Source organism: Methylomonas montana (genome assembly GCF_030490285.1).
Lineage (GTDB): Bacteria > Pseudomonadota > Gammaproteobacteria > Methylococcales > Methylomonadaceae > Methylomonas > Methylomonas montana.
Genome location: NZ_CP129884.1, coordinates 3,045,698 through 3,159,286, shown reverse-complemented (window position 1 = coordinate 3,159,286; position 113,589 = coordinate 3,045,698). Strand labels below are relative to the sequence as shown.

Annotated in this window: 112 protein-coding genes (2 of these 112 only partly in view); 59 read left to right on the top strand and 53 right to left on the bottom strand. The window is 53.2% G+C overall.

Annotated elements, in window-relative coordinates; genetic code table 11:
* Nucleotides 1-1,100 carry the 5' portion of a hypothetical protein gene (locus tag QZJ86_RS14540; RefSeq protein ID WP_301671144.1) on the bottom strand. Its footprint begins 100 nt before the window's first position, so only the first 1,100 of its 1,200 coding nucleotides appear in the window; it begins with the start codon at nt 1,098-1,100; the stop codon falls past the left edge of the window.
* Between the two features lie 548 nt (nt 1,101-1,648).
* On the opposite strand from QZJ86_RS14540, the gene QZJ86_RS14535 reads away from it, so the two are divergent.
* The 3 genes from QZJ86_RS14535 to QZJ86_RS14525 all read left to right on the top strand — a co-directional run bounded on the left by QZJ86_RS14535 (nt 1,649) and on the right by QZJ86_RS14525 (nt 4,729).
* On the top strand, nt 1,649-2,461 hold the full coding sequence (locus QZJ86_RS14535; protein WP_301671143.1) for a formate/nitrite transporter family protein: 813 nt from the start codon (nt 1,649-1,651) through the stop codon (nt 2,459-2,461).
* An 81-nt stretch (nt 2,462-2,542) separates the two neighbouring features.
* Nucleotides 2,543-2,986: a cyanase gene (gene cynS, locus QZJ86_RS14530; RefSeq protein ID WP_301671142.1), complete on the top strand. Its 444-nt coding sequence runs from the start codon at nt 2,543-2,545 to the stop codon at nt 2,984-2,986.
* A gap of 18 nt (nt 2,987-3,004) precedes the next feature.
* Complete coding sequence (locus QZJ86_RS14525) at nt 3,005-4,729, top strand: bifunctional protein-serine/threonine kinase/phosphatase (RefSeq protein WP_301671141.1); 1,725 nt, start codon at nt 3,005-3,007, stop codon at nt 4,727-4,729.
* Between the two features lie 122 nt (nt 4,730-4,851).
* On the opposite strand, the gene QZJ86_RS14520 is transcribed toward QZJ86_RS14525, so the two are convergent.
* A complete protein-coding gene (locus QZJ86_RS14520) occupies nt 4,852-5,799 on the bottom strand; it encodes an IS1595 family transposase (RefSeq protein WP_301670534.1) in 948 nt (315 codons plus the stop codon).
* Between the two features lie 170 nt (nt 5,800-5,969).
* Complete coding sequence (locus QZJ86_RS14515; RefSeq protein WP_301671140.1) at nt 5,970-8,906, bottom strand: beta-propeller fold lactonase family protein; 2,937 nt, start codon at nt 8,904-8,906, stop codon at nt 5,970-5,972.
* 722 nt (nt 8,907-9,628) lie between these two features.
* Between QZJ86_RS14515 and QZJ86_RS14510 the strand changes: the two genes are divergently transcribed.
* Complete coding sequence (locus tag QZJ86_RS14510) at nt 9,629-10,672, top strand: hypothetical protein (RefSeq protein ID WP_301671139.1); 1,044 nt, start codon at nt 9,629-9,631, stop codon at nt 10,670-10,672.
* Nucleotides 10,673-10,756: 84 nt separating this feature from the next.
* Here the strand turns inward: QZJ86_RS14510 and QZJ86_RS14505 are convergent, their stop codons facing one another.
* Nucleotides 10,757-12,007 carry a hypothetical protein gene (locus tag QZJ86_RS14505; RefSeq protein WP_301671138.1) on the bottom strand — a complete coding sequence of 417 codons (1,251 nt, stop codon included), beginning with the start codon at nt 12,005-12,007 and terminating at the stop codon, nt 10,757-10,759.
* Between the two features lie 80 nt (nt 12,008-12,087).
* Complete coding sequence (locus QZJ86_RS14500) at nt 12,088-12,372, bottom strand: type II toxin-antitoxin system HicA family toxin (RefSeq protein WP_301671137.1); 285 nt, start codon at nt 12,370-12,372, stop codon at nt 12,088-12,090.
* A gap of 230 nt (nt 12,373-12,602) precedes the next feature.
* On the opposite strand from QZJ86_RS14500, the gene QZJ86_RS14495 reads away from it, so the two are divergent.
* Nucleotides 12,603-12,764 carry a hypothetical protein gene (locus QZJ86_RS14495; RefSeq protein ID WP_301671136.1) on the top strand — a complete coding sequence of 54 codons (162 nt, stop codon included), beginning with the start codon at nt 12,603-12,605 and terminating at the stop codon, nt 12,762-12,764.
* A 115-nt stretch (nt 12,765-12,879) separates the two neighbouring features.
* Here the strand turns inward: QZJ86_RS14495 and QZJ86_RS14490 are convergent, their stop codons facing one another.
* Nucleotides 12,880-13,209: a hypothetical protein gene (locus QZJ86_RS14490; RefSeq protein ID WP_301671135.1), complete on the bottom strand. Its 330-nt coding sequence runs from the start codon at nt 13,207-13,209 to the stop codon at nt 12,880-12,882.
* 24 nt (nt 13,210-13,233) lie between these two features.
* The gene (locus tag QZJ86_RS14485; RefSeq protein ID WP_301671134.1) at nt 13,234-13,914 is read right to left on the bottom strand and encodes a glutathione S-transferase; all 681 of its coding nucleotides are present in this window, start codon (nt 13,912-13,914) and stop codon (nt 13,234-13,236) included.
* Nucleotides 13,915-14,152: 238 nt separating this feature from the next.
* On the opposite strand from QZJ86_RS14485, the gene QZJ86_RS14480 reads away from it, so the two are divergent.
* The 6 genes from QZJ86_RS14480 to QZJ86_RS14455 all read left to right on the top strand — a co-directional run bounded on the left by QZJ86_RS14480 (nt 14,153) and on the right by QZJ86_RS14455 (nt 22,841).
* On the top strand, nt 14,153-15,745 hold the full coding sequence (locus tag QZJ86_RS14480) for an ABC-F family ATPase (RefSeq protein WP_301671133.1): 1,593 nt from the start codon (nt 14,153-14,155) through the stop codon (nt 15,743-15,745).
* Nucleotides 15,746-16,090: 345 nt separating this feature from the next.
* Nucleotides 16,091-16,492 carry a hypothetical protein gene (locus QZJ86_RS14475; RefSeq protein ID WP_301671132.1) on the top strand — a complete coding sequence of 134 codons (402 nt, stop codon included), beginning with the start codon at nt 16,091-16,093 and terminating at the stop codon, nt 16,490-16,492.
* Between the two features lie 520 nt (nt 16,493-17,012).
* Nucleotides 17,013-20,297 (top strand): bifunctional diguanylate cyclase/phosphodiesterase, encoded by a 3,285-nt coding sequence (locus tag QZJ86_RS14470; protein ID WP_301671131.1) that lies wholly within the window; start codon nt 17,013-17,015, stop codon nt 20,295-20,297.
* Nucleotides 20,298-20,435: 138 nt separating this feature from the next.
* Nucleotides 20,436-21,413, top strand: a complete 978-nt coding sequence (hflK, locus tag QZJ86_RS14465) for an FtsH protease activity modulator HflK (RefSeq protein ID WP_301671130.1) — start codon at nt 20,436-20,438, stop codon at nt 21,411-21,413.
* Nucleotides 21,410-22,375: a protease modulator HflC gene (gene hflC / locus QZJ86_RS14460; protein WP_301671129.1), complete on the top strand. Its 966-nt coding sequence runs from the start codon at nt 21,410-21,412 to the stop codon at nt 22,373-22,375. Before hflK ends, hflC begins: the two co-directional genes overlap by 4 nt.
* A gap of 103 nt (nt 22,376-22,478) precedes the next feature.
* Nucleotides 22,479-22,841: a hypothetical protein gene (locus QZJ86_RS14455; protein WP_301671128.1), complete on the top strand. Its 363-nt coding sequence runs from the start codon at nt 22,479-22,481 to the stop codon at nt 22,839-22,841.
* Between the two features lie 20 nt (nt 22,842-22,861).
* Here QZJ86_RS14455 and QZJ86_RS14450 read toward each other — a convergent pair whose 3' ends face one another.
* From QZJ86_RS14450 to QZJ86_RS14440, 3 genes are read right to left on the bottom strand one after another with little or no spacing between them, the layout of a single operon-like run.
* Nucleotides 22,862-23,035 (bottom strand): rubredoxin, encoded by a 174-nt coding sequence (locus QZJ86_RS14450; RefSeq protein WP_301671127.1) that lies wholly within the window; start codon nt 23,033-23,035, stop codon nt 22,862-22,864.
* 17 nt (nt 23,036-23,052) lie between these two features.
* Complete coding sequence (locus QZJ86_RS14445; protein WP_301671126.1) at nt 23,053-23,556, bottom strand: YqiA/YcfP family alpha/beta fold hydrolase; 504 nt, start codon at nt 23,554-23,556, stop codon at nt 23,053-23,055.
* A 23-nt stretch (nt 23,557-23,579) separates the two neighbouring features.
* Nucleotides 23,580-23,795 carry a DUF2905 domain-containing protein gene (locus QZJ86_RS14440; protein ID WP_301671125.1) on the bottom strand — a complete coding sequence of 72 codons (216 nt, stop codon included), beginning with the start codon at nt 23,793-23,795 and terminating at the stop codon, nt 23,580-23,582.
* A gap of 107 nt (nt 23,796-23,902) precedes the next feature.
* Here QZJ86_RS14440 and QZJ86_RS14435 point away from each other — a divergent pair, with 107 nt between their 5' ends.
* Nucleotides 23,903-24,415, top strand: coding sequence for an O-acetyl-ADP-ribose deacetylase (locus tag QZJ86_RS14435; protein ID WP_301671124.1), 513 nt, complete (start codon nt 23,903-23,905; stop codon nt 24,413-24,415).
* Nucleotides 24,416-24,423: 8 nt separating this feature from the next.
* Here the strand turns inward: QZJ86_RS14435 and QZJ86_RS14430 are convergent, their stop codons facing one another.
* Nucleotides 24,424-25,686 carry a hypothetical protein gene (locus QZJ86_RS14430; RefSeq protein WP_301671123.1) on the bottom strand — a complete coding sequence of 421 codons (1,263 nt, stop codon included), beginning with the start codon at nt 25,684-25,686 and terminating at the stop codon, nt 24,424-24,426.
* Nucleotides 25,687-26,005: 319 nt separating this feature from the next.
* Between QZJ86_RS14430 and QZJ86_RS14425 the strand changes: the two genes are divergently transcribed.
* Entirely contained in the window at nt 26,006-27,751 is a 1,746-nt protein-coding gene (locus tag QZJ86_RS14425; RefSeq protein ID WP_301671122.1) for a L,D-transpeptidase family protein, read from the top strand.
* Between the two features lie 12 nt (nt 27,752-27,763).
* On the opposite strand, the gene QZJ86_RS14420 is transcribed toward QZJ86_RS14425, so the two are convergent.
* On the bottom strand, nt 27,764-28,354 hold the full coding sequence (locus tag QZJ86_RS14420) for a YcbK family protein (protein ID WP_301671121.1): 591 nt from the start codon (nt 28,352-28,354) through the stop codon (nt 27,764-27,766).
* 372 nt (nt 28,355-28,726) lie between these two features.
* On the opposite strand from QZJ86_RS14420, the gene QZJ86_RS14415 reads away from it, so the two are divergent.
* From QZJ86_RS14415 to QZJ86_RS14380, 8 genes are all read left to right on the top strand, one after another.
* The gene (locus QZJ86_RS14415) at nt 28,727-29,098 is read left to right on the top strand and encodes a hypothetical protein (protein WP_301671120.1); all 372 of its coding nucleotides are present in this window, start codon (nt 28,727-28,729) and stop codon (nt 29,096-29,098) included.
* A gap of 269 nt (nt 29,099-29,367) precedes the next feature.
* On the top strand, nt 29,368-29,901 hold the full coding sequence (locus tag QZJ86_RS14410; RefSeq protein ID WP_301671119.1) for a hypothetical protein: 534 nt from the start codon (nt 29,368-29,370) through the stop codon (nt 29,899-29,901).
* A 319-nt stretch (nt 29,902-30,220) separates the two neighbouring features.
* Nucleotides 30,221-33,856 (top strand): pyruvate:ferredoxin (flavodoxin) oxidoreductase, encoded by a 3,636-nt coding sequence (gene nifJ, locus QZJ86_RS14405; RefSeq protein ID WP_301671118.1) that lies wholly within the window; start codon nt 30,221-30,223, stop codon nt 33,854-33,856.
* Nucleotides 33,849-34,862 (top strand): dihydroorotate dehydrogenase-like protein, encoded by a 1,014-nt coding sequence (locus QZJ86_RS14400; protein WP_301671117.1) that lies wholly within the window; start codon nt 33,849-33,851, stop codon nt 34,860-34,862. Before nifJ ends, QZJ86_RS14400 begins: the two co-directional genes overlap by 8 nt.
* A gap of 10 nt (nt 34,863-34,872) precedes the next feature.
* Nucleotides 34,873-35,163, top strand: a complete 291-nt coding sequence (locus QZJ86_RS14395; protein WP_301671116.1) for a DUF4186 family protein — start codon at nt 34,873-34,875, stop codon at nt 35,161-35,163.
* Nucleotides 35,103-35,234 carry a DUF4186 family protein gene (locus QZJ86_RS21630; protein WP_407081619.1) on the top strand — a complete coding sequence of 44 codons (132 nt, stop codon included), beginning with the start codon at nt 35,103-35,105 and terminating at the stop codon, nt 35,232-35,234. The genes QZJ86_RS14395 and QZJ86_RS21630 overlap by 61 nt, the downstream gene beginning before the upstream one ends.
* A 239-nt stretch (nt 35,235-35,473) precedes the next feature.
* Nucleotides 35,474-37,558, top strand: a complete 2,085-nt coding sequence (locus QZJ86_RS14385; protein ID WP_301671115.1) for an acyltransferase family protein — start codon at nt 35,474-35,476, stop codon at nt 37,556-37,558.
* A 91-nt stretch (nt 37,559-37,649) separates the two neighbouring features.
* The gene (locus tag QZJ86_RS14380; RefSeq protein WP_301671114.1) at nt 37,650-39,080 is read left to right on the top strand and encodes a glutamate-cysteine ligase family protein; all 1,431 of its coding nucleotides are present in this window, start codon (nt 37,650-37,652) and stop codon (nt 39,078-39,080) included.
* Nucleotides 39,081-39,264: 184 nt separating this feature from the next.
* Here QZJ86_RS14380 and QZJ86_RS14375 read toward each other — a convergent pair whose 3' ends face one another.
* The 3 genes from QZJ86_RS14375 to QZJ86_RS14365 form a co-directional block, all read right to left on the bottom strand.
* On the bottom strand, nt 39,265-39,621 hold the full coding sequence (locus QZJ86_RS14375) for an Imm51 family immunity protein (RefSeq protein ID WP_301671113.1): 357 nt from the start codon (nt 39,619-39,621) through the stop codon (nt 39,265-39,267).
* Nucleotides 39,622-39,858: 237 nt separating this feature from the next.
* Nucleotides 39,859-40,311 (bottom strand): hypothetical protein, encoded by a 453-nt coding sequence (locus QZJ86_RS14370; protein WP_301671112.1) that lies wholly within the window; start codon nt 40,309-40,311, stop codon nt 39,859-39,861.
* Nucleotides 40,308-40,739, bottom strand: coding sequence for a type VI secretion system amidase effector protein Tae4 (locus tag QZJ86_RS14365; RefSeq protein WP_301671111.1), 432 nt, complete (start codon nt 40,737-40,739; stop codon nt 40,308-40,310). The genes QZJ86_RS14370 and QZJ86_RS14365 overlap by 4 nt, the downstream gene beginning before the upstream one ends.
* A gap of 165 nt (nt 40,740-40,904) precedes the next feature.
* Between QZJ86_RS14365 and QZJ86_RS14360 the strand changes: the two genes are divergently transcribed.
* Nucleotides 40,905-41,945: a M14 family metallopeptidase gene (locus QZJ86_RS14360; RefSeq protein ID WP_301671110.1), complete on the top strand. Its 1,041-nt coding sequence runs from the start codon at nt 40,905-40,907 to the stop codon at nt 41,943-41,945.
* 103 nt (nt 41,946-42,048) lie between these two features.
* The gene (locus tag QZJ86_RS14355; protein ID WP_301671109.1) at nt 42,049-43,362 is read left to right on the top strand and encodes a hypothetical protein; all 1,314 of its coding nucleotides are present in this window, start codon (nt 42,049-42,051) and stop codon (nt 43,360-43,362) included.
* A 164-nt stretch (nt 43,363-43,526) separates the two neighbouring features.
* On the opposite strand, the gene ureG is transcribed toward QZJ86_RS14355, so the two are convergent.
* From ureG to ureA, 8 genes are all read right to left on the bottom strand, one after another.
* Nucleotides 43,527-44,150 carry an urease accessory protein UreG gene (gene ureG / locus QZJ86_RS14350; RefSeq protein ID WP_301671108.1) on the bottom strand — a complete coding sequence of 208 codons (624 nt, stop codon included), beginning with the start codon at nt 44,148-44,150 and terminating at the stop codon, nt 43,527-43,529.
* Between the two features lie 184 nt (nt 44,151-44,334).
* The gene (locus QZJ86_RS14345; protein WP_301671107.1) at nt 44,335-45,009 is read right to left on the bottom strand and encodes an urease accessory protein UreF; all 675 of its coding nucleotides are present in this window, start codon (nt 45,007-45,009) and stop codon (nt 44,335-44,337) included.
* Nucleotides 44,999-45,430: an urease accessory protein UreE gene (ureE, locus tag QZJ86_RS14340; protein WP_301671106.1), complete on the bottom strand. Its 432-nt coding sequence runs from the start codon at nt 45,428-45,430 to the stop codon at nt 44,999-45,001. The genes QZJ86_RS14345 and ureE overlap by 11 nt, the downstream gene beginning before the upstream one ends.
* A 524-nt stretch (nt 45,431-45,954) precedes the next feature.
* Nucleotides 45,955-47,544 (bottom strand): SIR2 family protein, encoded by a 1,590-nt coding sequence (locus QZJ86_RS14335; protein ID WP_301671105.1) that lies wholly within the window; start codon nt 47,542-47,544, stop codon nt 45,955-45,957.
* Between the two features lie 150 nt (nt 47,545-47,694).
* Nucleotides 47,695-49,398 (bottom strand): urease subunit alpha, encoded by a 1,704-nt coding sequence (ureC, locus tag QZJ86_RS14330; RefSeq protein WP_301671104.1) that lies wholly within the window; start codon nt 49,396-49,398, stop codon nt 47,695-47,697.
* A complete protein-coding gene (locus QZJ86_RS14325; RefSeq protein ID WP_301671103.1) occupies nt 49,395-49,712 on the bottom strand; it encodes an urease subunit beta in 318 nt (105 codons plus the stop codon). Before QZJ86_RS14325 ends, ureC begins: the two co-directional genes overlap by 4 nt.
* Nucleotides 49,713-49,772: 60 nt before the next feature.
* On the bottom strand, nt 49,773-50,096 hold the full coding sequence (locus tag QZJ86_RS14320; RefSeq protein WP_301671102.1) for a hypothetical protein: 324 nt from the start codon (nt 50,094-50,096) through the stop codon (nt 49,773-49,775).
* Entirely contained in the window at nt 50,096-50,398 is a 303-nt protein-coding gene (gene ureA, locus QZJ86_RS14315) for an urease subunit gamma (RefSeq protein ID WP_301671101.1), read from the bottom strand. Before ureA ends, QZJ86_RS14320 begins: the two co-directional genes overlap by 1 nt.
* Nucleotides 50,399-50,530: 132 nt before the next feature.
* Here ureA and QZJ86_RS14310 point away from each other — a divergent pair, with 132 nt between their 5' ends.
* Both QZJ86_RS14310 and QZJ86_RS14305 read left to right on the top strand, forming a co-directional pair.
* On the top strand, nt 50,531-50,782 hold the full coding sequence (locus tag QZJ86_RS14310) for a type II toxin-antitoxin system Phd/YefM family antitoxin (RefSeq protein ID WP_301671100.1): 252 nt from the start codon (nt 50,531-50,533) through the stop codon (nt 50,780-50,782).
* Complete coding sequence (locus QZJ86_RS14305; protein ID WP_301671099.1) at nt 50,779-51,039, top strand: Txe/YoeB family addiction module toxin; 261 nt, start codon at nt 50,779-50,781, stop codon at nt 51,037-51,039. Before QZJ86_RS14310 ends, QZJ86_RS14305 begins: the two co-directional genes overlap by 4 nt.
* 160 nt (nt 51,040-51,199) lie before the next feature.
* On the opposite strand, the gene QZJ86_RS14300 is transcribed toward QZJ86_RS14305, so the two are convergent.
* The 10 genes from QZJ86_RS14300 to QZJ86_RS14255 all read right to left on the bottom strand — a co-directional run bounded on the left by QZJ86_RS14300 (nt 51,200) and on the right by QZJ86_RS14255 (nt 61,540).
* Nucleotides 51,200-51,466 carry a type II toxin-antitoxin system RelE family toxin gene (locus tag QZJ86_RS14300; RefSeq protein ID WP_301671098.1) on the bottom strand — a complete coding sequence of 89 codons (267 nt, stop codon included), beginning with the start codon at nt 51,464-51,466 and terminating at the stop codon, nt 51,200-51,202.
* Nucleotides 51,466-51,660, bottom strand: a complete 195-nt coding sequence (locus QZJ86_RS14295; RefSeq protein WP_301671097.1) for a hypothetical protein — start codon at nt 51,658-51,660, stop codon at nt 51,466-51,468. Before QZJ86_RS14295 ends, QZJ86_RS14300 begins: the two co-directional genes overlap by 1 nt.
* Before the next feature lie 63 nt (nt 51,661-51,723).
* Nucleotides 51,724-52,575, bottom strand: a complete 852-nt coding sequence (locus QZJ86_RS14290) for an urease accessory protein UreD (RefSeq protein WP_301671096.1) — start codon at nt 52,573-52,575, stop codon at nt 51,724-51,726.
* 133 nt (nt 52,576-52,708) lie between these two features.
* The gene (locus QZJ86_RS14285) at nt 52,709-52,996 is read right to left on the bottom strand and encodes a hypothetical protein (protein ID WP_301671095.1); all 288 of its coding nucleotides are present in this window, start codon (nt 52,994-52,996) and stop codon (nt 52,709-52,711) included.
* Between the two features lie 116 nt (nt 52,997-53,112).
* Nucleotides 53,113-53,886 (bottom strand): ABC transporter ATP-binding protein, encoded by a 774-nt coding sequence (locus QZJ86_RS14280; protein WP_301938989.1) that lies wholly within the window; start codon nt 53,884-53,886, stop codon nt 53,113-53,115.
* Nucleotides 53,886-54,692: an urea ABC transporter ATP-binding protein UrtD gene (urtD, locus tag QZJ86_RS14275; protein WP_301671094.1), complete on the bottom strand. Its 807-nt coding sequence runs from the start codon at nt 54,690-54,692 to the stop codon at nt 53,886-53,888. Before urtD ends, QZJ86_RS14280 begins: the two co-directional genes overlap by 1 nt.
* Nucleotides 54,689-55,807, bottom strand: a complete 1,119-nt coding sequence (gene urtC / locus QZJ86_RS14270) for an urea ABC transporter permease subunit UrtC (RefSeq protein ID WP_301671093.1) — start codon at nt 55,805-55,807, stop codon at nt 54,689-54,691. The genes urtD and urtC overlap by 4 nt, the downstream gene beginning before the upstream one ends.
* 1,222 nt (nt 55,808-57,029) lie before the next feature.
* Complete coding sequence (gene urtB / locus QZJ86_RS14265) at nt 57,030-58,790, bottom strand: urea ABC transporter permease subunit UrtB (RefSeq protein WP_301671092.1); 1,761 nt, start codon at nt 58,788-58,790, stop codon at nt 57,030-57,032.
* Between the two features lie 68 nt (nt 58,791-58,858).
* Nucleotides 58,859-60,160, bottom strand: a complete 1,302-nt coding sequence (urtA, locus tag QZJ86_RS14260) for an urea ABC transporter substrate-binding protein (RefSeq protein ID WP_301671091.1) — start codon at nt 60,158-60,160, stop codon at nt 58,859-58,861.
* A 141-nt stretch (nt 60,161-60,301) separates the two neighbouring features.
* Entirely contained in the window at nt 60,302-61,540 is a 1,239-nt protein-coding gene (locus tag QZJ86_RS14255; RefSeq protein ID WP_407081618.1) for a hypothetical protein, read from the bottom strand.
* A gap of 177 nt (nt 61,541-61,717) precedes the next feature.
* Between QZJ86_RS14255 and QZJ86_RS14250 the strand changes: the two genes are divergently transcribed.
* The 5 genes from QZJ86_RS14250 (at nt 61,718) to QZJ86_RS14230 (ending at nt 68,273) form a co-directional block, all read left to right on the top strand.
* Nucleotides 61,718-62,461, top strand: a complete 744-nt coding sequence (locus QZJ86_RS14250) for a hypothetical protein (RefSeq protein WP_301671089.1) — start codon at nt 61,718-61,720, stop codon at nt 62,459-62,461.
* 183 nt (nt 62,462-62,644) lie between these two features.
* Nucleotides 62,645-62,956, top strand: a complete 312-nt coding sequence (locus QZJ86_RS14245) for a hypothetical protein (RefSeq protein WP_301671088.1) — start codon at nt 62,645-62,647, stop codon at nt 62,954-62,956.
* Nucleotides 62,957-63,292: 336 nt separating this feature from the next.
* On the top strand, nt 63,293-63,823 hold the full coding sequence (locus tag QZJ86_RS14240) for an REP-associated tyrosine transposase (RefSeq protein WP_301671087.1): 531 nt from the start codon (nt 63,293-63,295) through the stop codon (nt 63,821-63,823).
* 149 nt (nt 63,824-63,972) lie between these two features.
* Complete coding sequence (locus QZJ86_RS14235) at nt 63,973-67,344, top strand: hybrid sensor histidine kinase/response regulator (protein WP_301671086.1); 3,372 nt, start codon at nt 63,973-63,975, stop codon at nt 67,342-67,344.
* Nucleotides 67,344-68,273, top strand: a complete 930-nt coding sequence (locus QZJ86_RS14230; RefSeq protein ID WP_301938987.1) for a response regulator transcription factor — start codon at nt 67,344-67,346, stop codon at nt 68,271-68,273. The genes QZJ86_RS14235 and QZJ86_RS14230 overlap by 1 nt, the downstream gene beginning before the upstream one ends.
* Before the next feature lie 71 nt (nt 68,274-68,344).
* Here QZJ86_RS14230 and fabG read toward each other — a convergent pair whose 3' ends face one another.
* The 6 genes from fabG to QZJ86_RS14200 form a co-directional block, all read right to left on the bottom strand.
* The gene (fabG, locus tag QZJ86_RS14225; RefSeq protein ID WP_301671085.1) at nt 68,345-69,073 is read right to left on the bottom strand and encodes a 3-oxoacyl-ACP reductase FabG; all 729 of its coding nucleotides are present in this window, start codon (nt 69,071-69,073) and stop codon (nt 68,345-68,347) included.
* Complete coding sequence (fabD, locus tag QZJ86_RS14220) at nt 69,066-70,022, bottom strand: ACP S-malonyltransferase (RefSeq protein ID WP_301671084.1); 957 nt, start codon at nt 70,020-70,022, stop codon at nt 69,066-69,068. The genes fabG and fabD overlap by 8 nt, the downstream gene beginning before the upstream one ends.
* 2 nt (nt 70,023-70,024) lie before the next feature.
* Entirely contained in the window at nt 70,025-70,993 is a 969-nt protein-coding gene (locus tag QZJ86_RS14215) for a beta-ketoacyl-ACP synthase III (RefSeq protein ID WP_301671083.1), read from the bottom strand.
* Nucleotides 70,990-72,018, bottom strand: a complete 1,029-nt coding sequence (gene plsX / locus QZJ86_RS14210) for a phosphate acyltransferase PlsX (protein WP_301671082.1) — start codon at nt 72,016-72,018, stop codon at nt 70,990-70,992. The genes QZJ86_RS14215 and plsX overlap by 4 nt, the downstream gene beginning before the upstream one ends.
* Nucleotides 72,019-72,228: 210 nt before the next feature.
* Nucleotides 72,229-72,411, bottom strand: a complete 183-nt coding sequence (gene rpmF / locus QZJ86_RS14205) for a 50S ribosomal protein L32 (protein WP_301671081.1) — start codon at nt 72,409-72,411, stop codon at nt 72,229-72,231.
* Nucleotide 72,412: 1 nt separating this feature from the next.
* Entirely contained in the window at nt 72,413-72,985 is a 573-nt protein-coding gene (locus QZJ86_RS14200) for a YceD family protein (RefSeq protein WP_301671080.1), read from the bottom strand.
* 15 nt (nt 72,986-73,000) lie between these two features.
* Here QZJ86_RS14200 and QZJ86_RS14195 point away from each other — a divergent pair, with 15 nt between their 5' ends.
* Nucleotides 73,001-73,579, top strand: a complete 579-nt coding sequence (locus QZJ86_RS14195; RefSeq protein WP_301671079.1) for a Maf family protein — start codon at nt 73,001-73,003, stop codon at nt 73,577-73,579.
* A 57-nt stretch (nt 73,580-73,636) separates the two neighbouring features.
* On the opposite strand, the gene QZJ86_RS14190 is transcribed toward QZJ86_RS14195, so the two are convergent.
* From QZJ86_RS14190 to dusA, 7 genes are read right to left on the bottom strand one after another with little or no spacing between them, the layout of a single operon-like run.
* Nucleotides 73,637-74,500 (bottom strand): HDOD domain-containing protein, encoded by an 864-nt coding sequence (locus QZJ86_RS14190; protein WP_301671078.1) that lies wholly within the window; start codon nt 74,498-74,500, stop codon nt 73,637-73,639.
* Complete coding sequence (locus QZJ86_RS14185) at nt 74,501-75,076, bottom strand: lytic transglycosylase domain-containing protein (RefSeq protein ID WP_301671077.1); 576 nt, start codon at nt 75,074-75,076, stop codon at nt 74,501-74,503. It lies immediately after the preceding gene.
* Nucleotides 75,077-75,101: 25 nt separating this feature from the next.
* A complete protein-coding gene (gene purT / locus QZJ86_RS14180) occupies nt 75,102-76,298 on the bottom strand; it encodes a formate-dependent phosphoribosylglycinamide formyltransferase (protein WP_301671076.1) in 1,197 nt (398 codons plus the stop codon).
* Entirely contained in the window at nt 76,295-77,887 is a 1,593-nt protein-coding gene (locus tag QZJ86_RS14175; RefSeq protein ID WP_301671075.1) for a MutS-related protein, read from the bottom strand. Before QZJ86_RS14175 ends, purT begins: the two co-directional genes overlap by 4 nt.
* A gap of 32 nt (nt 77,888-77,919) precedes the next feature.
* Nucleotides 77,920-78,897, bottom strand: coding sequence for a ferrochelatase (gene hemH / locus QZJ86_RS14170; RefSeq protein ID WP_301671074.1), 978 nt, complete (start codon nt 78,895-78,897; stop codon nt 77,920-77,922).
* A 2-nt stretch (nt 78,898-78,899) separates the two neighbouring features.
* The gene (folE, locus tag QZJ86_RS14165; RefSeq protein WP_301671073.1) at nt 78,900-79,445 is read right to left on the bottom strand and encodes a GTP cyclohydrolase I FolE; all 546 of its coding nucleotides are present in this window, start codon (nt 79,443-79,445) and stop codon (nt 78,900-78,902) included.
* Nucleotides 79,446-79,484: 39 nt separating this feature from the next.
* Nucleotides 79,485-80,474 (bottom strand): tRNA dihydrouridine(20/20a) synthase DusA, encoded by a 990-nt coding sequence (gene dusA, locus QZJ86_RS14160; protein ID WP_301671072.1) that lies wholly within the window; start codon nt 80,472-80,474, stop codon nt 79,485-79,487.
* Nucleotides 80,475-80,739: 265 nt separating this feature from the next.
* Between dusA and argH the strand changes: the two genes are divergently transcribed.
* The 11 genes from argH to QZJ86_RS14105 are packed head-to-tail and all read left to right on the top strand — an operon-like array spanning nt 80,740 to nt 91,602.
* Nucleotides 80,740-82,131: an argininosuccinate lyase gene (gene argH, locus QZJ86_RS14155; RefSeq protein ID WP_301671071.1), complete on the top strand. Its 1,392-nt coding sequence runs from the start codon at nt 80,740-80,742 to the stop codon at nt 82,129-82,131.
* A gap of 60 nt (nt 82,132-82,191) precedes the next feature.
* Nucleotides 82,192-82,896, top strand: a complete 705-nt coding sequence (locus QZJ86_RS14150) for a type IV pilus assembly protein FimV (RefSeq protein ID WP_301671070.1) — start codon at nt 82,192-82,194, stop codon at nt 82,894-82,896.
* Nucleotides 82,893-84,125 (top strand): hypothetical protein, encoded by a 1,233-nt coding sequence (locus QZJ86_RS14145; RefSeq protein ID WP_301671069.1) that lies wholly within the window; start codon nt 82,893-82,895, stop codon nt 84,123-84,125. Before QZJ86_RS14150 ends, QZJ86_RS14145 begins: the two co-directional genes overlap by 4 nt.
* Before the next feature lie 19 nt (nt 84,126-84,144).
* Nucleotides 84,145-84,681: a GTP-binding protein gene (locus tag QZJ86_RS14140; RefSeq protein ID WP_301671068.1), complete on the top strand. Its 537-nt coding sequence runs from the start codon at nt 84,145-84,147 to the stop codon at nt 84,679-84,681.
* A 5-nt stretch (nt 84,682-84,686) separates the two neighbouring features.
* The gene (locus QZJ86_RS14135) at nt 84,687-85,331 is read left to right on the top strand and encodes a hypothetical protein (protein WP_301671067.1); all 645 of its coding nucleotides are present in this window, start codon (nt 84,687-84,689) and stop codon (nt 85,329-85,331) included.
* Between the two features lie 51 nt (nt 85,332-85,382).
* Complete coding sequence (locus QZJ86_RS14130) at nt 85,383-85,745, top strand: roadblock/LC7 domain-containing protein (protein ID WP_301671066.1); 363 nt, start codon at nt 85,383-85,385, stop codon at nt 85,743-85,745.
* A 27-nt stretch (nt 85,746-85,772) separates the two neighbouring features.
* The gene (locus QZJ86_RS14125; protein ID WP_301671065.1) at nt 85,773-86,249 is read left to right on the top strand and encodes a PAS domain-containing protein; all 477 of its coding nucleotides are present in this window, start codon (nt 85,773-85,775) and stop codon (nt 86,247-86,249) included.
* A gap of 14 nt (nt 86,250-86,263) precedes the next feature.
* Complete coding sequence (locus QZJ86_RS14120; RefSeq protein WP_301671064.1) at nt 86,264-87,010, top strand: phosphate/phosphite/phosphonate ABC transporter substrate-binding protein; 747 nt, start codon at nt 86,264-86,266, stop codon at nt 87,008-87,010.
* A 28-nt stretch (nt 87,011-87,038) separates the two neighbouring features.
* Nucleotides 87,039-87,638 (top strand): histidine phosphatase family protein, encoded by a 600-nt coding sequence (locus QZJ86_RS14115; RefSeq protein ID WP_301671063.1) that lies wholly within the window; start codon nt 87,039-87,041, stop codon nt 87,636-87,638.
* A 44-nt stretch (nt 87,639-87,682) separates the two neighbouring features.
* A complete protein-coding gene (locus QZJ86_RS14110; protein ID WP_301671062.1) occupies nt 87,683-90,481 on the top strand; it encodes a class I adenylate cyclase in 2,799 nt (932 codons plus the stop codon).
* A 56-nt stretch (nt 90,482-90,537) separates the two neighbouring features.
* Complete coding sequence (locus QZJ86_RS14105; RefSeq protein WP_301671061.1) at nt 90,538-91,602, top strand: hypothetical protein; 1,065 nt, start codon at nt 90,538-90,540, stop codon at nt 91,600-91,602.
* An 89-nt stretch (nt 91,603-91,691) separates the two neighbouring features.
* Here QZJ86_RS14105 and QZJ86_RS14100 read toward each other — a convergent pair whose 3' ends face one another.
* Both QZJ86_RS14100 and QZJ86_RS14095 read right to left on the bottom strand, forming a co-directional pair.
* A complete protein-coding gene (locus tag QZJ86_RS14100; RefSeq protein WP_301671060.1) occupies nt 91,692-92,471 on the bottom strand; it encodes an MlaA family lipoprotein in 780 nt (259 codons plus the stop codon).
* A gap of 98 nt (nt 92,472-92,569) precedes the next feature.
* Nucleotides 92,570-93,883: a PepSY-associated TM helix domain-containing protein gene (locus QZJ86_RS14095; protein ID WP_301671059.1), complete on the bottom strand. Its 1,314-nt coding sequence runs from the start codon at nt 93,881-93,883 to the stop codon at nt 92,570-92,572.
* A gap of 250 nt (nt 93,884-94,133) precedes the next feature.
* Between QZJ86_RS14095 and QZJ86_RS14090 the strand changes: the two genes are divergently transcribed.
* The 3 genes from QZJ86_RS14090 (at nt 94,134) to QZJ86_RS14080 (ending at nt 97,054) form a co-directional block, all read left to right on the top strand.
* A complete protein-coding gene (locus QZJ86_RS14090) occupies nt 94,134-96,413 on the top strand; it encodes a DNA internalization-related competence protein ComEC/Rec2 (protein WP_301671058.1) in 2,280 nt (759 codons plus the stop codon).
* 76 nt (nt 96,414-96,489) lie between these two features.
* Nucleotides 96,490-96,855, top strand: coding sequence for a PilZ domain-containing protein (locus tag QZJ86_RS14085; RefSeq protein ID WP_301671057.1), 366 nt, complete (start codon nt 96,490-96,492; stop codon nt 96,853-96,855).
* A 7-nt stretch (nt 96,856-96,862) separates the two neighbouring features.
* Nucleotides 96,863-97,054, top strand: a complete 192-nt coding sequence (locus QZJ86_RS14080; RefSeq protein ID WP_301671056.1) for a YbdD/YjiX family protein — start codon at nt 96,863-96,865, stop codon at nt 97,052-97,054.
* A gap of 73 nt (nt 97,055-97,127) precedes the next feature.
* Here QZJ86_RS14080 and QZJ86_RS14075 read toward each other — a convergent pair whose 3' ends face one another.
* The 3 genes from QZJ86_RS14075 to QZJ86_RS14065 all read right to left on the bottom strand — a co-directional run bounded on the left by QZJ86_RS14075 (nt 97,128) and on the right by QZJ86_RS14065 (nt 99,905).
* The gene (locus QZJ86_RS14075) at nt 97,128-98,375 is read right to left on the bottom strand and encodes a hypothetical protein (protein ID WP_301671055.1); all 1,248 of its coding nucleotides are present in this window, start codon (nt 98,373-98,375) and stop codon (nt 97,128-97,130) included.
* Between the two features lie 178 nt (nt 98,376-98,553).
* Nucleotides 98,554-98,901, bottom strand: coding sequence for a hypothetical protein (locus QZJ86_RS14070; protein ID WP_301671054.1), 348 nt, complete (start codon nt 98,899-98,901; stop codon nt 98,554-98,556).
* A gap of 125 nt (nt 98,902-99,026) precedes the next feature.
* Nucleotides 99,027-99,905 (bottom strand): HDOD domain-containing protein, encoded by an 879-nt coding sequence (locus QZJ86_RS14065; protein WP_301671053.1) that lies wholly within the window; start codon nt 99,903-99,905, stop codon nt 99,027-99,029.
* An 87-nt stretch (nt 99,906-99,992) separates the two neighbouring features.
* Between QZJ86_RS14065 and prmB the strand changes: the two genes are divergently transcribed.
* The 14 genes from prmB (at nt 99,993) to QZJ86_RS13995 (ending at nt 112,455) form a co-directional block, all read left to right on the top strand.
* On the top strand, nt 99,993-100,922 hold the full coding sequence (prmB, locus tag QZJ86_RS14060) for a 50S ribosomal protein L3 N(5)-glutamine methyltransferase (RefSeq protein WP_301671052.1): 930 nt from the start codon (nt 99,993-99,995) through the stop codon (nt 100,920-100,922).
* 3 nt (nt 100,923-100,925) lie between these two features.
* Entirely contained in the window at nt 100,926-102,014 is a 1,089-nt protein-coding gene (aroC, locus tag QZJ86_RS14055; RefSeq protein WP_301671051.1) for a chorismate synthase, read from the top strand.
* Nucleotides 102,015-103,169, top strand: coding sequence for an MFS transporter (locus QZJ86_RS14050; RefSeq protein WP_301671050.1), 1,155 nt, complete (start codon nt 102,015-102,017; stop codon nt 103,167-103,169).
* Nucleotides 103,170-103,203: 34 nt separating this feature from the next.
* Nucleotides 103,204-103,818: a MotA/TolQ/ExbB proton channel family protein gene (locus QZJ86_RS14045; RefSeq protein ID WP_301671049.1), complete on the top strand. Its 615-nt coding sequence runs from the start codon at nt 103,204-103,206 to the stop codon at nt 103,816-103,818.
* A complete protein-coding gene (locus tag QZJ86_RS14040; protein WP_301671048.1) occupies nt 103,818-104,252 on the top strand; it encodes an ExbD/TolR family protein in 435 nt (144 codons plus the stop codon). The genes QZJ86_RS14045 and QZJ86_RS14040 overlap by 1 nt, the downstream gene beginning before the upstream one ends.
* A complete protein-coding gene (gene lpxK / locus QZJ86_RS14035; protein ID WP_301671047.1) occupies nt 104,249-105,250 on the top strand; it encodes a tetraacyldisaccharide 4'-kinase in 1,002 nt (333 codons plus the stop codon). The genes QZJ86_RS14040 and lpxK overlap by 4 nt, the downstream gene beginning before the upstream one ends.
* A complete protein-coding gene (locus QZJ86_RS14030) occupies nt 105,243-105,434 on the top strand; it encodes a Trm112 family protein (RefSeq protein WP_301671046.1) in 192 nt (63 codons plus the stop codon). The genes lpxK and QZJ86_RS14030 overlap by 8 nt, the downstream gene beginning before the upstream one ends.
* A complete protein-coding gene (gene kdsB, locus QZJ86_RS14025; RefSeq protein ID WP_301671045.1) occupies nt 105,431-106,204 on the top strand; it encodes a 3-deoxy-manno-octulosonate cytidylyltransferase in 774 nt (257 codons plus the stop codon). The genes QZJ86_RS14030 and kdsB overlap by 4 nt, the downstream gene beginning before the upstream one ends.
* Nucleotides 106,205-106,285: 81 nt before the next feature.
* The gene (locus QZJ86_RS14020) at nt 106,286-106,996 is read left to right on the top strand and encodes a hypothetical protein (protein ID WP_301671044.1); all 711 of its coding nucleotides are present in this window, start codon (nt 106,286-106,288) and stop codon (nt 106,994-106,996) included.
* 176 nt (nt 106,997-107,172) lie between these two features.
* On the top strand, nt 107,173-107,637 hold the full coding sequence (locus QZJ86_RS14015) for a GNAT family N-acetyltransferase (protein ID WP_301671043.1): 465 nt from the start codon (nt 107,173-107,175) through the stop codon (nt 107,635-107,637).
* A gap of 98 nt (nt 107,638-107,735) precedes the next feature.
* Nucleotides 107,736-108,209: a carbohydrate-binding protein gene (locus QZJ86_RS14010; protein ID WP_301671042.1), complete on the top strand. Its 474-nt coding sequence runs from the start codon at nt 107,736-107,738 to the stop codon at nt 108,207-108,209.
* A 208-nt stretch (nt 108,210-108,417) separates the two neighbouring features.
* On the top strand, nt 108,418-110,352 hold the full coding sequence (locus QZJ86_RS14005) for a hypothetical protein (RefSeq protein ID WP_301671041.1): 1,935 nt from the start codon (nt 108,418-108,420) through the stop codon (nt 110,350-110,352).
* A gap of 445 nt (nt 110,353-110,797) precedes the next feature.
* Nucleotides 110,798-111,610, top strand: coding sequence for an amino acid kinase family protein (locus QZJ86_RS14000; RefSeq protein WP_301671040.1), 813 nt, complete (start codon nt 110,798-110,800; stop codon nt 111,608-111,610).
* An 11-nt stretch (nt 111,611-111,621) separates the two neighbouring features.
* Complete coding sequence (locus QZJ86_RS13995; RefSeq protein WP_301671039.1) at nt 111,622-112,455, top strand: amino acid kinase family protein; 834 nt, start codon at nt 111,622-111,624, stop codon at nt 112,453-112,455.
* A 210-nt stretch (nt 112,456-112,665) separates the two neighbouring features.
* Here QZJ86_RS13995 and QZJ86_RS13990 read toward each other — a convergent pair whose 3' ends face one another.
* A complete protein-coding gene (locus tag QZJ86_RS13990; RefSeq protein WP_301671038.1) occupies nt 112,666-113,247 on the bottom strand; it encodes an ANTAR domain-containing response regulator in 582 nt (193 codons plus the stop codon).
* A 2-nt stretch (nt 113,248-113,249) separates the two neighbouring features.
* Nucleotides 113,250-113,589: the 3' end of an MFS transporter gene (locus QZJ86_RS13985; protein WP_301671037.1), read on the bottom strand. Its footprint extends 1,139 nt past the window's final position; only the last 340 of its 1,479 coding nucleotides appear in the window; the start codon falls outside the window, past its right edge; its stop codon occupies nt 113,250-113,252.

The following is a 113,589-nucleotide window of genomic DNA, read 5'->3' as shown; positions in this document are numbered from 1 at the left end:
CCGGAACCGCCGTGGCCGCCGCTATTATGCTGGCAGGCGGTGGGGTTGCCGTTTTCATCCCGGCAATCCTGTTGTTGGATACGAAAGTCTGTCGGGTTGCCGGCGTAACTGGCCAGCGATAGACCGCCCAGCAAGGCCAGTGAAACCTGCAAGGAGCGGCGCGGTATCGATGCCGAGACTGACTGGGGAGCGGGAACGCCGGTTTGTAGTAGCCGCTCCCGGTCCGATAGGCGGGGGTAAAAATCGTAGTGAAAGCCGGCACCGATCAACAGCAGCAAATAAAAATCCAGTTTATTACCGAATAACAAAAACAGCGGCAAACCCAGCCAAGCCACGCTATTGGCCAGCAGCGCGGCGCGAAATGCCCGCTGTTGGGCGCGTTGCACCTTGACAGTGTATGAGCTGTGGTCGGCGGGTAATGGCGCGGTCAATTGCCGTAATATCCCGTAACCGCCCAGCGCGATGCCGACAAACAGCAACCTGATCGGCACCTCCGGCAATTGGGGGGCATAACCGTTGAAGACCGGATAGTGCCAGGACAGGTAAGTCGCATAAAGCACATAGGCCAACAGATAAACGGCGCTCACAACCGCCATGAACCGAAAAGACGATACCGCTCGCTCGAACTCGACATTGGCCGCGCTGTTGGGACTAAGCGCTTGGCGCGAGTAGTTGCCGACGCGATAGACATTGCGCAGGTACGATTCCAGCCATAATTGATGCTCCGGCGACAGGAACCAACCGGCGATTTTGATCGACTCGCGGAGATTCTTGTCCGAGCCGTGGAAAAAATGGGTGGATTGTTGCCGGTGGTCTGTATCTGTGACCAAGGCATGGGTCGGAATCGTGGTTTGACTGAAAAAACCGGTTTTGACGATTTTATCGGGATGCAGCGTGATCGACTGGGTAGCGAAAATGTCGAGCATCTGCCTGGCCAGGCAGGCCGCCAGCAACACCAAAGCCGCTTCCAGGATGAAAAATTGGCTGCGCAATCCCAGCCATGCCAGGCCAACCATCAAACCCAAGCCCAGCAGGGCCAGTTGTTTTTTCCAGGGATTGTAAATAAGCCTTAGTGTCTGCGGGAGCGGGGAGGACGGCATGTTGTCGACGATGTTCGGCGGTGAGATTCGGTTGGTGGATGTCTCGGCGAAGCATAGCCGCTACTGGGCATGTTTGCAGAAAATATGGGAAGTCTTCTTGAGGACGGTTATTTGTCACAACGCATTTTATTTTGCTGAAAATTAATTCAGCGGACATAGTTAGGAAAGCGAAGGCTTCTCCCTTTTTTGGTGCGGATATTGGCTATTTCGGTGCAAATGCTGGTTGGCGGCATCGACAAACCTGAGGATGTTGCGCTAGAACACTGCATCAAGCCGCTTGGCATAATCTGTGCTGTTAGACGGATGGTGCAACGGCGCACCATCTCATCCCTTCGACAACGGCGTTGGAAAGTCGCTTATTTTAAATAGGCGGTTACATACTTACTCGTCTGTTGTGCCTGCCTGATTCTTAGCGAGTCATCTACAAACAACGAGTAAAAAATACTCGTTTCCAGGGGAATCCAGCTTGTATGCCCAAGCTTAATCAAACGAATGAACGCGTTCCGAACCCTTCATTCATTGCGATCCTAACTATATAAAGGTGAGTTATGTCCTATCTGATTCCTTCAGAATTTGTCACAAAGATGGTCGATGCGGGTGAATCCAAAATCTTCATGTCAACCCGCGACACGTTAATCCGCGCGTATATGGCCGGCGCCATTCTGGCGTTGGCGGCGGTATTTGCGGTCGCGATTACCGTGCAGACCAACTCGCCAATCTTTGGTGCCATTTTATTCCCCGTTGGTTTTTGTATGCTGTATTTACTGGGTTTCGATCTGCTCACCGGGGTTTTTGTGTTAACGCCGCTGGCCTGGATCGATAAACGCGCGGGCGTGACGCTGAGTGGCGTGTTAAGAAACTGGGGATTGGTGTTTATCGGCAATTTTCTGGGCGCCTTGACCGTGGCGGTGATGATGTCGATTGTTTTTACTTACGGCTTCTCCGTCGAACCCGATGCCGTCGGTAAAAAGCTGGCGGGCATAGGCGAAGCGCGCACGCTGGGCTATGCCAAATACGGTATCGCCGGTTGGTTTACGATTTTTATTCGCGGCATGTTGTGTAACTGGATGGTGTCCACCGGCGTGGTGGGGGCGATGATTTCGACCTCCGTCAGCGGTAAGGTGATCGCGATGTGGATGCCGATCATGCTGTTTTTCGGCATGACCTTCGAGCATTCGGTGGTTAACATGTTTTTGTTTCCCTCCGGATTGATCATGGGCGGCAATTTCTCGATTGCGGATTATTTTATCTGGAACGAGATTCCCACTGTGTTGGGCAATCTAATCGGCGGCTTGGCATTTACCGGCTTGACGCTTTATTCCACTCACATCAGGACGGCACCCAAACGTTCCTTTAATTAACCACTATTCATGTGAAGCCTCGGCACTGTGTAGACTGAGGCTTCACTATCATTATCGTTATCCTTGATAAGGGAGTGAGCCATGACCCGCAACGAAGTCACCGAATTGATTGTCACGCAAAAACTGCGCAAGCAACTGAGCTGGCCGCAACTGGCCGAGGCTATCGGTCAAAGTAAGGAGTGGACCACGGCCGCTTTGCTGGGGCAGATGACCCTGAACGCCGAGCAGGCCGCCAAAGTTGGGGCATTGCTGGAATTGCCCGCCGAGGCCGTCGAACAACTGCAAGTGGTGCCGTATAAAGGATCTCTGCCCAATGCGGTGCCGACCGATCCGTTGATTTACCGTTTCTACGAACTGGTCAATGTCTATGGCACCACGTTTAAAGCGCTAATTCACGAAGAGTTCGGCGACGGCATTATGAGCGCTATCGATTTTAGTATGGATTTGCAGCGAGAAGCCGATCCGAAAGGCGACCGCGTCAAGATCGTGATGAGCGGGAAGTTTCTGCCCTATAAGAGTTACTAAGGCGGATTTTGCCGAACAATGTCTCGTCAATTAAAAATCGCCGTCGGCCAATATTCCGATAAAGGCCGTAAGGACATCAATCAGGATTTTCACGGCGTTTATATTCCGAAAGAACCGCAGTTGAGTTCAAAAGGCATTGCGCTGGCCGTGGCCGACGGTATCAGCAGCAGCGATGTCAGTCACATCGCCAGCCAAGCCGCCGTGGCCGGTTTTTTGGAGGATTATTTTTGTACCTCGGAAGCCTGGTCGGTCAAGAAATCGGTGCAACGGGTGTTGGCGGCCAGTAATTCCTGGTTGCACGCGCAAACCCGGCAAAGCCGTTATTGTTACGACATGGATCGCGGCTATGTCTGTACCTTGAGCGCGATGGTGATCAAATCCGCGACCGCGCATATTTTTCACGTCGGCGACACCCGTATTTACCGAGTGCACGGCGACGATCTGGAACAGCTTACCCAAGATCATCGTCTGTGGGTTTCGCAGGATAAAAGCTATCTGAGCCGCGCCTTGGGGATGGACTCCCATCTGGAAATCGATTATCAGGCATTGACCGTCAGCAAAGGCGATATTTTCGTGTTGGCCACCGATGGTGTGTATGAATATGCCGGCTCGTGTTTCATCGCCCAGGCCATTCACCAGGCAGGCGACGATCTGGATGGTGCGGCAAAAGCGATCGTCAACCAGGCTTACCAGCAGGGCAGCAAGGATAATCTGACGATTCAGATCGTCAGAATCGAAAACTTGCCGACAGCCAATGCCAATGAGCATTATCAGTCTTTAACCGAACTGCCGTTCCCGCCGGTTTTGGAGGCCAGGATGGCGTTCGACGGTTACACCATCGTCAGGGAATTGCACGCCAGCAGCCGTAGCCATATTTATTTGGCGGTAGACAACGAGACCCAGGCGCAGGTGGTGATCAAAACCCCGTCGATTGACTTGCGCGGCGACCCGGCTTATCTGGAGCGCTTCCTGATGGAAGACTGGATTGCCCGGCGCATCAATAACGCCCATGTACTTAAACCATGTGCGCAGACCCGCAAACGCACCTTTCTCTACGTCGCCACGGAATTCATCGAGGGCCGGACCTTGAAGCAGTGGATGATAGACCATCCGCAACCGGATCTGGAAAGCGTGCGCGGCATCGTCGAACAAATCGCCAAGGGGCTGCGGGCGTTTCACCGCCTGGAAATGCTGCATCAGGATTTGCGGCCCGACAACATCATGATCGATAGTACCGGCACGGTGAAGATCATCGATTTTGGCTCGACCAGAGTGGCCGGCATCATGGAAATCGGCTCGCCCATCAAGCACGAGAATCTGCTCGGCACCGCTCAATATACCGCCCCGGAATACTTTCTGGGAGAACCTGGCACGGTGCGTTCCGAATTATTTTCGCTGGCGGTGATTAGCTACCAGATGTTGACCGGCAAACTGCCTTATGGCGCCGAAGTGGCCAAATGCAAATCCCGGGCAGAGTTAAGCAAATTAAAATTCGACGCCACGCTTTATCGCAATCGCCAGATTCCTGGCTGGGTGGACGACACCATCAGAAAGGCGGCTGACCCGAATCCCGACAAGCGCTATGAAGATCTGTCAGAGTTTATCTTCGACTTGCGCCATCCCAATCCCGCTTTCTTGCACAAAACCGGTCAAGCCTTGTTGGAGCGAAATCCAGTGGCGTTCTGGAAAGGTGTTTCCCTTATCCTGGCGATGATCGTCGTGGCTTTGTTGATCAATCGATAGCGGTGCGTTGAGCTGCAAAACCCATTGAAGCTCATTGCCTAACCAGTCAGTCAGCGGGATTATTCAAAAAAAATGGCGGCAGTGATTGCCGCCATATTCATCATGGACAAAATTTTACCTGATTACCCATAAGCCTCAGCTAATTTGAGCAAACGGCCCGGCATGGGTGGAGAATTAGCCGCAGCGATGAGAAACCGCGGCATTATGGTTTGCAGATCGAATCTGCGATTAAAACGATAACAAAACTCGGCCAGATAGCGGGGTAAATGTTTGGACTGAATGGCATGGTAAGTGCCATTGATGGCGCGCTTCACGTTACCGATCATGGTATTGACCCAGGCGAATTCTTCTTTCGTCACGCTGTCAGGACCACCGCCGGTGACAATGGAGTAATGGTGACAACCGTGATCGAGCACGGCGGAAAAGCAAGCTAAGCCGTCCGAGTACACCAGACTACCCGGCTGAAGATGATGGCCGGCCCAGCGCTTGATTTCGCTGTTGCGGAAGCCTTTGACGACATTCAAGTTCATCGCGATAGGATGGTGTTCCTTGTTCAGCGCCACCGCCGCGACAAAAGGCGTCTTGTTTTCCGAACCTCGCCCGCGTTTGCCACCCCGATGCTCGCCGCCCCAGTAAACGTCATCGAGTTGAATAATGCCGGTCAGCGGTTTGCGATCATCGCGCTCTTTCATTGCCTGCATGATCTTGTGCTTGAGGCTCCAGGCGGTGTTGTAGGAAACGCCGATTTGCCGCTTCAAGGCTAAAGCCGACAAACTGGTTTTGGCTTGAGTCAGCAGATGAATCGCCAGAAACCACACGGTGAGCGGCAACTTGGTTTGTTCGAACAGCGTACCGCTGATCAACGAGGTTTGGTGATGGCACGTCGTGCACTGATACAAATTGCGAGTCTTGATCACGCTATAGCGGCGGCGACCGCAGCCTGGGCATTGAAACCCGGATGGCCATCGCGCCTGAAATAGCCCTGCGGCACACTGGCTTTCAGTACCGTAGCGATTCATGAAATCCGTCAGGCTAAAGCCTTTTTGAAATTGGATCGGATTCTTTTTCATGCCACGATCTCCTGTCAGTTCATAGCTTTCATTGGACTAGCAGGATGCTCGTAAGTTGCTGAGGGTCGTGGGTAATCAGGAAATTTTATAACTGTTCGATAGTGCTTTTCTCGAAAATGTTAATCCATTTTTATCGCCCAGTCGTTAACTTCTCTGCGAGTACCGATCCGTTAGCCGGAACCGGGAGGCAGGCAGGTATAAGTGACTTCCCCATCACGCAGCAGGGCTGTGTGGCGGAGGATCGCATCGGTGATGAGCGGAAGGTATTTATATTGGGTATTTTTGAATTTGCCGTTTCCGCGATAGCGAAACTCGCCAAAGCGGTTTTGTGCCACCAGATCGCACTCATGCGCATCGGCTCTTTCCATCATGAGATCGATGCGCGCCCCGACTTCGTCACCGTTTAGTTTGCTGAGCGTGGTTTGCTGGCCCACGATAGGGGCAAGATTACTGTCAAAAGCCAGCAGAAAGGCCTCGAGGTCGCGACGAAGCGTTACTTGGTCTTGGCCGGGTATCAAGGGGTTAGGAAGTCCGCCCAAGTTGCCGGGATCTTTACCCGTATCCGGATCCAGCAATTCGGGCGGTGTACCCGGACCGCCAAAAAACGCATTGGGCGGGCGTTGCAAGAACACCGAACCGCTGACGAAGCGGAAAACCGTGTCTACACTGCCGTCATGCAGGAAACCAAAGCCGCGCACTTGCTGCGTTTTATCGGCGGGAAGCGGCGTATTAGCCAATGGGAAAAAGACCAGGCTGCCGGGAGGGGCAATCGCCGAAGGAAACGGTGGATTAGGAGCCATGCCGAACATGCCGACTTTCTGGTATAGGTTTCGCAGATGCGGGACTTTGAAGAACTGCGAATTGCCTTCGAAGGAAAATTGACCGTCGGAACCGAAGAAACCTGGGTGTTTGACTTCCGAGAACTCGGCATTGCCTTCCTTGTCCAGCACGTGGCAGCCGTTGCAGGCGTGAAAGGTGTCGGATTTGCCGCCGCTGGTGCACGACGTAGGGTCTGCGCCGCAGTAGAATTCCCGTCCCCGTTGTTGTTGCTCTGTCAACGAGTTGTCCAGGTTGCGAATTGGATTGGGCGGATAGGCAATTTGCAGTATGAAGTCGGTAAACTTCTGCATGTCCTCGTCGGCGAGAATCTCGTGACGTCCGTTCAAGCCGGCAAAGGCCACATTGAACTTGCGGAAGGCCAGGTCCTCGTCGAACGAACCGCCGTTTGGCTGTTGGTTTTCGCCGGAATTGATCGGTGGTTGGTTGGCATCATTGCCGCCGGTGCGGTCGCCGCGCCAGTGCATAGAGCCGTGATTATCCATGCCGCGCAGGCTTTGGGTGGTCATCGGACCTTTCATTGGGCGGAAGTGCGGGTTCTCAGCGCCGCCGCGGCCCAGGAAAAAGCCGATGCCTTCGCCGACCCGGAACGGGCCGGTGTTATCGGCTTGGTCGGTGTCGGGATCGCCCAGATCCCAGGCCAGACTGTCGAAATCACCGAAGGTATGGCAACTGGCGCAGGCCGAATCGCCGTGACTGGAACTGAAGGATGCGTCATAGAGAAAGCGTCGCCCTTCGATGATCTGCTTTGGCTCCGGGTTATGCATGCCGACATGGCCGATTTCGGTGCGGCGCTTGGTATCGATCACCGAAATGGAATTATCGAAGCGGGTCAGCACATAGAGCCGGTCCTTGTCTTCGTCGAGCACGAGACCGCTGGGGCCACCGCCTGAGACCGGAATCTGGTTGGCGGTGCTGGGGACGAAGCTATCAGTTTCCAATTGCGCCGTCTTGTAAAAGCCTATTTCGCTGGTGCCGAACATCGCCACATACAGATCGGAACCGTTGCTCGTGATGGCCATATCTTGAGGAAACGCCACACTGGTGCTGTTTTCAGGGTTGGGAATCGGCGCGCAACATTGGCTGTAATCAATGTGTTTGTTCAGGTGCCGGGGGATGACGCCACCGGTATTGTCCAGTACGGTGATGTGGCTTTCGTGCAAATGTCCGCGCACCGTATTGCCGCCGGAAAATGCGCCGGTGCCCTCGAAGCGGTTCTGGTTCTGTGCCTCGGTATTGCTCACGTAGACGCGGCCATTGCTTGGATTGACGATCATGTTGAACAGCACGGTGCCGACGCCGCTATACGTACCGCCGGGGACGGCCACCGGCGGATTGGCCATGGCGTCGATCGTAAACACATCCTGGTCTGGCAGCGTGAACGGCACCATATCGTCCCAAGTCTGGTTAAGTTCGTCGTACCAATGCGCTTGATTTGGATCGACTTGCGATCTGAGTTCGTACTTAACGATCAAACCCACGGTGGGTTGCGGAATACCGGCGTAATTGACCAGCGGTCCGCCGTCCGCTAAGCCGGACTGTGGGCCGGGATAGACGCGCGTGGCCGTGGGATTCAATGGCTTGGTTCCCTCGCGCACTTTGAATTCGTTGATCGTCGTCGTGCGGTTACCGGTTTGGAAGCCCGCCGCATACACCTTTTTGCCGTCGGGCGTGATGGCCAGAGCCCTGGGCGTATCGGCGAAGAGGGTGACAACTGTCAGTTCGTCACCTTCGAGTGAGGTGCCCAAATGATCGGCATCGAAAACCCAGACATCGGCGCGGCCTACACCGGGATCGGTGAGTTGCGGATCGCGCCCGGTATTTTGGCCGCGGTGGGCCGTCGTGATAAACGCACGTTTTCTATCCGGTCCGGCAAAAACGATGTCGCGCGGCTCGTCGCCGACCAGCAGGGTGCGCACGACGCGGGGGATATGCCCCGGACTTACATCGACGATGCTGACGCTGTCCGAGAGGTGATTGACCACCCATATTTCCGTAGCGGAGCGTGCTGCAACGGCGACCGGCTCTAGGCCCACTGGAACCGAACCGAGGTGCTTCAGGCCATCCCGGCGGATTTTGAATATTTCGAGTCTGTTGTCAGGTGTGTTGACGGCGAACAGATGCCTACCGTCTGGCGATCGGGCCAGCGGTCGAACCTGGCCGCTTTCAAATAAGGTAAACGATGATTTTGATAGTGCGGGTGAGGCAACGGTGAGGCCAGTGAGGGTCACCAAGGCTAATGCCCAGGCGCGGAATTTTGGAAGGAACATAACACTACACATAATTCTCTCCCGATCAATCGATGCTGATCGACTTAAATTAGTGGAAAAAACGCCTTTTGAGTTGTTTACTAAGCTGAAGATACTTTTGCTTTAACCGTTCCTGGCGTCCCATTCGTTAGAATGGCGTTGCCTGTAACAGTCTAGCGGTAAATGTTGAGGGGCGGGTGTTTGAAACTGGTTTTTATAGGTCAGGTACTATTGCCTTTCACCTCAACCATAAAGCCCCTGCAACGACAATATACCTGCGTTATTTATAGTCTATTTTTCAAATTGCGTCACAGTTTTTCGGTAGGGTTTGAGTCTGCAAAGTATGCGGTTGACGGCTAATCCCAGTCAATTTCGTCGTCAAGCATATTCAACGCTGCGAATCTCTGCGACGGGCGCCTGTTTCTGTGACCAGTGGCTGGTTAAGCTCGCAAAAGGTAGATCGGGCTGAATACAATGGAGCCCAACATTTTGATTTTGTTGGGTTTCGCTCTGCTCTGTCCAACCTACATTTGACTTTTAAGACAGCCTCCGGAGGGAGAGGGAATGTTTAGAAGTCCCCTATTGTTAACCCTTCTTCATAAAACTGACATCTAAGGCCTTTACCTTACAGCAAGGTCTTGGCGAGCTGTTTTGGAGTGACAAAACCGTCAATAGTCCGACCAACTCGCCGTGACGCTTGATAGAAAACGGCGACTGTTAATTACCCGTTTCCAGAGAAGGCTATGAATACCATAAAAGCATTTAGCTATTGCATATTGTTGTCCAGCGTCATGAATTGTGCGATGGCCGATTCAAAAGACCAGTTCATATCTAGAGAAAATCCTCATTCTGCCAAATTTTCAATCGCATTGATTGGCGATTTACCTTATTCCGACCAGCAAGAGCCTGAATTTGTAAATTTGATGGATGATCTCGATCAAGCCAACCTCGCTTTTATCGCGCATGACGGCGATTTCAAAGGTGGTAGCGTCCCCTGTAAGGACGAGCTTTACCAATTGCGCTTGAAACAGTTTAACGATTCGAAACATCCGTTTTTCTACGTCTTCGGCGATAACGAATGGACAGACTGCCATAGAGCGGCGGCTGGCGGCTATAACCCTTTCGAGCGCTTGAGCTATTTGCGTAGCCTGTTTTCACCGTACGATCAGGCTAACAGTATGGGAGAAAAACGCCTGCCGCTGGATCGGCAAAGCCCCGAATTTCCGGAGAATATCCGCTGGAACTACGGTGGTGTCTTGTTTGTGGGCTTGCATGTGCCGGGCAGCAACAACGGTTTAACGACTCGAGCCGATTTTAAGGAAGAGGCTAAACAGGAATATGCACAGCGCAATGCCGCCAATCTGCAATGGCTGCAAGAGTCCTTTGCATTGGCCGCAGAACAACATGCCGCGGGTGTCATGTTGGTCATCCAGGCCAACATCTGGGATTTTATTCCGGCCGCCAATCTGACCGGCTACGAAGATCTCATCGTGGCGTTGACGGCAGAAACCAAAGCTTTCGGAAAACCGGTTGTTCTGGTCAACGGCGATAGTCACTATTTCCGTATCGACAAGCCGCTGCCTTCGGCATTGCCTTCACAAGTTAAAGACACCGATTTTCCCTTCATTATGCCTTGGGATTCCAGCGATCCAAGATTGCATAACTTTACCCGTGTCGAAACCTTCGGCAATCCTAATGCACATTGGATAAAAGCCACTATCGACAGACACGATCCCAATGTGTTTTCATTCGAAGAACAGATTGTCGAGAAAAATCGCGCTCAATAATCCGCTGTCCGATTGCCGTGAATTGAGTTAGCCGCGAGCATTTCGCGGCTAACTTGTTAATACCCCAATTCTATTCCAGATCAATCAGTCTCGATAAACCGGCAATGCGGCGATGCGCCGTTCGATATCTTGCATCATTTGCCGATACGCCTCGCCTTCGATACCGCCGAAACGGCGGATAAACTCGTCTTCCGGCAGAAACTCGGGTAAATCGGCGGTGGCCGGCATCATTTGTTTTTCATCCGCCGTTGCCAGCAGGGTTTGAATAGTCTGCGCCCGCGATGCATTGGCGACGGCTTGTTCACCCAGCCGGGTACCGGCGCGGTCGGCGGCAATGTCGTTAAACGAAAAGCCGCTGCCGCCGCGCGAATCTTCGATTTCCTTGAACAAGCCCACCGCATCGGCCAACGGCGTGCCCGAGTAGGCCGCCAACATCGCCGATACCAGATAGTGTTTGGCCAGGTCATCGCGGCCGTTTAGCGTGACCGTGCGCCAAAGCGGCCGCGGCCAGAGACTGGATTGCGGCACGATTTGGGGCAGCGCGGTTTTATTGGCATAAAAGGTTAGAACCAAGATCAGCGCGCGGTTTTCCGCGATGGGATCGCCGCTGGCGCTCCTTTCCTGCGCCAATTTAAATAACGGTTTGCTGAGCGTAGTCAGGCTGGGGTTGCGGTTGTCCAGGTTTAACTCGGCCAAGCGGCGTTGATAGGCTTCGATGCGCTTTTGATCGTCGGTCGAGAGTAAAACGCCGCGCAATTTGCCAGGCAAATCGTCTCGCCAGCGATAGGTGACGATCATCCGTCGGGGTTGGAAATTGACATGTTTAACGAGGTTGGCGAATGTTTGTCTGTCCGCCTCGGGTTGTAAAGCCGTGATGCCGTAACGGATGAGCGGTTCGGCGAGCATGCCGGGAATCCATAATTTGCCCAGTTTGAGCTGGTCGATGCTCGGTAATTGGGGTGTTTGCTTGAGTCCGAGTGATAGGTTCAGAAATTGGCCAAATGGATTGGCAGGTAGCCGCAGCGTGGCTTCGATACGCGCTTTATCGCTATCGATCCGCAAGCTTGCCACGCCGCCGGCGTATTGATTGGCCAGATAGTTGATCGCCAGGTCCAGGTCTTCCTGGTTTAAAGCGACTTTAGCAATGGAACCGGATTTTAGGCGGCGCGGGTCGTTTTGTTTAAAAATCTGTTTGCCGCGGGCGATCTGCTCGGGGGCTAAGTCGGCCGTCGTCCGCAGTTTTGGCGTATCTTCCAGCGCCAGGCTCAGCGCCAGCGCAAACAGCAGCAGCGGCAATAGCAAAACCGGCAGCAGCCATTTTGCAATCGATTTCATCGGTAAATTTCCGGATCGGTTTAGATGACCGGCAATAGTAGTTCTATTTGCTTGAATGGGTGGGCGGATTTAGCGTTCGACTAGGATGGCTTGTTTCTTTGTTCTTCGTACAACGCCGGGCTGATGCCGGCCCTGGCCAGATATTCGCGCAGATGTTTGATCTCTTGCTTATTGCATATACCGCTGTGGTGGGGGTGATGCAAAAAGCCCTCGACTTGATTCAACACGACGTGAAAACGGGCGCCATGACTGGGCTGAATATCGGCGCCGAGGTGGTGCAGCAGCGATTCGATTTCACGCCAGTGAATGTTGCCGCTGACGGGATCCTGAAATATGGCGCGCAGCAAATTTGAATGGTGACTCATGGCGGCATCCTCCGTAACGATACTCCGACAGCTTACGCCCGAAAGGTCATGGCATTCAACAAGACTAAAGACGATTTATTTGGCGGGAGCGGGAGAGGGTAGTGCAAAATTATATATTTGTTTCTTAAAACGAAACAAACAATGCATTAAACGCCTTATTGTAAATAATTTGTAAAGGTTTATAGTTGAATCGTCTTCATTAATCGACTGAAAACAGTCAAGGCGGAAAAATGAATAAGTCAAACAGTCTGTATAGAGACATTGTGACCGGACTTTTCTTTGCCACCGGCATCTTTAGCTTCGTGTCAGGTCAGTTCGTTATTTCGACTATGTTGTTCGGCGCGGCTTCTTTATCGAGCAATCTCGACGTCGCAAAACAAGTCAGGATTTAAGTTTTTCGTAGTACCTCCCCTCGTTGTAAATGCTTTGCATGCTGCACAGCCCCTATTCCAGACCAGGATAGGGGCTTTTTTTGTACCGGTGCCTGGAGTGGTTTTTGGTCACGCGTCATGCTGAGTCCGAGTTTGATTTTTTTGAGGTGTCCGAGATTACCGTGTATTCGGCATCCAGGCTTTGATCGTCGACCGGTGCGTTTTTGAGTTTTCGCAGCATCCACCAGGCTTTGATGCCGACTATGGCAACTGGAATTAACAGTAAGGCAAAAAGCGCCGAAAAAGCCAGGACGCCGACCACGGCGCCGGCGATCATGGCCGGAAGCGTCAATAGATTGGTGAGTTTGCTGGGTACGGACCCACTACCGACTTGTGCCAAGGGCTCAAGGCGAGGATCTGGTCTGGACGTATCGATACGGATGACTTTTTTGTAAATTTTTAACATGTTTGGCTCCTGTCAAAATGTTGGTCAGGCAAGCACCTGGCCGCCGAATAGCAATACCGGATCGTTCGCTTGCCAAGGCTGATATTTGTGCATCACCGCGTCAAACAACGCGGAGCTTAAAAAACTGTCCAGCCATCGTCTCAAGGCAGGGTAGGGCGAGCTTTCGAACCAAGTGCTATCGACCGCGGCAAACTGGCGAACGAAAGGCAGAATGGCGGCATCGGCCAATCCGAAACGTTCGCTGCACAAAAACCGGGTTCGATGCAAACGCTTTTCCAACGCCGCTAAAAATAATTCGCCTTGCCGGCGGTACTCGGCTTGCGGGTACTCGGGATAGCGGTCCGGGTATTTGTAACGGTCCAGATGCGATTTGAATTCGCCGTCGTTCCATTCGATCAATGCCTGCGCATCCGCCAACGATAGGCCGGCAAGCCAATCTTGCGGATCGCGTTGCGCCAAGGCCCACCGCATAATATCCAGGCTTTGCTCGATCACCTGGCCATCGGGCAGCCACAGCACCGGTACAGTGCCTTTCGGCGAAATCGCTAGCATCGCCGGCGGTTTGTTGCGCAATTCGATTTCCCGGATTGCGACAGTCAGCTCGGCGACGGCGATCGCCAGTCGCGCTCGCAGTGCATAAGGACAGCGGCGGAAACTGTAAAAAATCGGGTAAAGCGGTTCAGCTACGGGAATCGATTCGATCATGCAAATTGCTGGCTAATTAGCCGATACGGTTTTGAAGGCCGCCTTTTTAACATTTAAAACCGTCGCGTTGCCAGACCGGCAGCATGACGACCTTACTCAACAGTCAGACATTACTGTAAATGATCGTTCATTAAAGTCTGATAAAATAGCTGATTTAATGTTTCCGCCTAATTTTAATTAGTCACCTGCCTAGGTGCGTGACTACGCTCTTTTTACTCTTACCTCTTCGGACACTCTCTTGATTTCTACCGCTAATATCACCATGCAATTCGGGGCCAAGCCCTTGTTTGAAAACGTTTCCGTCAAGTTCGGCAACGGCAACCGTTACGGCCTGATCGGCGCCAACGGCTGCGGCAAGTCGACCTTTATGAAAATCCTCAGCGGCGACCTGGAACCCTCCGCGGGCAACGTCAGCATCGACGCCAACGAGCGCCTGGGTATCTTGCGCCAGAATCAATTCGCTTACGAAGAGCAACGGGTGCTGGATGTGGTGATGATGGGACACGCCGAGATGTGGGCGGCCATGTCGGAACGCGACGCCATTTACGCCAATCTGGAAGCTAGCGAAGACGATTATATGCGTGCCGCCGAGTTGGAATCGGTGTTTGCGGAATATGATGGTTATACCGCCGAAGCCCGGGCCGGCGAATTATTGTTGGGTTTGGACATTCCTTTGGATCAACATAACGGTCCGATGAGCGCGGTGGCGCCGGGCTGGAAATTGCGGGTCTTGCTGGCGCAAGCCTTGTTTGCCAACCCGGACATCATGCTGCTGGACGAGCCGACCAACAACCTGGATATCAACACCATCCGCTGGCTGGAAAACGTGCTAAACGAGCGCAATTCGACGATGATCATCATCTCGCATGATCGGCATTTTCTGAATAGCGTCTGTACGCATATGGCCGATCTGGATTACGGCGAACTGCGGGTGTATCCGGGCAATTACGACGATTACATGACCGCCGTGACCCAAGTCCGCGAGCAATTAGTGGCCGGCAACGCCAAGAAAAAAGCTCAGATTGCCGAGTTACAAACCTTCGTGGCGCGTTTCTCGGCCAATGCTTCCAAGGCCAAGCAAGCCACTTCGCGGGCGAGGCAATTGGAGAAAATCAAACTCGACGAAATCAAACCGTCTAGCCGGGTCAATCCGTTCATCCGTTTCGACCAAACCAAAAAACTGTATCGCCTGGCCTTGGAAGCCAAGGATTTAGCCAAGGGTTATGGCGCGGAGCCTCTGTTCAAGAATTTGAACATGATGATCGCGGTCGGCGAGCGGGTAGCGGTGATCGGCCCCAACGGTATCGGTAAATCCACCTTATTGAAAACCTTGGTCGGCGATTTGACGCCGGACAGCGGCGAAGTGAAATGGTCGGAAAATGCCGAAGTCGGCTATTTCGCGCAGGACCATGCCGAGGATTTTGCCGAGGATATGTCGCTGATTAACTGGATGGGCCAGTGGCGCAAGGAGTCGGACGACGATCAGACCATCCGCGGCACGCTGGGGCGTTTATTATTTTCGCAGGACGAGATCAATAAATCCGTGAAAGTGATTTCCGGCGGCGAGCAAGGCCGGATGTTGTTCGGCAAATTGATTCTGCAAAAAAACAATGTGATGGTGATGGACGAACCAACCAACCATTTGGATATGGAATCGATAGAATCGCTGAATGCGGCGTTGGAAAGCTATCCCGGCACGCTGATTTTCGTCAGCCACGACCGCGAGTTCGTTTCATCGCTGGCCACCCGGATCATCGAATTAACCCCGAACGGCATCGTCGATTTCAGCGGTAATTACGAGGATTATTTGAACAGTCAGGACATTGCTTAATCGGATGTCCCTTATCCGTTTGAGCAAGATTTGGCGCTAGGCATATTAGCAGCGTCTGTCATCTAAAAACGCCCTCTCCCTCGGGGAGAGGGGGTAGGGTGTAAGTGACTGATTTAATCCCCTCATCCCAACCTTCTCCTTTATGCGCTTGTGAGTACGGAGGGAGAAAGTGATTTTTCTATTTTTTTAGAGCTCCCCTCGAGCCATTTCCAAGACGATTCGAAACGAGTCCTGAGCAAACGCCAAGCTATCGTCAATGATTGAGTTCATCCATTTACCAGCAAATCCCCGATTTGTTGGTAAGCTACCCCCATTAAATCCTAAATACCGTCCACGGAGACCGTCATGACCACGCTATTTCGAATCACCGCCGCCACAATATTGAGTTTAAGCGTCAATGCGGCACACGCTTACGGCAGCGACCAAAGCTCGCATCACTGCGAGAAACCGATGTTTTCGGAGTTTCAACCGGCGCCCAATAAATACCTGCAATCTTTTACTGAATTTTCATTGGTCGCTTCCGCCAATACTACGCCCACTTCGATTGTGATCAATGTTAGCGCCGGCGAGACCAAATATCATTTCACTTCGAAAGAGCTGCAAATTACCCCGCAAAAAAGCGGCCGACTGGAAATCAAAGGTAAGATGGATAGGCCTATCGAGCATGGTTTTATCCGATTAAGCGTGACGGCGCATAGCAAACCCACTTGCGAAAAAACCGAAGGTTATCTGATCAGAATTCAATAACATTCGGTTTGGCAGACGAATAGCCGCCGAGAGCTCGCTGCGATTGCATCATTTTTAGTCGACTCGAAATAGCGTAAATAAACCAATGACTTAACCTTGCTTGTCACGGCATGGTCACACAGTTATCCACAAAATTTGTGGATAACTTATTGCTTGTTGACGATTGAGGCATTGCATGCCAGTTTTTCGGCATTTCTGTCATTTGCTGGTTGTCCGGGGTCGGGGCGACATCGCGCTTGATTCGGCGATTATTAAGTTCGGGGCGATGATAAATGTCCAGCGTTTAGCCATTTCAGTATCGGAATATTCACGCCGTAGGCATCCGTTAGCTTACCGCCGCTCGAATATCGCGATAGCGAAGCGCAACGCAGTGTATTTAATGGAATAATCTACCCATTTAAAATTGCAGTATGCTGTTCGGTATGAAATATTACCGTGCCCCTTATCGGGTTTTTAATGGATAACACCGGCGAAAACTAAAACTATGTCAATTGCGACACTGAATAACGGAAAATGCATCATGAAGTGTCCTCATCATTTTTCCCGGATTTCTCGCAGCCTTTGGTTGACGGCGGTTACGTTTGTCGTATTCGCGATCGTGTTTATCGTTTATGTCCGTGCGGAAAAGCAGATAGATCGTGCTAACGAATTGCGGTTGCAATCGCATCTATTGATCGACGAATTACGCCAATCGTCGGAGGATCTCTCGTTGATGGTGCGCAGCTATGTTGTCACCGGCGACCCAGTCTATAAACAATACTTTCAGAACATTCTTGATATACGCGATGGCAAGAAACCGCGGCCTATCGATTACCACGACATATACTGGGATCTCGTGTTGGCGGACGGACTACCGCCGCGTCCGGATAGCGGACAGATCGTAGCGTTGCTGGAGTTGATGCGGAGATCGGAATTTACCGAGCAAGAATTCGCGAAAATGGCGGAGGCCAAGGCTAATTCCGATGCATTGACCGGCACCGAATATCAGGCGATGGCATTGGTTGAATCCGGCGCGCCTACAGAGGATGCACGCGCCAAGGCCAACATGTTGTTGCAGGACCAGAGCTACCATCGGGCTAAAGCAAAGATCATGGGGCCAATCAGCGAAGCCTATCAAATGGTGGATAGCCGCACACTGAGGGCCGTGCATGCGAAAGAAAATGTTGCTGGGTGGTTGCGGGGGCTATTCGTTGCGTTTGGCGCGATGTTGTTATTGATGCTGCGCCGAGCTTACCGGGCCCTGCACACGACCTTGGGCGCGTCAGTGGATGATCTGCATAGTCATATAGCGCGTCTTGGTAGCGGAGATTTTTCCGAGAAGATGCCGGTCGGTAAAGGATCGGAAAACAGCGTTATGGCTTGGCTGTCGGAAACACGGCTAAACCTGGCCCGACTCGATGCCGAGCATCGGGATGCGGAAGCGAAAAACCGACGACTGACTCAGCTCTATGCGGCCTTGAGCCAATGCAATCAGGCCATCGTCCGCTGTAATAACGAAGCAGAGTTGTTTCCACAAATCTGCCTCGATGCCGTGATTTTCGGCGGGATGAAAATGGCTTGGATAGGGATGTTGGACGAATCCAGCCGATCGATCAAACCAGTGGCTTTTTACGGCTATGGCACGGAATATCTGGACGGTATTCAAATATCGGTAGATGAAAATCTGCCTATTGGACGCGGGCCGACCGGCACTGCGGTACGCGAAGACAGAGCTTTCTGGTGCCAGGATTTTCAACATGACTCCAGCACCGAAGCTTGGCGTGAACGCGGCGCAAAATTCGGCTGGAAAGCGTCCGCCTCGTTGCCTTTACATCGAAACGGCGTTCCGGTGGGGTCTTTCACGCTTTACGCCTCGATAGTTGACGCGTTCGACGAAGCTGCACGAAATTTGCTGGTGGAAATGGCGATGGATATCGACCATGCCTTGAAGGGATTCGAACGAGAGCAGGAACGTCTCCAGGCGCAACAAACGGAAAGCTTTCGGATGTTTATGCTCGAGCGCATCAACGGCAGTATGCCGTTGATGAAGATTCTGGAAGAGGTGGTGGAAGAACTCGAGGTTATTCTGGTAGGCAGCCTCTGTTCCATATTGCTATTGGATGCTGCCGGCGAACATTTGCGGCTGGGTGCGGCGCCCAGTTTGCCGGATTTTTACAATCGGGCAATTGACGGCGCGCGAATTGGTGCTGGCGTGGGTTCCTGTGGCAATACCGCTTTTACCGGTAAACGAACCATCGTCGACAATATAGCGCAGCATCCTTACTGGGAATCCTATAAGTTGCTTGCCGAACAAGCTGGATTGAGTGCCTGTTGGTCGGAACCGATACGCGCGGCTGACGGGACAATACTCGGTACATTCGCCATATATCAGCGCCAACCGTCTTCGCCCGATATGTACGCCCTGCGTTTGCTGGAAATGGCGGCCCATCTAGTTGCCTTGGCAATCGAGCGCAAACAGGCCGAGGAGCATATTTATCATTTGGCTAATTACGACCCGCTGACGGGCTTGCCGAATCGCGGTCAATTGAACGACCACCTCAAATATGCGCTCAGTTTGGCGAAGCGCAGTAATGGCCACTTGACGCTGATGTTTCTGGATTTGGACCACTTCAAGGACATTAACGATACGCTGGGTCATAGCGTCGGCGATGCCTTGCTGGTGGAGTTGGCCAAGCGCTTGCGTTTAGTGTTGCGCGACGAAGACACTTTGACGCGCTTGGGTGGCGACGAATTCATTTTCTTGCTGCCCGGTACCAATGCCCAGGGCGCCGCTTATGTCGCTCAAAAATTGTTGGATACCATCGCCGAACCTTATCGGATAGAGAATTACGATTTAACCTTAACCGCCTCTATCGGCATCGCTCTCTATCCCGAGGATGGTGAAGATCTGGAAACCCTTTCCAAAAGCGCCGATACCGCGATGTATCGCGCCAAATTAGCAGGTCGGCATGGCTATCGTTTCTTTGCCCCGGAAATGCATGCCCGTTCGGCCCGTAATTTGCAGTTAGTCAATGCTCTACGTCAGGCAATAGATCGTGATCAATTATTTTTGTTTTACCAGCCCCAAATAGCGATGCAAAGTGGGCAAGTAATAGGCGCTGAGGCTTTGTTACGTTGGCGGCATCCGGAGCTTGGTCTGGTGTCGCCTGGGGAATTTATCCCGGTCGCCGAGGAAAGCGGATTAATTCTGCCGATCGGCGAATGGGTATTGAGAACCGCGGTGCGGCAAGCCAAAAACTGGATGGACCGCGGTTTCGAGCCATTGATTATGGCGGTTAATCTGTCGGCGGTACAATTCGGCCATCCCTCGCTGCCGGATTTAATTACACGTGTGCTTGATGAAGAGGGCGTACCACCCGAATATCTGGAATTGGAGTTAACCGAGGGCGTAGCAATGCAAGATCCGGAAGGTGCTATTGCCGTGATGAACAATCTGCATCAGTTGGGTATTCGGATGTCCATCGACGATTTCGGCACGGGCTATTCTTCGTTGAATTACCTGAAGAAATTTAAAGTTTATAAACTTAAAATCGATCAATCCTTTGTGCGCGACATCTGCACCGATGCGGAAGACAAGGCTATCGTGGCCGCCGTGATCGGTTTAGCCGGCAGCCTGGGTTTGCGTACCATCGCCGAAGGCGTGGAAACCGCCGAGCAACAAGATTTCTTGCGCGAACAGGGCTGTGACGAGATGCAAGGTTACCTGTTTGGCAAGCCGGTGCCGAGCGCGCAGTTTGAAATGTTCTTGACGCCGTCCAGTGCCGGTATCGAAGGATTGCCTATTCACGAGTCGCCGCTATCGTAGTGTTATGGCCGATAGCCATTGACGCGGTCGATGGCTAAGTTCATGCTGGACCTGATTGACGATGAGGTCGGCGCGTTCGTTTAGAGCGTATGCCGCGTGCGGTTTCATACTGGTCCGCCATTTAACCGGAGTTTGTCTATGAATGATCCCAGGCCCATCTTCGAGCGCTTGCCCGAATCGTTGCCGATCTCGCCGCTGGCGATAGCAGCCATCATCCTGGTATTGGTCGGGGCGACGATGTCGTTTTATACCATCCCGGCCGAGTCGGAAGGCATCGTATTGCGCTTTGGCAAATATATCGAGAAAGTCCCGTCCGGCCTGCACGCCAAGTTGCCGTTCGGCGTCGATAGCGTGATTACCGTGCCGACTCAGCGCCAGCAGAAACTGGAGTTCGGTTTTGTAACGCCCGGTTTCACCAATATCGATCAAATCGGCGACGAACCGGCCCTGGAAAAATCGATGGTGACCGGCGATCTGAATTCGGCGTTGGTGGAGTGGATCGTGCAATACCGGATCACCGACCCCGAGAAATATCTGTTTGATGTCCGCGATCCTGGTGTGACCTTGCGGGATATTTCCGAAGCGGTGATGCGGGAAGTGGTCGGCGATCGCACCGTCGATGAAATCATCACCATCGGCCGACAAGAAATCGAGGAAACGGTTTTGGCGCGCGCGCGGGTGTTGGCGGAACGCTATCAGCTCGGCGTGTCTATCAATCAGGTGCAGTTGAAAAACGTCAATCCGCCCGAGCCGGTGCAACCCTCTTTCAACGAAGTGAATCGGGCCCAGCAGGACCGCGAAAATGTAATCAATTTGGCTAACGGCGAATACAACAAAGCCGTGCCTCGGGCGCGCGGCGAAGCCGATCAGAAAATCCGCGCCGCCGAAGGTTATCGGTTCAAGCGGATTAACGAAGCGGAGGGCGATGTGACGGCCTTCAATCAGGTGTTGGAGCAATATTTGAAAGCCCCGGAGGTGACTCGCGCGCGGATTTATCTGGAAACCATGGGCGACGTATTGCCGCAAGCCCGCCAGCAGATTATCGTCGACGATAGCGTGCAGCAGATTTTGCCGATGCTGCCGTTTCCAAGCCCAGCAGCGGGGGTGGCGCCATGAGTTTATCCATAAGAGCTTGGTTGTTGGTCGTGGTCGTAGCATTTTTGCTGCTGCAATCGGTCTTTACCGTCAAGCAAACCGAACAAGTCATCATCACCCAATTCGGCAAGCCGGTCGGCGAGCCGATCACCAGCCCCGGTCTGCATTTCAAAATTCCGTTTACCCAGCAAATCAATAGCTTCGACAAACGCTATCTGGCCTGGGATGGGCCGATGGTGGAGATGTCAACCAAGGATAAAACCTATGTGCAAGTCGATACTTTTGCCCGTTGGCGAATTACCGATCCGATGCAATATTATTTGCGCTTGCGTGACGAACGTAGCGCGCAATCGCGTTTGGAAGATATTTTAGGCAGCGAAACCCGCACCGCAATCGCTCGCCACGAGCTAATCGAAGTAGTACGTTCGGATAAGGACCGAAAACCCTTGCAGGACGACAGTCTGGGGCCGTTGGCGGGAGAGGGCACGATAGGCGTATTGCGGCCAATCCGGGTCGGCCGGGCCGCGATTGAAAAAGATGTGTTCGACGCGGCCGCGCCAAAACTAGCCGAGTTTGGCGTGGAATTGCTGGATGTGCGCTTCAAACGCATCAATTACAACCATCAGGTATTGGAACGAATCCATCAGCGCATGATTAGCGAGCGTTTGCAGATTGCCCAGCGCTTCCGTTCGGAAGGCGAGGGCGAGGCGGCGCGGATCAACGGTAACAAGGAGCGCGATCTCAACGAAATCGAATCCACCGCCTACAAACGAGTCCAGGAAATTCAGGGCGAGGCGGATGCCAAGGCTACCGAAATTTACGCCAAGGCTTATGGGCAAAAACCCGAGTCTGCCGAGTTTTATAAGTTTTTGAAGAGTATGGAAACTTACCGCAAGGTGATCGACGGCGATGCCACTATCGTGCTGTCCACCAACAGCGATTTGTTCGAGCTGTTGAAGCGAGTGGAGCAGAAGAATCGTTAAGGAACTCGATCCGGAATCTGCGGTTGATATTCGTTAAGCAAAAATTAAGTTGCCTACAGCACAATTTATCCCAAGCAAATAATTTTCTAACAGGAGGTTTGCGATGTTGAAAAGATCGAAATTAATCGCTTTGGGTTTATTGTTTTCGTCGGCTGCCTTGGCGGACCATCACGACCATTGGGGTGAGCACCACGGTCATCACCATCATGGTCATCATCGGCCGATGTATCGGGAAGAGGTGATTTATTACCAACCAGCCCCGGTCGTCGAGTATGTACCGGCTCCGCGTTATTACGCACCGCCTCCGCCGCCACCGCGTTATTACGGCTACGACCAACGTTCGCCGCAAGGCATGTTGGGTGGCATGGTCGGTAGTGCGATGGGTTACCAATTCGGCGGCGGCGACCCGGTGGCGGCCGGTATCGGCGCGGCGGCCGGTGCCTGGTTGGGCAACGGCATGTACTAATGGCGTTTTTTCGGTGCCGCTCAATATTCCAGCAGCTTGAAAAAGCTTTTCGGCGCGCCGCAGATCGGACAATCCCAATCGTCCGGGATGTCTGCCCAGCGGGTGCCGGGCGCGATGCCGCTGTCCGGGTCGCCCTCGGCTTCGTCGTAAATGTGTTCGCATTCCTGGCAGTGGTATTTCTGGTAATCGCTCATCGGATTTTCTCCTAATACTAGCCGGCGCAATCGCCGAGAAATCGTTCGAAAGCCGTCACCATCTGCGGCAATATGCTCAATAAGCGGTGGTCGGCGTCGAACATATGCAGACGAGCGCGATGCTCACGGCAGAAGCGCCAGGCGTTTTCCGGCTGCACCACATCGTCTTGCCAACCATGAAACACCTCGATATTGGCGGTCGATGGGCTGAATTCGGTTCGGGCGTAACCCGGCAAATAAAAGGCCGGGGCAATCAGAAACAGCCCGCGCGGCTTGATGATCTCGGCGGCGACCGTCGAAACATAAGCCCCCATACTGGAACCCACCAAGACTATCGTGTCATATCCCGTTACATCCAAAGCCAATAACTGTTGCACCCGCCAATCCGGATCGTTGCTAGCCTGGTAATCCGGGCTGATGAATTCAAAGCCTTGGCGTTTAGCGACTTCGGCTAGAGCCAAGGGTTTTTCGCCCCAAGGAATGCTGTCTTTGCCGTGGTTATATATCACCAGTTTGGTCATGATCTCAGTCTCACTTTGAAAGCTTACTTTCGGAAAAATAAATTAGCCAGCAGCGTGATCAACACGCTGACCACAATCATCGAGGTGATCGGGATAAACACGAAGCTGTTTTTGTTCTGAATCCGCATATCGCCCGGCAGCTTGCCGAACCAATTGATCAGCCACGGTGCGTAGTTCAACACCAAGCCGATCAACAGGATCACTGCGCCGATACCGATCAGTGCTTTGCTGGGTTCCATGTCATATCCTGCGAGCCTAGGAGAATGGCTATTTTACGGCTATCCGATGTTTTTCGATATGCGATTAAAATCAAACCGCTCGCTCTAGCCCGTTCAAGGTGGACTTTATGACTCATTCGATTTCGGCGATCCAGGCCGATATTACCGAATTAGCGCTCGACGCCATCGTCAACGCCGCCAATGCCTCGCTACTGGGCGGCGGTGGCGTGGATGGCGCGATTCACCGCAAGGCTGGGCCGGCATTGCTGGCCGAATGCCGCTTATTGGGCGGTTGTCAGACAGGGCAGGCCAAGCTCACTCAAGGCCACGATTTGCCGGCCAAATACATCATTCATACGGTAGGGCCGGTATGGCGGGGCGGGCGAGACAACGAAGCCGCATTGCTGGCGGCTTGTTACCAAAATTCGCTGGGTCTGGCCGCCGCGCATCGATTGAATAGTGTGGCTTTTCCGTGCATCAGCACCGGCATCTATGGCTATCCGTTGGCCGAGGCCGCCGAGATTGCGGTGGATACGGTTAGTGCGTTCTTAAGCGGATACGATGGACGGCTGGAAGTGATTTTCTGCTGTTTTTCCGAACAGGCGCTTGCGGCATATCGGTCATTATTGGCCAAGCGTTGATGCGCGGTTCACGGAATCACGACGACTTGGGCGAAGCCGCCGCCCGGCGTGCGGAAGTTGGTGGTTTGGCCTTGATAGAGGCGGGCGCAGATCAATTGGGTTTGGCCTTGATAAACATAGTGGCGCAGATCCAGTTTTAACTCGCCGGCGTCCAGATGCCGCTCGCTAGGCTTGACCAAGGTTTGCGCGACATAATCGTGTTGTAGAATATCCTCGAACACCCGGCGGGTCAGTTTATCGCCGCGATAGGCCGCCTTGCTGCCGTAACCCTTGGCCGGTTTGAAAAACAGTTGTTTGCGGTTCGACCAAAACCATTCGGCGTCCTGGGCATCGACTAATACGGTATGCGCAACACCTTCCCGCAATATCGCGCGGGTATTGTCGTCGACACCGATGGCCTGCAGAAATTCGTCGTTGCTTAGCCAGGCCAGGTTTCTTTTGTCGGCATACAGTGCGTGATTCCGCGGATGCGGGGTCAACACTACCGCATTGGCCAGATAAGCCTCGCGCAAGGCTAGGCAGTTTTCAGATTCCAAGCCAAAATCCGTCAAACGGTTGTAAGCCAGGTCGATTTTTAGGTCGCCGTGCCACAGCGCGCCGTCGCGATAGTTAAGCTCAGTCGGGTCGCAGATGACCGTTTCGATTTGATGTTGTTCGAACAGGTGTTTAAACAGCAGAAATTCCGGCCACATGTATTGATTTTGCGGATCGTCATCGACGATGGCGATGCTGAGCAACGGCGCCAAATCGCGTTCGGTCTGCCATTCCTGGTAAAACATCTCCACGAATAAGGTTTCGGCTTGGCGAGTACCTTGCCAGGGCAGATTAAGTTTGCCCGGCTGCCGGTTGTCGACTATTTCACAACAATGGTTTTGCGCGCGAATCAATACGGCATTAATCAGCGGGCCGCCGGCATTGGAATTGATTTCGATCAGTTTTGGGCCGTCGGCGCTCAGATGAAAGTCATAGCCGACAAACACTCCATAATTTTTGGCTGAATAAAGAGCGGTATCCGGTGCATGTTTCAGTACTTGCTGCTGATAAGCCGGCAGCGCGATGACTCGTTCCAGTGCGGCGATAAGCTCTAATTGCCGTTCCAGGCAATCCTGGCTGATAAACACCGCCGACTCCGCAAACAAATTCGGTCGCTCCGCCGTTAACATCCGGTATAGCGCATCATCGTCATCCAGTTTGGCAAGCTCCGCGCGCAAGGCTTTGCGGTTCAGGGACGTGCAGCGGCAGTCGTTGTTGAGCTGTGCGGCGTTGGGCATGGATGGCTTTTTAAGGCTGGGGTTCATAGAGGGAGGTTAAACCTGGATCGGCTGGGGAAACTATTTTAACGCGTTGTCATCGTTTCTAAATCGCTGAAAAGCTAAAAATATTGGCTTGGCGATGGGTGCGAGTATCTTATTTTGTAGGTTGGGCTTGATTTGAATTTTGTGTGAGAGAATGTTAGAGCATTCAATAGTTTGCCTTGTCTGCCGATAAACACTGGCAAATGCTCAATCCCAACTTTTATACGATGCCCACTTAACAACTTATTTTGCCAACATCGCGATCATCCATTGTCAGCATCCGACTTGTCGAATCATGAATCAGTACGCAACCGCCCATTATCTTAAAAAAATGGCTAAATCCATGCCGTATTTATTACCGGTTTTGGTGTTGCTGTATTTTTTTTCGCAGCCGGCCAGCACGGATATTCCGGAACTTAGCGTCAACCAGGCGATTCAATCGCTGTTGGCAAGCAAACAGCATCCGCTATTGCTGCAGCCCGATTTTTCCAAGCACAGCGAAGCATTGACGCAGTTATATTTGATGAATGCCAACCAGCTGATTTGGCTGGGTGAGGATAGACCTTTCAAAAACCGGGGCGATGCGCTGAACATTTTAAGTAATGCCGCAGACGACGGTTTGAACCCTGTCGATTATGATGCCGAACGGATGCGCGGTTATTTACAGCATGCCGAGTCGCTGCCGCAAAGCGCGGTGACCGAATTGGCCTCTTACGATGTGGCACTATCCATAGCATTACTGCATTATCTCCACGATTTGCATGTCGGTCGGATTGACCCGCGCGATCTTAATTATCCAGTGCAGTTTGGCACCAAGTCGGCTATCGATATTGTTGCGCTGTTGGCGTTGCATCTTCAGCAACAAAGTCTTGCCGAATTGCCATTGGCGCTTGCGCCGAAACTCGCGCAATACCGGCAATTAAAACAGGTGCTGGCAGACTATCGCAAACTAGACCTGACGGCAGTCAGTGTGGAACTGGCGTTCGAGAAATCGCTACGCCCTGGTGCCCATGATCCACAGTTGCCCTTGTTGCGCCAGCGTTTGCGTAATTTGGGCGAACTCAGCGAGGCAGACCTGGCCGGGATGAGCGAGTCCGATAGCCTGTACGATCCGGCGTCGATAGCGGCCATTCAGCGTCTGCAGCAAGGGCAAGGCTTGAAGGCCGATGGGATCGTCGGCAAACAAACTGTCATGGTGTTGAACCAGCCGCTTGCGGAGAAAATCGCCCTGATCGAATTAGCGATGGAACGTTTGCGCTGGCTGCCTGATCTGCCGGACGGACCGCGGATTATCGTCAACATTCCGGCATTTCAGTTGTGGGCCTTCAATTCCGCAGAGGACCAAAATCCGCTGAATATGAAAGTCATCGTCGGCAAAGCCGAGGCCAATCAGACGCCCATGTTATGGGAGGACATGAAATATCTGGAGTTCATGCCGTATTGGAATATCCCGAAAAGCATCATGGACAAGGAGATTTTGCCAAAACTGGCGACCGATTATGCTTATCTGGTCGCTCAGGATATCGAACTGGTGGAACGCTTCGCCGATAACGGTGGAGAGTATCTGGATAATGTCGTCGATGGCCTGAAGAGCGGACGGGTGCGTGCCAGGCAACGGCCAGGCAAAAAAAATCCTTTGGGGCGAGTGAAGTTTATTTTTCCGAATAAGGCCGATGTCTATTTACACGATACCCCATCCAAAACTGCCTTTAACCGGGATCGTCGAGATCTCAGCCACGGTTGCGTGCGGGTGGCGGACGCGGAAAAGCTGGCGGAATTTGTACTCGACGGTCAAGAGGGCTGGGATCTACAAGCCATTCGAGAGGCAATGACCGCCACCAAAACTCAGCGGGTTAGTCTGAAACGGTCGATACCGGTATTGTTCTTCTATACCACGGCTTTTGTGGATCAGGATAACAAGCCGCGCTTTTATCCGGATATTTACGGCCATGATATGTTGCTGCAAAAAGTTCTGAACAAGTCGCCAGGATTGAGCTATAAGCAGCCGTTGATGCGTAGGAACGCTACGGTCAGCGGTTAGCCAGGCCCCACTTTACCAAGTCCGAAATTTGCCGGTATCGAGATGAACGAAATCGGACTCCGCGTAATAACCGACGCCACCACGGCGCATGACCAACGCGGCATTGCGGATGCGGCGGGTATCGAAGCCTTCCAGACGAATATCGATCGCTCTGCCTTGCATATGCAAGCTGTTATTGGCAACGCCGGCACTTTGATCGTGCAGTTGGGCGTTGGTATAAGGCGAGCGATAGCCGGAAATGATATGGAACGGTCGATTGATGCCCAAAGCCAGCTTCAAATCATGCAACTGGTCTAGCAACTCGATGTCGATCGGATACACATCGCCGGTACGAAAATCACGCAATACAAAATTGATTTCCCGCAGTGCACCTTGGATATAACGGCCTTTTTCAAAATAAGTCAGTTTTAATTTGTCGCCGGTATGGGTATTTTGGAACGCCAGGGATTTATGCGAGGGAAATTTACCGCGCGCCGCATGCACGATGCTGGGTGATCCCAGTGTCAGTAGCGTGCCGCAGGCCAAATGTCTGATAAATCGGCGTCTGGATAGCAGGATATCGCTATCATCACCGACGTGGCTTTCTAATATACGTTGCAACATGAATAATTCCTCAGTTTAGCGACGCTAAAAATCGCGTCTCGGCTGACAAATCAAGTGCCAACAGCCTGGTTAATCGATATTTATGACAAGAATTTTACCAGTAAAACGATCATCCCAACTGAGTTTTGTGCCGGAAAACATAGCAAACCTTACCGGATAAGGTCTCGGTAGACAGGAATGATGCGTCGCTATTGCTCTTTAAACCGGTGTCGCAAATGTCAATTCCGTCATAGATCACCCATTTCACCGGAATGCCCTTGCATAGCGTGAATTAAGTGTTTGAATGCTGGTATTCTGGTCAGGGACGGATTGGTTCCGGCTTTCGCTTGGGGCCAATAAACACATCGCCAACTCTCCAATTCGGGGTGATTTATGACTCAATCGAAATTAGCAAACGACACGACTGGCGCAAAAACCAAAAAATCGGCAAAACATAAAGCAAAGCCCGCCAGGATGGCGCCCGCCAGCAACGGCGAAATTCTAGTCAAGGGTGTAGTGATGGGCTTCATCATTTCCGGGGTGACCCATGCCAGCAAAAGTATCACCCGTGCACTGGTCAGTCATCCCTTGGCCTTGTTTTCGACAGGCTTGGTTACCGGCTATCTGACGCACAAATATCGTAAGGAAATCATCGTGCTGGGTAATAAAACCGCCGTGGAAAGCAAAAATTTCGTGCTGCGGCAGCGCGAGAACCTTGGCGATTTGATTGCGGAAATCAAGGCAGAAAGCGGCGAGATGCATTAGTAAAGGGTATCGAGATATAGAGGACATGATCAGTACCCGACTATCCAGCCCAACAAACAGTCCGGACGCTAGCCTGGGCAGCGCAGCATATTAGCGATTAAGCGATTTTGTCGTTGCGATAGTTGAGGCTGTCATAGCAATTTTATCTTTCCGACCTGCCAAACACCGGCAGGGTTTGACGCGGCAAACGCCACCGACCCGGCTGTTGACTTTTTATACTGACGGGCATTTAATCAAGCCCCTGCAAATTCGACCTGAAGGAGGCTGCCATGGCTCAAGACAAAGGTTATTTGGATCAATCCGGCAATCAGGTGCTCTCCATAGTTAAAAATCTTGATCGCGACGTCGAGCGCGGCGAAGATACCATCATGCTGGGTTATGGATTAGTGTTGCTGGCGCCGGCCTTCGCGCCCTTATTGCCGCCCAGTATTCTGCTGCCCTTGATGGCGATCGCATTTGCCATTTCGGCAAGCGTGGCGCGGCTGCATTTTTACAAGATGGCTCGTAAACTTTCGGTGTCGATGGGTGACTTGGAAAGTCGCGAGCAACAGGTATTGAAACCCATCTCGGACGTGTTTGCCGAGCATCCGCAGCAGACTTTAGCGGTGGCTTTCAATCCGCTGAAAAACTTGAAACGCACCTGGAAAAGCATCTTGGGCGGATTGATGATCAACCCGTTCTGGGGGCCGATTTTTTACATGTTGGGGGTACAGTTTGTCGAAGACAAACACTTCGTGGTGCTTAACAAAGCGGTGATAGTCGTCGAGCAAAAAATCATGCCCATCGTCTTGCGCGACGAATAGGCGGTACGCCGAGAATTGGATTTTCTCGATTTTCAAGGACTTGCCGGAATGTCGGGCGAAATTTGGGCCGGCTAAGTTTTAATGTTTGACGGATATTTTCGCCTGGTAGCCATTGCCGAAAAGTACTTTATACACAGAAGCTGTGGATAAGTTTGTTATCAAGTCGTGGGCAAGTCTTTCCAGTACCTGTCTTCTTTGCACTTGCCTTAAATTGGCTAAAAATTGGTCAGCCGTTTTTTGACTATCCTTACTATCTACTAATCAAGAACCGCTCGGTTAGCGCCGAGCGGCGCCGTTATATTTCGCAAAAGGTTGTTCCATGCAAAAACAACATACCCTTACCATTGACGGTAACCAGGCCGCGGCGAGCATCGCCCATAAATTGAACGAAGTTATCGCCATCTATCCGATCACACCATCGTCGGCGATGGGCGAGTGGGCCGACGAGTGGTCCTCGCGCGGCCAAGCCAACTTATGGGGCACCGTGCCCAAGGTCGTGGAATTGCAGAGCGAGGCCGGCGCGGCCGGCACGATACACGGCGCATTGCAGGCCGGTACGCTGGCGACCACTTTTACCGCCTCGCAGGGCTTATTGTTGATGCTGCCGAATATGTACAAAATCGCCGGCGAACTCAGCCCGACGGTGTTTCATATTGCTGCCCGTTCCTTGGCGGCCCAGGGCTTGTCTATCTTCGGCGACCACGGCGACGTGATGGCGGCGCGGATGACCGGCTTTGCGATGCTGTGCTCCAATTCGCCGCAAGAGGTGCAGGATCTGGCGCTGATCGCGCATGCGGTGTCGCTGCAGAGCCGGATACCCTTCATGCATTTTTTCGACGGCTTCCGTACCTCGCATGAAGTTGCGAAGATTGTCAGTCTCGACGACTCGGTGATCCGGGCGATGGTCAAGGATGAATGGGTCAGCGCTCATCGCGGCCGGGCGTTGACGCCCGATAAGCCGGTGCTGCGCGGCACCGCGCAAAACCCGGATGTGTATTTCCAGGGTCGGGAATCGGTCAACCCTTATTACGCGGCCCTGCCGGAGATTGCCCAGCAAGCCATGGACCATTTCGCAACGCTGACCGGTCGCCAGTATCGTTTATATGAATACGTCGGCGCGCCAAATGCCGAACGGGTCATCGTGTTGATGGGTTCCGGTGCGGAAGCAGTGGAAGAGACGCTGGATTATTTGAACCGCCAGGGCGAAGCGGTCGGATTGCTGAAAGTCAGGCTGTTCCGGCCGTTCGCGCCGGAGCGTTTGATCGAAGCGTTGCCGGCCAGTTGCCGAAAAATCGCGGTGCTGGATCGCACCAAGGAGCCGGGCGCCGATGGCGAGCCTTTGTACAAGGATGTGTTGACGGCGCTGGTGCAGGACTTCAGCAATGGCGGCAAGTTCGTCAGCCTGCCGAAGGTGGTCGGCGGCCGTTACGGCTTGTCGTCCAAGGAATTTACCCCTGGCATGATCAAGGCTGTTTACGACGAATTAAAACGCGAGCAGCCGAAAAATCAATTTACCATCGGCATCCACGACGACGTCAGCCACACCAGCCTGGATTGGGATGCCGATTACCGCACCGACGCCCACGATCAAACTTTTCAAGCGATGTTTTATGGGCTGGGCAGCGACGGTACGGTCGGTGCCAACAAAAACACCATCAAGATCATCGGCGAGGAAACCGATTGGTATGCCCAAGGCTATTTCGTGTACGACTCGAAAAAGTCCGGGGCGATCACCGTCTCGCATTTGCGCTTTGGCCCCAAGCCGATCCGTTCGACCTATCTGATCGGCGAAAACGACGCTAAATTCATCGGCTGCCATCAGACAGTATTCCTGGAACGTTACGACATGCTGGCCAATGCCGCCGATAAATCGGTGTTTCTGTTGAACAGCCCGGTGTCGGCCGATAAAGTCTGGGACACTCTACCGCGCAAGATGCAGCAGCAAATGTTGGACAAAAAAATTCGCTTTTATCTGATCGACGGCAATGCAGTCGCCGAAAAATCCGGCATGGGCAAGCGTATCAATACCATCATGCAGACCTGTTTCTTCGCGATTTCCGGGGTGCTGCCGCAGGAGCAAGCCATTGCCGCGATCAAGCATGCCGTGGAAAAGACTTACGGCAAGAAAGGCCAGCGCGTCGTCGATTTAAACTTCAAGGCCATCGACGAAACGCTGGCCGGCTTGCAGCAAGTGCCGCTGCCCAAACAAGCCGACAGCGGTTTCGATATTATGTCCCGCATTGCCGACAGCGCCCCGGACTTTATCAAGCGCGTCACCGGTGAAATCATCGCCGGTCGCGGCGATGCCTTGCCGGTCAGCGCGATGCCGGCCGACGGCACTTTCCCCACCGGCAGCGCCGCTTACGAAAAACGCAATCTGGCGCTGGAAATTCCGGTCTGGGAAACCGATCTGTGTACTCAGTGCGGCAAATGTCCGATGGTCTGTCCGCATGCGGCGATTCGCAGCAAAATCTATGCGATCGACGCGATCGGCGACGCACCGTCTACCTTCAAGCATGCGGCGATGCTGGGCAAGGACTTCCCGGCCGGCTTGGCGATCAGCTACCAGGTGGCGCCGGAAGACTGCACCGGTTGCGGCTTGTGCGTGGACATTTGCCCGATCCGCGACAAGTCCAACGCCAGCCGCAAGGCCTTGAACATGCAACCGCAAGCGCCGCTACGCGAACCGGAAAGTCACAATTGGGACTACTTTTTATCGTTGCCGGAATACGACCGCCGGCAACTGAAAACCAACACCATCAAGGGTGCGATGGTATTGCAGCCATTATTCGAATTTTCCGGCGCTTGCGTCGGTTGCGGCGAAACCCCGTATGTGAAACTGGCTTCGCAGTTGTTCGGCGACCGGATGATCGTTGCCAACGCTACCGGTTGTTCGTCGATTTACGGCGGCAATCTGCCCACTACACCCTGGACCAAAAACGCGGAAGGCCGCGGCCCGGCCTGGAATAATTCCTTGTTCGAGGATAACGCCGAGTTTGGTTTGGGGATGAGGGTGGCAGTCGACAAGCAGGCCGAACATGCCGCCGAGTTGTTGCTGTCGCTGCGCGGCACCTTGGGCAGCGAACTGGTGGATGCGATTCTACAAGCCGATCAATCCGACGAAGCCGGTATCTACGACCAGCGCCAGCGCGTCGCCGAGTTGAAACAGCATTTGCCGTCGCTGAAACAAGCCGCCGCGCAAGCCTTGTTGCCGCTGGCCGATTATTTATGCAAGAAAAGCGTCTGGATCATCGGCGGCGACGGCTGGGCTTACGACATCGGCTACGGCGGCCTGGACCATGTCTTGGCCAGCGGCCGCAACGTTAACATTTTGGTATTGGATACCGAGGTGTATTCCAACACCGGCGGGCAGACGTCCAAAGCCACGCCGCTGGGCGCGGTCGCTAAATTCTCGGCCGGCGGCAAAGCCACCGCCAAGAAAGACCTGGCGCTGTTGGCGATGGATTACGGCAACGTCTATGTCGCCCATGTTGCCTATGCCGGCAAGGACACCCAAACCCTTAGCGCCTTTCTGGAAGCCGAAGCTCACGACGGACCGTCCATCATCATTGCCTATGCGCCGTGTATCGCCCATGGCGTGGATTTATCCAACAACCATCGCCAGCAAAATCTGGCGGTGAAAAGCGGGCATTGGCCGCTGTTTCGTTTCGACCCCGGCAAGATCAAGCAGGGCAAGAACCCGATGCATTTGGATTCAGCGGAGCCGTCGGTGCCGTTGCGCGATTTCGTGATGAGCGAAACCCGTTTCAGCATGCTCTGGCAAAGTCATCCCGAGGCGGCCGAGGCCTTCTTGAAACAGGCGCAACAAGATGTGAAGAACCGTTACCGATATTATCAACAACTGTCTACGCTGGAATGGAGCGATGCCACCAGCGTCGCGGCGGCCAAAGCCCAATTAAAAGCCGATCTGGCCCAGGAGAACCCACATGGTTGATTTAACGACGAATTATCTGGGCCTGAAACTGGCGCATCCCTTGGTGCCGTCGGCGTCGCCGTTAAGCAAGGACCTGGATGGCGCCCGCCGTCTGGAAGATGCCGGCGCGTCGGCTATCGTGATGCCCTCGCTGTTCGAGGAAAAGATCGAAGCCGAGCAGCAGCAGATGGAGCGGTTTTTTTATGAGCAAGCCATCGGCTTCGGTGAAGCCGATTCCTTTCATCCGATACCGGATCATATTCTGACTTATCAGGAACAATATCTGGCGCATTTACAGCGCATAAAAAGCGCCTTGCAAATTCCGGTGATTGCCAGCCTGAACGGCACCTCCCAAGGTGGTTGGATCGAATACGGCCAGGCCTTGCAACAAGCCGGCGCCGATGCGTTGGAATTGAATATCTACCATCTGGCGGCCAATGCCGAGGACAGTAGCGAGGCGGTGGAAAACCGTTATCTCGACATCCTGCGGGAGCTGAAAAGCCGGGTCAGCCTGCCGTTGACGCTAAAACTGTCGCCGCAATTCAGCTCGCCGATCCATTTTGCCCAGCGTCTGGAAGCGGCCGGTGCCGACGGTTTTGCCTTATTCAATCGTTTTTACCAACCGGATATCGATCTGGATACGCTACAGGTGGTGCCGAAGCTGGAACTGTCGACGCCGGCCGAAGCCTTGCTGCGCATTCGCTGGACCGCATTGATGTACGGCCGGGTGAAAACCTCGCTGGCGGTGACGGGCGGTTTTCATCAAACTCCAGATGTAATCAAGGCCTTGCTGGCCGGCGCCGATGTGGTGCATTTATGCAGCGTGTTGCTGGCGCATGGCGTCGGCAAGCTCGGCGAGATTCGCGCCGAACTGGAGCAATGGCTGGTCGAGCACGAATACGAATCCATAGGCCAGTTGAAAGGTAGCGTCAGCCAGCAACACGCCATCGACCCTAGCGCTTATGAGCGGGCTAACTACATTCATGTGCTGGACAGCTACACGCCGGCTGCCGGCGTGTTGAGATAACGGTAAAGCCGTGCGCGATTTGGACGAATTGTTTGCCGGCTTGGCTAAATCCAAGTTTCGCAGCCAGTTTCGTCTGCACGGTAAGGACCTGGACTATTTGCGCAACAAAGGCCTGGAAACGGTATTGAGCCATGCTCAAGACTTTATCGGCAAACGCCTGGCCGCCGCCGAGCCGCTTAACGATGGCAAACAAACGCCGTTTCGCGGCCACCCGGTGTTCGTCGCCCAACACGCCACCGCTTGCTGTTGCCGGACTTGTGTCTGGAGAAATGGCATAAAATTCCGCAGGGCCGGGAGTTGAGTGGTGCCGAACAAACTTATGTTTGTTCGGTGCTGGAACGGTGGTTAATGGGTGAAATGACAAATAGTTAGAACCAAATGCTGCGATTTATTAGGTTAGGCTTCTGTCAGGTAAGTTACCGCAGCTGTGGCAATTAGCTGCGAATCTCCCTGTATTCTATGGCATATGACTTTCAAACACTTGAATCAACACTTTATGCCAAGTACGCGCGGTTTTATTGTCCTTATACCAATGCAGCGCAAAGTTGGATTAACCTGCGTTTCAAATAATACAAAATATCACCCAGCCTTTTTAGCTAATTTTTAACGCCATGCCTAAGTATTTTGCACACATAGACGGATTGCGCGCATTTGCGGTGCTGGCCGTAATTATCTATCACTTGCATTCCTCATTGTTGCCGGGCGGTTTCATAGGTGTCGACGTTTTCTTTGTTATATCTGGATTTGTTGTCACGGCCTCGCTAACCAATCATAAAGGCGAATCCTTTACCGCATTCTTGGGCTTTTTTTATGCACGTCGTTTAACGCGGCTTGCGCCGGCATTGATGGCTATGTTGCTGGCGACAACGTTGGCCTATGTGTTGTTTGTGCCGCGTACCTGGTTTAACCGGGGGGCGGATGATGTCGGTCAAGCCGCATTCTGGGGATTTAGTAACTGGATATTGGATCAAACCGCGATCAATTATTTCGAGCCGCGTGCCGAGTTCAATCCTTTTACCCACACTTGGTCTCTGGGTGTTGAGGAACAGTATTACCTGATCGCGCCGTTGCTGCTGTTCAATTGGGTGCGCTGGCGGGCGCATTCGCAACGTCGCAGATTGGCGATAGCAGTGATGATACTGTTGGCGATGGTGTCGTTCGTGGCTTGTGTTTATCAGGCTATACATCACGGCCCGCGGTTTGTGTTCTATCAAATCACCTTTCGTTTCTGGGAGCTGGCGGCTGGCGTGGTCTGGTATCAGTGGGCGGCTGAATTGGGCAAAAAATTCGAAACCTATCATTGCTACTTACAAAAGGGGGCTTGGATTGGTTTAGTGTTAATAGTAGGACTATTGTTGCTGCCCAATCCACAGGCTTACCCTTGGTTAAGGGCTTGGTGTGCGGTGATTGGCTGCCTGTTGTTGATTGGCGATCCTTATTTCGACAAGGACTCACTACGCCGACTCTTGGCAAGTTCACCGATGCTCTGGATTGGGCAGCGTTCTTATTCGCTGTATCTGTGGCATTGGCCCGTCTTTGTGATGTTTCGTTGGACCGTGGGGCTGGACGTATGGCCTTTTAACGTGCTTGCGTTGGGTCTGACCCTGGTGCTGGGCGCTGTTTCCTACCGCTGGGTGGAATCCCCGCTGCGAAAAAATCAGCGATTTAAAAAAATACCGGCCGGGTGGCGCATAGTCGGCTTCCTGGTTTTTATCGGGATAAGTTGGCAAAGTGCCCGCTTACTTTTGGCGCATCAACCTGAACTGGGCTTAGGACAACCTACGATAAATGCCAAAGACTGGCACGGCCAGTACGGACTGATGAAAGCGGTCTATCAATCAGCGCGTCAATGCGAACCGCGCGTGGTCGAGCGTGACCTTGCTCAGGGTCGTGGTAGCGTTATAGAGTATTTTCCCGACGCTTGTTTAGATAAAGACAAGGCTCAATTATTTGTTTTGGGCGACTCCCATGCAACCGCTTATCTGCCGATGTTTGAGCAATTAAGTGCCGAGCAAGGTCGTACCGTACGCGTTTTGCATTCGCCGGGTTGTCCGTATATTGATTTGATCAAACCAATGGGACAGCGTGGTGATCCATCCTGCCTGCAAAAATCGCGTGCCACCCTGCAGGAGATATTGGACTTGGCTAAACAGGGAGATATCGTGTTTTTACCGTCGCTTAGATTGCCCAGGTTTGTGGATTTCGGCAATGCTGAGAAAACCGGACTTCACGATACTTTTGATGGCACAAGTATCTATGAGCGTTCAGCATTAGAACTGCAATCAATTGCCGCTGCGGCCAATGATGCGCCCGAATGGTTGTCGCCATTCGAAAAAGCGGGTCTCCATGTGTTATTTGAGGCACCCAAACCTATTTTTCGTGCGCATCCTTTTCGGTGTGTGGATTTCTTTAATCGATTCAATCCAGATTGCAAAAACGGATTCGTGGAGGAAAGAGCTAACGAAGAAACATACCGTGCGCCGACATTACTGGCTATGACGAGTTTGGCGCTGAATAATCTGACGATAAGCATTTGGGATCCTCTCCCGCTGTTATGTGAGAAAAATTTCTGCAAAGCCATGCAAGGCGAGCGGCCTTTATTTTTTGATGCTGATCACGTTAGCCCCTATGGCAATGTGGTGCTTTATCCGGCGTTTAAGCAAGCCATAGAACAGGTGTCAGCCTTGCCAAAATAATACGGCCCAAAACGCATTGCTTGGCAAGATTGACGTTTCAACGGCAAGGCACTTACTATTCCGACATTTCCCGCCGGATAGCGAGTTGCTCATGGGCCAAGAAATTCACGGGTCAGCCTATCGGGCCGCCGACTTTCAGCGCTTTCAACAACGATTGCGCGACGAAACCGAATTGCTCGGCGAGTTGATCAAAAATCGTGCTTGCTCGGAAGCGGACCCGGTAGCCGGTTTTGAAATCGAAGCCTGGCTGCTGGACGAGCAAATGCGGCCGGCGCCGATGAATCAAGCCTATTTGCACTCGTTCGAACATCCGCTGGCCGGGCCGGAGCTGGCCAAATTCAATATCGAACTCAACACGCCGCCGCTACCGCTGAGCGGCGATGCGTTTAGCCGTATGCATAGCGATTTGCAAAATACCTGGCAACAAGCCGAGCAACATGCCCGGCCCCTGGGCTTGAACCTGCTGACGATAGGTACCTTGCCGACCCTGCAACAAAGCGATCTGCATCTGGGCAATATGTCCGACATGAACCGCTACCGGGCGCTGAACGAACAAATCCTGAAAAACCGCGGCAAGCCTATCCTGCTGGATATTTGCGGCCACGAGCATTTGAAGATTCAGCACCATGACGTGATGCTGGAAGCCGCTACTACCTCGTTTCAATTGCATATCCAATGTCCGCTGAGCATCGCCCATCATGTTTATAACGCCTCGATAATCGCCTCGGCGGCGATGGTGGCAGTGTGCGCAAATGCGCCGTTTTTGTTCGGCAAGGATTTGTGGGCGGAAACCCGTATTCCGTTGTTCGAACAAGCCATTGCTACCGGCGGTTATGCCGGCGCGGCCGATGGACCGTTGCATCGGGTCAGTTTTGGTTCCGGCTTTGCCCGGCAGTCGATTCTGGAATGCTTCGTCGAGAATCTACAACATTTTCCGGTATTGCTGCCGGAGCATTTCGACGATGCGCCGGAAAGCTTCCAGTATCTGCGGCTGCACAACGGCACGATTTGGCGCTGGAACCGGCCGCTGGTCGGTTTCGATGCCGATGGTACCCCACACATCCGGGTCGAACATCGCACCCCAGCCGCCGGACCGACGGTGCTGGACATGATCGCCAACGCCGCGTTTTATTACGGGCTGGTCAAGAATCTGGCCGACGAACGGCAGGCGGGTAGGGCGGATTTAACGTTTGCCCAAGCCAAGGACAATTTTTATCAAGCCGCGCGGCATGGTTTGGATAGTCATGTCGTCTGGTTTGGCGAGCGCAGACAGCGACTGGCGGTGTTGATCGAGCAGGAACTCTTGCCCCGCGCCGCTGCGGGTTTGCAGGCTTTAGGCATCGCCGCCGCCGACCGCGCCGATTATCTGAACATCATTCGCCAGCGCCTCGCCAGCCAGCAAACCGGCAGCCAATGGCAGCGGCGGTTTATCCGGGAGAATCCGGGAGAATTTGTCGGAATGACTAAGGCTTATTTGCAGCGGCAACGGGGAGAGGAGGTGGTTGCCAAGTGGGGGATATGAATAACGACTACATCATCGTTCCCACGCTCCGGCGTGGGGACAGGGTGTACGCTGCTCCAGCGTCCCAGATACGCACCGTTGGAGCGGTGCGGGCTGCATTCGCTACGCAGGAATGTGGGAACGATAAAGTTTTGGTTTCGCGTCATGTCACCGCTGTCGCTGCAACGTGACTTACACCGGCCGGTCAATCGAGTTCAGCACGTGATAGCAAATCCCGAAGTACCTCGTCGTTGTGAAAGGCGGATGACATTGCTTTTCCAAAACGCTCCAGTGCGGAACGCGATCCTTGCGCCGAAAACATTCCGGCTTCCGGATCGAAATCGAGCTCGTCTTGTAAATCGGGTAGCTGTTCGGCTACGATGACTTGGGCAATTGAGTTCCAGTCATAGCCGTTTCCATTCCAGCCTTCGTCAGCCCGCTCTTCGAATACATGAAATTTCTCGATCATGTGCTGGTCGGAAAGTATTAGCGACCCATATTCTCCTGAGTCCAAGAGAATAAACGGCGCATAGGAAATTTTGTCTGTCTTATCTTGTTCCATAATGACCTCTTTGTTGTGACGGATGAAAACCCAGTGAAAGGCAACGGGTAGATGCGATAAGCGATAGGGTAATCGTACATGCTCGGCGGTTCAATACCCTCGTATTACGCTATCGCTGCCACTAAGGCGTTACGTCGAATCCGGTTTTGGGACACGGTGGTGGACGCTTTAGCGTTCTGAAAAAAAATCAGAAGAGTTAGGGCTTGCCAAGTGAGTGACGTCCACTATTTTAGGTTTCTAGTCAAATAGTTCCTTAAACATATAGACGTCCCATTGAAAAGGCGGGCAGGACGCCACCAGTTCCTTGTGTTGGGATATTTCCGTGAGTCGTCCACTCACGCGTATGGAGCGCAGCTGGGTCTCGCAGTCCGGGCGGGCGTCGGATTTGGGTTTGGAAGACTCGACCAAAACATAACGATAGTTTTTGGCTTCGATCATTCGGATACTCCCGCTCATGTCTTTGTGGAAATGGCATGGCCAGGGTATGGCTAAATCGTAATCCGCCGATTTACCTTCCGGAAGTGTTGAAGTGACGAAGCACACTTCGCTATGGTTTTCCAAACGCAGCCGAACCGAGCCGATCTCCAAGTCATTGCTAGCGGTTTGAGTGGTTTCTTCCGCAAAACCGCATGAAACCACTGCCCAATTGATAGCCGCGATCATCAGCCAGCGAATGTGGCGCATGTTCATGACAATTCCCAAAACCAAACTTGGGATGCTTTATTCGCGGGATCGTCATAGCCTTTAGTAACCCCTTTATTCCACAAATCTATGTGGTCGCCTGTCCGCGCGGTATCGCCTGATCGAGTGAAGCAATCCTTGAAGAAAATTAGACCGGTTTTGCTGCCTATTGCGGCTTTGGCCTTGGCGCCTCCCGTATAGATGGTGGGGCGGCCAAGCTGGTTTTTCCAAAGCCAATTCGCCAGAGACTCGGCTCCTCGAGCATGGCCGTGGCTACATTTGGGTTCGGAATAAGTTTCCTTGTTTACTGTGATAGTCCGTTCCGCATTGAATGTAATGCTCATCCGTATCGCGCATTGGTTATCCCAGTTGCCATCGCAAGGCGAACTCTCGATCGGATAGTTGCTCCATAAATTGATAAAACTGGGTTTAGCCATGGCGTTTTCCTGGTGGTTGACTATGTAGTTGGGTCTTAACGATGAATCGGATCGCGCGGCCTTTGATGTCAAATGGGCTTGCCTGGGGTCTAAACTCCCCATTTGCATTTATACAGGTGCTAAATTAACGATAGAATTGAAACGAGCAAATTTGTCAAATTCATCATGCCACAGATTCTACCCACTAATTACAGCCTAATACAATCCGACAGCCTCCCCGAAGGCCTGCTGGATATTTCGGCCGAAGCGCTGCACACACTCATCCCCGAGCCGACGCTCTTCCACCTTCCCGGCAAACGCCCGGAAACGCTGTTCGTCTCGGTATTGCTGCACGGCAACGAGCCGACCGGCTTCCTGGCTGTACAAAAGCTGTTGCAAAAATATCGTGACCAAAGCATGCCGCGCGGTTTGACGCTGTTTTTCGGCAATACCCAGGCGGCGCGATTCAATCTAAGACGGCTGGACGGCCAACCCGATTTCAACCGCATCTGGCCCGGTACGGCATTGCCGCCGTCGCCGGAAACGGTTTGGGCTGGACAGATTTGCCAGATCATGCGCCAGCGCGGCGTGTTTGCCAGCATCGACGTGCATAACAACACCGGTTTGAATCCGCATTACGCTTGTATCAATCAATTGGATAAGGACTTTCTGCATCTGGGTGCGCTGTTCGGCCGCTTGTTGGTATATTTCACCCATCCCAAGGGTACCCAGTCCAGCGCGTTTGCCGAGTTTTGCCCGGCGGTGACGCTGGAATGCGGTCGGCCCGGTCAGCCGCATGGCACCGAACATGCTTTCGAGTTCCTGGACAGTTGCCTGCATTTGCATGAGTTTCCGCTCCAGCCGGTCGCCAAACAGGATGTGGATATTTACCACACCGTGGCCCAAGTCACCGTCGCCGAGGACGCCAGTTATAGTTTCAGTGACGACGCGGTCGATCTGCGCCTGAATCCCGACTTGGAAAGCTTGAATTTCACCGAGATTCCGGCCGGCACGGTGTTCGGTCAAACCCGCTCGGACCGGATGCCATTGATCGCCAGGGACAACGATGGCAATCCGGTCACCGAACAGTTTTTAGCGATCGAGAATGGGCAATTGCGGATCGCCCGCGCGACGATGCCCTCCATGCTGACGCTGAACGAACGCGTGATTCGTCAGGATTGCTTGTGTTATTTGATGGAGCGCTTGGCGATCGATAGCCCTGATTAGTGTTGGCAGCTTGGCGCCTTAGGCTAAGCTTTAGAAAGCTATTCAAAAAAATTCGCTAGTGAAACCTATTTCGTCGATCCGTAAACAGTTAAGGGGGTGATTCATGTTGAAGTCCGTGGATATATTGATGGGTTTATCCGTGGTGATGTTAGTCGCCAGCATGGCCGTGACGCTGCTGAGCCAGGGGATGTTGAATTTGTTAGCCAGCCGCGGTCGCAATCTGCGCATTGGGCTGGCGGATTTACTGGAATTGTTGGATGTGCGGCTTTCCCGCGAGCAGGCCGACGCCATCGCCGCAAAAACCCTGAGTCAACGGATCATCGGCGGCCGCTGTCGTTGCCGCTTACCGGCTTGGCTACAGTTCTTTCAATTCGGCGAAGTGATTCACCGCGAGGAGTTCATCAAAATCCTGCTGGATTTGGCGGCATCCTACGATGGAGCGATCAAAACCGAATTCGAAGCTATTCAAGCCCGAATCGCCAACAAAACCATCAACGTCTCGCAGGCCGCAGAAGCGCTGGACACCAAATTGCAGCAATATCCGCAGTTTTATAAGAGCGTGGACATTGCTCCGTTAATCACCAAGATCAAAAAAGAAAAAGCCGCCCACTCTAAAAAGCAAAGTTATCAAAAGTTGGAAAAATTCGTTTCCAGCCAGATCGATTTGTTCGACAGCTTAAAATCGGTGCTGCGCGACAACGGCATCGAGGATCCCGCCGCCACCTTAAAAAACGTGCGGATGCAGGCCTTGGAGCTTGAAAAGTCCAATCCGGAACTGGCTCAGGATGTGCGCGAGGCGAATGCCTTATTGCAGGAGGCTTCCAGCGATTTTCTGGCAAAAATTTGTTTGAATTTCGACCATTCTATCGATCGGGTCAGCGTGCGTTTCACGGCTACCACTCGTGTGGTCAGCGTGATCAGCGCGGCCTTGGTGGCGATCGCACTGCAATTGGACACGGTTTATCTGATCAACCGCTTGGCAATGGACGAACAGATGCGGACGGCTTTTGTGGAGTTGGCGCCCAAGCTGAACGACGAGCCGACTGTGCAGGCGGCTAGCCAGCTTTCCGCCGAGAACAACCAGGAAAAACCAGTCGGCGACCTTGAACAGGCGGGTGCGAGCGCGGGCGATGCAAACGCGAGTCTGGAAACCCAAAAATACTATCTCAACTTTTTGGCCGAGCAAGGCTTGATCAGCCTGTCCACCGATGTCGACGCCTGGTGCCGGCATTGGCGGGTCGTCAGCTTCCCCGGCCTGATACTGTCCATTTTCCTGCTCAGCCTGGGTGGGCCGTTTTGGTACAACGCCTTGGGTAAGCTGTTGCAGTTGCGCTCGGTATTGGCGCGCAAGGACGAGGAACAAAAAATCATCCGCCAAACCACGCAAACCGCGGCCGGCGTTGGTCCGCAAGGCTAGAAAACCCTTGCCGCGCTCAATCCGCTGCAAGGCGAGCGCGGCGATCTGAGAGCCTTGGACTGAGGAGGCGCCCTGGAAAAGCAATGGATAGCTTGCGCTTTGGAGTGGAATCAAGGACACCAAAGCCCGAGCGCCGCTTAGGCGGCGGCGTCCGGCATTTGCCGTTAAACGTTGTTGATGACCAGCATGCCTTGCTTGACGATAAACTCTTTGACGGTTTCCAGACCCTGACCGGTCTTGATGTTGGTAAACACAAAAGGCTTATCGCCGCGCATCTTCCTGGCGTCACGGTCCATCACTTCCAGCGACGCGCCGACATAGGGCGCCAGGTCGATTTTATTGATCACCAATAAATCCGAACGCGTGATGCCGGGGCCGCCCTTGCGCGGGATTTTGTCGCCTGCCGAGACGTCGATCACGTAAATGGTCAGATCGGCCAGTTCCGGACTAAACGTCGCGCTGAGATTGTCGCCGCCACTTTCCACCATCACGAAATCCAGCTCCGGCCAGCGTTCGCACAGTTCGTCCACCGCCGCCAGATTCATCGAGGCATCCTCGCGGATGGCGGTATGCGGACAGCCGCCGGTTTCCACGCCCAGGATGCGTTCTTCCGGCAAGGCCTGGCTGCGGATCAAAAACTGCTGGTCTTCGCGAGTGTAAATATCGTTGGTGACCACGCCGATTTCGTAATCGTCGCGCATCAACTTGCACAAGGCGTCCACCAACGCGGTTTTGCCCGAGCCGACCGGGCCGCCGATGCCGATTCGTAATATTTGTTTGTCAATCATGTTTTCTCTCCAATTTTCTTCGTCAATTCAGAGGCTTTAGAAAAGCCCTCTCCTTGATGGAGAGGGTTGGGTGAGGAGAGATCAAAATAGAAAAAATCCTGATTCCATTGCCCTCATCCTGACCTTCTCTCGCAGGAGAAGGGGCTGTTCAATTTATGCGCTTAAGAAGGCATATCAGTTAACTTCAAGACCTAAACAGCCGCGAGTACTGCATCTCATGCCGACTGCTGGCCAAGGCCAAACCGAAGCAACTGCCACCTATCCCGGCGTCGTTCAGGCTCAAAGCACGATCCACCAGCGTCGGTAAATCGCCAGCCAGGTTTTTTAATAATTGCTGGCCGGCTACCTGACCCAACGGCACCAGCTTGACTGCGCACAACACCTGGTTTTCCAGCCAGCCCCATAGATAGCCGGTGACGGCGTCGGCCTTGCCGATTTGCCAGCGTGCCGCCGCCAGCGCAAACAAGGTAGCCAAAGTCGCATCGGGGCGTTTTAGCCAGGCCTCGGCTTCGGGTAATTCCAGATTGACCAGTAAGCGAGCCAGCGCCTGGCCGGTTTGCCTGTCCTCGGCGCGCAGCTCGGCGGTTTCCCGGTAGGCTATTAATACAGCGCTCCAATGTTCAACCGCTGTCATATCGTTATTGTTCCAGGCAACGTATAGCCGCGCCAGAATCGGCGCATCGACCACGCCCAAGCCATTTTTTAGTAAGCCGTGCAGCCAGTCGGTCGCCTGCTCGGCGGAAGTAATCCAGCCATCCTCCACTGCTCGCTCCAGCCCTTGCGAATAGCTGTACATACCTATCGGCAAGCCGGGGCTGACCAGTTGCAGCAGCCTTAACAGCGATAAATCAGTGACCATGGCTGTGATACGCGCCGCTTTCCGGTTCGAAGGGCAGGGTATGATGTTCTACGATCAGCCCTAAACCGACCAGCATTTGATCGAGTACATGATCGGCCAGATAACGCAGTTCGTCGGGCAGGATTTGCAACGCGATATGGCGGTTGCCGAGGTGGTAGCAGGCTTTGGCGAACAATAATGGGTCGCTGCATTTGACCACCGACAATTTTTCCGGGGCGGCGTCGATACGCACTTTGAAGCCTTGGCTGTTGGTCAGGATTGCGCCGTGGCGCAGGGTTTGACCGCGCGGCAGGAATACGCCGACCTGGACACCGCCTTTTGTGGTTGCCGGTTGGCGGGATTTTTGGCGGGCCTCAAAGGGGAGGGTTAATGTATCGTCGGGTTGTTCTTCGGTTTGGGTGGTTTCGGTGAGTTTTAGCATGGTCTATTGTTAGGTTTTGTAAGTTGGGTTTACCCAAAGGATATAAAAGGCGTTAGCCGTCATCGCCCAACACGCCGGCTTTTCACGCTCGTTCACGCTGCTTCCCAAGCTCCGGCTTGGGAACGATGTCTCAAAAGCGCTAGCTTTCATTTAATAATGTGTCGCTATCGCGACGGGTTTTGTTTGAAGTCGGGTCTCGGCCCGACAGCCGAGATACTTTCTTTTGCTTGGCCAAAAGAAAGTATCCAAAGAAAAGGCCACCCGGAATTCCGCCTATTTCCTGCGCTTTACGAAAACCATCCATGGTTTTCGCCCTGCGGGCCAGCCTATCGGCTGTTCAAATTTGCTCCAGGCAAATTTGTCGCTTTTGCCGAGGGTTTTCGGAAGGGGCTTCCTGCCCTTCCGAAAACGAGCGGCATCCCTGCCGCTCCCCTACGGGCTGATCTCGCCAAAAGCTCCGATGCTCGGGGCGGAATAACGGGACTAACACCACGCCAAAAATTACAGAGAAATATGAAAAATGGCTAAATACTTAAAATATCAAAAATCTTATTGTAGTTTTTACACGCTTCTTGCATGCCGCCATACCATATAGATAATGGCCTATCTGGTTCACTTGATGTTTCAAATATACATTCCGTTATCAATGTCTTGACTTGGGCAGGATAATTAAAACCATCCCAATTCATTAATAAACTATCATTCCCAAAAAGATTGACAGCTTTTTTTGCTGTTGGCAAAACATCGACTGTGCTTCTGACAGTCATTACATCATCATCGTCATTTGCATAGTCAATAACGACTAATGGTCTATTTCTGTTAAGGTTGTAATTTGATAGCGCCTTATTTATATGTTCATCAGAAAATCCATATCCTAATATTAAAGCCCCGTCGCACTCATGAACTAACCGATCTAGTTCGGCATAATATGTTCTAAAAGGCTGGTTCATTATCTGCAATGATTTTCCGTAACCAGCAATAATTTCTGACCCTGGAAAAACAAGCCCTTCTGTGGTGTATTGGCTAGACCGTCCTCTTTTAAACGTTGAATGAGGATTAGGAAAACTGGATAAATCATCATTCCACCCGCCATTCCAAAAATCAAAGTGAACAGAACCATGTAAATGCAACAAACATGACCAATTCTTTCGATAAAAAATATTATTTGGATTAAATTCTTTTGTTTTCCGATCATATCCAGTGTTTAATTCTGGTAACACCTTATAGATGAGGTTGTCATAATTGAGACTGACTATGCCTATATCAAAATCATGGCTGAGGTTATTTAGGAATAAACTCCATGTTTTAAATTGATCTTTGTTTTCTATTTCTACTGAAATACACCGTCGCCTAAACTCATCAAGAAGATGGTCAATTAGGCCAGAAGTAATTTTCGTTAAAGAGTGGAAGTCTGTGGATTGATGCTTATTGTTAATCCGCGTATCTGGCAAACTTTTAATCCCTAAAAAAGCACCAATCGATGATGTGAAAATGCCTGATGGGAATAAGGTAGGAAGTTGATACATGACATACAAAACTTCTTCAAAGTTATTTGGCTTTCTCAAATGCTTTTCAAGATGATTGCATTTATACCGCTTAATTTCTTTGTCAAAGTATGAGTAAATATTTGATTTATTATTGCTGGCTAAAGGAAAATGTATATTTGCCCAATCAACAAACAACTTATTTACGCGATCCACTGAAGGCATTCCTAAATCTATAGAAGCGCCTGCGCCAACCACCACTAAAAGTTTTTTCTTTTTAGGCATGTATGTTTTTGAACTCAGTTCAATAATATGGACCCGTAGACTGGGTAGAGCAACGCGAAACCCAGCTGTATAGGCTAAAGCTGGGTTTACACTGTCGTTCCAACCCAGCCTACCAAAAAATCTTTCCTGCACACAATTACCGCTGAAGTGGACTATTCCCGTTATTCCGCCCCGAGCATCGGAGCTTTTGGCGAGATTGGCCCGCAGGGGAGCGGCAGGGATGCCGCTCGTTTTCGGAGGGGCTGGGAAGCCCCTTCCGAAAACCTTCGACAAAAGCGAGACGCGCAGGATTAAGGCGGAATTCCGGGTGGCCTTTTCTTTGGATACTTTCTTTTGGCCAAGCAAAAGAAAGTATCTCGGCTGTCGGGCCGAGACCCGACATTCAAACCAGCCGTCGCGCCAGCGACACCCAAAAACAAAATTCCTCAAATAATTCTAAAGCCGACGTGTTGGGTTACGGCTAGCGCCTAACCCAACCTACAAAACCAAATAAAATCAAAACAAAAAGTACCGCTGTGCCATCGGCAACACCACCGCCGGTTCGCAAACCAACAACTCCCCATCTGCTCGCACCTGATAAGTTTGTGGGTCAACCTCAACCAGCGGCTGATAATCGTTCAACTTCAAATCCGCCTTGCCGATAGTCCGGGTGTTCTTCACTGTACCCACCCGCTTTTGCAACCCCAATTGACCAGCCAAACCGGAAGTCACCGCGATCTGCGGCAAAAAGACCATCGAATTGTTGGCGGCGGTGCGGCCGAAGCTGCCGAACATCGGCCGGTAATGCACCGGTTGTGGGGTGGGGATGGAGGCGTTGGCGTCGCCCATTGGCGCGGCGGCGATCAGGCCGCCTTTGATGATCAGGCTGGGTTTGACGCCGAAAAAAGCCGGTTGCCACAGCACCAGGTCGGCCAGTTTGCCGGCTTCGATGGAACCCACTTCATGGGAGATCCCGTGGCTGATAGCCGGGTTGATGGTGTATTTGGCGATGTAACGCTTGATGCGGAAGTTGTCGTTTTGCGCGGTGTCGCCGCTCAGCGCTCCTCGCTGAGCTTTCATTTTGTGCGCGGTCTGCCAGGTGCGGATCACCACTTCGCCGACCCGACCCATCGCTTGCGAGTCTGAGGAAATCATCGAAAACGCCCCCAGGTCGTGCAGGATGTCCTCGGCGGCGATGGTTTCGCGGCGGATTCGCGATTCGGCAAAAGCCACGTCTTCCGGGATGCTGGGGTCGAGATGGTGACAGACCATCAGCATGTCCAGATGTTCATCGACGGTGTTGACAGTGTAGGGCCGGGTCGGGTTTGTTGAGGAGGGGAGCACGTTACTCAAGCCGCAGGCCTTGATGATGTCCGGCGCGTGGCCACCGCCGGCACCTTCGGTGTGGTAGGTGTGGATGGTGCGGCCCTTGAAGGCGGCGAAGGTGTCTTCGACAAAGCCGGATTCGTTCAAGGTGTCGGTGTGGATAGCCACCTGCACGTCGTAATCGTCGGCCACGCTCAAGCAACAATCGATCGCCGCCGGCGTGGTGCCCCAATCTTCGTGTAGTTTCAGGCCCATCGCCCCGGCTTTTATTTGTTCTTCCAAGGCGCCGGGCAGGCTGGCGTTGCCCTTGCCCAGCAAGCCGAAGTTCATCGGCAAGCCGTCCAGCGCTTTGAGCATTTGCTGCAGATGCCACGGCCCCGGCGTGCAGGTGGTGGCATTGGTGCCGGTAGCCGGGCCAGTGCCGCCGCCGATCATCGTCGTTACGCCGGAGCACAGCGCTTCTTCGATCTGCTGCGGGCAGATGAAATGAATGTGAGCGTCGATGCCGCCAGCGGTCAGAATCTGGCCTTCGCCGGCGATGACTTCGGTGCCGGGGCCGACGATGATGTCAACGCCGGGTTGAATGTCGGGATTGCCAGCCTTGCCGATCTTGAAAATCCGCCCCTGCTTGATGCCGACATCGGCTTTGACGATGCCCCAGTAATCGATGATCAAGGCGTTGGTGATCACCAAATCCACGGCCTGATCGTTGCCCAACTGGCTTTGGCCCATGCCGTCGCGGATCACCTTGCCGCCGCCGAATTTCACCTCGTCGCCGTAGACGGTGTAATCGGCTTCCACTTCCAGAATCAAATCGGTGTCCGCCAGCCGCACCCGATCGCCGGTGGTGGGGCCGAACATGTCGGCATAGGCTTGTCGGCTGATCTTGCTCATGCTGGTCTCCCCAATATCCCCATAACCTTGCCTCTGAATCCGTAGACCTTGCGTTCGCCGGCGAAGGCTACCAACTGCACCTCGCGTTGTTGGCCCGGCTCGAAACGCACCGCCGTGCCGGCCGGAATATCCAGCCGAAACCCCAGGGACATGCTACGGTCGAAATGCAAGGCCGGGTTGGTTTCGTAAAAATGATAATGCGAGCCGACCTGAATCGGCCGGTCGCCGCTATTGGCGACCAGGATTTTAACGGTAGCGCGGCCGGCATTCAGTTCGATGTCGCCGGCGGCGGGGAAGATTTCTCCAGGGATCATGTGGGGCTCCTTAGTTTTTCTGTGAAGGCTTGATTTACGTGCCTCACAATCGCTTAAACATTAATTTTTTTCCACGTGCACATTTTTGCCGCTCTCGATAAACCATCCCTTCTGGTTTCTTGAGCCAACAACTTGCCAAGCACGAAAATCTTTTCCATATCCCATTCGAATGACCTTTACAAACTCATGAGGAAGAAGTTGGCCAATTTCTGCATTTATCGATGGGTAGGACTGCGGAGGTTCCTTTAACAAGACAATCGGCTCCAAGACCTCCAACCGATATTCCCTATCCGATGAAATATCGTATTGCCAAAGAACAACCAAAAACGTGGCCGTTGCGCCGATCGTAGCGATGGTGCGCCAAATTGTCTTTGGCAAGGTCATCAGACGATTGGGTCGTGAACGGTGACCAATTTGGTGCCGTCCGGAAACGTCGCCTCCACCTGTACTTCGGTAACCATGTCCGCCACACCGTCCATCACCTCGTCGCGGGTCAACAGCGTTCGGCCGTAACTCATCAACTCCGCCACGCTCTGGCCGTCGCGTGCGCCTTCCATGATCGCGGCGGAGATAAACGCCACGGCTTCCGGGTAGTTGAGTTTCAAGCCTCTGGCTTTGCGGCGCTCGGCGAGGAGGGCGGCAGTGAAGAGGAGGAGTTTGTCTTTTTCTCTGGGGGTTAATTGCATGGCGTTATCGTCAGCTAAATAGTAATTTTTGGAGTGTGGGTAAGTTGTATCGCGGTTAAATGTTTCCCAACTTGCATAGGCCTATCTGCCGAGTTATTGTGTCGTACCGTTTTTTGTACAGCAGGAGCATCAATGGACGCCATCAGTTACAGCGCCGCTCGCGCCAATTTGGCTAAAACCATGGACAAGGTTTGCGCCGACCATGCCCCCATCATCATCACCCGCAAAAGCGAATCCCCGGTGGTGATGCTGTCTCTGGAAGACTTCCAAGCCATGGAGGAAACCGCCTACCTGCTGCGTTCGCCAGCCAACGCCCGCCGCTTGCTGGAATCCATCGCCGAGCTGGAATCCGGCCAAGGCACGGAGCATGACTTAAGCGAGTGAAAATCACTTTTTCCGCCGATGCCTGGGATAGCTATCTGTACTGGCAAACCACCGACAAGGCCATTCTTAAACGCATCAACCAACTCATCAAGGAAATCCAGCGTCAGCCGTTCGAGGGCATCGGTAAGCCGGAACCGTTGAAACACGGTTTGTCCGGCTATTGGTCGCGGCGGATAAACGACGAGCATCGGATTGTTTATAAGATCGCCGGCGATACATTGTTGATTGCGCAGTTGCGGTTTCACTATGAGTATTAAGCTTGGGTTGTGTCGCTGGTTGTTTATTCGGTGTCGCTATCGCGACGGTTTTTAAAATGTCGGTTCGCGGACCGACATTAAAAACAACCGTCGCGGCAGCGACACCAAATTTACCACCCTCACCCCAACCCTCTCCCAAAAGGGAGAGGGAGCGAAAAGGCTACGGAAAGAATTTATATATTTCCTTCCTACGCATCACCGTCGCCACAACCACCAAATCATCTTTAACAATCAACCCCACCCGATAATCACCAAACCGTACTTTATAAAAACCATCATAACCCTGCATTTTCTCGATTTTCCCTAATTGAAAAATGCTGCCGGCTTGGGCTAAATCCTCAAATGCAAATTGCTCGATTTTCGGTCGCACCGATGCCGGCAAATCGGCCAATTGTTTTAAAAACTTCTTGCGATACTCAACCTGCATCAGGCCTTGTCCAGGCTGGCGTAGTATTTTTTAGCCTCCTCGATATTTAAGGTTTCGCTGTCATCGGCGTTTATTAATTGCACCAAAGCGTAATTTTCCAGAACATTTTCAATCTTCTCAAAAGTATCGATATCCAGTTGTACCGCAACTCTTTGGCTGTCTTCATTAACGATATATTGCCTTTTAAATTCCATAACCGTCTCCCAGGAAAGGTGAGTGCTCAAGATACCTATCCACTAGCGAAAAATCAAACAGCCTCACGTCGCCCAAATCCTCGGCAAACAAACTGCCTTCCCAACAACATCCCCCCGCACCAACCCCCAAACCCTCTCAAAAAACCCCTTCAACAAATCAGCCCTAAGATCCAACCCCCGACAAATCAACAAACCCTCAATCAAGGTCACCCCGCGATTAGCCTCTTCACCAATCAATTCCTGCACCGCCGCCAACTGCAAAGGTGTAGCAGGATAAACAAACAGCGTCCCGCACGCCGAATGCCCGAACAAGCCCCAGCGGGCTCGGAAGGCTTCAGCATCCAGCCGCAAGCGTTCCAGGTAAAGCAAGCGCCCGTTACGGTTGATACGCCAGTTCAATGTCGCAGAGCCATTGTCAAAGCCCTCGCCGGCGGCCGGGCGGCCCAAGGCCAATATTTCCCAGCCGATGAAGCGGGCCTGATCGGCCAAATCGATATTCATGCTGGAATTTAAGCGCGCACCCTCGTAAACGATGGTTTCCTGTGGCAGCCATTCCAGGCTGGCGTTTTCGGCGACTGCTAAATTTATGGTTTGCTGCGCTTCACCGCCGCCGCTGCGGTAAAACTTTCCGGCAGCAGGGGTGGTGATTAGCGCTTGCGCATCGCGTTCAACATTCGCTGTAATGCTTAACTGATCGCCGGCCACCACGCCGCCGGGTGGGTGCAGCAAATACACATGGCAGACGCCGCCTTCCGGATAAAAAGGCCGTTGCACGGTCAAAGGGCCGCGATGCTCGCGTCTGGCCAAGACGGTTTTGTCGCCGCGTTGGGTAAAACCCAGATTCAATTCGGCTTCCCATGCCGTTGCGTCGTTTACGGCGTCGGGAATGGAAGAAACGGCGAGGTTTGGGCGCATGGTGGTTGACTCAAAAATTCTTGGATCGGCCTGTTAGTTTTTATACCGGTCGGCTGGTGACGGCAATATATTGAGTAGGCATTCCCCTCTTTTAAAAAGAGGGGCTAGGGGAGATTTTGTAAATAAATCCCCCTCAATCCCCATTTTTCAAAGGGGGAAATTCCTGCTTAACGACATTGCGGTTAATCATGTGCCGATTGATGTGCAATATAACCGGGCCAAGTAGCAATCCCAAAATCAATGCGCTAATCAGCAAGGCCGGCAGATAAGGGATTTCCAATATCGGATGGATTAAAGCGCGGGTTAATTGCAGAAGGTTGCCGCCTTGCATCATGGCCTCGTGACTGTCGTGTGCTTCGCCGCGCATCGACCAAGCCAACAATAGCGCTCCTGCGGTCAGCAAAAATTTATCGGATTTCATCTTTGTTTCTCCGTCATCAAGCTTTGAGTAACAACGATGGGCTTCACGTTGTTCAGCCCATCCTACGCCCGTTTTGAAAATCTACCCTAGCCCCTCTTTTGCAAAGAGGGGCGTATTCAGACTGTGAGGTAACGCTTCACCATGTCGTCCGCCAGATCGTCCATCGCCCCCACGGCTACATGCCGGCCACGGTCCATGATGCAGAATTGATTGGCTACCTTGCGGGCGAACGGCAGCTTTTGTTCGACCAGCAATACCGTCACCCCCAGTTCTTTGTGGATGCGGTCGATGGCTTGATGAATTTCGCCGGGTTCCGGTTTGGCGACCGGCGTGGCTACGCCGCGCGATTTGTTCAGGCGAATGATCACGTCGCCGATTTCACTGACGATGTTGGGTTGAATGCCTTCGGTTGGCTCGTCGAGAATCAGCAGGCGAGGATTCAACACCAGTGCCCGGCCGATCGCTAATTGCTGTTGCTGACCACCGGACAGGTCGCCGCCGCGGCGTTTCAGCATTTGTTTCAGCACCGGGAAAATCTCGAAAATGCTGTCCGGGATTTTTTTGATGCCGTGTTTATTGGCGGCGCGCAGGCCGGTTTTCAGGTTTTCTTCCACGGTCAATAGCGGAAAGATTTCCCGACCTTGCGGTACGTAACCGATGCCCAGTTCGGCGCGGGATTCTGCTTTGGCTTTGGCCAGCTCCACGCCGTCGAATTGAATGCTGCCGTCGGCCACCGGCAACAGGCCCATGATGGCTTTCAGCAAAGTGGTTTTGCCGACGCCATTGCGGCCCATCAGGCAGACGCAGGCACCGGCCGGCACGCATAAATCCAGGTCCCACAAGGTGTGGCTGGCGCCGTAGTATTGTTGCAATGCGCTGATAGTTAACATCATCCCCCCAGGTAAACTTGGATCACGCGAGTATCGTTTTGCACTTCGTCCATCGAGCCTTCGGTGAGCACCGAGCCTTCGTGCAGCACAGTAACTTTACGGGCGATGCTGCGTACGAATTCCATGTCGTGTTCGACGACGACGATGGAATGTTTGCCTTGCAAGGACAGCAGTAGTTCGGCGGTGCGTTCCACTTCCTGATGGGTCATGCCGGCGATGGGTTCGTCGACCAGCATTACTTTTGGGTCTTGCATCAGCAACATGCCGATTTCCAGCCATTGTTTCTGGCCGTGCGACAAGGCACCGGCTAGTTGCCGCTGTTGGGCGGGTAGGGCGATGGTCTGCAAAACGTCCTGGATACGGTCGCGTTGTTCGTTGTTTAGTTTATGGAACAAGGTCGGCCAGGTGCGTTTGTCGGTTTTTAAAGCCAGTTCCAGGTTCTCGAACACAGTCAACGCATCAAACACGCTGGGTTTTTGGAACTTGCGGCAGATGCCGGCCTGGGCGATGGCCGGTTCGTCCAGTTCCAGCAAGTCGATGGTTTGGCCGAAAAACACCGAGCCGCTGTCCGGCTTGGTCTTGCCGGTGATCACGTCCATCAGCGTAGTTTTGCCGGCGCCGTTAGGGCCGATCAGGCAGCGCAATTCGCCGTCGTCGATGTATAGCGATAAATGGTTAAGCGCCCGGAAGCCGTCGAAGCTGACGCTGACGTCTTCCATATACAGCACTTTACCGTGGCGGGTATCGACCTCGTCCAGCGGCAGACTGGCGCCGCCTTCGGGGGTAGTGGCAGCCGAGATCATCATGCCGGTTGTCCTCCTGTGACGTTAAGAGTAGGGTCGGGTTTGACGCGACGGCGCAGCAGGCCGACGATGCCGTCGGGCATTAATAAAGTCACCAGGATGAACGCGCCGCCGAGGCAAAACAGCCAGGCGTCCGGCATCAGGCCGGTCAACACGGTTTTGGCGTAGTTGACCAGTACCGCGCCGATGATAGCCCCGTACAAGGTGCCGCGCCCGCCGACCGCGACCCAGATGACGATTTCCAATGAATTTAATGGCGAGAATTCGCTGGGGTTGATGATGCCGACCTGCGGTACGTACAGCGCGCCAGCCAGTCCGGCCAGCATCGCCGCAAACACGAACACCCACAGTTTGAATAACTCCACCCGGTAGCCGAGAAAGCGTACCCGCGATTCCTGATCGCGAACCGCGGTGACTACCCGACCCAGTTTGCTGTTCACGATCGAGCGGCAGAGCAGCAAGGCACCAATCAGGCTCAGGCCGGTCATCAGTAGCATAACCGAGCGGACCGCTTCGGATTGGATGTTGAAGCCGAGGATGTCTTTGAAATCGGTCAGGCCGTTATTGCCGCCAAAGCCCATTTCGTTACGGAAAAAAGCCAGCAATAGTGCATAGGTTAAGGCCTGGGTGATGATGGACAAGTACACGCCGGTAACCCGGGAACGAAACGCCAACCAGCCGAATACGAAGGCCAGCAAACCGGGGGCTAGGAATACCATCAACATCGCGAAACCGAAATTCTCGAAGCCTTGCCAATACCAGGGTAGTTCGGTCCAGTTCAGAAACACCATAAAGTCCGGTAATTCGGCATTGCCGTAGACGCCGCGTGTACCGATCTGCCGCATTAGATACATGCCCATCGCGTAGCCGCCCAACGCAAAGAACGCACCTTGGCCTAAAACTAAAATCCCGGCGTAGCCCCAGACCATATCGAGTGATAAGCCGAGTAGGGCGAAGGTCAGGTATTTGCCGATTAGCGAGACTGAGTAGGCCGAGAAATGCAGGGCTGAGTCTTCGGGGAAGATTAGGTTACAGAGGGGGATTAGGATTGTCACCGATGCTAATGCGGTTAGGACGGTGGTGTAGGTTTTGTCTTGGCTTAGGTTGATTAGTTTCATACCGTCTTCCGTTTTAGTGTGTCGCTGTCGCGACGGTTTTTTGTAAGTCGGGTCTCGGCCCGACAGCCGAGGTACTTTCTTTTGCTTGCCCAAAAGAAAGTACCCAAAGAAAAGGGCACCCGGATGCCGCTTGTATCCTGCGCGCCGAAGTTTTTGAATGGGGTTGACGGAAGGGGCTTCCTGCCCCTCCGTCAACGCGATGCATCCCTGCATCGCCCCTCCGGGCTGCTCACTCGGTACATCCATGTACCTCGCCCTTCGGGTGCTGCGCATGCAAATCGGCAATCCTGCCGATTTGTCCATTCAAAAACTTCGGTGCTCGGCGCGGCATACGGGGTTAAAACCATCAGCCGCCTGAATTTGCGTAGGGTGGACAACTTTGCCCACCTTTGGCTGTTCTCTCGTTCCCACGTGCTGCGTAGGAATCAGAATAAAGGGATTAAATCCTACGAGGAACAGAAAAATAAAACTAAAAAGTCAAGGGTGGAAACATTTCCAGACTGTTTGGTATTAGTCACTGCCTTCATAATTTTTACAAATTCAATGCGAAGCTCTTCGCATACTCTGTCGTGACAATTAAATGCATTCTCTGCATCGGTATTAACCGGCTTTAATCCCGCATGAGAGGTCGCTGAGATAAATTGCTTGTTAACGCCTAGCCTCGCAAACTGGCAACGCATTCTTTGAAAAATTGTAGGAATTTGATCATGTCAAAAAACTTCATACTTAAATTGTTAATAGTGGCTCCACCAGTTATTCATGCAATTACTGAATTGTTGAAAGCTATCCATACATTTATGGGTTAAACAAAATGACAATCTTTATTTTCAGTAAGTGTACAAACCTGCCATTTCCGTCAGACGGTAACGGAGGGACGTTTTTGTCCCCCTCTGCCGCGCCGAGCACCGGAGGGTTTGAACGGAATAGCCCGATAGGGGCGTCGCATGGATGCGGCGCGTTGCATGTAGGGGCTGGGAAGCCCCTTCAGGCAACCCCGTTCAAACCCGAGGAGCGCAGGAAGTAAGCGGCAGTGGGGTGTCTTTTCTTTTGGATACTTTTCTTTGGACAAGCAAAGAAAAGTATCTCGGCTGTCGGGCCGAGACTCGACTTCAAAAACCACCGTCGCGATAGCGACACAAACACCAAACCCCAAATTCATCAACCACATCAAAAGCCAACGTGTTGGGTTACGCTTCGCTAACCCAACCTACATTTTTTGGAATTACGATTCAGCAGCCCTCCCTTTCTGCGGAAACAACCCCCTCGGCTTCTTCTGAATAAACAAAATAATAAACACCAACACCAAAATCTTCGCCAATACCGCCCCTGCATAAGGCTCCAACACCTTGTTGGCGATGCCTAGGGTAAAGCCTGCGACTAATGTTCCAAATAAGTTACCCACTCCACCAAACACCACCACCATGAACGAGTCAACGATGTAAGCCTGACCGAGATTAGGGCCGACGTTGGTGATCTGGCTCAAGGCCACACCGGCCACACCGGCGATACCCGATCCCAAGCCAAACGTCATCGCATCGACCCGAGCAGTAGGAATACCCATTGCCCTAGCCATGCCGCGGTTCTGGGCGACAGCCCGAACTTCCAGTCCCAGCTTGGTACGCTTCAGGATTTGCAGCAGCGCGGTAAACACCAGCAGACAGAAGATCAGGATGTAAAAACGGTTCCAGGTTAGCGATAAAAAGTCGTTGATCTGCCAGGAGCCGCTCATCCAGTCTGGTGTAGAAACGCTACGGTTCAGCGGCGAGAAAATCGAGCGTACGGCTTGTTGCAGAAACAAACTGACACCAAAGGTCGCCAGCAAGGTTTCCAGTGGTCGGCCGTATAGAAATCTGATGATGCCGCGTTCGATGGCGATGCCGACCAGCGCCGCGACTAAGAACGCCATCGGTATCGACAGGATCAACGCAGTGCCTAAATAGCTGGGCAGCAATTGCTGCATCACGTACGTGGTATAGGCGCCCAGCATCATCAGTTCGCCGTGGGCCATGTTGATGATGCCCATCACCCCAAAGGTGATGGCCAAGCCAATGGCGGATAACACCAGCACCGCGCCCAGACTCAAACCGAAGAATACCGTCTCGACGGCGGCGTAAGCCTGCATGCGTTCGCGGATCTTGATCAAAGCCGCTTCGGCCAGATTGCGCACATCGCTATCGGCTTCCAGGTTATGACCGTCGGCGTCGGTTTCGATGATGGCTTGCAGGCTATTGACCACGTCCTGGCTATCGTGATCCTTCAACGCGTCGATGGCCTTGATGCGTAAGGTTTTATCGGTGCTATTCAGGTCTTGCAACAGCAAGACTTGTTGTATGGCTTGTTGAACCTGTTGATCGGGCTCGTCGCCAAGGTGAGATCGCAGCAGTTCGACCGCTTTGGCGTCGATGTCTTTGTTCATCGCTTTTACCGCCGCCAAGCGCAAGCTGGGATCGGCAGCATTCAGTTGCAGCTGGCCGACGATTTTGCGGATATTGCCGCGCAACTTGTTATTCAGATTGATTTTGCCGACCGCGCCGCGCTCGACCTCTGCCAACGACTCGCCTGTAAGCGGATCGGTCAAGCGGTAGCCGGTTTCACTTTCCTGGCCTATCACCAGTTTGGCCTCGTTTTTCAACTCGAACAGTTTGCCGTCTTGCAGGGCTTGCAACAACGTCAAACTGCGCATGTCGCTGCCCAGTTGTTCGATGGCTTGCTCGCGTTCGTTGATGTTGCCTTGTCTAAGCAGGTTAAGCGCTTGCTCGAAGCTGTCTTGATCGGCTGCCTGTGCGGCCAGCGGTTGGCTGACCAGGATCAACACCGTTAGCAGCCGACAGGCCAGTATGGAAAGTCGTTTAAAAACGCCGCCGATCTCCAACCAGGCCAGCGTCGAAATGGTAGGCAACACTTGAGGAGAGTGGGGTTGAACCGCGACCGAGCCAAAACCGGGCGGCGTTTTTAAACGGCTTTTAAATGTTCGCATCTTCATGACAGTTGTTCCTGTTCTGGAGGCGATTCCCACAGCCTCCTGCCGTGGGAATCGGGATAACATCCGTGTTAGTAGTTCTGTCCTGAACACTTTTTGGTTTTAGTGTTGTAGTTGCCGCAGCTGATAGGCGCGGTCCAGTCGGCGATGATGGGTTTGCTGTCCGGCAGGAAGTCGGACCAAGCGTCGCCGTCGACGACTTTGTTGGTTTGCCAAACCGTGACGAACTGGCCGTCGCCTTGAATTTCGCCGATCAACACCGGTTTGCTGATGTGATGGTTGGGCAGCATTTTGGCTACGCCGCCGCTGAGGTTAGGGAATTCCACGCCGATCAAGGCTTTTTGTACCGCTTCGGGATCGGTGGTGCCGGCTTTCTCGACCGCTTTCACCCACATGTTGAAGCCGATGTAATGCGCTTCCATCGGGTCGTTGGTCACGCGTTTCGGGTTTTTGATGTAATCCTTCCATTGCTGGATGAAGGCGGCGTTTTTGGTGGTATCGACGCTCATGAAGTAGTTCCAGGCCGCCAAGTGACCGACCAATGGTTTGGTATCCATGCCGGACAATTCTTCCTCGCCGACCGAGAAGGCGACGACCGGAATGTTTTCGGCGGAAACGCCTTGGTTGCCCAACTCTTTATAGAACGGCACGTTGGCGTCGCCGTTGATCGTCGAAACCACCGCGGTTTTCTTGCCGGCCGAGCCGAATTTCTTGATGTCGGCGACGATGCTTTGCCAATCGGAATGGCCGAACGGCGTGTAATTGATCATGATGTCTTTTTCCTTGACGCCCTTGGCTTTCAGATAGGCTTCAAGGATTTTATTGGTAGTGCGCGGATAGACGTAGTCGGTGCCGGCCAATACCCAGCGCTGCACTTTCAGGTCGTTCATCAGGTAATCGACCGCCGGAATCGCCTGCTGATTGGGCGCGGCGCCGGTATAGAACACGTTTTTGGAAGATTCTTCGCCTTCGTATTGCACCGGGTAGAACAGGATGCCGTTCAGTTCTTCGATCACCGGCAGCACCGATTTTCTGGATACGGAGGTCCAGCAACCGAAGATTGCCGAAACTTTATCCTTGGTCAGTAACTCGCGGGCTTTCTCGGCGAACAACGGCCAGTTGGAGGCCGGGTCGACGACCACTGGCTCCAATTTCTTGCCGAGCAGACCGCCTTTTTTGTTTTGCTCGTCGATCAGCATCAACATGGTGTCTTTTAAGGTGGTTTCGGAGATCGCCATCGTGCCGGACAAAGAATGCAACACACCGACTTTAATGGTGTCTTCGGCGCCGACCGGGGAGGCGGCCATGAATAGCAGCGACGACAGCGCGGCGCTTATAGCCAGTTTACGGAAAGGATTGCTTGGTATTTTCATATTAATAGTCCTATTTAAAGAGAAATTTGTAGGGGCGAATTTATTCGCCCATCGTTCAATTACAGCCGTAGGTTGGGCATTTTTGCCCACGCGCGAAGACATCTGTTCCGCGTGGACACATAAACCGTGCCCACCCTACCTTTAAATTTGCCATTGAAAGCCGACCATGACCTGGCTGGAGTTCTCGCCGGTCGCGGTGGATTTGTAATTCAGGCCTTTGGTCAACAAATCGCCGTATTGGTAGCTGGCAAACACCTTGGCGTTGTGGCCGTCGATGATGTAATTGACGCCGCCTTCGTAGACTTCGCGGGTGCTGCTGGTGCTGGGATCGACGTTGACATAGCGCAGGAAGGGTTGGAACTGGCCGATGCCGACTTTTTGCGGGAATAAATACATGCCGCTGACGTCATAAGCGTTGCCTTCGAACATATCGAAGCCGCCGCCGGCATCGCGCGATGCCTGGCTGTAGCCGTTGGAGATACCGTAGTTTTTGTACTCGCCGTTCACGGTGACCACACCGCCGCCAGCTAAGACTTTTTCCATCAACACATCGACCGTGGTACCGCGAAAGTTACCTGGATCGGCGGCCGTGCCGGCGCCGCCTTCTTGATATTGATTGGAAACACCCACTGTCAGGATGTCGCCGCCTTTACCGTAATAAGTGCCGGAGGTGTAATAGCCGGGATTTTTCTCCACGTCCCAGAAGTTATAAGCAAAGCGTTGGCCGTACAAAATATTGTCGTTGACGTTGGCACCGCCGCGCAGGCCGCGGAAGAAACCGGCGGCGTATTGGAAGCGGCCGTTAAACGCCGCACCCCAAAACGTCGCACCGTCGTCGCGGCCGAAGGAACCGGCGGAAGTGCCGTCGGATTTGATCACCAGATTATAATCGGCCGGTTCGAACGGCGTGCCGGCCGAAAAGATGTTGTAGACCGCGCTGTAGAACGGACCGTTCATCTCGCGGCGCTCGGCTGGCACCAGCATCCGGCCCACCCACAAGTTCGCGTATGGATTAACCTCGAATTTGCCGATCGCATCCAGCACCCGTACTTCGCCGCCGTTGCCGCAGGTTTGGCAGTCGGTGTTGAATTCCACTTTCAAATATTTATGAATCTGACCGTTGATATATAAACGGATGTTGTCCAGATTGAAGTCGTTGTTCCATTTTTCGCCATTCGCCCCGGCGCCGCTTTCCTGGGCGCGGAAACTGGTTCTCAGACCTGCGCCGACGCTAACCCATTTGGTATCGTCGATTTTGAAGGTGGCGCCTGCCTGCGCTTCGGGCGTTTGTCCCAGGCCGATGGCGCCCAAGGCCACCCCGCTCAGCAAGCCGATGGCCCGGCCGCTTAATTTTTGTGGGTTAAAACCAGTCATTTGCATTCCCCTTTATCTGGATTAAACAAACCATTGCCAGCGGCGATGGCGATCGAAAACGTCGGGGAGATTGTTGAATTTGCAGGCACCCGCCACAATCGGGTAAATGACTCATCAGTCATTTGACGTATGGCCGGCTACAGAGAGCTTCCGTAGAGTGCGTCTTAACTTGGGAGATTTACGATGATGAAAATAACGTCCAGTTTTTATTGTATTGCCGGCTGGTGTGGGTTGGCATTGGTGTTGATTCGCCCGGTCTCGGCGGAGCCGGCAGCCGACGCCGTTAAACCGTTGCAGGCTATCGAATTTGTGTTGGCTGATGAGAATCTGAAACAGTTCGGGGTCGCAGTGGAGCCGGCGCAAATCGCCGAGCGGGTGCGCGTCAATTTGACGGAGTGGGAGTTTCCATTAACAGCCAAAGGCCCTTACAGTCACCGCCTACTGACCAAGCTCGGTAAAGTGACGCACCGTGAAACGCCGGTGGGTTTTTCCTTTTCCAGCGGTAACTCCGACCCGCGCGCGACCGATTTTCAAAAGGCCGACGTGTTGCCGATTACCTGTACGTTGCGCGATGCGGGGACTCAAGCCGTGTTGATCGAGCGTGAATCGACTTTTAGCGCGCATGCCTTGGATAAGGACGTGTTGCCGCCGCGCATCATCGATAAATTGGTCGATCAGATTGGCACCGCCTGTCTGGATGTGTTGGAACATGTGCCGCTACCTAAGCAGCCGGGCCGTGCCAGGACCGAGTTGTTCAAGCCCAAATGGATGCCGGATGTGCGGGTGGAAGTAAGAGAAGTGCCGGGCGCGGTCGATGCGAATGGCGTCGCGCAGCCGGCCGCTGTCGGCGACGAGCCGAAGAAGGAGATTATTATTCATAATCAGGGGACGCCGGTTATCTTTCAGTTTGGGCATGACAGGAAGTGATGTTTTGCTTGGCACGATTTGCGTGTGGCGCTCATATGTATTTGATTGCGGGACGGTCTGTTCCTTCTCCCTCAGGGAGAAGGCTAGGATGAGGGGATAAGAAGGTGTCGCTGGCGCGACGGGTTTTGTTGAAGTCGGTTTCACGAAAAACCTCCCTGTTTTTCGCCCTACGGGTGCTCTCGCATGCAAATCGGCTATCCTGCCGATTTGTCGGCCCGACGGCCGAAATACTTTCTTTTGCGTGGCCAAAAGAAAGTATTCAAAGAAAAGGCCACCCGGAATTTCGCCAATTTCCTGCGCTTTTGCGAAAACCATCCATGGTTTTCGCCCTCCGGGCCAGCCTATCGGCTGTTCAAATTTGCTCCAGGCAAATTTGTCGCTTTTGGCGAGGGTTTTCCGAAGGGGCATCCAGCCCCTGCGGAAAACGAGCGGCATCCCTGCCGCTCCCCTTTCGGGCTGTTCTCGCCAAAAGCTGCGATGCTCGGGGCGGAATAACGGGAATTGTGTCCACTTTTTAAGGAAATAAGCTGTTAGACGGTATCGAGAACTAAGTATTTGATTGTGTTGTACGATGTACTAATTTGAAGCCATGTAGGCCGGAATAAGCGTTAGCGTTTCCGGCAAACGTTGAATGCCAGAAACGCCTGGCGGCTTATTCTGGCCTACGAATTTGGTTTCGTTGATTTGACCAAATCCGTTTTGATTGCGGGATGGTTTTCATCCCCTGATGCCGCGCCGAGCATCGGAGCCCGCGTAGGTCCGATTAGCGGAGCGTAATCGGACGAATGTATAAAACCAACAAAATTCACATTCTTGAAATCGTACAGAACCATGCCCAATTACCGACGCGCATTTATTCCCGGTGGCACATGGTTTTTTACGGTTAATTTATTGGAACGTAAAAACAACGATTTATTGATTCGGGAAATTGAATTGTTACGTGAGTCTGTGCGGGCGGTGCGTAAACGATATCCGTTTCAAATCGACGCCTGGGTGGTATTGCCGGAACATATGCATGCAGTTTGGACGTTGCCGTCTGGCGATGCCGATTTCAGCAAGCGATGGCGTTTAATCAAAAGCGGGTTTTCGCGGGCGTTACCGAAAATGGAGTTTCGGTCGAGTGTACGAAAAGCTGCCAATGAACGCGGAATATGGCAACGGCATTTTTGGGAGCATTCGATACGCGATGAAAAAGACTTCGAACGCCATGTTGATTATGTTCACGTCAATCCGCTTAAACATGGTCTTGTGGGACGGGCTATTGATTGGCCTTATTCCAGTTTTCATCGGTATGTCGAAAATGGCGTTTATCCGGAATATTGGGGTGGTAACGTGGATATGTCGGTGGAAGGGGATGATTAACATGCGTCCGATTACGCTGCGCTAATCGGACCTACCGATCCCGTTTTTATAAATTTAAAATTCGAGATGGTTTTCGTAGCGAAAATATTGCGGCCGTCGGTTCCGAACCAACATTTAAAATAGCCCGTCGCGACAGCGACACAACATAAATGAAAGCCATCCACCAAAACATCACTAAAATCCGCCGCGATTACAACGCCCTGGTCGCCAACGAGATGTTGGAGGATTACGCATTGCGTTACGCGCCGCGTAGCTTCCGCAAGTGGTCGGAGTTTCAGGTCGCCAACACCGCGTTCGGCTCGACCTCGTTTCTGGTGCTGGAAGCCATCGGCGGTTTCCTGTCGATCAATTACGGTTTTACCAATGCTTTTTGGGCGATTCTGATCGTCGGCGTGGTGATTTTCATCACCAGCTTGCCGATCAGTTATTACGCCGCCCGTTACCATATCGACATCGATTTGCTGACCCGCGCGGCGGGTTTCGGTTACATCGGCTCCACCGTCACTTCGTTGATTTACGCCTCGTTTACTTTCACGCTGTTTGCGCTGGAGGCCTCGATCATGTCGCTGGCGATCGAATTGTATTTTCAGATTCCGTTGGCCATCGCCCATGTGGTCAGTGCGGTGATCGTGGTGCCGTTGGTGACTTTCGGCATCACCACCATCAGCAGGATGCAACTCTGGACCCAACCGGTCTGGCTGACCTTGTTAATCGCGCCTTATATTGCCGTGGCGATGCGCGAACCCGAAGCGTTGTTGACACTGAAAACCTATTTCTGGATCGCCGGCAGCGGCCAGGGTTTCGATTGGCTGTTGTTCGGCACCGCCACCACGGTGGCGTTTTCGATGGTCGCGCAAATCGGCGAACAAGTGGATTTTCTACGGTTTATGCCGGATAAAACCAAGGCCAATCGGTTTAAATGGTGGGCGGCGATGTTGGCGGCCGGGCCGGGCTGGATCGTGTTTGGGGTGATTCGGCAGATAGCCGGCGCCTTGCTGGCGCATCTGGCGATACGTCACGGTATCGATCCTGCCCACGCTCACGAGCCGACCCAGATGTATCTGGTGGCTTATAACGAGCTGTTCGACAATCCGCAATGGGCCCTGGCGACCACGACCTTGTTCGTGGTCCTCAGTCAGATCAAGATCAACGTCACCAACGCCTATGCCGGCTCGCTGGCTTGGTCCAACTTCTTTTCACGCTTGACGCATAGCCATCCAGGCCGGGTGGTGTGGTTGTTGTTTAATGTGTTGATCGCGCTGCTGCTGATGGAATTTGGGGTGTTCGGTGCGCTGGAAAAGGTGCTGGGCTTGTTCTCGAATATGTCGATCGCCTGGATCAGCGCGGTGGCGGCGGAATTGATGATCAACAAACCGCTGGGCTTGAGCCCGAAAGTGGTGGAGTTCAAACGCGCGTATTTGTCCGATCTGAATCCAGTCGGGATTATCGCCACCTTCGTTGCCTCGGTGATGTCGATACTGGCCTATGTAGGCTTGTTTGGCGAGGTGCCCAAGGCCTTTTCGGCATTTATCGCCTTGAGCTTGTCGTTCGTGTTGGTGCCGGTCATCGCTTATTGTTGCGGCGGCAGACATTATCTGGCCCGCGACCGGAAAGAACATAACCGCAAACTGCATACTCAATGTTCGATTTGTGAGAACGATTTCGAGCATGAAGACATCGCTTATTGTCCGGCTTATGGCGGGAGTATCTGCTCGCTGTGCTGCACATTGGACGCCCGCTGCCTGGATGCCTGCAAGGTGGGGTTTCGGTTCGACGATTATCTGGAAGCCTTGGCCAAGCGTTTCATGCCGGCGGCGATGAGCATCAACGCCCGTTTGCGCTTGCTGCGCTTTAGCATGATGTTTTTGTTCCTGTCGGTGTTGACCGGGATCTTCGTCAGCATCATTTACTATCAGGACTTGTTGAGCGTTCAGCAAAACCTGCCGGCGTTTGCACTGTTGTTGAACAATTTTTTCAAGATCTATGCGTCCTTGCTGGTGTTCATCGGTTTGTGTACCTGGTGGCTGATCCTGAATGCGGAAAGCCGGCGGGTCGCGCACGAAGAAACCGCCAAGCAGACGCAATTATTGCTGCTGGAAATCGACGAGCACAAAAAAACCGACAGCAAGTTGCAACAGGCCATGAAGCTCGCCGACACCGCCAATCAGGCTAAAAGCCGCTTTCTGAGCAGCATGAGTCACGAGATCCGTTCGCCGCTGAACAGCATCATCGGTTACGCGCATATTCTGCATCAAGATCCGGAGATTCCGGCACACCGCCGGCAAGCGGTGGAGACCTTGAAGCGTAGCGGCGAACATTTGTGCGCGCTGCTGGAAGATATTTTGGATATTGCCCGCATCGAAGCGCGTAAATTCGAGCTGAAATTCCAACCGATCCATTTTCCGGATTTCATTGAACATCTGGTTTACACCTACAAGCTGCAAGCGGAAGACAAAGGTTTGAGCTTCAGCTGCCAGATCGGCAATCAGCTGCCGCAACGGGTACGCGGCGACGAAAAGCGGGTGGGGCAGGTGTTGATTAATCTGTTGGGCAACGCCGTCAAATTTACCGAGAGCGGGGGTATCGTGTTTCGGATCGGATACAGCGGTGGCGTCGCTAATTTTCAGGTGATCGATACTGGTGGCGGTATCGACGAGCAGCAACTGAACAATATTTTTCAACCGTTTACCCGAGTAGCCAATCCGACCGGCAATGCGGTGGCCGGCAGTGGTTTGGGTTTGACGATCAGCAAGATTCTGACCGAGGTGATGGGCGGCGAATTGACCGTGAAGAGCCAGGTGGGGCAGGGTTCTACGTTTACCGTACGCTTGTTGTTGCCTAGCCTCGGCGCCGAGATCGAACAAAATCCGCAGGCGACTATCATCGGCTACCAGGGGCCGCGGCGGAAGATTTTGATCGTCGACGACCAGCGCGAACACCGGGAGTTATTGCTGGCCATGCTGGAGCCATTAGGGTTTTATTTGAGCGAAGCTTGTTCCGGCGAGGAATGCCTTTTAAAGGTCAAGGAAAATCCGCCGGATCTGATTATGCTGGATATTTCCATGAGCGGGATCGACGGCATCGAAACCGCGATGCTGTTGCGGCAGCAGGATTGGGCGATGCCGGTGGTGGTGCTGAGTGCCAATGCCTATGCCAGCGACCGGATGGCGGCGATGAACGCCGGATGCAACGATTTCCTGTCCAAACCCATCCAGGTTCAGGATTTGATGTACAAATTGAAGCTGTATCTGTCCTTGGACTGGTTGTATCGGGATGCTGCCGAACGGCCGGTTTCTGCGCCGACCGAAACCATCGAAATGCCGCCGCAAGCGCTGTTGGACGCTTGCGTCGATTGCGTGCGGATCGGCGATTTACTGGGCTTGAAGAAAGTCTTGGCTGAACTGAGCCAGCGTGAACCGCAATACGCGCCGTTTTTTGCAAAACTGCAAACGCTGGCGGACGAGTTTCGGGTCGGCCAAATCAGGAAATTGTTGAATATGACCAAACGGGAGGCCTCGTGATGGTGGAATCGTCGATTAGTAACGGTACGGTGTTGATCGTGGACGATACGCCGGGCAATCTGGCGCTGCTGTCGGATACCTTGTCGGAGGCCAATTACCGGGTGTTGGTGGCTACCGACGGCAGTTCGGCCATCGAGCAGATTCAATACATCAAGCCCGACATCATTTTGCTGGATGTGATGATGCCCGGCATAGACGGATTCGAAACCTGTAACCGCCTAAAAGCCGATCCGGCGACCGCGCCGATTCCGGTGTTGTTCATGACCGGCTTGAGCGAGCTGGAAAACTTGCTGCGCGGCTTCGGCGAGGGCGCGCTGGATTATATCGTCAAGCCGATCCGGCCGGCGGAGGTGTTGGCGCGGATCGAAGTGCATCTGACGCAGACCCGTAATCTGCTCAGGGCGGAACGGGTATTGGCGCACGGCGAGTTTGCCGCGCTGGCGGTCGATGTGCAGGGCCGGATCAATTGGCAGACGCCGGCCGGTGCGCGCTGGCTGACGGATTTTCGGCTGCAGCAGGATTTGCCAGTCGCCTGTGAATCGGACCAGACTTTGCCGGCCGGGATACATGGCTGGTTTCTGCGTTGGTTGCGGCAAGGCGGCCGCCCGGACGGCGAAGCGGATCAGCATCGTCTGGCGCCCGGATTTTCGATCCGGATCAGCGCTTGTCAGCATCCGGACGAATACTTATTGCTGTTACATCGGGAAGAAGCGCCATGGACGCCGGAAAATCTGCGCGACAAATTAAAACTGACCTTTCGCGAGGCCGAGATTTTAATGTGGATAGCGCGTGGCAAAACCAATAAAGAGATTGGTATTATCCTGACCACCAGCCCTAGAACCGTGAATAAACATCTGGAACATATTTTCGAGAAGCTGGGTGTATCCACCCGCTCCGCCGCCGTGGCGATGGTGTTGCAGCGCAACTAATTTGCCTCAATAAAAAAGGCCGGAACCATGGGGTGTCGGCCTTTTTTATGGGTACGGTAGCGCGTCGGCCGTTAAGGCATATACATGCCGCCGTTGACGTGCAGGGTTTCGCCGGTGATGTAAGAGGCTTGCTCAGAAGCCAGGAAGGATACGGCGTGAGCAATTTCTTCCGGTTGGCCCAAGCGGCCCAGCGCAATCGAACCCAACAGCGCATTCTTGATGTCTGCGCTGAGTTCCTTGGTCATGTCGGTATCGATGAAGCCCGGCGCGACGGTGTTGACGGTGATGCCGCGCGAACCGACTTCTTTCGCCATCGATTTAGCGAAGCCGACCATGCCGGCTTTGGCCGCCGCGTAGTTGGTTTGGCCAGCGTTGCCGGTGGAGCCGACGACCGAGGAAATATTGATGATGCGACCGTAGCGGACCTTCATCATGGCGCGCAACACCGCTTTGCTCATCCGGAAAATCGAAGTCAGATTGGTGTTGATGATGTCGTCCCATTCTTCGTCTTTCATCCGCATCAACAGGTTGTCGCGGGTGATGCCGGCATTGTTGACCAGAACGGCCGGTGTGCCGTAGGCATCGCCGGTGGTTTTGATAAAGCTTTCGATATCGGCGGCGTCGGCGACATTGAGCTTATAGCCCTTGCCGTTTTCGCCCAGATAACTGGAAATGGCTGCGGCGCCGCTGTCGGAAGTGGCGGTGCCGATCACGAAAAAGCCGTCGGCGACCAGTTTTTCGGCAATGGCTCGGCCTATGCCGCGGCTGGCGCCGGTAACGATGGCGATTTTTTTATCCATGGAGTTGCTCCACAACGTTGTTGATGGTGTCGGGGTCGAACATGGTCAGATGCGCCGCATCGGGGGCGATGCGTTTATTCAAGCCCATTAATACTTTACCGGGCCCGCACTCGACGAAGGCGGTGACGCCTTGTTCGTGCATGAATTTGACACTTTCCACCCAGCGAACCGGTTTGAACAGTTGTTCCTTCAGAGCATAGCGAATCACCTCGGGGGAGCCGTGCGATTTGACATCGGCATTGTGGATCAACGTGGTGTTGGGCATGTCGATGTTGATGCCTTGCAATATCTCGTTCAATTGGTCCGAAGCCGTTGTCATCAGCGCGCAATGCGACGGGACGCTGACCGGCAGTTTCAGCGCGCGTTTAGCGCCGAGGGCTTTCAGGGCCTCCATGGCCCGTTCGACGGCGGCAGCTTCGCCGGCAATCACGACTTGGCCGGGGGCGTTGAAGTTGGCCGCTGCGACGATTTGGCCGTTGGCAACCTCGGTGCAGGTGTTGACCACTTGATGGTCTTCCAGGCCCAGTATCGCCGCCATCGCGCCTTGATCGGCCGGTACGGCTTCCTGCATCAGTCGGCCGCGTTCGGCGACCAGGCGAATGGCGTCTTCATAGCCGATCGCGCCGGAGCAGACCAGTGCGGTATATTCGCCCAAGCTGTGACCAGCCATCCAGGCGGGCTTGATCGCGGTTTTTTCGCACCAGGCCCGCCAGACGGCGACACCGGCCGCCAGCATGGCCGGCTGGGTATTGTGAGTTTGATTCAGATCCGCTTCCGGGCCGTTTTGGACCAGATTCCATAGATCGAAGCCCAGTACATCAGAGGCTTGTTCGAAGGTTTGTTTGACGATGGGGTTGGCTGTCGCCAGCGTTCCCAGCATGCCTACGGTTTGCGAACCTTGCCCCGGAAATACGAATGCCAGATTGTAACTTTGCTCTATCGTCGTCATGTTTAGTACCTGATTAATGCCGAACCCCAAGTGAATCCCGCGCCGAACGCTTCCATTAATACGGTTTGTCCACGTTGGATGCGGCCGTCGCGAACGCCTTCGTTAAACGCCAGTAATACCGATGCTGATGAGGTATTGCCCTGGTTTTCCAAGGTTAGAATTACTTGCTCCATCGACATGCCCAGTTTTTTGGCGGTGGCCGCGATAATCCGGGTGTTGGCTTGGTGCGGTACCAGCCAATCGATGTCGCTTTGCTCCAGGCCGTTGGCTTCCAGGGTTTCGTCAACAATGCGGCCCAGCGTGTTCACCGCCACCTTGAATACTTCGTTACCACGCATCTTGATGTAGCCGGCTTCGCTTGGTTTATCCGTTGCCGCGGCCTGCGGATTGGGACAATACAATAAGTCGTCGTAGCCGCCGTCGGATTGGATGTGAGTGGCCAGGATGCCGGGTTGGTCGCTAGCGGTCAGCAGAACGGCGCCGGCGCCGTCACCGAACAAGATGCAGGTGCCACGATCGGTCCAATCGACGATACGCGAGCATATCTCCGATCCCACTACCAAAACGGTTTTGGCAAAGCCGGTCTTGATGTACTGGTCGGCAATGCTCAGTCCGAAAATCGAACCGGAGCAGGCGGCTTGCACATCGAAGCCCACGCAATGTTCTATCTTCAGGCGTTGTTGCAACAGGCAAGCAGTACTGGGGTAAACCAGATCCGGCGTGCCGGTGGCGACGATGATCATGTCGATGTCTTGAGCGTCGATGCCGGCCATTTCGATGGCCTGCCGGGCGGCAATTTCCGCCATGCTCGATGCGGTTTCTTCGGCGCTGGCTATCCTGCGGCTTTTAATGCCGGTTCTTTCATAGATCCAGCTGTCGGAGGTGTCCACCATGGCGGAAATGTCATGGTTGGTGCGTATGGTTTCAGGCAGGTAACCGCCCGTGCCGATAACATGAGTCCAGCGTGTCATTCTTCAACCTTTTGAGTCAGCGCGAGTTCTAGTTTTTCGCTGATTTTACGAATAACGCCTTGCGCAACTTCTACTTCCGCCAGATGGATGGCGGTTTCAAAAGCCAGCGCGTCCGCGCCACCGTGACTTTTGATAACCAGACCGCGCAGGCCGATGAAACTGGCGCCGTTATACAGGCGCGGATCGATACTGTCTTTGAATCGTTTCAGAACCGGATAAGCGACCAGTCCTGCCAATTTTGTCAGCCAGTTTTGCGAAAAACTATCTTTGAGTTTGCCGCCTATCATCTTTGCCGCGCCTTCGATCGATTTTAGCGCCACGTTGCCGACGAAACCGTCAGCGACGATCAGATCAACCTTGACGTTGCCGGCGTTGATCGAATTGCCTTCCACGTAACCGATATAGTTCAGCGTGGAGTTTTCCAGCAATTTAGCCGCCGCTTTGACTTGTTCATTGCCTTTCATGTCTTCTTCGCCGATGTTCAACAAGCCGATCCGTGGCCGGTCGATATTTTCAACGGCTTTGACGACTTCTTCGCCCATCACGGCAAATTGGTAGAGATGTTCGGCACTGGAATCGACGTTTGCGCCCAGATCCAGCATGTGGGTGTGGCCGAAAACCGAGGGTAAGGTGGAAATAATGGCCGGCCGTTCGATGCCAGGAATCATTTTCAACACAAAACGGGCGGTCGCCATCAAGGCGCCGGTATTGCCGGCACTGACGCAAGCGTCGGCTTGGCCTTCTTTAACCAGATTGATTGCGACGCGCATCGAAGAATCTTTTTTGTTCTTCAAGGCTTTTTGCGGCGCTTCGTCCATTTCGACGACTTGCGACGCATGCTGAATACTGATCCGGTCTTTGAATTCGACTAAAGCCTGGGACAGCAGTTCGCTAAGAACCGCTTCGTCTCCGACCATGATCAGTTTTAAGTCCGGATTTTTTTTTAAACAGGCCAGTGAGGCGGGAACCGTTACTTGAGGACCGAAATCCCCACCCATGGCATCAATTGAGAGAGTTGAGCTCACGCTTAGGACTAACTCCAGTAGTTGAAAGGAGCCCACCGTTGTCGAGCAACGCGTCGGCTTTACCCAGAGACAATCGATAAATCAGATATCACTGCCTGCTGCCCTGATGATTGCGTCGGAAAACGCGATAATGCGACCAATCGCGCCAAGGTTTACCCGACTCGGGCGCTTATGCGGTATCGAGTCAGGATCCATGGCGATTTAAAGCGATTAATCTTCGTCGTTGCCTGCAACAATTTGACGGCCTTTGAAGAAGCCGTCGGGCGTCATGTGGTGACGCAGATGGGTTTCGCCGGTCAATGGATCCTGAGCCAGGGTTTTGCCGACTAATGCATCGTGCGAACGACGTTGACCACGTCTGGAACGCGATACTTTGCTCTTTTGTACTGCCATTTCAATCTCCAGTTTTTTTAAGTTTTGCTAAAACAGAAAAAGGGTTGTTAACCTTAATCTGACTATCTGTTGCGTGGTAATCGGCATCTTCGGAACGGTTGTGTGCGAGACAATCGTGTTCATGCCGAGGGTAGTCGGGCAATGCCAGCAGGATTTCGTCTTCGATCAACGCGTTTAACGAAATGGTGTCGCCGTCCAGCATGAGCGGTTCGCAATCGTCCAATTGCTTCGCTTCTTGTAGCGAAGCGACAACAGCCAATTTAAAATCGATATCGAGCGGCCACGCCAGCATTTGCAAACAGGATTGACATTCCAATTCCACGGTGCCTTCGATATGGCCGGAAATGACGACCCGCTTGCCTTCCTTGCCGAACTCGATTCCGACGCTAACACTGCCGCCGCGATCGACCACGCTATCAGACAAGCGCTCAAGCACAGCGATTTTTAATTCCCCGGACAAAGCGCTTCGTCTCTCGGCGAAGAGGAGGGGATCGATAAGGTCGGGAAACTTGTCTGACATAACTGTACAATAATACAGATAACTATCTGTTGCGTCAAACGCACACCTTCTCAAACCACTCGTTAGCCGATGACCGCCATTGTCCTTGCTTCAAGCTCAAAATACCGTCGCCAGTTGTTGGAGAAACTGGGACTAGATTTTCTCAGTTGCAGTAGCGACGTCGATGAAAGCCCGCATCCAGACGAATCGCCGGAGACGCTGGTAAGCCGATTATCAATAGCCAAGGCCGCAGCAGTAGGCAAAACATACCCCAATCATTTGGTCATCGGTTCCGATCAGGTTGCCGTGCTGGGACAAGAAATATTGGGAAAACCCGGCAGACGAGACGCGGCAATTCAACAACTTGCCAAGCAATCCGGCCGGACCGTGCAATTTTATACCGGCATCTGCGTTTTGAATAGCGCAACCGGCCGCTATCTGACCGATCTGGATATCTGTAGCGTGCATTTTAAAGCCCTTGAGTCCAAGCAAATCCAAAATTACGTCGATCTCGATCAGCCGTTCGATTGTGCTGGCAGCTTCAAGTCCGAGGGCTTGGGTATTGCGCTGTTTAGTAAAATTGTTGGCGAAGATCCGAATGCGCTGGTCGGTTTGCCGTTGATCAAACTGGTAGCGTTGCTGGGACAATTCGGCGTCCACATTCTTTAGCTGAGAGCAGTATCGGCGCTCGATTATTAAACAATGACGGTATTTTTGGCTAAAAACTCAATGAAATTTCTTGTTTGGGGCCAGCAATTCAAACATTTGTAAAAACTCGCCGTCCACCTGCTCCATAATCGAACCGATTTGCTCCCCGCTCAGGCGAACCAAAATCAGGGATTGTTTGGAGAATTCTTCAATGGCAGCTTCGATACCTTCGGCTTGTCCGACACTGTCCGCCAGGCGCGACGCCATATGTAATAGATGCGCATCCAGTTTATGCACTTGGGCATCGGCAGGGTGTAGATAGCAGCCTATGGTTTCGTATAAAGATTCCGGCAGTCCCCAGGTTTTGAGCAATTCCCTGCCGACATCGGCGTGGGTGAAGCCAATTAGGCTTTGTTCGAAACCAGCTAGCAAGCGTCTGTCGTGATTGGCGGCCAGCAATGCTTTTAGATATTGCTCGGGCATTTTCTGGCTTAACACTAAAGAACCGATGTCGTGGAGCAGGCCAGCCAGAAACAGTCGCTCGGTGTGCAGCACGGCGCTGTGTTTTGCTAGCAGACGGGCGATTACTGCGCATTGCACGCTACGTATCCAAAATGAGGTCATATCGATCAATTCGCAGGGGATTTTGCCGAAGCGATCCACGACCGTGGTGGCAAGGACCAGATTGTTCAAGTCGTCGATGCCGATCACGGCAATGGCCCTGGAAATGGTATCGATTCGGGCTTGGAAACCGTAGAAAGGACTGTTGACGATGCGCAGCAAACGCGCGCTTAATGCGGGATCCTTGGCGATGACCTTGCCGATGTCGGCCAGCGAGAAGCGCGAGTCTCGGATCATTTCGCTGAGTTGAAAATAAATATCCGGCAGCGAAAACAGCTCGGTCGAGCCGGCAATCAAGTGTTTTAACGCCGGCGATTGCACCTAACTTTTCCGGTACAGCGATAATACTTGCTGCACATAATTGCGGGTTTCCGGGTAGGGCGGCACGCTGTTGTTGTATTTCATCACCGCGCCTTCGCCGGCATTGTAGCCTGCCACTGCCAGCGTCAGATTGGAGTTGAACATCGCCAACAAGTCTTTCAAATATCGGGTGCCGCCATCGACATTCTGTTCGGCATCGCGTCTATCGGTGACGCCATAACGGCGCGCGGTGTCGGGCATCAACTGCATCAAGCCTACCGCGCCGGCCGAAGACACGGCATTGGGATTGTAGGCCGATTCGGCCTGTATCACTGCGTGTAGCAGTTTAGGATCCATTTGATGCTTGGCTGCGGCCTTGGCGACCAAGTCATTGAACTTGATTTTATTGCCCGACATGAATTTCAGGTCCCGGCTGTAGGTGCGCGGCCGGGTGCGGATGATCAAGCGGTAATCGAAACCTTTTTTCGGCTCGTCGGTATAGTAAACCCGACCGTCCGGCGAGGTATATTTGAAAATATCCGCCGCCACATCCGCGATCAGTGCTAGGTATAAAATGGCGATCAGCAGTGGTTTCATCGAGGTCACCATTAATGGATGCAACTTATTGGCTGACGCTAATCAGGCCGGCGGCCTGAACGGCTTTAGCGCGAGCATCGTTCACGTTATCGGCCGTTGCTAGCGCCACGCCCATCCGCCGCGAGACAAAGGCTTCCGGTTTGCCGAACAGGCGAATCTCGCTGTCCGGGACGGCCAGGGCTTTATCCAGGCCATGGTAGGTGACGGCTTTGGCGTCGATGCCACCCAAAATCACCGCGCTGGCGGCAGTTTTATCCAAGACGGTGTTGACCGGTAAGCCAAGAATGGCCCTGGCATGCAAATCAAACTCGCTTTGCCGTTGGCTGGCCATCGTTACCATGCCGGTGTCGTGCGGCCGAGGGCTGACTTCGCTAAACCAGACTTGATCGCCACTGATGAATAATTCCACGCCGAATAAACCTTGTCCGCCCAGGGCTGTGGTGACTTTGCCGGCGATCTGTTGCGATAGTTCGATAGCCTTGGCGCTCATGGCTTGGGGTTGCCAGCTCTCCCGGTAATCGCCGTTTTCCTGGCGGTGGCCGATGGGGGCGCAGAAATAGGTTTGTACTTGGCCTTCAGTATCCATGGCCCGTACCGTCAGCAAGGTGATTTCAAAATCAAAATCTACTTTCGCTTCGACAATCACTTTACCAGTGTCGGCGCGGCCGCCAGCCTTGGCGTAATCCCAGGCCGCTTGCAGTTGATCGGCGCTTCTCACCATGGACTGGCCCTTGCCGGACGAAGACATGGTCGGTTTAATAAAGCACGGGTAGCCGATACCGTTGTCGACGGCGGTTTTCAATTGATCATAGGTTTCGGCGAAAGCGTATTTTGAGGTTGGCAAGCCCAATTGTTCGGCGGCCAACTGGCGGATGCCTTCACGGTTCATCGTCAATTGAATTGCCCTGGCGTTGGGGACGATAGTGGTTTGGCCTTGCGCTTCTATCTCCGCCAGCGCATCGGTGGCGATCGCCTCGATTTCAGGAATGATGTAATTAGGCCGTTCGGCGGCGATCAGCGTCTTTACCGCGACGGCATCGGTCATGTCGATCACATGATTGCGATGCGCCACTTGCATGGCCGGCGCGCCGGCATAGCGATCGACGGCAATCACTTCCACGCCGTAGCGTTGCAAGGAGATGGCGATTTCTTTTCCCAATTCGCCGCTTCCCAGTAACAAAGCTTTAGTGGCGCTGGTGCTGTCAGGCGTACCTATTTTCATGATTTTGCTAAATAGTTGTCGATATCTTGTTTAGAAAAGCCGATTTTCTTAGCAACGCGATCGGCGTGGCTGACCCTGGAAATGCCGTCTATCAATTTAAATGTCGGCAGGTCGTCGGCAAATTCCACTTGTTTAGGCACCGCGATCTTTCTCTTGACGAACACATCGACTAGTTGATGGTTGTGGGTAATCAAAATGGTGCTGTTGCCCTTGCGGTAAAACCCGTCCAATACATCGATGGAAGACTGCATCTTTTCTTCAAAGGTAGTGCCTTCCGCCATTTCGTCAAGCACCACCAGGCTTTTAGCAGTGCTGGCCAGGAAAATATCGCGGGTGCGTTTCAATTCGGTACCAAAGCGGCCTTCGCCATCGTCGAGGTGGCTGATCTCCGGGCACTGATAGAAAATCCGGTCGGCGACGCTCAAGCTAGCGGCTTGCGCCGGCACGAAACAACCAATCTGCGCTAGCAATTGAATCTGTGTGACGGTTTTGCAAAACGCCGTTTTACCACCGCTGTTCGGGCCGGTGACGCAGACCAGACGCTCGTCGTTCATGTTAAAGTCGTTGCCGACATAGGCCGGGTTTTTCTGGCCCAGCACCGGGTTTTTCGCGGCAACCAGCTTGATGTTGTGACGTTCGCTAGCGTTCATTTCCGGCAGCACCATCTCGCTACCGTAATCCTCGGCGTATTTGATAAAAGCCAGCAACTCGTCGAGTTGGCCGAGGCCATCCAGCATGTCGCCGAGCGCCTGCGAGTTTTTATAGATAGTGCGTAACGGCATGATGCAGTTATCGCGGTCGTAACCGCCGATCACCGGAATATAGGCCAGCGCCAAGGGCAGAAAAAACACCGACGCCACCGACAAGCCGTCGCGCGTGACCTGGAATAGATCGGTCGGGAAAATTTTCATCAGTCCCCAAATCGCGGCGATCAACAAACCGATCAGCATCGGTTTGAACAAGGTCGGATGAAAGATCGTCGCCGGCGAGAAGGCGTTTTTGCGTTCTTCCTTGCTTTGCAGACCTTTTTCGCTGTTATAGACCGGGCCGACCATCAGCGAATATTCGTTGCTGTGAGAGAAATTGCCGATTTTGTCAAATACGCTTTGCAGGTAAGGGCTTCGCGGTTTGCCGGAGTTGTAAATCGCGCCGACTAGATTCAATACAAAGCGTACGCCACGCTTATATTGTTTGTAGCCGTAGCCTTCGATTTGATGGTCTTCGCGAGCGGTGCCGAAGCCGCCCAGAAATTCGCCAAACAATAATAAGTAGAGTCTGTTTTCCGAAGAAGCGGCATTGGCGACGATATTTTCGACGTTGGCGCGCACATCCGGATTATCGCGTATCTCGCGAACCGCTTCCTGCTTGGCGGCTATCGCGTCCAAATCGTCCAAGGGTTGGCTCAGCGAGCGGTACAGCACGGTTTTGCCGGCCGTGGTGCTGGCGTAATTCACGTAATCGAATAGCTCGTCCACTTCGATGGTGTTAAACGCGCCTTGATCGACAACGCCTTCTCCGGTCGGCAGGGGTTTGCTCGAGCGCACCGTCGGCCATTCATCGTTCCAGCTTTGTAGGATGTTTTGTTGCATATTGCCCCCGGTTTTTATAAGCCGCGCTTTATTTAGTGCGCGGTTTCAATTAAATCGTACATCACCTCGACATGTGCATCGCTGTCGTTTAAACAAGCGATATATCGGTAGGTGTCTCCACCGGCTTCCAGAAAAATTTCCTGGTTGGCTATGGCAATCTCTTCCAGTGTTTCCAGGCAGTCTACCGAGAATCCCGGACAAACCACGTCAACATTTTTGATGCCTTGTTTTGGCAAATCCCGCAGTACTTCCACGCAATAAGGCTTTAGCCATTCGGCTTTGCCGAAGCGCGATTGAAACACCAATCGCCATTGTTGGTCGTTTAGTCCCAACTGTTCGGCGATCAGGCGGCCGGTGGTTTGGCATTGATGGAAATACGGGTCGCCCCATTCGGTTAGTTTAGCCGGCAAACCGTGAAACGACATCAATAACAATTCCGCCTGGCCATGTGTTTGCCAGTGCTGGCGAATCGATGCGGCCATTGCTTCGATATAGCTGGGATGCTGGTGAAAGTCGCTGATGAAATGCAGGCCGGGCATGTGCCGCCAGCCTAAGAAAGTCTCGGCCACCACATCGAAAATCGAGGCCGTGGTGGTGGAGGAATATTGCGGATACAAGGGCAGGATGACGATTTCGTCCACGCCGTGTTTCTTAAAGTCTTGCAGTTTGTCCCGCAATGCCGGCTTACCGTAGCGCATCGCGCAGTCGATCAGCAACTGTTGGTTGCCGTAAAGTGTGTTTAATTTGTCGGTCAGTTGCTGGGTAAACACTACCAGCGGAGAACCTTGTGCGGTCCAGATCGACTGGTAAGCATGTGCCGATTTTTTGGGCCGGAACGGCAGCACGAACAGATGCAGAATCAGCCACCACAGCGGGCGGGGCAGATTGACGACGCGCCGATCGCCGAGAAACTCGCGTAAAAAGCGGCGCACATCGCCGGTTTTGGGGGAGGCCGGCGAGCCTAGGTTGACCAGCAACACCCCGGTCTTTTTAACGCCGGTTTCGGTCATGCTTATTTGCGGTTGATTAAGTTCAGGAACTCGGAGCGGGTGCTGATCTCTTCCCTAAAGACACCCAGCATCACCGAGGTGGTCATCACCGAATTTTGTTTTTCCACGCCGCGCATCATCATGCACAAATGTTTAGCTTCTATCACCACCGCCACGCCGCGAGCATTGATCGCGGTTTCCACCGCCGTGGCAATTTGCCGGGTTAACTGTTCTTGAATCTGCAACCGACGGCCGTACATATCGACGATACGCGCCAGCTTGGATAGGCCCAATACTTTACCTTGCGGCAGATAACCGATGTGGCATTTACCGATGAAAGGCAACAGATGATGTTCGCACAGCGAATATAATTCGATGTCCTTAACGATCACCATGTCTTCGGTATCGGCCTGAAAAATCGCGCCGTTCAATACTTCGTCCAGGGTTTTTTCGTAGCCGTTATTCAGAAACCTGAAGGCTTTAGCGGCGCGCTTTGGCGTATCGCGCAAACCTTCTCTATTCACGTCTTCGCCTATCGCCTGAATGATTTTGGAATAATATTCTTCCATTGCCGCCCCCGGGTAAAAAAATGTCGTGAGTATACAGTATCAACTGGTAAATTCTAAGGCGTCAAAAATCACTTGGCTGTTGGCGGCATGTCGGGTGGCGTTTTCGCTAAGATGCCGGCGCCAGGCTCGCGCGCCGTCGACGCCATGAAATAGGCCTAGCAAATGGCGGGCAATACAATGCAGTCGTACACCCTGTTGTAATTGCAGTTCGATATACGGCAACATGGCCAGTACGATTTCCTGGCGTGATCTAAGCGGCCGGTCGTCGAGAAAGATGCGCCGATCCACGTCTGCCAGAAGATAAGGATTGTGATAAATTTCGCGGCCCAGCATCACGCCATCGACTTGCTTCAGCAAATCCAGCGAGGCATCCAGTGTTTCGATGCCGCCGTTGATGGCAATCTGCAACTGCGGGAAATCCCGTTTTAGTTGAAACACCATCTCGTAGCGTAGCGGTGGAACATCGCGGTTTTGCTTGGGGGATAAGCCGGACAACCAGGCCTTGCGGGCATGCACGATAAAAGTCTCGCAACCGGCCGCGGCGACCGTGCCGATAAACTGCGTCAGTTCTTCGTAGGAATCGCGCTGGTCGATGCCAATCCGCGATTTTATCGTCACCGGTATCGATACGGCTTGCCGCATTGCCGACACGCATTCGGCCACCAATTCGGGTTCAGCCATCAGGCAGGCCCCGAAACGACCGTTCTGCACCCGATCGCTGGGGCAGCCGACATTCAAATTGATCTCATCGTAACCGTAGTCTTGAGCGATCTTGGCGCACTCAGCCAGATCGGCCGGGCTACTACCGCCCAATTGCAAGGCGAGCGGATGTTCCTCGGCGTTAAACTGCAAATGCCGCTGGCGATTGCCATGGATAATGGCGCCGGTGGTGACCATTTCCGTGTAAAGCAGGGTGTGTCGACTCAACAGGCGGTGGAAATACCGACAGTGGGTGTCTGTCCAATCCAGCATCGGTGCAACCGAGAAGCGATGTGCACTGAATTGATTGGTGTTATGGGTTTCGGTCATTTTTAAGTTCTGGTCGATTTTTTGACATATTTTCAGTTTTTTAGTCTATTCGCTGCCGGGCATTTGCTCAAAAATTTGTTTTTGAGCAAATTGCTTATAGGGCTAGGAAAAAGCAAGACTGGGTGGGCTTGGTAGGCGCGGAATCCGTTACGTTCGCGGAGCCAGCAAATATGGCGGCTTGACGCATTGCGTGCAATTCCCAAGGTGAATGACGGCAGCAAAGGTATAATCGGCGTTTATTTTTGCCTTAACCGATTGATAGCCTATGACCACCGTTAATACCGAAAAACTTTCTAGCGCCCGTTTTGCCGAAGCGACCGATGCTTTCGTCGAAGAGTTTACCGCGTCCGTCAGCTTTGACCAGCGCATGGCCCGACAAGATATTGAAGGTTCGCTGGCGCATGCGGCGATGCTGTGCAAGATCGGTATTTTAACGGAACAGGAGCTGGCCGACATCCGCAGTGGTTTAGCGCAAATCGGCGGTGAGATCGAACGCGGCGAATTTATCTGGTCGATCAAGCAGGAAGATGTGCACATGAACATCGAAGCGCGCTTGACCGATCTGATCGGCATCGCCGGCAAGAAACTGCATACCGGCCGCTCGCGCAACGATCAGGTGGCGACCGATATTCGCTTATATTTGCGCAGCGAAATCGAGATGATTTTGCTGCAATTGCAGCGTTTGCAAGTCGCCTTGCTGGACTTGGCCGAGCGCGAAGCCGACACTATCATGCCTGGCTTTACGCATCTGCAAGTGGCGCAGCCGGTGACTTTCGGTCACCATCTGATGGCTTGGTTCGAGATGCTGTGCCGGGATAAGGAGCGTTTGCAAGATTGCAGCAAACGCCTCAATGTGATGCCCTTGGGCGCGGCGGCGCTGGCCGGCACCAGTTATCCTATCGACCGCTTCATGACTGCCGAATTGCTGGGATTTTCCCGGCCGTCGAACAACTCCTTGGATTCGGTCAGCGACCGCGATTTTGCGATCGAATTTGCCGCGGCCGGCAGTTTGATTATGTTGCATTTGTCGCGCTTCTCCGAAGAACTGGTGTTGTGGGCCAGCGCCCAATTCAACTTCATCGACATTCCCGATGCGTTTTGCACCGGTTCGTCCATCATGCCGCAGAAGAAAAACCCTGATGTGCCGGAACTGGTGCGCGGCAAATCCGGCCGGGTGGCCGGGCATTTGGTGTCTTTGTTGATGCTGATGAAAAGCCAGCCCCTGGCTTATAACAAGGACAACCAGGAAGACAAGGAACCCTTGTTCGACACCGCCGACACCTTGATCAACTCGCTACGGGCTTTTGCCGACATGATGCCGCGCATTCAGGCTAAACGCGAGAATATGTACAACGCCGCCAAACGCGGCTTTGCCACCGCCACCGATCTGGCCGACTATCTGGTACGTAAAGGCATGCCGTTCCGCGATGCGCACGAAGTCGTGGGGCAGGCTGTGCGTTTGGGTCTACAAACCGAGCGCGATTTGTCCGAATTGACGTTGGACGAGTTGCAGGGCTTTTCTGAAACGATTAGTAGCGATGTTTTCGACATTCTGAAACTCGAAGGTTCGGTAGCGGCGCGAAATCATATCGGCGGCACGGCACCAGACACGGTTCGTCAGGCAATTTGTGACGCAAGGCAGCAAATACCCTTCTAAATTCTGGAAAATAACCATATAACTGCTACCCTACCGGCATTGATTGATTCGGAGGGTGGTATGTCCCAATTTTTTTCCAAGCTGGTGGTTGGTCAACATAGCGATGAATTTCAGCAGCAGGAACTTAGTCTATGGGATGACCAAGAATTAGCCGTATTCAGCTATTATCATAGCGATGAAGACCAAGCCCTAAACGCCTTGGTCTTCAAAGTTCGCAGAAATCCGAAGGATTTGCTGGCACATCTGCGTCGTATTTATTTTTGTTATCAACAGCGTTTGTCCGCCCAACTTTACGCTGCCTTGTTGGATTTTGTCATCGTGCTGCAGGGCAAGGGGCGAACCCTTAGTCGCAGGATGATCGAAGCTAGCCGCTCGCAATTGGATAGTCGGCAGTTGCAGAGTTTAACGCAGGCTGCTGGTCACGATAGGCTCGGCAATGCTTACTCATTGTTTAGCACGGGCCAAATAGGGCGATGCGAACTGGTTGATTATCAGCAACAAGCCGAAACACAACATGATTTTTTGGTGTTGGCTAACGACTTTATCGAATACAGCCAGCTCGAACAGGCCATGGAGGCGTTAGAAACTGGTATTGGCTTGCATCCGGATCGGCAGGATTTGCAACAAGCTTTATTGGAGCTATACAAATCAACCGGCAACCGCGAGCGCTTTCAAACCTTCCGGCGAACATTTAGTGAATCAGGCGTGTCGCTGGTAAAAGAATGGCTGGTGACGGCGAATTTTTTTGAAGGTCATTCATTATGAATAAAACGTCTAAGAAAGCGTTTCGAATCGCCTTGTACGGCATGGATAGCCGAACCTGCAAAACCATGGAGATGTATCTGAAAGGTCCTTGTCGTGGCGCGGCTGTCGTGGTTGGCGAAGCCGACGCGGATATCGATATGATCGATGCCGATCATGTTAAGGCCAAGGAAATTCTGCACACCAGAAAAGCCGCAGCACCGGATAGGCCGGTGATTTTGTTGTCTTTGCAAACTCTGCAAATCGATAATACTTTTTTTATCAAAAAGCCTGTCAATGTCGAGCAAATTCTGGCGGTACTGGACAAAATCAAAACCATCGGCACGGCACGTAAACCGGTTGCCGAGGCGCCGAAACCTGCTAAAACCGCGATCGCTTCTCCCGCAGTGGCCTTGGAACCGTCCAAAGTTGAACCGCCAAAGCAAGTGGCTATCGATGTGTATGTCAACAAGTCCGCCGACGTTAAGCCGATTGTCACCGAAGAGCACCAAAAAACCGCCAAGCATCAATCGGCCATGCAGCTCAATGAAGGGGGCTTTACCGCATTTTTGGGGACCTTGAGCGACGTCGATTTTGACGATGAAACCCAAGTGTTGACCGCCTGTTACGACTCAAGACAGTTTTTCCTGGGTTACGTGCAATCGGCTTATAAGACTGCCGAGCTACAATCTCGAGTGTTGCAACTCAATTCAATCTGGAAGCCGTTGATTATTTTTCCGGAGAGTCAGGAAATCTGGCTGGATGCCGACGATAAACAGACTAGAGCCTTCGCCGGTATGCCATTAGGCAAGAGCTCTATCAGCCAGATGACCTTAACCGCCGTAGACTTGACAAAGACGACCAATCGGGCGTTGGACAAGTTTCAGGACATGCATGCCTTTATCTGGAAATTGGCCATTTGGACTTCCAAAGGCCGTTTTCCGATTGGTTTGGATATTCAGCGGCCGGTATTCTTGGCAAGATGGCCTAATTTTACCCGGCTGGTGATTACGCCCGATGCTCTGCGGATTGCCGCATTGCTTGTGGAAGCGCCTAGAACACCCTTGGAAGTGGCTAGTTTGTTACAGATAAGCCCTCAGTATGTCTTTGCATTTATTAGTGCTTGCCACGCCATAGGCATATTGCGGCAGAGCGAGCGCCAGGCCGATATGGTAATCACGGCGGAGCCGACCAAGAAACCCAAAAACGAAGGTTTATTAAGCAAAATTCTTAGCAAATTGCGTGGCGCTTAACAACCGATAAGGAATCTCGATGAGCCAATACAAAATTATTTTCACTGGTCCGGTGGGTGCCGGCAAGACAACGGCGATTAATGCCATCAGCGACGTACCGCCGATTAAAACAGACGCCGCGGCTAGCGATATGACCAAAAATCGTAAATCGTCAACCACTGTTGCGATGGACTACGGGGTGATGAATTTGGCCGGCGGCGAAAAAATTCACTTATATGGAACGCCCGGCCAAGAACGCTTCGATTTCATGTGGGACATTTTAACCGTGGGCGGCATCGGCCTGATTTTATTACTGGATAACACCCGTGCTGATCCATTCCAGGATATGAAGTTTTTCCTGGATGCATTCGGTAAGTTTATCGGCGATACCACCGTGGCAATCGGGGTGACGCAAATGGATCTGAGTAACAAACCCAACATAGAAGATTACCATCTCCACTTACAGGGATTTGGTCTGAAACCGCCGGTTTTCGCGGTGGATGCCAGGGAAAAGAACGACGTTTCGTTGCTGGTGCAGGCCTTATTGTATTCGCTGGATCCGGGCTTGGCAGGGTAATTGCGATGGATAAATTCAAACTGATCGATGGCTTGTATTTGTACCCGACACCCGCAGGTGCTTATTACGCGGTTTCCTCTCCGGAGGCCGACAAGACGCGGCGATTTTTAATCCGCTTGCTGCAGCAGGAACAGACACCGGCTTTAAATGTTCAGCAATTGCTAAAGCTAATGGAAACCGACGACGAAGAGAAGGCCTTGCAATTATTGTTGTATTGCCAAAAGCTGGGTTGGGTGCAGGGCGTCGATGCTGTCATGCAGTCGCCACAAGGGGCGCTGGAGGATATTTTGCCGGACTTGTTGGGGAAAATATCGGAAAGCGGCAAGGTATTGCTGGCCGACGATCAGGGATTTTATTTGGCTTGCAGCGGCTTTCCTCATGAAGTGGCCGAGGAGTTGTCCGCCCTTAGCGCCGAATTGGCGACGGTGCATAAGCGTCGTTCCGGATTGTTGATTAACAATATGGGTATATCCAGTCATGCCTGGGCTATCGTCGATCCTTTCGGCAACAGTCAAATTGGTTTTTGGCCCATGTTCATAGGTAGCCACCGTTTCGTACTGGCGATAACGGGGATTCCGCATTTTAACCATGCCGAGTTCGTGACTTTGGCCTGGGCTTTGATTACGCGTTATTTAAAGAAGAGCGATTGACGTTTCAAACTGAGCGCTTTGCAACATCACACATTGGAGAGGAATTGAATTATGAAAGCGGATATGCTGACTTCGGTTTTGACCGAACTGAACGGAACCTCGGCGGATATTGAAGCATCGGGCGTGATTTCCACCGATGGCTTGATGATGGCTTCGGTATTGCCGGCTGGAATGGACGAAGACCGGGTTGGCGCGATGAGTGCCGCGATGCTGTCCTTGGGCGATAGGACAGCGCAGGAGTTGAATCGTGGCAGTTTGGAGCAGGTGTTGATCAAAGGCGCTAGAGGCTATGTGCTGATGACCTATGCCGGCAATGAAGCGGTATTGACGGTACTGGCGAAGCCTAATGCCAAACTGGGGTTGATCTTTCTGGACGTCAAGCGTGCCGCGGAAAGCATTTCCGAAATGTTGTAATCCTCGAACGGCAATCTGGAGTAAATCATGATCGTTGATATGAAACCGGAAGACATCGTTGGCGAGTACCAGGATACGACTCTTACCTATTACGACGGCAAATCCCGAAAAGTGCTGTATACCGAGATCGAAACGCCTTATCCGGACGGCAAATTGATTGTGTCCACCACTAGCCCGGATGGCGTCATCACTCACGTAAATCGTTCGTTTGTGGAAATGTCGGGTTACAGCGAAGCCGAATTGCTCGGCGCGCCGCACTATATTCTTAGGCATCCGGACATGCCGGCCGTTGCCTTCAAAGACTTATGGGATACGGTGGCCAGAGGCGAAAAATGGCAGGGTTTTGTCAAAAACTTGCGTAAGGACGGCGGTTTTTATTGGGTAAAAGCCACGGTGATTCCCAATGTGCGTGGCGGCAAGGTGGTGGGTTATACCTCGGTGCGTAGAAAACCTTCACGCAGTAAAGTTGATGAATGCATCAAGCTGTATCCGACACTTTTTTGATTAGAGGAATCGTCATGTCTTTCATGTTTACAGTGAGTCCGGATTTCGCCCCAGATCGCCTGTCGGGTTGGTATATCTTCAATACCTGGTTGCAAAAACAAACCGGCGAAGCGATACATCTGGAGATGTATAACCACTATCATGACCTGCATCAGGCGATAGCATCCGATAAGATCGATCTGGTCTACGCCAATCCCTTCGATGCGGCGATGTTGGTGAGAGAAAAGGGGTTTTTGCCGCTAGTCCGTGCCAATGGCGAATCGGACGAAGCGATTATCGCCGTCAACGCCGACAGCCATGTCCACGATGTGGCCGAGTTGATGCCGAACACCCGGGTGGCATTCACAGACGATCCCGATGTGCGTTTGATGGGTATGATTATGTTGGAACCGGCCGATTTGGGGGCCGAGAATATCGTGCCGCTGCTGTCGGATAATCACGTACTGGTTGCCAAACACCTGTTAAAAGGCGAGGCGGATGTCGGCATCATTTTGGCAGAGGCGTACGATAATCTGTCCAGTGTGATTAAAAAGCAGTTGCGGATATTGGTGCGTAGCCAAATCAGCGTGATTTATCATTCCTTGATGATAGGCCCCAGACTGCAAAGCCGGCGCGATGATATTCAGAAAATACTGGTCGAGATGGATAAAGACGAAAAAGGCAGCGGTGTTTTGGCCAGCCTGGGCTTTAACGCATGGCAACGCATCGAGGATGAAGAAATGGAATTCATGATCGATTTGATGGATACCCTGAATACTTGAGTTTCCCTTTGGGTCGAAATTAATTGTTATGATCGAGCCGATCACAGTTGATTTTCTCCGCCATGGCGAAGCCCGAGGCGGACAGTATTACCGAGGTATCACCGATGATCCGTTGACCGAGCGCGGTTGGCGACAGATGTATAGCCAATGCGGGGAAGGGCAGTGGGATGCGGTGATTTGTTCGCCGTTACGGCGTTGCCGTTCGTTTGCCTCAGCCTGGTGCGAACAGCAGCAATTGGAGTTGCTGGTCGAACCGGCGTGGATGGAAATCGATTTTGGCGATTGGGAAGGCCAGACAGCCGAACAAATCGGCCTGCATTCGCCGGACGCATTACAGGCTTTTTATCTCGATCCGGTCAAATATCCGCCACCCAATGCCGAAACTTACCCAAACTTTGCCGAAAGAGTGCGTAATGGCTGGGAAGGTCTGTTGGCTGATCGTGCTGGGCAAAAATTGCTGGTGGTGACGCATGCCGGGGTGATTCGGGCATTATTTGCGCATGTATTCGATATGCCGGCCACGCATAGCTTTCGGATCGAAGTTCCCCACGGCTGCTTGACGCGTTTTACCTGCTTCGACGATGGCAACGGTCGTTTTGTGCAGCTTAACTTCCACAAGCCGGGCTGATTTTCTTCTATACTGGCCACACACTTGATTTTGGCGCGGCGATTTTGACTAACCGATTCTTACCTATCCATCTAGGCGCGCCAGGCGAAGAGATCAGCAAAAAAGATCTACACGCAGTGGCTCAGCGTTTCAAGAATTTCAATCAGCTGCGTTTGCAGCAGGTACAGGGTTTCCTGCAACCCCGCCAGCAAGATTTCTTGAAGCTGTTGCCTTTGTTATTTCATCAGAATCATCCCTTATTACCCGGTTTCGTATCGCTGGAAGGTCCGGCCGGTATTCCCGATTACACGCCCAATAAGCAGACGACCGACGTCGCCAAACAGTTTTCCAAGGGCTTTGCTTATAAACGCAAGGCGCTTAGGCATTATCCTATCCAGGCTATCTTTCTCATGGGTAGCGCCGGTAGTATGGCTTTTTCAAAAGACAGCGATATTGATATCTGGCTTTGTCACTCGCCAAGCCTGGCGGACGATGAACTGAATGAATTGCGCCAAAAAGCTCAGGAAGTGGAAAAATGGGCGGCATCGTTAAAAATTGAGGTGCATTTTTTTCTGATCGATGCCGAACAGTTTTTACGCGGCGAAAATACACCCATTTCCAAGGAAAGTAGCGGCGAGACCCAGCATTATTTGTTATTGGAAGAGTTTTACCGAACCTCGATTTATATCGCCGGGAGGGTGCCGGTTTGGTGGCTAGTGCCTCCGCAGCAGGAAAAAAACTACAAACAGTATGTCGCGCATTTGCTGGAAAATCGGTTTGTTTCGGAAGCGGATGTCATCGATTTCGGCGGGCTGCAAGATATGCCGCTGGCCGAATTTGTCAGCGCCACGCTTTGGCAAATATATAAATCCCTGACGTCGCCACATAAATCGTTGTTAAAACTGCTGCTCATGGAAAGTTATGCCAGCGAATTTCCCGACCCGCAATGGCTATGCGTCTCTTTGAAACAAGCTATTTATCAGGGCGATTTCAGCGTCGATAGTATGGACCCTTACTTGCTGATCTATCGTAAAGTCGACGAATATCTTCGCCAAGCGCATTCCCGGCAGCGGCTCAATCTGATCCGGGAATGTTTTTACATAAAAATCATGGCGGCTTCCGAAAATGCGACGGAAAACCGGATACGCCTGCGGCGTGAAGATTATTTGTACAGTGTAGCGACCCAATGGCAATGGCCGGATGATCTGCTGGACAATTTGGCCAGTCAAAAATTTTGGGATATTAAAAAGGCGAGTGTCGAACATGTCGTGATTCGCGATCAATTGCAGCAATGTCTACGGATGATTTTGAAATTCGCCGGTTTGCCGTTGGATCAGGCTCAGCTGGGAAACAAGGACTTGACATTGATCACCCGTAAATTACGGGCCGCACTGGATCAGCGCCCTGGCAAGATCGAAGTATTGACCACCCGAGCCACCGTTCAGGCCAAGCCCGATCTTTTGGTCATCGTGGAGGTCACTGCCGACGATACGCCGACAAACTGGTGTTTATACATCGATAGAATCACCTCGCAGCAAGCTTTCCCGGAAACAATTATCAAGCAAGGCGAGAGTTTGCTGGAAGTTTTGTGCTGGGCGGTGGTGAACGGTTTATATAAAAAATCGCTTAATCTGCAGTTGGTGACACAAAGTCTTAAAATAGCCAATAACGATTTATATCAGCTATTTAGCGAGCTGAATGCGTTATTAAGCCGTTATATGGGCGGTAGGGAAAACGATCTGGAGGTATACGGTACGCCCAATCGGATAGCATCGTCGCTGGTACTGATCAATCTTGGCGAAAGCCTGGCCATTGATGCTAATAGTCAGCAATTGGTGATGAGCGATCGCTCCGATCCGCTCAGTTACGGCGACAGTCGGCAGTGTTTTGTGCAGAGTATCCAAAAATTGTCGGTGTCCAACTGGGGGGAAGCAACTTTACAACGCTATGTCGGGTTGGATGGCGTTTTCAATTGCCTCATCGATATTTTCAATAATAGCGTTACTCCCATCACGGCCGACAAGCTGCAAGTATTGTGTTACACCCCGGTGCGCGGCAGAAGCATCACTTTCCGCATAGAAGCTTTGTTCGGCAATTTGTTGAAGTGTTTTGCTGCGGAATCTAACGGCTTACAACGCTATATTATCGCCGCCGAAGCCGGTTATTGCGTGTTTCAGATCAAAAGCGACAGCTTGAGCTATTATCGGCTGGATACGCATAATCAGCTGTTACAGGAATTGGCCAAGCCGTCTGAACAGTTTTCCCCGGTGTTTTTTGATGCTTATGTGCTAGATCAAACGTTTATACCGTTTCTGTACAGCCATAATGCCGCCGATGTGATTCAGCTGTTCTACCATGCGACTAGCAAATACATTGGGGTTTATGTCATCGACGAAAAAGGCGCGCTGTTTGTGCGTCAGCACAACAATGCCAATCCGGAACATGTATTGACGCATTATTCCGTCTTTTTGGCTACCTTATTGGCACAAGCCCAATTGGCGGAAGGGTCAACGGTTAAATGTTACGAAATCCAGAGAAACTCTGCGGGTGTATTGTCCTGTCAGGCTGTGCAAGTAAGGCTTAGCGCCAGTGTGATGGATCTGAGAGTCAGGATTGCCAGCGAGGAGGCCGGTAGCCTGGCTATTTATTGCAACGAACGGAAATTTTCCGTCGCTAATGCCGATAGTTTTAAACAAATCAGAGCGCATATACTGGGCTTCCGGAAAAGTCACGACGACTATCCCTTTCATATCACTGAAATAGACGTACCTTGCCGAGTGCTGGGCGTGGAGCATGTCGAGCTGTTGCAGACCGTGCATTTCCTGAACTATAAACAAAAAATAGAAGATAAATTAAATATTTAACTTTCCTGTCGGTTGGCCGCTACCTTGCTGGAAACAAGTATGCCGAGGGGGCTGCCATGATTATCGAGAACTCCGCCATCAAATTTCAAGGCCAGCATCAGCTGCAACAGCTGGCCAAGCGTAGCGAATCCTTGCGGTTTTGGACCGATAACTCCGAGAAAAAGCCCGACAGAGCCGAACACGCTCGAGACTACGGGCGACTGAAAGATACGGTTAAACTGAGCGATGCTGCAAAAACGGCATCGACCGAAACACAGTCTGTCGATACCGATCAACCGCTGGATTCCATGGATAATCTGACCCTGCAAATCATCAGGCGCCTGGTTAAAGAAATCACCGGTCACGACTTCAAATTATTGTCGCCCAAAGACTTCGCGGGCGAAGCCGATCAACTCAGCATACAAGCGCCGCAACAACCGCCGGCCGCCACGCCGTCCGCGCCGGCACGCGAAGGTTACGGTTTGGTTTATCAGCAATCGTCTTCTTACTTCGAGAGCGAGACCACCAGCTTCAGCGCGGAAGGCAGTATCGCCACCAAAGACGGGCAAAGTTTCAGTTTTTCGGTGTCCTTGTCGATGAGCCGCTCATTCTATACCGAGTCGAATTTGAGCATCCGCGCCGGCGATGCGGCGAAAACCGATCCTTTGGTGATCAATTTTGAAGGCACTGCCGCCGAACTTAGCAGCACGCGCTTTCAATTCGATATCGACGCCAACGGCAGTCTGGATCAAATCGCCGGCTTGAAGGCCGGTAGTGGTATGTTAGCGCTGGACAAAAATCAGGACGGGCAAATCAACGACGGTTCCGAACTGTTCGGACCTAAAACCGGCAACGGTTTTGTCGAACTAGCGGCTTACGACGACGATAAAAACCAGTTCATCGACGCAGCGGATGCGATCTATGCGCAGCTAAGAATCTGGCAGCGCTACGACGACGGCTCGCAACAACTGTTGGCCTTGGGCGATAAAAACGTCGGCGCGATTTATTTGGGCCACCTCACCACGCCGTTTCAAATCAAAGACGCGGCTAACCGGACGCTGGGCGAGGTCGCCAGCAGCGGCATTTATTTAACGGAGCAAGGCACCGCCGGAAGTGTGCAGCAGCTTAATTTTGCGGTTTGATTGCATGATTAAAGAGGCATCGTTCGACACCCTATAATCTGGTTCTCAGAGGCTGCGCGACTTGGCCAAGTCGCGCAGCCGAGTGCCGATCAATAAGGGGTGACGGGCGACAGGGTTTCGTCCAAATCATCCAGATTAAATTCCTCTTCGGGCGGCACGTTGCCGTCGTGAACCAGATAATGGCGTTGCGAAATATAGGCGGCACGGAAAAACGCATACCGATCCAAGGCCGCTTCGCTGGCGATTTTCTCGTTTTCTAAATTATCGGCACGTAAATCAGCCGCATTCAGCGCGCCCAAACCGCCCGATACCGCTCGCGATGTCCAGGCTGACGTAAAATAAAGGCCGGTGTAGCTGATGGGGTTCATCGCGGTGTCGCCCAACAAGCCGAACAAGCCGCGCGGGGAACTCGGCCCCAGAAAGGGCAGTACTAGGTAAGGGCCAGGCTCAACGCCCCAATAGCCCAAGGTTTGATCGAAATCCTCCTTGTGCCGGGGTAAGTCGATTTCGCTGGCGACATCGAATAAACCGCCCAGTCCGGCCGTGGTATTGACCAAAAAACGGGCGCCGTCCATGCCGGCCATTAATAGCTTGCCCTGTAAGGCATTATTAATCAGCACGCGCACCTCGCCGATATTGCCGAAAAAATTGCTGACGCCGGTGTCGACAAAGCTAGGCGTTATCCAACGGTAACCCCGGGCCACCGGTTTCATCAGATAATCGTCGAACCGATCATTAAAGGTCTGTACTTTTCTATTCCAGCCTTCCCAGGGATCCTGGGAATCGGCGACTGGTGTCGTCGCACAACCGCCCAGTAAAACCGCTGCGCCGAAAATATTGAGCATCGTATTGGTTTTTCCGATTTGCATGAGTGTTACCTTGGGTCTGGAATTATCTTTGGCCGCGCTTACGTTGAAACATAACACATAAACCCCTGAACAGTTACGATCGATCCGGTCAAGTGCTCTTAAGCTTGGAGCCGGGCCAGCCAAGCGCGACATACTAGCAGCGCTTTGCTCAGCAAAGGTTTTAAAACTTGCGAAGCATGCCGCACAAAGCGGCTGGTCAGCTTGACGGAATCGGTCCGGGCCGACGCCGCCAAGCGCTGCCAGTCGATTTGCCGATCGGCGACCAAATCATGCCGGTATAGCCAGTGCAGCAGGCCGCTCAGGAATAGCAGCGCAGGCGTAAGGCCTATGAAGAACCACAGCAAGCGGCCGCCTTTGCCGAAGGCTTCGCCGGTATGCAGCGGCCAGAGCCAAGTGGTGAAGGTCTGGCCAGCCGAAAATTTGCTGGGGTTTTGCACGTCGCGAATCTGGCCGCTCCAGCGGTCCACCCAGACCGTGGTAAACGGATGGTGTTGATTGATCTCGTGGGGTTGGCGCAGATTGATCCGATAGGTACCCAATTCGCCGACCGGCGTGGTAATACGCCGCACTTCCGAACTGGGGAACGGTCCGCGCGCGACCAGTATGGCTTCGCTAAGGCTGACCGGTCGGTCGTTGGGTATCGCGGTGCTGCGGACATTGGGGCCGGCATCGCCGTGACCCATGCCGGCAGCGGCGGTCAAACTTTCCAGCAGGCTAGGGTAGGCCAAATGAAAGCCGGTAAAAGCTAGCAGCAATAAAATCGCCGAACTGCCTAATCCCAGCAGTCTATGCAGATCGAATACTAAGCGCATCAAGCCGGCATCGTGACGCACCGTAAAAGCGCTACGCAGTTGCCGCCAGCCCGGCCACCATAAGTACAAGCCGCTCAGCACCGACAGCATCAACAAGCAGCCGAGTGCAGCCAGTGCGTTGCGGCCGAAGCCGTCCAACTGCAACTGAGTATGTAGATCCAGCAGCCAAGTCGTCAGCGTTTGCCCCCAAAACCGGCTGGCCGCTACTTCGCCGGTATAAGGATTGACCGACACCATCAGCGGCGCGTAAAACGCGTCGACGCTTTCCTTGGGTGTTTCAAACCAGGCGGTAATCATGCCGTCCGGCGAGCGCGGCATCTCCAAGGTCCAGGCGCCATGCCGATTGGGGTGAGCGGTGCGTACCGAGGCGATAATCTTATCCAGCGACAAGGCTGGGCCTGACGGCGTGGCTATGCTTAGTTGGGGATTGAACAGACTATCCAACTCTTCCCGGTAAATACTTAAACTGCCGGTCAGGCCGATCAGCGCAAACAGCAAACCCAGGCTCAGTGCCAGGTAAATATGGCATAGCCGCCACCATTTTCGGCCGTTGACGATGAAGCGCGGACGGACGATCAAGGGATGCTGAGTTTCTGACATTTCTGGTTGGAATCGGTTGGTTTTATGATTGAAGTGGTTTAACAAGCGGCACGGCGAGCATGGTTTGCTGCCTGATGGGTGCTATTTTGCAGGATTAAATCGGTCATCACCAGTAGCCAGCCCATTGGCCCACCACGACAACCCTAAAAAATCCGCTAGACTGCGTTGATCAAGATTAGCCGCTGATATTATTTGGTAGGGAGTAAAGGCTTGTTTCACGAAGGAAAGACTATGTATAAACGGTGATTGGGTGAGCTTGATCAGCTTGTCGTTCCTGTTGGGCATTGTCGCCGTTCAACAATTTAGCCGATTACCCGACATGTTTGAATTGGCGGCGCTGACTTGCGCTTGTCTGCTGTCGGCTTATCGGCGTTATTGGCGGATTTTTGCGTTGTCGGGCGGAATATTGTGGGCGAGTCTATACGGTAGCTGGCGCATGGACCAGCAATTACCGGATGCCTATCAAAATGCTGAAGTGGCGGTGCGGGGTTACATTTCCAGTTTGCCGCAAGCCCAGGCGCAAAGGCTGAGTTTCGATTTTGTGGTGACAGAACCGGCTAGCGATTTTCCGGACAAGATTCGTTTGAGTTGGTATTACCCGGATCTGAGTTTGGCTGCCGGGCAAGCCTGGGAATTGAACGTAAAACTGCGAAAACCGCATGGCCGGCTCAATCCCGGCGGTTTCGATTATGAGGCCTGGCTGTTTGCCAATCGGATTGGTGCGACCGGTTATCTACGGGCTAAACCGGTGCCGCGCCGCATCGATATTTCACCTGGCATCGCCCAATATTTTGCTATTTTCCGACAAGCGATTGCCGACCGGCTGGATGCGGCTTTGCCGGGCGGCGAGCAACTTGGGGTGATCAAAGCCTTGACGATAGGCAGTCAGAACACCATCACCCAGCAGCAATGGCAGGTGTTCAGAACCACCGGTGTCGTGCATTTGATTGTGATTTCCGGCTCGCATATCAGCTTGATTGCCGGCCTGGTTTATCTTTGGGTCCGCCGGCTTTGGGCTTGGACGGGTATACTCGGCGTAGCGCCGCAACGGGCAGCGGCTTTGTCTGCCTGGCTGGCGGCATTGTTTTATGCCGGTTTGGCCGGTTATTCGGTGCCGACCTTACGGGCGGTGATCATGCTCGGCGTGGCCTTGGCGGCCATCGCCTGGCAACGTAATACCGCGCCGATGCAGATATTGTTGCTGGCCTTAGTGGCTGTGCTGCTGTTCGATCCCTTGGCGGTGTTGTCGGTGGGTTTCTGGTTATCGTTCGCGGCGGTGGCCTTGTTGATTTATATCTCGGCGGGCAGGCTGGCAAGGCGGTCGCATTGGCGCGAAGCCGCGCTGGCTCAATGGGCGACAGCAGTCGGCTTGTCGCCGTTATTAATCGTGTTTTTTCAGCAAGTGTCGTTGATATCGCCGGTCGCCAACTGGCTGGCCGTGCCGGTGATCGGGATATTGATCGTGCCGGCGGCCTTGTTGGCGGTGGTTTTGCTGTTTGTCTGGCCGTGGCTGGCGTCGTTGATGTTGACTGTGCTGGATTATATGCTGCAAGGCTTGTGGTGGCTGCTTTCGGTGATGGCGGACTTGCCTTTGGCCAGCGTGTCTTGTCTGCCGCCGCCTTGGTACGGCATGGCATTGGCGGGTGTCGGCATTTTGCTGTGGCTGGCGCCGCGCGGTTTCCCCTGCCGTCATTTAAGCCCCTTGCTGTTTCTGCCGCTGCTAGTGGTCGCGGGGGATAAACCCAAACCCGGCGAAGCCTGGTTGAGCATGCTGGATGTCGGGCAGGGCTTGGCGACGGTCGTCCAAACCGCCGAACATACTCTGGTGTTTGATACCGGCGCCCGTTATTCGGAATTTTCCGATATGGGCGATTCGGTGTTGTTGCCGTTCCTGAGCGAGCAAGGCATCGCGCGAATCGATGCTTTGGTGATTAGTCATGGCGATAACGACCATGCGGGCGGCGCGGAAACCTTATTGAAAGAGTTGCCGGTTGAGCGAACGATGAGCAGCGTCGCTGCATGGGCCGAACGCCCACACGGCGAGTATTGCCGGGCTGGACAAGCCTGGCGCTGGGATGGCGTGGACTTTACAGTGCTGTCGCCGCCGGAAGCGGAATTCGCCGGGGAAAACGATAATTCGTGTGTGTTGCGGGTTGAGGCGGGGCGGCATAGCTTTCTGTTGACGGGCGATATCGAGCAAGCGGCGGAAAGCTGGCTAGTGCATCAATACGCTGAAAAATTAGCCAGCAGCGTGTTGTTGGCGCCGCATCATGGCAGCAAAACCTCCTCCAGCTTGGCTTTTCTGGAACGAGTCGATCCCGAGCTGATATTAATTCCGGCCGGCTATCTGAACCGTTTCGGTTTTCCGCATCGGCAGGTTGTCGAGCGTTATAAACAGCTGGGGATACCTTGGTTAAGTAGCGCAAACCAAGGCGCTGTTAGCCTTTCCAGCGCCGATGAGCCGATAAAGGTGCAGTCGGAACGCGAGCGGCGCCGACGTTATTGGATGACACCGGCACCGCAGCACTAGAGCACTGTCCGCAGATAAATTTTGCCGCCGTACCGTTTCTGCCTATACTCTCGGCAACCCAATATGGAGCATTGCAGTGGATAACGAAAATCGCACCCGAATTCGCTTTAACCCGGAAGGATTGGCGGCGCATATCATTATCGATCCGCCACCGCCGGGCGGCGAAATCATCATCGACGGCCAAGTGGTCGACATGAGTTACAGCGGCATCAAGATTCGTTTGAAGGAACCTCTGGGGCAGGCTGTGGAAGATGCAGAACTGCGAATTTCGATCGTGTTGCCGGAGTCGAGAGTGCCGGTATCGATACACGGCATGATCAAGCATATCCACGAGAAGCGCGAGTGCGGCCTACAATACAATCTGGATAAACACAGCGAGGACGAGTTCGACGAGTTGATGTTCGAGTGTGTCAAGCTGGCGCCACATAATGGCGAAGGCTAGGCTTGCGATGAGCAAGCGTTTGGCTTATGGCTGGTTGATGCAATGCTGGCGTAATCTTAACGGTGATGCAGCCTACGAACGTTACCTGGCACATTGGCGGAGCCACCATCTCGAGGAAGCGCAAGCCCCGCTCAGTCGCAAGGCGTTTTTCGCCGCCGAGACCCGGCGTAAATGGAGTGGAGTCAAGCGCTGCTGCTGATTGAAGTCTAATCGGTTAGCCGTTCCCGAAGCCGGGAACGGTTCTGAGGATCATTGCTAGAAAATACCTGCCCTTAATCGATCGTCTCGATCCAATTGCAACGCTCCTTGACGATCGGTGCAGTGCGCTCGTTGGCGATGCCTTTGGCGATCAGCGCGATGACGCGGTCGTCGGTATCGTAGCCGATATGGGCATCCATCGGGTTGGCTAGCTTGCCCAAACCGAACGCGTCGTAGACTCTAGCGACATTGATGTTGATATTGGTGACATTGAAGCAGAGTCGTGAGTCTAGGTATTTATTGACAAAGTCGTCAGGGATCGCATAACTCAATAAATCGTTCGGATCGCTGAAAGCGATGATGGATGTTTTGGACAGAAAACGTTCGGTGTACTTCTCGCCATTGGCGCGGCAATAGGCGTTATCCTGATTGCTGATTTCCGGCAAGGCCCGCCCCAATTGCAGCATCGGCAATTGGTTGGACATCATGTAGATTGGTACTTCCTTGTTTTTCAACACATTGTTTAATGCCGTGTAATAGGTGGCGGTTTCGCCATTACCTAGTATCGAGGCGATATGTTGCAATCCGTCGATGGTGATACGGCTGCCCAGGCTGTGCGAGACGAAGGCATAGCTGTCGTTGTAAAACGGCGTGACGTTTTTTGATGAGCACACTTGATGGACATCGTCCGGCAGACTATCCCAGCCGCCGCTAATCATCCAGCAAAACGATTGGGCGAACGCCACCAAAATGTCCTCGCGTTTTTCGCCCAGATAAATAATCGGGTCCGGGCCGGTATCGTTGGAAAACTTCTTCAGCAGATCGTTGACCTCGGCGCGTCGAAACGACTGTTCGCCGGAATTATCGTAAGACAACACTTCCTTGTCCTTGGCGGTAATTTCCGACCAAGTAAATTCGTAAAACAGCATTTCCTGGTCTTTATTCTGGTCCAGATAGCGATGGATCCGCAGATTGCCCATAGGCTTGGCCGGGTCTTTCGGATCGGCCAGCGCGATATTTTTGTCGTTTTTGGCGGTGACATTCAGCTCCAATTCCTTGGCCAGTTTTTCCATGAATTGGGTGGAATAGCCGGGCGGGTGATTGCCGACCCCGTGTACCATCAACAGTTTCATCTTGCGGTTGGGTACCTGCAACTGCGGCTTAATCCCGTTGAATTTTTCGCCCTTAATCTCGCAGATGCGAGTGTCTTCTTCTTCCTGTTTTTCCAGAATGGCTTCGGTAATGCCCTTGCCGATGCTGGCGCAGCCGCTTAACAGCACGCTGACCATTAAGAGCAGCAGCTTGATGTCGATTTTTTTCATGAGGTGTCTATTGGATTGCTGGAGTTTGATGTCGATCAAGAAGCGGGTTTTTTCGGCCCGGTTTGCCCGTCTATCTCGATAGGTGGATTTTATGACAAATCGTCGCGCGGCGCATGACGGCGACCGGCTATGCGGATCGGACGGGCCAACGGCGCTGGCCCGTCCGGCTGCGAGGGGATTATTCCTTATCCAGTTTTTTCTTGGCGGCTTCGGCTTCGGCGCCGATTTTTTCCACGGTTTCCCGGTATTTGGCCTGGGCCCGATTGGCATGGTCGGCGATGATGCCGTTATCGGTATTGGCTTCCTTGATCAAGCACTCGAAATAATCGCGGGATTTCTGCTGCCAGGTATTAATCGCGGCAATGCTTTTGTTGTAGGCATCGATGTTGCCGCCGTCCACAGTAGGCGCTTCCGGGACGCTGCCGCAGCCGCTGGGTTGCCAGCTGCCGTTGGCCAGAGAGCCGGCACTGGCCTGGCTTGCGAAGAAAGTCGCCAACAGAATGGCTAACGGTAAGATGGGTTTCATCGGCTTACTCCTCTTTACGGTAAAAAATAGACTTCGTTTGTTCCGGGATAGACAATCCGGATTGACGGTCGGGTCAGATTATTCCTTAACTTGGCGATAATGCCAGTGACGGTGGTTGATAGTCTTTAGCTGAGCATTTGCCGGATATTCTCGATTTCATCCTTGGCCTGGTCGAGAATGTTGAGGCTGAGATCGGCATCGAGATTACCGGCCGCCAATTTCTTATAGGCCGGCAACTCGTCCAGTTTCGGCATTTGCTTGATGTCTATCTTGCCGAAAAAACTGTGCAATTGCGAGATCATCACGATGTCCGCATAACTGGCTTTCTCGCCGCTATCGCGGTGCCAGTTCTCGGCATGGATAATCACATCTTCAAAATCGCTGGGAAAATCCCATTTTCGGACGATTTGCACACCGATGGGCGCGCGCAGTTCACGCACCGCGTCGGCCAGATCGGTGGGATTTTCCAGAATATCCGGCTGGCGATCGGCATAAGCCAGGATAGGCACCACGCCGATGTCGTGAATCAAGCCGGCCAGCATGGCTCGGTCCGGATCGAAGCCGGGGGTTTTATGGGCAAACACCGCGCTGATCGCCGCGACGTAACTGCTGTGAGCCCATAAGTCCTGCATCTTGCGGCGGATCACCGGCGATTTGGCATTGAATACCGCTTTTAACGCAAAGGCGGTAATGATGTCCTGCGCCGCTTTCAAGCCCAGCCGGGTCAAGGCTTCCGGACAGCTTTCGATGCGGCGCCGGCCGCGGTACAGCGGGCTATTGGAAATCTTCACCAAACGGGCGGTGATGCTGGGGTCGATTTGCACGACTCTGGCGATTTTATTGCTGTTGGCGCTGGGCTCGTTGATGGCGCGGCGGATTTTTACCGAGACGTCGGGAATGGTCGGCAAGGCCAAGGAATCCGATTGCATGTATTTAAAGCAATCTTGATAGAGGCGATTTTTTGCCAGCTTGGCGGACAACGGATGGGATTGGGTTTCGGTCATGAACTTTGCTTTATTCGGACAAGAGGCGGGGTTTGGTTTAAAATCCGCCCCTGCATTTTTAAACGTATTTCTAAGTATAGACACGCTATGAATATAACAGGCCCGGATGTTATCACAACCCTAGTCAGCATCAGAGACTATATTCGCTGGGCCGCCAGCCGCTTTGCCGAGCATGAGATCTTTCTCGGACACGGCACAGTCGCGCCGCTGGACGAGGCGGCGGCGATCGTGTTGCATACAGTGCACCAGCCTTATGATCTGGATCATGCCTATCTGGATGCGAAATTGACCTTGGCCGAACGCGAGGCGGTGGTTGCGTTGATCGAGCGCCGGATTAACGAGCGCAAGCCTTCCGCCTATCTGACTCACGAAGCGATCTTTGCCGGCCTGTCGTTTTATGTCGACGAACGGGTGCTGGTGCCGCGCTCGCCGATTGCCGAGCTGATCGCCGAACGCTTCGAGCCTTGGGTGGACGAAACCCAGGTGTTCAATATTCTGGATTTATGCACCGGTAGCGCCTGTATCGCCATCGCTTGCGCTTACGCGTTTCCGGATGCGCAAGTCGACGCGGTGGAATTGTCAGACGATGCGATGGCGGTCGCGCAGATCAATGTGCAAAAACATCAGTTGGAACATCAGGTCGAGCTGTATCAATCCGATTTGTTCAACGAGTTGCCGGCCAAGCCTTACGACATCATTGTCAGCAATCCGCCTTATGTCGCCATCGCCGAATGGGAAAATCTGCCGGCAGAGTTTCATGCCGAGCCGGCCATGGGCTTCAAGGGCGGCGAACACGGTCTGGATCTGGTCTTGCGCATCTTGGTGGATGCCAAACATTATCTGGCGGAGCAGGGCATCTTGATTATCGAAGTCGGCAGCAGTGCCGAAACCTTGCAGGACATGTTCCCGAACGTGCCGTTCCACTGGCTGGAATTCGAGCATGGCGGCGACGGCGTGTTCCTGCTCACCGCCGAACAAGTCGATCTTTATCACTCACTCTTTGCTAGCGCTCTATAACTTATGTCCGGAAATACCATAGGCAAACTGTTCACCGTTACCACCTTCGGCGAAAGCCACGGCCCGGCGCTAGGCGCCATCGTCGACGGTTGCCCTCCCGGACTGGAATTGTCGGAGGCCGATCTGCAAGGCGATCTGGACCGGCGTAAACCCGGTACTTCGCGGCACACCACGCAGCGCCGCGAAGCCGACGAAGTGAAAATTCTCTCCGGCGTGTTCGAAGGCAAAACCACCGGTTGTCCAATCGGCTTGCTGATCGAAAACACCGATCAGCGCTCCAAGGATTACAGCAAAATCGCCGAAAGCTTCCGCCCTGGCCACGCCGATTACACCTATCAGCAAAAATACGGCATCCGCGATTATCGCGGCGGCGGCCGCTCCTCGGCGCGCGAGACGGCGATGCGGGTCGCGGCCGGCGCGATTGCCAAGAAATATTTGTTCCAGCAGCACGGCATTCAGGTGCGCGGCTATCTGTCGCAACTGGGGCCGATCAAAATCGAACAGTTCGACTGGGATGAAATCCCCAACAATCCGTTTTTTTGCCCGGATGCCGGCAAGGTTGCGGAAATGGAAAGCTACATGGATGCCCTGCGCAAGGAAGGTGAATCGATAGGCGCCAAGATAGAAGTAATCGCCAACAACGTGCCGCCAGGCTTGGGTGAGCCGATCTTCGACCGGTTGGATGCCGAACTGGCTTATGCCTTGATGAGCATCAATGCAGTAAAAGGCGTGGAAATCGGCGACGGTTTCGATTGTATCGATAGCAAGGGCACAAAATTCCGCGACGAAATCACCCCGGCCGGCTTTTTGAGCAATCATGCCGGCGGTATTTTGGGCGGCATTTCCAGCGGCCAGGACATTATCGCCCGGATCGCGTTGAAGCCCACTTCCAGCCTGCGCTTACCGGGGCGTAGCATCAATAGCAAAGGCGAGCCTATCGAAGTGGTCACCGAAGGCCGTCACGATCCTTGCGTCGGCATCCGCGCCACGCCGATCGCCGAAGCGATGGTGGCGCTGGTGTTAATGGATCATTTGCTACGGCATCGCGCTCAAAATCTGCATGTAAATTCCGGATTGCCGATCCTGCGCTGAATGAGCGTACCTTACTGGCGCTTATCCGGCTTTTATTTTTGCTATTTCGCCACGCTGGGCGCGTTTCTGCCGTTTTGGAGTCTGTACCTCAAGCAAGTCGGTTTCGTCGCTACTGAAATCGGCGAACTGACGGCCTTGCTGGTGGCCACCAAAATCATCGCGCCGAATTACTGGGGTTGGCTGGCCGACAAAACCGGCCGCAATCTGCGCCTGATCCGCGTCACGTCCTTGCTGTCGGTGCTGTGCTTCGCGGCGTTTTTGTACCGCAGCGATTATTTCTGGTTCGCCGCCGTGACGGTGATTTTCAGCTTCTTCTGGAACGCTACGCTGCCGCAATTCGAGGCGGCGACGCTGTTTCATCTGCAAGCCGAGCCGCAACGCTATAGCCAGATCCGGCTGTGGGGGTCGATAGGTTTTATCGCGGCGGTACTGGGCATTGGCCGCTTTCTGGATGATTTCAGCATTGCTTATTTGCCGTGGATTATCGGCGGCTTGATGCTGCTGAATTGGCTGATGGCGCTGATCACGCCGGAAGCCAGACCGCGCTTCGAACATAGCGACGCCGCCGGCATCCGGCAGATTTTACTGAAGCCGGAGTTGCTGGCTTTTTTGCTGGTTTACATGCTGCTGCAAGTCGCGCACGGCCCGTACTATGTGTTTTATTCGGTTTACTTAAAACAGCATGCTTATTCGGCCACCGAGACCGGTTTGCTGTGGGCCACCGGTGTCGCTGCGGAAGTGGTGCTGTTCATCGCGATGCGTCAGTTGCTGAAATGGTTTAAGCCGCGCGGTTTGCTGTTGGGGGCGCTCTTGCTCAGCGTGTTGCGTTGGCTGTTGATCGCCGATGGCGTCGATTCGTTGGCCTTGATTATTTGCGCGCAAGTTTTGCACGCGGCAACCTTCGGCGTGGCGCATGTGGTGGCGATGCAGTTGTTGTATCAATATTTCGGCAAACGCCACCAGAGCAAGGGCCAGGCGCTGTACAGCAGCGTCAGTTTCGGTGTGGGCGGCATGGTTGGCAGCCTGTATAGCGGTTATTTCTGGGATATATTGGGCGGGCGTCTGGTGTATATCATCGCCGCCATGGTCTGTTGCGTGGCCTTGCTGATTGCCTTTGTCGGCGTGGCCCGCGAATCTCGACCCGGATTGAGTTAAAATCGGCTGGTTTCAGCAATGAGGAATAGCAAAAGTGTTTGAGGTTATTAAAAACGGCGGTTGGATGATGGCGCCTATCATCCTGTGTTCAATTGCGGCGATGGCGATCATCGGCGAGCGCTTTTGGTCCTTGCAGCGCAAGCGCATTATTCCCACCGATCTGGTGCCGTATATCTGGCAATTGCATCGCGACAACAAGCTCGACGAAGCCACCATTCGCCGTATCAAGCTTAGTTCGCCCTTGGGCCGGATTCTGGCCGCCGGTTTGCTGAATCGCAAGCATGGCCGGGAGATCATGAAAGCCAGCATCGAAGAAGTCGGTCGCCAGGTGACCCACGATATGGAGCGTTATCTGAACGCCTTGGGCAGCATCGCCTCTATTACGCCCTTGCTGGGTTTGCTGGGCACCGTGGACGGTATCATTCGGGTGTTTTCCGATATTGCGGTCGGCGGCATGGGCGATCCTGCGGTGTTGAGTGGCGGTATTTCCGAAGCCTTGATCTGTACCGCCTCGGGCTTGACGGTGGCGATCCCCAGCCTGTTTTTTCATCGCTATTTCGAGCGCTTGGTTGACGATCACGTGGTGCGGATGGAAGAAGAGTCGCTGCGCCTGATCGACATCATGCAGGGCGAAAGAGAGGACATCTGATGGAGTTCCGCCGCAAACGCCGCACGCCGGTCGACATCGGCTTGATCCCGATGATAGACGTGCTGCTGGTCTTGCTGTTTTTCTTCATGGTCGCGACGACATTTCGCCATCATTCCGAACTGAAGATCAATCTGCCGGAGGCTCAAGGCAGCGAGGCCAACGAGCAAGGCAAGACCATCAATTTATACGTCGATGTCAAGGGTACTTATGCCTTGGCTGGCGACGACAACCAGTTCCACGAACTGGTCAACCAAAATCTGGATGGTTTGAAAGCCGCCTTGGCGCAAACGGCCGGCGAATCCAGACAGTTGCCGTTCATCATTAGCGCCGACGGCAAAGCGCCGCATCAAGCGGTGGTCAGCGCGCTGGATGTGGCCAATCAATTGGGTTTTCATCACATCACCTTCGCGATCAACCAACCGGAAAAACGATGAACAAAAAACTGGTCCGCTGGTTTGAGGATGCCTGGTACAAGGAGATGTATATCTCGGCCTGGTTCATGCCGTTGTCGATGTTTTATGTCGATGCGGTGCGCTTGCGGCGTTTTCTGTACCGCATCGGCGTATTGAAAAAGACCAAGCTGCCGGTGCCGGTCATCGTCGTCGGCAACATCACCGTCGGCGGCACCGGCAAGACGCCGCTGGTGATCTGGATGGTCGAGTTTTTGAAACAAAACGGTTATAAACCCGGCGTGATCAGCCGCGGCTATGCCGGTGCGGCCAGCAGCAGCCCGCAAGCGGTCACGGCCGACAGCGATCCGGCCCAGGTCGGCGACGAGGCGGTGCTGTTGGCCGTTCGCTGCGATTGTCCGGTGGTGGTCGGTGCCGAGCGGGTCGCGGCGGCGCGGCAATTGTTGTCTAGCCATGCTTGCGACGTACTGATCTCCGACGACGGCTTGCAGCATTATGCGTTGCAGCGCGATATCGAAATCGTGGTGATAGACGGTCAGCGTCGCTTCGGTAACGGTTATTGCCTGCCGGTCGGCCCATTGCGCGAGTCGCCGGAACGGGTCAAGCAGGTCGATCTGGTGGTCGTCAACGGCCCGGAAGAATTGCTGGAAGGCGAATTGCCGATGCAATGCCAAGGCCGGCAACTGGTCAATTTGCACAGCGGCGAACGTAAACCGCTTTCAGAATTCAAGGGCATGGCCGTTAATGCCGTCGCCGCGATCGGCAACCCCAAACGCTTCTTCGCGCAACTGGCCGGCGCCGGCCTGGACTGCCAAACCCACGCCTTCCCGGACCATCATCCGTTTAGTGCCGCCGATTTGCAATTCAACGACCAGCGCCCGCTGATCATGACCGAAAAAGATGCCGTCAAATGCCGTCGCTTCGCCACCGATCGTTACTGGTATTTACCCATCGATGCCGAATTGCCCGAGGCATTTTCCCAACAACTCTTGAAATTACTCAAAGACAAAACTCATGGATAAAAAACTGCTCGATATTCTGGCCTGCCCCTTGTGCAAAAGTTCGTTGATTTACGATAAGGATAAGCAGGAATTGATCTGCAAGGCCGATAACTTGGCGTTCCCGATTCGCGACGGTATCCCGGTGATGCTGGAAGACGATGCCCGCGAATTGAGTTTTGAAGAAGCGGAAGCCCTGCGCAAATGAGCGGCGGCTTTAAAGTCGTCATCCCGGCCCGTTACGGTTCCACCCGTTTGCCGGGCAAACCGCTGCTGGACATCGCCGGCAAGCCGATGATCGTCCACGTGTGCGAACGGGCGTTGGCAGCCGACGCCGAGCAAGTGGTGGTGGCGACCGACGACCAACGCATCTTTGACGCGGTCGGCGACCTGGGTTTGCAGGCGGTGATGACCGATCCCAACCACCAGTCGGGCACCGAACGCATTGCCGAAGTGGCGCGCGTTATGGGTTGGCAGGACGAGCAGATCGTCGTCAATCTGCAAGGCGACGAGCCTTTGATTCCGCCGGCTTACATCCGCGATGCCGCATTGGCTTTAGCCAGCCAGAATCAAGCCGGCATCGCCACCTTGGCCGCAAAAATGTTGGATGTGGAAGAAATTTTCAACCCGAATGCGGTTAAGGTCGTTTTGGATAAAAACGGTTATGCCTTGTATTTCAGCCGCGCGCCGATTCCCTGGAACCGTTCCACTTTCCCTGATAAACACGATCCCGCCGTTTCGTCTTTGCCGCATCTCAGACATATCGGCATGTATGCCTACACCGTCGGTTTTTTGCAGCGCTATTGCAGTTGGCCGGCTTCGCCGTTAGAGAGTGTCGAGTCGCTGGAGCAGCTTCGGATACTTTGGCATGGGGAGAAGGTGTTGGTGAAGATTGTTGATAAGGCGCCGGAGGCGGGGGTGGATACGGAGGAGGATTTGGTTAGGGTTTCTAGGCGTTTGCAGTCAAGAAAGAACTAAGCAATAGTGTTTTCAGAGCGGAACTCCTATAGGTATTGCGTGATAGATATAGACACACGTTACATTCAAATATTACGATATATGGAGCAGACCTTACTGTTGCTTGAAAAGCGTGTACCTCCACCACAACGAGTGCCTATAAAAGATGGTTTCGTCTATCGGTATGTTGAACGCACCATTCATCAAGCTCTGATTCAAAAACTCGCCCGAGTGATTAGCGGGTTGCATGCTGCCCGTCTGCTGCTTCAGCGCGGTTTCTTTCAGGAGCAAGCTGCTTTGCAACGAATGCTTGACGAATTTCACGAAGATATATCTATGCTTGCTTACGCTTGCATATACAGTGATATTACTGCATTGCATGAAGATTACCTTGCAGCCTTCTATGAAGAAGAATTTGACAATGAGAACGCTATTGAAGCTACGCAAAAGCGGCCAATGATTCCAAGAAGAAAAATCCGCGCTTATCTTGCTAAGATCGAAGGAGCCGCCCTTGATCAAAGCCGCGGCATCGAACTCTCGAGAACAGTGAGCAAGGCATATTCAGGCTATGTACATGGAGCATCTCCTCACATCATGGATATGTATGGCGGTCGGCCTTCGCAGTTTCTTGTTACCGGTATGCTCGGTACTGAGAGGGAGGAAGAGCACAGTGAAGATTTGTGGAACTATTTCTACAGAGGAATCATATCTTTTGCGCTCGTAGCCAAGGCATTCGGTGATGATCAGCTTTTTGATCAAATTCGTAACTACAGAGATGAATTTGAAAAGCAGTCAGGGAAAAGTTATGCGTAGATTGATTGGCGCGTTTTTATAACCATGACAGTTATAGATTATTTGTAGCGTTTCGCTATCGCGAAGCCTAATTTAATCGGGTGCGAGAACCCGATTAAACCAAACCGTCGCGATAGCGACGCCTTGTAATTGTTATTCAAATTGGTTGAAAAACGTTCGTTCCGTAGACACAAACAATGACCATCATCAACCTCTCCCAAGAACCCCACCACATCCCAATCCTAGCCAAATGGCACCACGCCGAATGGTCTGATCTCAATCCCGGCCAAACCCTGGGACACCGCATCGAAAGAATGCAAGCTTATTTAAGTGACAAATTAGTTCCGAGCACCTTCATTTATAAACATCAAGGCCAACTGGCCGGCTCGGCGGCGATTATTCAAAGCGACATGGATACCCGCCCGGAACTGACACCTTGGCTGGCCAGCGTCTACGTGGCACCGGAATTTCGCCGGCAGGGCATAGGCAGCAAGTTGGTCGAACATGTGATGCGGCAGGCCAAGGCTGCCGGCATCGCCAAGCTGTATTTATTCACGCCGGATCAGGCGGATTTCTACAAAAAACTCGGCTGGACGGCAATGGGAGAAGAAACATATCGCGCTTGTCCGGTTACGGTTATGCAGGTTGCGCTGAACAACTAGATTGTTGCCATCTTTTTCACGAAGCCTGACGCGGGTCTGTTAAGGTAGTTCCTCGGCGAACATACTGGGCGCCTTTCTGCCAAACCGGAGCCATCACCATGCGTAAGCGAATCATCGTTCCCATTCCTCAGGAAGCCGAGATGCCAGACCAGGACTGGCTGAATCCGGAGGATATTGCCGAGCTGGAAATCAGCTCGGAAGACCCGGACTATCCCATTGAGTTTGCCTTGCTAGCCGACCAGGTGTCCGGTTGGCGCGCCGCCGGCCCAGGACCGCAAATCATTCGGCTGATTTTCAAGCAGCCGCAAGCGCTACGACGGATATTTCTTAAATTTGTCGAGACCCAGGCCGTACGGACTCAAGAATATAGCTTGCGCTGGTCGGCGGATGCTGGGGAGACATTTGAGGACATTGTCCGGCAACAATGGAATTTCAGTCCGAGTGGCTCGACCTGCGAAATCGAAGATCATCCTGTGCAACTGTCCGCGGTGACCGTGCTGGAGTTATGCATTATTCCGGATATTGGCAAGGATGCCGAGATTGCCAGCCTGGAGCAGCTACGGCTGTCATGACTGTCTGCATGACTGTCTGCATGACTGGGTCGCCGCTGGTTGCTTAAGGTGCTAAGTATTTAATAGATCAACCGCTTTAAATCGCTGGCGGCAAGGAAGCTATGATTTTGGTGTTAGGCAAAAAATCCCTAATACCTTATTTTTTAGGGTATTGACAGATTATGCATTTACAATCTAGGCTCAGTTGACATTCAGCGAGGAGTGAGTCATGAAATTGATACTATTTGGTTTTATCGGTGCGGTTTTCTGGGTTAACAATGTGTTTGCTGTCAGCATCACTCAACGAGCGGGGAATAATTTCCGCACGGCGGCCAATAATCAGGAGTTCACGCTTAACAAAAGCAATGTCAATCCCGATCAATTCGGTTTGCTGCGCACTTACGATTTCAATGCCAAAGTGGAAACGCAACCCTTGGTCATCGAGAAAGGCGCGGGTGCCGACGATCTGGTGATCGTCACGACGATGAAGAACGAAGTGATCGGCATCAACGGGCGCACCAACGAAACAGTCTATAAAGTCAAATTGGGTTCGGAAATCAGTTCTCAGGATATGGACATGTGGAAGCATACGCCGACCTGGGGTATTTCGGCCACGCCTATCGTCGATCCGGCTACCAACACCTTGTTCGTTGCTTCCTGGCAAAAGAAAAACAACAATAACCGCTTCCGCGATTATTGGGTGTATGCGTTAAATCCGCTGGACGGCAGCCAAAAATCCAAGCCGGTACGCATCTTCGGCAAATCGCAGGAAGGTAACGGCTGTTGGTTTAACGATGCCGGCGCGGTTTACCGCGAAAATAACCAAACCAAGCAACACGTCTATCCCAAATTGCGGGCCGGATTGGCCTTAACCGGCAACAATGGCCTGGTGCTGGCGTTTGCGGCAAACGGCGAGTCGTTTAAGGGCGGCCGCAAAAATCCGCACGGTTTTGTAGTGGCCTATGACACCCGTGCTTTGCTCGGTCAAGCCGGTGTATCCAAGGACGCGGCGATATTCTGTGCCACCTCATTCGATTCCTGGGGCGCCGGCATCTGGCAGGCCGGCGGCGCGCCGGTTACCGAAGATGACATGATATATGTCGCCACCTCGAACGGTACCTCTAACAACGGCAATGTCGATTTAGCCGAAAGTATGATCAAACTGCGTTTTAAACCCGGTACCGGCGGCGCACGGCCCGAGCTGGAGAAGGTGGATTTTTACAAAGCGTTTCTGGACGAACGTGTTCCCCGCGATAAATGTCTGTGGAACGACAATAACTCTGAAGTTTCTTGCGGTCGTGCCGGCGTCGGCAGTGCCGGAGCTGACTGGGATTTCGGCGCATCCGGGCCGATGCTGGTGCCGGGTTCCAGATTGCTGTTGCAAGGCACCAAGGACGGGATTATTTACTCGCTGGATAAATTCAATCTGGGCCAAAACGACCGCTTCAATCAATTAATGTCAAAACCGCCCTTGGTGGCAACCTATTATGGCGGCGGCACCGACGAAAATTGGGACAGGGTGCAACACTTGAATCGCAGCTTGCCGTGTCCGGCGGCGGGCAATAGCGATCACGGTTGGTTCGTACCTTGCGGTGATCCGGAAAACAACAAGATGCACCATATTCATTCCCTGGCATTGGCACAGAGCGATCAGAACGGCGGCATCGTTTATGTTTGGGGTGAAAATTCTCGATTAAAAACCTATAACTTTTCCACCGTGGATGGCAATCTGCCAACTTTTCGCGCCGAAGCCGACGATCTGGCGTCGATCGGCAAGGAATCGCCCGGCGGCATGCCCGGTGGGTTGCTGATGGTGTCCGGCAAGCCGTCTGCCAATTCTAGTTTTCCGCAGGCCATCGATTTCGGTTCGGCGATTGTCTGGGCGGTGTTTTCCAAATTCGGTGACGCTAACAAGGAATTCGCCGAAGGCCAATTGATTGCCTATGATGCGACGGCTATCGAACCGGGGAATAAACTAAAACGCTTGTTCCGCACCGGCGACGATAATAACGGCGGTCTGGGCAAGATGTCGCGGATGATTCCGCCGGTAGTAGCCAACGGTCGCGTGTATGTGATGATTTACCGGGTAGGTACCTCGGACTGCACGGTGCCGGACCATCAATTGCCGGTTTGCAGTCAGTTGAAGGTTTACGGCTTGAAGTAAGAAGGGAGTAGGGGGCACCATTCAAGAAAATTTTCGCATCGTTACCGTTAGGGGCTGAATCGGCGGGCTTATTTTCACCAACGATTCAGCTTAGCAATGAATCGCAGAAGCTTTTTCTCCAACGACCTCTCACGGAAATGCCAATGTTTAATCCCGTCGCGAAACTGTCGGTGCGATTTTGGGAAATGATCCGGAAAATATTTGGCGGTTGTTACATCCGTACAATCCGCAAACCATTGGGCAGCGTTGTTAAACTATGTTCGGTTGAATACGTAATTCGTTTGCGATATGCTTCAAGCGCGATGTGTTTATTACAGGTTACGCCTGACAATCTCTGAACAATCTCTCGAAAGCTGCCCCGGAATGACACCAAGGTGTTGTTTGAGGAAATCGCAGTCCTAACGAGACTTGTTGCAGTGCATAGTAACGACGAAAGGGACCCCAAATGACCAACACCACAGCCGAGCTCGAAGAGCTCCTCATGCAACGATCTTTGACCGATGCACAGCTTCAGGTAGCGGCATCGGCCGCAGCCGATTTCCGTATTCTGCCGGACGCAACGGTCATCAAGATTGGCGGGCAGAGCATCATTGATCGCGGTCGCTCCGCAGTCTATCCGCTGGTGGATGAGATCGTTGCTGCCCGCAAGGCTCACAAGCTGCTTATTGGAACCGGTGCGGGCACCCGTGCCCGCCACCTCTACTCCATTGCGGCGGGGCTCAACCTGCCGGCGGGCGTGCTCTCCCAGTTGGGCGCCTCGGTTGCCGATCAAAACGCCGCGATGCTGGGGCAACTCCTTGCCAAGCACGGTATCTCCGCAGTCGACGGCGCTGGTCTGTCGGCGGTGCCGCTTTATCTTGCGGAGGTAAATGCCGTCGTTTTCAGCGGCATGCCGCCGTATGGACTCTGGATGCGTCCGCCTGTCGAAGGCGTGATCCCGCCCTATCGTACCGACGCAGGCTGCTTCCTTCTTGCCGAACAGTTCGGCTGCAAGGCCATGATCTACGTGAAGGACGAAGACGGCCTCTTTACCGCGAACCCGAAAACCTCGAAGAATGCCACGTTCATTCCGAAGATCTCGGTTGACGAGATGAAAGCGAAGGGGCTACACGACTCTATCCTTGAATTCCCGGTGCTCGACCTGCTTCAGGCGGCACAACATATCCACCAAGTGCAAATAGTGAACGGCCTCGTCCCCGGCAACCTGACCCGCGCGCTTGCAGGTGAGCACGTCGGCACCATCATCACTGCTAGTTGAGAATCAACACCATGGCTGAAACCACCAATACCATCAAACACGTCGCTTCGCCGCTGGCGCGCCAGACTCTCCTTGACGGCGACCTCACCCGTCCTGTCGCGGGCGTGCGGCCTATCCGTCTGCTTCCCTGGCTGCAAGTCGTGAAGATCGGCGGGCGTTCCATCATGGATAAAGGCGCCGACGCGATCCTGCCGATCGTGGACGAACTCCGTAAACTCCTGCCTGAACACCGCTTGCTGATTCTGACTGGCGCCGGTATCCGAGCCCGTCATGTCTATGGCGTTGGCCTCGATCTCGGCTTGCCGGTCGGGTCTCTCGCCCCGCTCGCCGCGAGCGAGGCCGGCCAAAACGGCCACATTCTTGCCTCTCTGCTCGCACCGGAAGGTGTCTCCTACGTGGAGCACCCCACCATTGCCAGTCAACTTGCGATCCATCTTTCTGCGGCCCGCGCGGTTGTTGGCAGTGCTTTTCCACCGTATCACCACCACGAATTTCCAACCTCGCGCATCCCGCCTCACCGAGCCGATACCGGCGCATTCCTGCTAGCCGACGCGCTTGGCGCTGCCGGCCTGACGATCGTGGAGGACGTAGACGGTGTGTATAATGCCGATCCTAATGGCCCCGACGGAGAGCAGGCGTGTTTACTCCGCGAAACCAGCCATGCCGACCTCGCCACGCATCAAGGCTCGCTGCCGGTCGACGGCGCTCTTATCGAGGTCATGGCAACAGCGCGTCACATCGAGCACGTGCAGATCGTGAATGGACTGGTACCGGGTCGGCTCACTGCCGCGCTGCGTGGGGAACATGTCGGGACAATCATTCATACCGGCGCGCGCCCGGCCTGAGTAGGCGGCGCTCCGCGGTCCCGTCAATTTAGGGCCGCAGATGCAGTAAACGACGGGTACCGCACCGGCAGCGTTGGTGCGGTTCCCAAATTCACCACCATTCGACCCAAGTTCAATGTAGAACGGCAGTTTTCTGGCTTTCTCCCGGCCAATGGTCGGCAAGGGCCTGATTCCTGCTCGAACCATTTCCAAGCCGCTTCGGATACAGCCTTACTTGTTAAACAATTCCGCCATCGAAATGACGTTCTTGGCCATTTCGCCGATGGCGATGTTGCGGTCCATCGCCAGTTTGCGCAAGGCATGATAAGCCTGATCTTCCGTGTAGCCTTGCGACTTGATCAAAATCGCCTTGGCGCGGTCGATCAGTTTGCGGTCTTCCAGCTGGGTCTTGGTTTTTTTCAATTCTTCCTTCAACGCATGTTGTTCCTTGAAGCGGGCGATGGCGATGTCGACGATGGATTTGATGCGTTTGGCTTCCAGGCCGTCGACGATATAAGCGCTGACGCCGGCCTTGATGACTTTGTTGATGGTTTCGGTTTGCTGGTCCTCGGCGAATATCACGACCGGTAGCGAATAGTGGTGGTTTATTTCGATGATCATCCGCAGCACCGCCTCGCTGGGGGTATACAAATTCAGCACCACCACATCCGGATGCAGAGTCTGGACGATTTGCACCATATTCAATTCTTTCAGCTTTAACGTTAATACCTCGCAGCCGTGCTGGCGCAAAGTGGCTTCCAGCAGGTGTTCGCTGTCGAATTCGTCGACGACTAAGACGTTTAGCGCTGCCATGTTCAATCCAAGGCTATTTTCAGCAAGGAGCCGTCCGGCATGATTTCGGTGATGTAGTTTTGAGGTTCTTCCAGATAATAAATCAAACCCAACAGCAGGAAACAGGACAAACCCAGGATCAGGAAAAATTGGCTGGTCGAGACGAAGGTCAGCAAAATCAGATAGATGATCGCGCCGGCATTGCCGTAAGCGCCGACGATGCCAGCCACTTCGCCGGTAATGGCGCGCTTGACCAAGGGTACGAACGCGAAAATTGCCCCCTCCGCCGCTTGCATGAAAATAGAGCAAAGCAAGGTGACGGCGACCGTAACCATGATCGACCATTGTGGCGAGATCATCGCC

What these genes read in the sequence shown, in the direction of transcription:
- QZJ86_RS14535 (WP_301671143.1), top strand. Translation starts at nt 1,649, where the DNA reads ATGTCCTATCTGATTCCTTCAGAATTTGTCACAAAGATGGTCGATGCG.
- cynS (WP_301671142.1), top strand. Translation starts at nt 2,543, where the DNA reads ATGACCCGCAACGAAGTCACCGAATTGATTGTCACGCAAAAACTGCGC.
- QZJ86_RS14525 (WP_301671141.1), top strand. Translation starts at nt 3,005, where the DNA reads ATGTCTCGTCAATTAAAAATCGCCGTCGGCCAATATTCCGATAAAGGC.
- QZJ86_RS14520 (WP_301670534.1), bottom strand. Translation starts at nt 5,799, where the DNA reads ATGAAAAAGAATCCGATCCAATTTCAAAAAGGCTTTAGCCTGACGGAT.
- QZJ86_RS14515 (WP_301671140.1), bottom strand. Translation starts at nt 8,906, where the DNA reads ATGTTCCTTCCAAAATTCCGCGCCTGGGCATTAGCCTTGGTGACCCTC.
- QZJ86_RS14510 (WP_301671139.1), top strand. Translation starts at nt 9,629, where the DNA reads ATGAATACCATAAAAGCATTTAGCTATTGCATATTGTTGTCCAGCGTC.
- QZJ86_RS14505 (WP_301671138.1), bottom strand. Translation starts at nt 12,007, where the DNA reads ATGAAATCGATTGCAAAATGGCTGCTGCCGGTTTTGCTATTGCCGCTG.
- QZJ86_RS14500 (WP_301671137.1), bottom strand. Translation starts at nt 12,372, where the DNA reads ATGAGTCACCATTCAAATTTGCTGCGCGCCATATTTCAGGATCCCGTC.
- QZJ86_RS14495 (WP_301671136.1), top strand. Translation starts at nt 12,603, where the DNA reads ATGAATAAGTCAAACAGTCTGTATAGAGACATTGTGACCGGACTTTTC.
- QZJ86_RS14490 (WP_301671135.1), bottom strand. Translation starts at nt 13,209, where the DNA reads ATGTTAAAAATTTACAAAAAAGTCATCCGTATCGATACGTCCAGACCA.
- QZJ86_RS14485 (WP_301671134.1), bottom strand. Translation starts at nt 13,914, where the DNA reads ATGATCGAATCGATTCCCGTAGCTGAACCGCTTTACCCGATTTTTTAC.
- QZJ86_RS14475 (WP_301671132.1), top strand. Translation starts at nt 16,091, where the DNA reads ATGACCACGCTATTTCGAATCACCGCCGCCACAATATTGAGTTTAAGC.
- QZJ86_RS14470 (WP_301671131.1), top strand. Translation starts at nt 17,013, where the DNA reads ATGAAGTGTCCTCATCATTTTTCCCGGATTTCTCGCAGCCTTTGGTTG.
- hflK (WP_301671130.1), top strand. Translation starts at nt 20,436, where the DNA reads ATGAATGATCCCAGGCCCATCTTCGAGCGCTTGCCCGAATCGTTGCCG.
- hflC (WP_301671129.1), top strand. Translation starts at nt 21,410, where the DNA reads ATGAGTTTATCCATAAGAGCTTGGTTGTTGGTCGTGGTCGTAGCATTT.
- QZJ86_RS14455 (WP_301671128.1), top strand. Translation starts at nt 22,479, where the DNA reads ATGTTGAAAAGATCGAAATTAATCGCTTTGGGTTTATTGTTTTCGTCG.
- QZJ86_RS14450 (WP_301671127.1), bottom strand. Translation starts at nt 23,035, where the DNA reads ATGAGCGATTACCAGAAATACCACTGCCAGGAATGCGAACACATTTAC.
- QZJ86_RS14445 (WP_301671126.1), bottom strand. Translation starts at nt 23,556, where the DNA reads ATGACCAAACTGGTGATATATAACCACGGCAAAGACAGCATTCCTTGG.
- QZJ86_RS14440 (WP_301671125.1), bottom strand. Translation starts at nt 23,795, where the DNA reads ATGGAACCCAGCAAAGCACTGATCGGTATCGGCGCAGTGATCCTGTTG.
- QZJ86_RS14435 (WP_301671124.1), top strand. Translation starts at nt 23,903, where the DNA reads ATGACTCATTCGATTTCGGCGATCCAGGCCGATATTACCGAATTAGCG.
- QZJ86_RS14430 (WP_301671123.1), bottom strand. Translation starts at nt 25,686, where the DNA reads ATGCCCAACGCCGCACAGCTCAACAACGACTGCCGCTGCACGTCCCTG.
- QZJ86_RS14425 (WP_301671122.1), top strand. Translation starts at nt 26,006, where the DNA reads ATGAATCAGTACGCAACCGCCCATTATCTTAAAAAAATGGCTAAATCC.
- QZJ86_RS14420 (WP_301671121.1), bottom strand. Translation starts at nt 28,354, where the DNA reads ATGTTGCAACGTATATTAGAAAGCCACGTCGGTGATGATAGCGATATC.
- QZJ86_RS14415 (WP_301671120.1), top strand. Translation starts at nt 28,727, where the DNA reads ATGACTCAATCGAAATTAGCAAACGACACGACTGGCGCAAAAACCAAA.
- QZJ86_RS14410 (WP_301671119.1), top strand. Translation starts at nt 29,368, where the DNA reads ATGGCTCAAGACAAAGGTTATTTGGATCAATCCGGCAATCAGGTGCTC.
- nifJ (WP_301671118.1), top strand. Translation starts at nt 30,221, where the DNA reads ATGCAAAAACAACATACCCTTACCATTGACGGTAACCAGGCCGCGGCG.
- QZJ86_RS14400 (WP_301671117.1), top strand. Translation starts at nt 33,849, where the DNA reads ATGGTTGATTTAACGACGAATTATCTGGGCCTGAAACTGGCGCATCCC.
- QZJ86_RS14385 (WP_301671115.1), top strand. Translation starts at nt 35,474, where the DNA reads ATGCCTAAGTATTTTGCACACATAGACGGATTGCGCGCATTTGCGGTG.
- QZJ86_RS14380 (WP_301671114.1), top strand. Translation starts at nt 37,650, where the DNA reads ATGGGCCAAGAAATTCACGGGTCAGCCTATCGGGCCGCCGACTTTCAG.
- QZJ86_RS14375 (WP_301671113.1), bottom strand. Translation starts at nt 39,621, where the DNA reads ATGGAACAAGATAAGACAGACAAAATTTCCTATGCGCCGTTTATTCTC.
- QZJ86_RS14370 (WP_301671112.1), bottom strand. Translation starts at nt 40,311, where the DNA reads ATGAACATGCGCCACATTCGCTGGCTGATGATCGCGGCTATCAATTGG.
- QZJ86_RS14365 (WP_301671111.1), bottom strand. Translation starts at nt 40,739, where the DNA reads ATGGCTAAACCCAGTTTTATCAATTTATGGAGCAACTATCCGATCGAG.
- QZJ86_RS14360 (WP_301671110.1), top strand. Translation starts at nt 40,905, where the DNA reads ATGCCACAGATTCTACCCACTAATTACAGCCTAATACAATCCGACAGC.
- QZJ86_RS14355 (WP_301671109.1), top strand. Translation starts at nt 42,049, where the DNA reads ATGTTGAAGTCCGTGGATATATTGATGGGTTTATCCGTGGTGATGTTA.
- ureG (WP_301671108.1), bottom strand. Translation starts at nt 44,150, where the DNA reads ATGATTGACAAACAAATATTACGAATCGGCATCGGCGGCCCGGTCGGC.
- QZJ86_RS14345 (WP_301671107.1), bottom strand. Translation starts at nt 45,009, where the DNA reads ATGGTCACTGATTTATCGCTGTTAAGGCTGCTGCAACTGGTCAGCCCC.
- ureE (WP_301671106.1), bottom strand. Translation starts at nt 45,430, where the DNA reads ATGCTAAAACTCACCGAAACCACCCAAACCGAAGAACAACCCGACGAT.
- ureC (WP_301671104.1), bottom strand. Translation starts at nt 49,398, where the DNA reads ATGAGCAAGATCAGCCGACAAGCCTATGCCGACATGTTCGGCCCCACC.
- QZJ86_RS14325 (WP_301671103.1), bottom strand. Translation starts at nt 49,712, where the DNA reads ATGATCCCTGGAGAAATCTTCCCCGCCGCCGGCGACATCGAACTGAAT.
- QZJ86_RS14320 (WP_301671102.1), bottom strand. Translation starts at nt 50,096, where the DNA reads ATGACCTTGCCAAAGACAATTTGGCGCACCATCGCTACGATCGGCGCA.
- ureA (WP_301671101.1), bottom strand. Translation starts at nt 50,398, where the DNA reads ATGCAATTAACCCCCAGAGAAAAAGACAAACTCCTCCTCTTCACTGCC.
- QZJ86_RS14310 (WP_301671100.1), top strand. Translation starts at nt 50,531, where the DNA reads ATGGACGCCATCAGTTACAGCGCCGCTCGCGCCAATTTGGCTAAAACC.
- QZJ86_RS14300 (WP_301671098.1), bottom strand. Translation starts at nt 51,466, where the DNA reads ATGCAGGTTGAGTATCGCAAGAAGTTTTTAAAACAATTGGCCGATTTG.
- QZJ86_RS14295 (WP_301671097.1), bottom strand. Translation starts at nt 51,660, where the DNA reads ATGGAATTTAAAAGGCAATATATCGTTAATGAAGACAGCCAAAGAGTT.
- QZJ86_RS14290 (WP_301671096.1), bottom strand. Translation starts at nt 52,575, where the DNA reads ATGCGCCCAAACCTCGCCGTTTCTTCCATTCCCGACGCCGTAAACGAC.
- QZJ86_RS14285 (WP_301671095.1), bottom strand. Translation starts at nt 52,996, where the DNA reads ATGAAATCCGATAAATTTTTGCTGACCGCAGGAGCGCTATTGTTGGCT.
- QZJ86_RS14280 (WP_301938989.1), bottom strand. Translation starts at nt 53,886, where the DNA reads ATGTTAACTATCAGCGCATTGCAACAATACTACGGCGCCAGCCACACC.
- urtD (WP_301671094.1), bottom strand. Translation starts at nt 54,692, where the DNA reads ATGATGATCTCGGCTGCCACTACCCCCGAAGGCGGCGCCAGTCTGCCG.
- urtC (WP_301671093.1), bottom strand. Translation starts at nt 55,807, where the DNA reads ATGAAACTAATCAACCTAAGCCAAGACAAAACCTACACCACCGTCCTA.
- urtB (WP_301671092.1), bottom strand. Translation starts at nt 58,790, where the DNA reads ATGAAGATGCGAACATTTAAAAGCCGTTTAAAAACGCCGCCCGGTTTT.
- urtA (WP_301671091.1), bottom strand. Translation starts at nt 60,160, where the DNA reads ATGAAAATACCAAGCAATCCTTTCCGTAAACTGGCTATAAGCGCCGCG.
- QZJ86_RS14255 (WP_407081618.1), bottom strand. Translation starts at nt 61,540, where the DNA reads ATGCAAATGACTGGTTTTAACCCACAAAAATTAAGCGGCCGGGCCATC.
- QZJ86_RS14250 (WP_301671089.1), top strand. Translation starts at nt 61,718, where the DNA reads ATGATGAAAATAACGTCCAGTTTTTATTGTATTGCCGGCTGGTGTGGG.
- QZJ86_RS14245 (WP_301671088.1), top strand. Translation starts at nt 62,645, where the DNA reads ATGCAAATCGGCTATCCTGCCGATTTGTCGGCCCGACGGCCGAAATAC.
- QZJ86_RS14240 (WP_301671087.1), top strand. Translation starts at nt 63,293, where the DNA reads ATGCCCAATTACCGACGCGCATTTATTCCCGGTGGCACATGGTTTTTT.
- QZJ86_RS14235 (WP_301671086.1), top strand. Translation starts at nt 63,973, where the DNA reads ATGAAAGCCATCCACCAAAACATCACTAAAATCCGCCGCGATTACAAC.
- QZJ86_RS14230 (WP_301938987.1), top strand. Translation starts at nt 67,344, where the DNA reads ATGGTGGAATCGTCGATTAGTAACGGTACGGTGTTGATCGTGGACGAT.
- fabG (WP_301671085.1), bottom strand. Translation starts at nt 69,073, where the DNA reads ATGGATAAAAAAATCGCCATCGTTACCGGCGCCAGCCGCGGCATAGGC.
- fabD (WP_301671084.1), bottom strand. Translation starts at nt 70,022, where the DNA reads ATGACGACGATAGAGCAAAGTTACAATCTGGCATTCGTATTTCCGGGG.
- QZJ86_RS14215 (WP_301671083.1), bottom strand. Translation starts at nt 70,993, where the DNA reads ATGACACGCTGGACTCATGTTATCGGCACGGGCGGTTACCTGCCTGAA.
- rpmF (WP_301671081.1), bottom strand. Translation starts at nt 72,411, where the DNA reads ATGGCAGTACAAAAGAGCAAAGTATCGCGTTCCAGACGTGGTCAACGT.
- QZJ86_RS14195 (WP_301671079.1), top strand. Translation starts at nt 73,001, where the DNA reads ATGACCGCCATTGTCCTTGCTTCAAGCTCAAAATACCGTCGCCAGTTG.
- QZJ86_RS14185 (WP_301671077.1), bottom strand. Translation starts at nt 75,076, where the DNA reads ATGAAACCACTGCTGATCGCCATTTTATACCTAGCACTGATCGCGGAT.
- purT (WP_301671076.1), bottom strand. Translation starts at nt 76,298, where the DNA reads ATGAAAATAGGTACGCCTGACAGCACCAGCGCCACTAAAGCTTTGTTA.
- QZJ86_RS14175 (WP_301671075.1), bottom strand. Translation starts at nt 77,887, where the DNA reads ATGCAACAAAACATCCTACAAAGCTGGAACGATGAATGGCCGACGGTG.
- hemH (WP_301671074.1), bottom strand. Translation starts at nt 78,897, where the DNA reads ATGACCGAAACCGGCGTTAAAAAGACCGGGGTGTTGCTGGTCAACCTA.
- folE (WP_301671073.1), bottom strand. Translation starts at nt 79,445, where the DNA reads ATGGAAGAATATTATTCCAAAATCATTCAGGCGATAGGCGAAGACGTG.
- dusA (WP_301671072.1), bottom strand. Translation starts at nt 80,474, where the DNA reads ATGACCGAAACCCATAACACCAATCAATTCAGTGCACATCGCTTCTCG.
- argH (WP_301671071.1), top strand. Translation starts at nt 80,740, where the DNA reads ATGACCACCGTTAATACCGAAAAACTTTCTAGCGCCCGTTTTGCCGAA.
- QZJ86_RS14150 (WP_301671070.1), top strand. Translation starts at nt 82,192, where the DNA reads ATGTCCCAATTTTTTTCCAAGCTGGTGGTTGGTCAACATAGCGATGAA.
- QZJ86_RS14145 (WP_301671069.1), top strand. Translation starts at nt 82,893, where the DNA reads ATGAATAAAACGTCTAAGAAAGCGTTTCGAATCGCCTTGTACGGCATG.
- QZJ86_RS14140 (WP_301671068.1), top strand. Translation starts at nt 84,145, where the DNA reads ATGAGCCAATACAAAATTATTTTCACTGGTCCGGTGGGTGCCGGCAAG.
- QZJ86_RS14135 (WP_301671067.1), top strand. Translation starts at nt 84,687, where the DNA reads ATGGATAAATTCAAACTGATCGATGGCTTGTATTTGTACCCGACACCC.
- QZJ86_RS14130 (WP_301671066.1), top strand. Translation starts at nt 85,383, where the DNA reads ATGAAAGCGGATATGCTGACTTCGGTTTTGACCGAACTGAACGGAACC.
- QZJ86_RS14125 (WP_301671065.1), top strand. Translation starts at nt 85,773, where the DNA reads ATGATCGTTGATATGAAACCGGAAGACATCGTTGGCGAGTACCAGGAT.
- QZJ86_RS14120 (WP_301671064.1), top strand. Translation starts at nt 86,264, where the DNA reads ATGTCTTTCATGTTTACAGTGAGTCCGGATTTCGCCCCAGATCGCCTG.
- QZJ86_RS14115 (WP_301671063.1), top strand. Translation starts at nt 87,039, where the DNA reads ATGATCGAGCCGATCACAGTTGATTTTCTCCGCCATGGCGAAGCCCGA.
- QZJ86_RS14105 (WP_301671061.1), top strand. Translation starts at nt 90,538, where the DNA reads ATGATTATCGAGAACTCCGCCATCAAATTTCAAGGCCAGCATCAGCTG.
- QZJ86_RS14100 (WP_301671060.1), bottom strand. Translation starts at nt 92,471, where the DNA reads ATGCAAATCGGAAAAACCAATACGATGCTCAATATTTTCGGCGCAGCG.
- QZJ86_RS14095 (WP_301671059.1), bottom strand. Translation starts at nt 93,883, where the DNA reads ATGTCAGAAACTCAGCATCCCTTGATCGTCCGTCCGCGCTTCATCGTC.
- QZJ86_RS14080 (WP_301671056.1), top strand. Translation starts at nt 96,863, where the DNA reads ATGAGCAAGCGTTTGGCTTATGGCTGGTTGATGCAATGCTGGCGTAAT.
- QZJ86_RS14075 (WP_301671055.1), bottom strand. Translation starts at nt 98,375, where the DNA reads ATGAAAAAAATCGACATCAAGCTGCTGCTCTTAATGGTCAGCGTGCTG.
- QZJ86_RS14070 (WP_301671054.1), bottom strand. Translation starts at nt 98,901, where the DNA reads ATGAAACCCATCTTACCGTTAGCCATTCTGTTGGCGACTTTCTTCGCA.
- QZJ86_RS14065 (WP_301671053.1), bottom strand. Translation starts at nt 99,905, where the DNA reads ATGACCGAAACCCAATCCCATCCGTTGTCCGCCAAGCTGGCAAAAAAT.
- prmB (WP_301671052.1), top strand. Translation starts at nt 99,993, where the DNA reads ATGAATATAACAGGCCCGGATGTTATCACAACCCTAGTCAGCATCAGA.
- aroC (WP_301671051.1), top strand. Translation starts at nt 100,926, where the DNA reads ATGTCCGGAAATACCATAGGCAAACTGTTCACCGTTACCACCTTCGGC.
- QZJ86_RS14050 (WP_301671050.1), top strand. Translation starts at nt 102,015, where the DNA reads ATGAGCGTACCTTACTGGCGCTTATCCGGCTTTTATTTTTGCTATTTC.
- QZJ86_RS14040 (WP_301671048.1), top strand. Translation starts at nt 103,818, where the DNA reads ATGGAGTTCCGCCGCAAACGCCGCACGCCGGTCGACATCGGCTTGATC.
- lpxK (WP_301671047.1), top strand. Translation starts at nt 104,249, where the DNA reads ATGAACAAAAAACTGGTCCGCTGGTTTGAGGATGCCTGGTACAAGGAG.
- QZJ86_RS14030 (WP_301671046.1), top strand. Translation starts at nt 105,243, where the DNA reads ATGGATAAAAAACTGCTCGATATTCTGGCCTGCCCCTTGTGCAAAAGT.
- kdsB (WP_301671045.1), top strand. Translation starts at nt 105,431, where the DNA reads ATGAGCGGCGGCTTTAAAGTCGTCATCCCGGCCCGTTACGGTTCCACC.
- QZJ86_RS14020 (WP_301671044.1), top strand. Translation starts at nt 106,286, where the DNA reads ATGGAGCAGACCTTACTGTTGCTTGAAAAGCGTGTACCTCCACCACAA.
- QZJ86_RS14015 (WP_301671043.1), top strand. Translation starts at nt 107,173, where the DNA reads ATGACCATCATCAACCTCTCCCAAGAACCCCACCACATCCCAATCCTA.
- QZJ86_RS14010 (WP_301671042.1), top strand. Translation starts at nt 107,736, where the DNA reads ATGCGTAAGCGAATCATCGTTCCCATTCCTCAGGAAGCCGAGATGCCA.
- QZJ86_RS14005 (WP_301671041.1), top strand. Translation starts at nt 108,418, where the DNA reads ATGAAATTGATACTATTTGGTTTTATCGGTGCGGTTTTCTGGGTTAAC.
- QZJ86_RS14000 (WP_301671040.1), top strand. Translation starts at nt 110,798, where the DNA reads ATGACCAACACCACAGCCGAGCTCGAAGAGCTCCTCATGCAACGATCT.
- QZJ86_RS13995 (WP_301671039.1), top strand. Translation starts at nt 111,622, where the DNA reads ATGGCTGAAACCACCAATACCATCAAACACGTCGCTTCGCCGCTGGCG.
- QZJ86_RS13990 (WP_301671038.1), bottom strand. Translation starts at nt 113,247, where the DNA reads ATGGCAGCGCTAAACGTCTTAGTCGTCGACGAATTCGACAGCGAACAC.